Origin of the sequence: Xanthomonas sp. WHRI 7065 (assembly GCF_040203115.2) — a bacterium.
GTDB lineage: Bacteria > Pseudomonadota > Gammaproteobacteria > Xanthomonadales > Xanthomonadaceae > Xanthomonas > Xanthomonas arboricola.
On sequence record NZ_CP168194.1, the window covers coordinates 856,967 to 972,309 of the forward strand.

Genomic DNA, 115,343 nt, shown 5'->3' on the forward strand with positions numbered 1-115,343 from the left:
CAGCGGGAGGGCGTTGCCGACGCCCTCCCGCCGCTTTCCTTGCTGCATCGTGCAGGCAGCACCGTGTCGTTTCTAGCATCGTGCCTGGCAATCGTGGTCGTAGGAGCGCACCCGGGCGCGACGTGGCGTTACCGGGAATGCTCCATCGCGCCCTGGTGCGCTCCTACGGCGTGCCGCAGTCTGATCGCGGCTGTCGCGGGCAGGCTGGTATCGTTGCCGCTGCCTTTCATGCCTTCCGGAGTCGACGATGAAGTATCTGCTGAGCGCGGCCTTGTGCGTCGCTGCAGTGAGTGGCTGTACCGACCGCGAGGCGCAGCGTCAGGCGCAGGCAAGCGCGCAGGCGCAAGCCAAGCAACAGCAGGCCGACGCACTCGCCAAGCAATACGACGAGGCGGTGACGGCCGGTAACTGGGACATGGCGCGTGCGCATGGCGCCGCACTGCTGGAAGGCTACGCCGGCACTGCGGCAGCCACACGCATCGAACCCGGCTATGCCGACATCAAGGCCAAGGGCGACCAGGCGCGCGAACTGCGCCGCATGCAGGCGTTGTGGCAGTACTCGCAGGTGCCGGCCAAGGGCGGCACGCAGCGCTCGGCGATGATCGATGCCAAGAGCCGCGTGGATGTCGACGGCAGCGGCCCCAAGCCGGTGAGCCTGGTGTTCCGCGATCACCCGCAGTGGAAGCGTCACAGCTATCTCGTGCTCAAGGCCGGCGACTTCAATTGCTATGGCGGCTGCAAGGTGCAGGTCTCGGCCGATGGTGGCGCAGCACGCCCGATGGCCGCGCACCGCCCCGACACCGATGAAGCGATCGCGATGTTCATCGACGACGACAAGGCGCTGTGGAAGCTGGTGCGCAATGCCAAGCGCATCAGCATCGCGTTCCCGGTGAAAGCCGGCGGCACGCGCACGGCAGAGTTCGAAGTGGGTGGCCTGGACACCACCCAGATGCCGGGCTGGAAGTAGGCGCACCGCCCTTGCACGGCACCAGCTGCGCAGTCGGCGTACGGCATCGGCATGAGGTGCCGGTCCATTCGGGTAAGTGCGCGATGTGCGTTCCCTGACGGCTTGCGGTGTTGCCACCATCTCTGGAGTCTCCTCACGTATGGACGCCATGGCCATCACACAGATCTCGCCCGCGTTGTCCGGTTACCGCCATTGGGTGTTCGACATGGACGGCACGCTGACCGAAGCGGTGCACGATTTCGCGTTGATCCGACGCGCGTTGGAGATCCCGCCCGAGGCGGACATCCTGCACCACCTGGCATCACTGCCGGCCGAGCAGGCCGCAGCCAAACACGCCTGGTTGCTTGAGCACGAGCGTGAACTCGCACAGGCCGCGCAGCCCGCACCCGGTGCAGTGGCGCTGGTGCGTGCGTTGCAGACAGCCGGATGCCGGCTCGGCATGCTCACCCGCAATGCGCGCGCATTAGCGCAGGTGACATTGCAGGCGATCGGCCTGCACGATGCATTCGCCTGGGACGACATCGTCGGCCGCGATGAGGCCGCCCCCAAACCCGCACCCGATGGCCTGCAGTATTTTGCGCAACGCTGGGCGGTGGAGGGCACAGCACTGGTCATGGTCGGCGATCACCACAACGACCTGGCCTGCGGCCGTGCAGTCGGTGCCTGCACCGTGCTGGTCAACACACCCGGCGATCCATGGCCCGGCCTTGCCGACTGGCGATTGCAGGATTGCACGCAGTTGCTGGCGCAGTGGAACCGCTAGCGTGAGCTTTGGCGAGTAGGCCAGGCGCGCGAAGCATGGAGTGCGATGCGTGGCTGGCCGCGTGTTGTTGGATGACGATGACGATCAGGACACCGTCATCGCATTGGAAGTGACATGCGCTCGAAGGGGCGTGGACGCTGCTGAATCTTGCAACGCGTCATCAGCAAGCCGGACAGCACACGGCTGTCTGCGCCGTACCCTCATCCGCCCTTCGGGCACCTTCTGCCGATGGGAGAAGGGAAACGCGGCAGCACCCCGTTCGACGACGTAGCTGGCCTTCGGTGAGGTGTTGCCTTGCGCAAGCCACAGCAAGCTATGTCGCTTCAAGCGTGCAAGGTGCGCAGCACTGACCGACAGGCAGTCCCACCCCCGCTGCACCATCCATGTCACAGCACGCCCGGCGCAAACTGTGCCAGAACCGTGACAGTGCGCCTTGCGCAAGCGACTGCCATCACATCAAACCCTGCTGCTCCAACATGGTGCGTCGCACCAGTGCGCTGGCATGGCGTTTGCTCTTTCCCTCTCGACGTTTCCGACGTCCGCGGTGCAACTGGCGGGTGCAACGCCTGCGCTGCGGGATGTTTCAACCGACTGGTTGTTCAATCGAGAGGGGTAGACGCATATGCACCAATCTTCCTGTCGCAGCCTGCGCAGCAGTGTGCTGCTCATGCTTGCGCTGAGCGCCGCGTTGGCCGGCTGCAAGAAAGACGCCGCCACGGAAACGACGACAACGCCCGCACCGGCCGCCAAACCCGCCGCGCCGGCGGCCGCCGCCGTGGTCGATACCGACAGCGAGTTCACTACCAATGCCAGCAACCCGGATAACTGGGGCGGCATCGGGCGCGACTTCGCGCTCACCCGGCACAGCCCGCTGGCCGAGATCAATCGCGACAACGTCAAGAACCTGAAGATGTCGTGGGAAATGAAGACCGATGCCACGCGCGGCCACGAGGGCCAGCCGCTGGTGATCGGCAGCGTCATGTACATGGTCAGCGCGTATCCGAACAACGTATTCGCCATCGACCTGGCAGCGCAGGAGGACGGCGGCAAGGTGTTGTGGAAGTACACCCCGCAGCAGGACGAACGCTCGGTGGCGGTGGCGTGCTGCGATACGGTCAACCGCGGCGCCTCCTATGCCGATGGCAAGCTGGTGTTCGGCAGCCTGAGCGGCGATGTGATCGCACTCGATGCCAAGACCGGCAAGGAAGTGTGGAAGCAGAAACTCGCACACCCGGACAAGGGCGAAACCATCACCATGGCGCCGATCATCGCCGACGGCAAAGTGGTGGCCGGCATCAGCGGCAATGAGTTCGGCGTGCTTGGGCGTGTCGCTGCCTACAACCTGGCCGATGGCAAGCAGGCGTGGTCGTGCGATGCGGCCGGTACCGACAAATCGATCTGCCTGGGTGCGGATTTCAACAAGGCCAATCCGCAGCATGGCCAGCTCGGCGATCTTGGCGTCAAGACCTTTCCCAATGACGAATGGAAGCGTGGCGGTGGTGCGGCCTGGGGCTGGTATAGCTACGACCCGAAGTTGAAGCTTCTGTATTACGGCACCGGCAATCCCGGCCTGTGGAGCCCGTCGTATCGCTGCGGCAAGACCTCGCAGGAGGAATGCAACAACGGCGAGCATGACAACAAGTGGTCGATGACCCTGTTCGCGCGCAAGATCGATACCGGCGAAGCGGTGTGGGGCTACCAGAAGACGCCGTTCGACCAGTGGGACTACGACGGCATCAACGAGCCGATCCTGGTGGACCTGACCATCGACGGCAAACAGGTGCCATCGGTGGTGCAGTTCGACCGCAACGGCTTTGCCTACGTGCTCGATCGCCGCGATGGCACCTTGCTGCGTGCACACAAGTTCGTGCCGGCCAACTGGGCCGAACGCATCGACATGAAGACCGGTCGCCCGGTCAAGGTGGCCGCGCATTCGCCGCTGGAGCGGGGCAAGAAGGTGCAGGCCTTCCCCTCGGCGATGGGCGGCAAGGATCAGCAGCCGTGCTCGGTGGATCCGGCCAATGCGGCAGTGTTCTTCTGCGGCACCAACAACTGGCATATGGAGCTGGAACCGCAGGAACGCGGCAACACCATGATGGGCCTGCCCTACGTGTTCGCCAACGTGATGATGAAGCCCAACGAGCCGGGTGCACTGGGCATCGTCAAGGCCTTCGACGTGGTGGAAGGCAAGTCCAAGTGGGAGATCAAGGAGAAGTTCCCGGTGTGGAGCGGCACCCTGGTCACCGACGGCGGGCTGGTGTTCTACGGCACGCTGGATGGCTGGTTCCGTGCGGTGGACAAGGACACCGGCAAGAAGCTGTGGGAGATGAAACTGCCCTCCGGCATCATCGGCAACCCGATCGCCTACAAGGCCAATGGGCACCAGTACGTGGCGGTGTTCTCCGGCATCGGTGGCTGGATCGGTTTGCCGGTGGCCGCAGGTCTGGATCCGTCCGATCCGTATGGCGCGCTGGGCGCAGCCGGTCTGGCATTTGGTGCCGGCTTCGACAAGATCCCGCTCGGCGGCATGGTGCATACCTTCCGGATCGATGGCGCCGGCAAGACCGTGACCGCCAGCGCCACCGCCACGGCGGCTGCAGGCGGCGGCACCGCCAACACCGCAGCGAAGACCGCACGATGAGTTCCACGCAAGGCGTTGGACGCGCGCACCGGCAGTTCGCTGCCGGTGCACGTGGCATGCACCGGCAGCTGTGTCGGTTGCTGGTGCTTTGCAGCCTCGGACTCGTCGCCGCAGGCTGCACCCGCGAGCCGTCCTCACCGACGGCTCGCGCTTCTGCTTCCGCTGCGGCGCCCGCCACGGCGGCCTCCATTGCGGCACCGGCCACGGCCAGTGCTCCACCGCCAACGCCCGATCCGCGTGTGCTGCGGGTCTGCGCCGACCCAGGCAACATGCCGCTGTCCAACAAGGCTGGCGAGGGCTTCCAGAACAAGATTGCGCAGGTCGTGGCCGAGGCCATGGGCCGGCGCCTGGAATACGAGTGGCGCACCTATTACCAACGCGGGCTGGCACGCAGCACGATCACTGCCGGCCGCTGCGATGTGTTGATGGACCTCAACAGCGATTTCGAGCAGGGCCTGACCACGCGCCCGCTGTATCGCTCGGCCTATGTGCTGGTGACGCGCAAGGGCCTGGATCTGGTGCCGACATCGCTGGACGATCCGGCGCTGAAAAAACTGCGGCTGGGCGTGTTCCAGAGCTCGCCCGCACGTCAGGCGTTATACGAGCACGGCATCAGCGGCCAGGTGCAATACCTGTTCTACGACTCGGCCACCGCGCCGGAAGAACATCCCGGCAAGCTGGTCGAGCGTGTCGCCGCCAATGAATTGGATGCGGCCGAATCCTGGGGCCCGGTGGCCGGTTACTACGCGCAACGCAGCGGCCTGGGCATGGTGCCGCTCAATACCATCGACGATGCGGTGCTGGAGTATTCGATGGCGTGGGCGGTGTCGCGCAAGAACGCGGACCTGCGCGATGCCTTGAACACGGCCATGCAACAGAGTTCAGCAAAGATCGCCGAGATCCTGCGCAGCTATCACGTGCCGCTGGTGCGCTGTGGCGACTGCGTGGTGGCCGGCGATCTGGCCGCGCACGGGCCGTATGCGACGCCGACGCCGGTGTCCAAGGCGCCAAGCCCGGCTGCGTCCTCGCAGGAGCTGGCGCAGCTGCAACTGCGCATCGCCGACGGTGCCGACCCGAACCAGGAACTGGCGCATGCGCTGGATGCCGGCGACGCGGTGCGTACGGCATGGCTGTTGCGGCATGGCGCCGATGCCAACCGTCCCAACCTGCTCGGCGAGCCGCCGTTGCATCAGGCCATCCGCAACCAGGAACCGGATCTGGTCGGCCTGTTGCTCGATGCTGGCGCACGCCTGGATGCGCGCGATGGCAGCGGCTGGACCGCCTTGATGAAGGCGGCCTGGGCCAACGATGCCGATAGCGTGGCCAGGTTGCTCGGCAAGCGCGCGCCGGTGGACACCGTTTCCAGCGATGGCTGGAGCGCGCTGGACCTGGCGGTGTCCTACGCCGATGTGGGCGTGGTGCAGGCCTTGCTCAAGGCGGGCGCGAATGTGCGGCGTGCCAATGCCACCGGTTTTACGCCGGTGATGTTTGCGGTGGCGCGCGACGACCCGGCGATGCTCGATGCGGTGCTGGCAGGCGGTGCCGACGTCGGCCACGCCAACCAGGCCGGCGTCACCGCATTGATGCTGGCCGCCGCGGCTGGGCGCGACGCGGTGGCCAAGCGCCTGCTGGCGGCCGGCGCCGACCCTGCCACACGCAATCGCGACGGCAAGACCGCCGCTGCATTAGCGCAGGCGCGCGGCGACAGCGCGCTGGCCACGCTGCTCACCGAGGCCAGGCGCCCCTCCCAGCAATGACTGTGTCACCCGCCGCGCGCACGGGGTGCGCGGTGCTCCCTCCGATCAGAAAGGTTCGTTCATGCGCAAGTCCACCGTGGGTTGTTTCGATCGTTCCATGCGCGCACCGCTGTGCGCGGTGATGCTCAGCGTCGTGCTGGCCGCCTGCGGCAAGGACGCACCGCCGCCCGCGCCCGCGCCTGAGGCGGCCACCGCACCGGCTGCCAGCCCGCCGGCGCCGGCTACCGGCACCGCCGCGCCTGCGCCTGCAGCGGCGAGCGCCGCGGTGCCCAACCCGGCCGCCGGGCCTGCGCCGGATCCGGCCAAGCCGCCTGCAGCGCCGGCCACCGTGGTGCCGATCCCGAAGGGGCCGGAGGTCAAGGTCACGCCCGAGCTGATCGCCGAGGGCAAGAAGATCTATTTCTCTGCCGGCTGCAATGCCTGCCATGGCGGCACCGGTGGCGGCGGCATGTGCCCGCCGTTGACCAACGACATCTGGGTGTATGGCAGCGACGACGACACCTTGCGTACGCTGATCAGCGAGGGCACTGCCGCGATGATCACCCACGGCAAGACGCGGGTCGGGCATGAAAAGGTGGTCGGGCAGATGCCGCCGTTCGCGCCGGTGCTCAAGCCGGGCGACACCGAAAAACTGCTCGCCTTCATCCATTCGATCAACAAGACCGCGGGCAAGGCGCAATGAGGCCAGCGCCAACCGGTTGGCAGTGCATCCTTGCAGCAACTGCGCTGGTCGCGCTGCTGGCCTTGGCCGGTTGCCGGCGCGATGCCGAGCCGCCGGCGTCCAGCGCGGCGCCGGCGACAGCGACGCCTGCAACGCCCGCCGCAGCACCGGTACCCGCAACGCCGCCGGTATTTGCCTATGTGCCCAACCAGCGCAGCGGCACGGTGTCGGTGATCGATACGCACACCGACACGGTGGTGCGTACGCTCAGTGCGCAGGGGCAACTGGGCAAGCGCCTGCAGCAGGTATTGCCGGGCCCGCAGGGGCATCTGTACCTGATCGATGCCGAGCATCACCGCCTGATCGAACTCGACACCGACAAGGACACGGTGCTGCGCAGCGTGGCGATCGGCGAGAACGCCGAGGGCATTGCGCTGTCGCCGGACGGCAAGCAGTTTGCGGTGTGCGTGGAAGGCCAGAACCAGGTGATGTTGATCGATGCGGCGCAGTTCAGCGTGCAACAGGTGATCGCCACGCGCGGGCAGGCGCCCGAACACTGCGCCTACACGCCGGATGGGCAGTGGTTGCTCACCAGCAACGAGGGCTCCAACGACATGGATATGATCGAGCTGGCCACCGGTCGCTCGCGCGGCGTGGTCGCCACCAGCGGCCATCCGCGCGGCATGGCGTTCGCGCCCGACGGGCACAGCGTCTACATCGCGCAGGAAACCGCCAACGTGGTCGACGTGATCGACCTGCAGACGCGCCAACGCCGCGCCAGCCTGCCGGCCGGCGTGCGCACGGCAGGCGTGGCGTTGTCGGCCGACGGCACGCGGCTGTATGCGTCCAACGGTGGTGCCGGCACGCTCAGCGTGATCGACACCAACACTGCGCGCAGTCTCGCCGAGATTGCGGTGGGGCTGCGGCCGTGGAATCCGGCACTGACCCCGGCCGGCGACAAGCTGTATGTCGCCAACGGGCGCTCGAACACGGTCAGCGTGATCGACACCGTCGCGTTGCGCGAGATCAAACAGATCCCCGTCGGCGAACTGCCGTGGGGCGTGGTCATCGCGCGCTGAGCGGCGGGCATGCCGCAGCGCGCCAGGGAGGCCGGATGAAGACACGCGCTGCGGTGGCATGGGGTCCGCACCAGCCGCTGACCATCGAAGAGGTGGACCTGCAGCCGCCGCGGCCCGGCGAGGTGCTGGTGCGCCTGGTCGCCACCGGGATCTGCCATGGCGATGCGCATGCATTGGCGCACGGGCAAGCAAGCAGCTTCCCGGTGATCCTGGGGCAGGAAGGGGCCGGCATCGTCGAGGCGGTCGGTATCGGCGTCACCAGCGTGCAGCCCGGCGATCACGTCATCCCGCTGTACATGCCCGAATGCGGCGTGTGCAAGTTCTGCCGCTCCGGCCGCACCAACCTGTGCCAGGCGATTCGCAGCAGCCAGGAGCGCGGGCTGATGCCCGATGGCAGCAGCCGGTTCTCGTTGCACGGCCAGCCGATCCTGCACCACATGGGCACCAGCACGTTCTCCGAATACACCGTGGTGCCGGAAATCGCGGTCGCGCGGATCCAGCCGGAGGCAGCGCTGGATCAGGTCTGCCTGCTCGGCTGCACGGTCACCACCGGCGTCGGTGCGGTGCTCAACAGCACGCATGTGCGGCCCGGCGACTGCGTGGCGGTGTTCGGCCTGGGCGGCATCGGCTTGTCGGTGGTACAGGGCGCGGTGCTGGCGCAGGCCGGGCGCATCATCGCGGTGGATATCGACCCGGCCAAGTTCGCGCTGGCGCGCGCGTTGGGCGCCACCGACTGCCTGGATCCGCGCGACTACGGCGCACCAATCCAGCAGGTGATCGTGGACCTCACCGATGGCGGCGCCGACCACAGCTTCGAATGCGTGGGCGATGTCGGCGCGATGCGCGCGGCGCTGGAGTGCTGCCACAAGGGCTGGGGCGAAAGCGTCATCCTCGGCGTGGCCGACGACGCGCAGGAAATCAGCACGCGCCCGTTTCAACTGGTGACCGGGCGGGTGTGGCGCGGCAGCGCCTTCGGCGGAGTGAAAGGGCGCAGCGAATTGCCCGGCTATGTCGCGCGCTATCTGCACGGCGACATCCGGCTGGCGCCGTTGATCACCCGCACGCTGGCGCTGGATGACATCAATCAGGCGCTGGCGGACTTGCGTGCGGCGCGCGGCATCAAATCGATCGTGCTCTATTGAGGGAGACGCAGATGGCAGCAGGCACACGCAGCACAGCGACGTTGCACCATCACGCACTGGCAGGCGCCTGCGCCAGCGCCTTGCTCGCAAGCAGCGCGCTGGCAGTGGCGGCCGAGGCGCCGCAGGTGACCTGGCTGGACCGCATCGAGGTCACCGCCACGCCGATTCCCGGCACCACCATCGATGCGGCGCAACTGCCGTACATGGTGCAATCGGCCACCAACAGCGAGCTGTCGCGCGCGCGCAGCAACAACCTCGGCGATCTGCTGCAGCGGCGCTTCGTCGGCGTGGATGGCAACGATGTGCAGGGCAGCGCGTTCCAGAACGATCTTACCTTCCACGGGTTTCGTGCCTCCGCCTTGCCCGGCGCCTCGCAAGGCGTGTCGGTGTATCTGGATGGCGTGCGTTTCAACGAACCGTTCGCCGACATCGTCAGCTGGGACATGCTGCCCGAGTCGGCAATCAACGCGGTGACCCTGATGCCCGGTTCCAATCCCTTGTTCGGGCCGAACACGCTCGGCGGCGCGGTGGTGCTATCCACTGCGTCGGGCCTCACCTCGCCGGGGTTGCAGGGCGAGCTGAGCGTCGGCAGCGGTGCGCGCAAGCGACTGGATGCCAGTTACGGTCTCGCCAGTCAGGACGGCTGGCATGGCTTTGTCGCGGTCACCGGTTTCGACGAGAACGGCTGGCGCGATGCCTCCGAGGGCCGCCTGGGCACCGTGTTCGGCAAGGTCGGCAAGCAGGGCGAGCAGACCGACTGGAGCCTGTCGGTGCTGCATGGGCGCAGCCGCCTGATCGGCAATGGCCTGCTGCCGGGTACGCGCTACACCGACGATGGCCCCGAACCCGGCCTGTATCGCGCCGACCGCCGCGCGGTGTACACCTCGCCCGATCTCACCCGCAATCGCAATACGCTGTTCACCGCGCAACTGGACCATCGTTTCACTGCGGACACCGCATTGCATGCACTGGCCTACGCGCGCGTGGGCCGCCGCGACACCGTCAATGGCGATATCGGCGAGGACTACGAAGAATTTGTCGAAGAATGCGCCTCCGGCTACGCCGCCGACGGCAGCGCGCTGGATGCCGATTGCGATGTCGCGCGCGCCGATGCCGATGCATTGCCCACCGGCGCGCTCAACACCACCCAGATGCGCCAGGAGGCGCAAGGCCTGGCAGTCAACCTGAGCAGTCAGTGGGGTGCGCATGCGCTCAGCACCGGCGTCACCTTTGATCGTGGTCACGTGCGCTATCAGCAATTCGCCCGCGACGGCTGGGTGCAACCGGACCGCTCGGTCGCTACCGATCCGGATGCCGAGCGCGCGTTCTTTTCCGGCGTGCGCGGCAGCACCAAGACGCTGGGCGTGTTCGTCGCCGACACCTGGGCGCTGGACGCTGCCACCCATCTCAGTGCCGCAGTGCGCTGGAATCATGTGGTGGTGGACAACATCCTCTCCACTGCCGAGGACGGCGACCGCCCACGCGAGCGCTTCGTCTATGCCAAGGCCAATCCATCGTTAGGGTTGACCCATCGGCTCGATTCGGGGCTGACGTTGTACGGCTCGGTGGCGCAAAACAGCCGCGCACCGACCGCGATCGAACTGGGTTGCGCCGATCCCACCCAGCCATGCCGCTTGCCGACCGGCCTGCAGGCCGACCCGCGCCTGGAGCAGATCGTCTCGCGCACGTACGAGCTCGGCGCGCGCTGGGCACCGTCGGCCAACAGCAACGCCAGCCTGTCGGTTTACCGCGCCGACAATCGCGACGACATCCTGTTCCTGCGCGCACCGGACACCCAGCTGGGTTACTTCGACAACGTCGGCCGCACCCGCTACCAGGGCGCGGATCTGGCGCTGCGCCTGCGCAGCGGCGACTGGCAATGGTCGGCCGGCTACAGCTTTCTGGATGCGACCTATCGCAGCGATGGCGAACTGCTGTCCGGCGAGCGCGTGATCGCCTTGCGGCCAGGCCTGAGCATCGCCGCATTGCCGCGCCACAACCTCAAGCTCGGCGTGGAATGGCAGCACGATGCGCTGACCCTGGGCGCTGGGGTGCGTGCGGTGTCCGGGCGCGTGGCCAGCGGCAACGAGGATGGCCAGGTCGACAATGCCGACGACGGCGAGCCCGCACCCGAGCGCATCGACATCGGCACCGCCGGCTACGCGCTGGTGGATCTGCAGGCGCGTTGGCAACTGGGCGCGCGGCTGTCGCTGTTCGCCCGCATCGACAACGTCTTCAACCGCCGCTACGCGACCTACGCGGCCGTGGCCGAAGACGTGTTCCCCGATGGCGAACTCGCGCGCCCACAGGATGCGCCGGTGGAAACCGGCCCGGCAAGGTTTCTCGCGCCGGGCGTGCCGCGGCAGTATCTGATCGGCATACGCTGGGCGTTATGAGGCTGGGGATTCGGGATTGGAGATTAGGGATTCGCAAGGCGCAAGGTGCAATCGCCAGTCGCCCGCAGCGTTATCTGGATGGTGCCGAGCTGCGCTGGTGGAGGGCGCGGTGCCCTCACCGCTCGCGGGACACGCCGTAAACCCGTCCCTGGGGGCTCGGTGGCGGCATCCATGCCGCCACACGGTCCCGCAATCGGTGAGGCCACCGCACCAGAGAGTTGGCTGGTGACGTCATTGAAGAACGAAGACACTGCAGCAGACAGTTGATGGTTACTCGGAAGCTTAGATCAAGAGCCGAGTCGGTCGAGCGCGCGGCGCCCTCACCGCTCGCGGGACACGCCGTAAACCCGTCCCTGGGGGCTCGGTGGCGGCACCCATGCCGCTACACGGTCCCGCAAGCGGTGAGGACACCGCACCAGACAGTTGATTGGTTGCCTTGTTTAAAACCATGCACACCGACCATCTCGACTGGCCCTTGCCCGCCCACCGTCGCGGGACCTTACGCGGCATGGATGCCGCGTAAGAGCCTACAAGGACGTACTTGCGGCGTGTCCTGCGATGGTGGGCGGGCAAGGGCCCTGCAACCAAGCTCCAGATCATCCGCTCCACAATCGCGGCATCCACAAGTGGTGCATGCCGCACCAAACAACAGCAGCACCCACCTGATGGTCAAGAAGTGCTCTTGATAAATCGCTCCAAATACCAGCGCCAAGAACCAGTATGGGCTCTAACGAATCCCCAATTCCGAATCCCGAATCCCTGCCCCTCAATTCCCCAATTCCGAATCCCAAATCCCCGCCCCTCAATCACCCGGTATCCAGGCCATGCTTGCGCAGCTTGCGATACAGCGTATTGCGACTGATGCCCAGGGCATCGGCGGTGCGGCTGACATTCCAGCGGTGGCGTTCGAGTTGTTGCTGCAGCACCAGGCGTTCGGCCTGGTCGAGTGCGACGCGGCCGGGCATGTCGTCGGCGGCCACCGCGCGGCCATCGACCAGGCACGGTGCGCTGCCGGCATCGACGATTTCCTGCGGCAGGTTGGGTAGGCGGATCACCCCGTCGCTGCACAATACCGCCGCCGTGCGCAGCACATTACGCAACTGGCGCAGGTTGCCCGGCCATGCGTAGCTCAGCAGTTTGTGCATCGCTTCTTCGCTGATGCGCACGCTGTGCTCGCTGTTTTCCTCGCGCAGCAGCGTGCGGATCAACTCGGCCTTGTCGCTGCGCTCGCGCAGCGGTGGCAGGTGCAGCACCACGCCATTGAGCCGGTAATACAAATCCTCACGAAACTCGCCGGCCGCCACCCGCTGCGCCAGATCTCGATGGCTGGCGCTGATCACGTGCAGCTCCAGCGGTACCGCACGTTCGCTGCCCAGCGGGGTGACGCATTGTTCTTCCAGCACGCGTAGCAGGCGGCTCTGCAAGGGCAGCGGCATGTCGCCGATTTCATCCAGAAACAGGGTGCCGCCGCTGGCCTGCAGCAATTTGCCATGGCGGCCTTCGCGCGCGGCATCGGTGAACGCACCGCGCGCATATCCGAACAATTCGCTCTCGATCAATGCCTCGGGAATCGCCGCGCAGTTGATCGCCACGAACGCGCCGCCGGCCCACGGCGAACCGCGGTGCACTGCCTTGGCAAATTCCTCCTTGCCGGTACCGGTGTCGCCGCGCAGCAGAATCGACACGCGATGCGCAGCCAGCTTCAACGCATTGGCCAGGTTGTGGCGCATGCGCGAATCCGAGCCGACATGCTCACCGGGTTGCAGCTCGGTATCCGGTGCCAGCTGCGCCGGCCCGCCCACCGCCGGCAGCGCAGTGCGCGCGCGCGGCGGGCGCACCAGTGCGTAGAACCGCCGCCCGTGGCAGGCGCAGCGGATCGACCACAAGGTGCCGGCATCGCTGCCGGCGCGATGCTCGAGGGTGTCGAAATCCAGCTGCATCACCTGCGCGATGTTGCGGCCCACCAACTGGCTGCGATCGATCTTGCCCAGTTGTTCCAGCACCGCCTCGTTGACTGCCAGCACGCGGCCATCGGTATCGATCGCGATCAGTGCCTCGTGCAGCAGGCCGGCGAACTCTGGCCGGCTATGGAAGCGCAGGATGAAGGCATGGCCGAACTGGTTGAGGAAATGCGAGCGCGAGATCTGCGCCGCCGACATGCTCACCAGGGCCACGGTGTGGCGCTGGATCTGCTTGCCGTCCTGGGCATTGGGAGTGGACGCATCCAGCACCGCCAGCAGACCGCCATGCGGGTCCAGGATCGGCGCGCCGCTGCACGACAGCGGCAGATGGCGGGTCAGGTAATGTTCGCCGCGGTGCACGCTGACTGCGGTGCGCTCGGCCGCGCAGGTGCCCAGGCCGTTGGTGCCCTGGTGACACTCGGCCCAGCTGGCGCCGCAGAACAGACCGGCCTGGCGGAATTCACGCAGCAGGGTGGGGTCGTGCACGCTGTGCAGCACGGTCGCCTCGGCGTCGGCAAAGATCACGGCGTAGCCGCTGCCGGCGATCTGCTCGTAGAGGTTTTCCATCTCCACCTTGGCAATGCGCAGCACATCGCCCAGACGTTGCTGGCGCTCGCGCACGTGCAGCGCATCGTGCACCAGCGGTTCGGGGGCTGCCTCGGGCAACAACGCGTAATCGTCCAGGCAGCGTCGCCACGAGCGCGACAGTGGTGCGGCAAGCGGCGCAATGTCGCGCAACCGGCGGATCTGCCGGAGCGCATCCGGTTCGATCTCCGGCAGGGCGATGGACGTGGCGGCGACAACGCTTGGCTCGGACATGGGCCAGCGTTCCTCAGTGGGCGCGAAACGTCAGTAGAGGCACAGATCGGGCTGATGCTCAAACTGCATTGCAGCAATTGCGGTGCCGACGCGCCCCTCTCCTGCGGGAGAGGGGTTGGGGTGAGGGGACGGTGCGAAGCGTTGTGCTGTTCACATGCACGTGGCTTCGCCCGTTCCCTCATCCGCCCCTGCGGGGCACCTTCTCCCGAGGGGGGAAGGGCACAGCGCTGATCGGCGGCGGTGCGCGTTAGAGCGCGTAGCCGAACTGCTGCTTGAACTGGTCGTTGAACTCGGCAAAGTCGAACCGCTGGTTCTGCGTGCCGGGGTGCTCCACCTTCAGCGCGCCCATCAGGTTGCCCATCCGCCCGATCGTCAGCCAGTCGTAGCCGCCCTGGATGCCGTAGATCAGGCCGGCGCGGAAGGCGTCGCCGCAGCCGGTCGGGTCGACCACGCGGCGCTCGTGTGCCGGCGGGATGTCGTAGGTCTTTTCCGGCGTATGCACCAGCGCGCCCTTTGGGCCCTGCGTGGTGATGTAGGCCTGCACGCGCGAGACGATGTCCTTCTCGTCCCAGCCGGTGCGTTCCTGCAGCAGGTTGGATTCGTAGTCGTTGACCACCACGTACTGGGCCTGCTCGATGAACTGGCGCAGTTCCGGGCCGTTGAACAAGGGCATCGCCTGGCCGGGATCGAAGATGAAGGGAATGCCGGCGGCAGCGAACTCTTCCGCATTCTGGATCATGCCCTCGCGCCCGTCCGGGCCGACCAGGCCCAGGGTCACGCCCGGCACATCCTTCACGTGGTTTTCGTAGCTGCGCATCATCGCGCCCGGATGGAAGGCGGTGATCTGGTTGTTGTCGTGGTCGGTGGTGATGAAGGCCTGCGGGGTGAACAGGTCGTCGATGATCTTCACCCGCGACAGGTCGATCCCCAGCGTTTCGAAATGTTCGCGATAGGGGCCGAAGTCCTGGCCCACGGTGCCCATCGGGATCGGCGCGCCGCCGAGCAGATGCAGGTTGTAGGCGATATTGCCGGCGCAACCGCCGAACTCGCGGCGCATGCGCGGGACCAGGAACGACACATTCAGGATGTGCACCTTGTCCGGCAGGATGTGGTTCTTGAACTGGTCCGGAAACACCATGATGGTGTCGTAGGCGAGGGAACCACAGATCAGTGCGGACATCGAGTCAGGCCTTTGCGTTGGGAAATACCCGCCAGTTGCCGGGCATGGCAGCGGGACGGCGCGCGCGCCGCGGCGCAAAGGGTAACGGCTGCGACCGATCAGGGCCACAACCGCATGCCATGCCCGGCGTGACCGGCACATGAAAACGACGCCGCAACGGCCGATTTTTCCTTGCCCGCACCGGGGGGGATTGCTAGGCTAGTGGACTTCGTTTTCTGCCCAAAATTTCGCCAGTCTGGCGGCGGGCACGCGACTTACCCAGGAACAACTCCCTCGATGTTCAAGAAACTCCGCGGCATGTTCTCCAACGACCTGTCCATCGACCTGGGCACGGCCAATACGCTGATCTACGTACGCGGGCAGGGCATCGTACTGAACGAACCTTCGGTGGTGGCGGTGCGTCAGGACCGCGCAATCGGCGGCACGCGCTCGGTGGCCGCCGTCGGCGCCGAGGCCAAGCAGATGCTCGGCCGCACCCCGGGCCACATCACCACGATCCGCCCGATGAAGGACGGCGTCATCGCCGACTTCACCTACACCGAGGCAATGCTGAAGCACTTCATCAAGAAGGTGCACAAGTCGCGCTTCCTGCGCCCGAGCCCGCGCGTGCTGGTGTGCGTGCCGGCCGGTTCCACCCAGGTCGAGCGCCGCGCCATCAAGGAATCGGCGGAAGAAGCCGGTGCGCGCGATGTGTATCTGATCGAGGAACCCATGGCCGCCGCGATCGGTGCCGGCATGCCGGTGACCGAGGCGCGCGGTTCGATGGTCATCGACATCGGCGGCGGCACCACCGAAGTGGCGGTCATCTCGCTCAACGGCATCGTCTACTCGCAGTCGGTGCGCGTGGGCGGCGACCGTTTCGACGAGTCGATCACCAACTACGTGCGCCGCAACCACGGCATGCTGATCGGCGAAGCCACCGCCGAGCGCATCAAGCTGCAGATCGGCTGCGCCTACCCGCAGGACGAGGTGCAGGAGATGGAAATCTCCGGCCGTAATCTTGCCGAAGGCGTGCCAAAGATGATCAAGATCAACTCCAACGAAGTGCTCGAGGCATTGCACGAGCCGCTGTCGGGCATCATCTCGGCGGTCAAGCTGGCGCTGGAACAGACCCCGCCGGAACTGTGTGCCGACGTGGCCGAGCGCGGCATCGTGCTCACCGGCGGCGGCGCACTGCTGCGCGACCTGGACCGCCTGATCTCCGAAGAAACCGGCCTGCACGTACAGGTCGCCGACGACCCGCTCACCTGCGTGGCCCGCGGCGGCGGTCGTGCGCTGGAGCTGGTGGACATGCACGGCAACGAGTTCTTCGCGCCGGAGTGAAGCGTTCGGGATTGGGGAGTCGGCATTCGGGATTCGCAAAAGCGGTTCCTGCCTACGGCCCGGTAGGACTGCTCCGCAGTTCCGCGAGTTTACGTTTTAGCCGCATCCGTATCGGGGGTAGCCAACCGCTCCCCGAATCCCCAATTCCGAATCCCCAATCCCGGCCCTGACAGTGCCCTCCTACGCCGGTCCTCCCGTCGCCTCCCGTCCGGGCGAAGTCACCTCCACGCTGCGGCTGCTGGTCTATCTGGTGCTGGCGATCGTTCTGATCGCGCTCGATAGCCGGGGGGGCTGGCTGAGCCAGGTGCGTCTGCAGGCCAACCTGCTGATCCAGCCGATCTGGGCGGTGGCCGGGTTGCCGGGGCGGATCGGCTCGCAGGTACGCGACAACGCCGCCACCCATGCGCAACTGGTGGAAGAAACCCGCACCCTGCGCAATCAGCTGCTGGTGGCCAACGCGCGCCTGACCCGGCTGCAGACCGCTGCGCTGGACAATGCGCAGCTGCGCGAGCTGCTCAACGTCGCCGAGCGCCGTGGGCTGGACGTGCAGCTGGCGCCGATCCTGGATATCGACCTGGACCCGACCCGGCAGCGCCTGCTGCTGGACGCCGGCAGCCGCGATGGCGTGCTGCTGGGCCAGGCGGTGATCGATGCCGGCGGGCTGATGGGCCAGGTGATCGAAGTGACCCCGCTGCATTCGACCGTGCTGCTGCTGACCGACCCCGACCACGCGGTGCCGGTCAGCGTGGCGCGCAACGGCGTGCGCCTGATCGTCTACGGCCGCGGCGACCGGCTGGAACTGCGCGACATCCCGCTCAGCGCCGGCGTGCAGGTGGGCGACGAAATCGTCACCTCCGGCCTCGGTGGCCGCTTCCCGGCCGGTTTCCCGGTCGGCAAGGTCTCCGAACTGCACCCGGACGACACCCATGCCTTCCTGGTCGGCGAACTGACCCCGGCCGCCAAGCTCGATCGCGGCCGCGATGTGCTGCTGCTGCGTGCTGGCAAGCCGCTGCGGGTGGTGCCTGGGGCCGGGATTGGGGATTCGGGAGTTGGGATTGGTAACGGCAACAGCAACGGCGTCGCGGCGGCGGCCGGCGCGCCGGTGACTGCGACACCGCGCACGCCTGCGGGCGGTGTTTCCAGCGCAGCGACTGATACCGCGCGCCCGACGGCCGCCGCGGCATCGGGCACCGGTACCTCGGCGCCTGCACGGTCCGCAGCGACACCTGCCGCGCCCGGCGCGCTGCCGTCCAGTGCGCCAGCGTCCGGCCGCCCGGCCAGCACGCCCGCCCGCCGTCCCGCATCGACCGCATCCAACGGCCCGAATCCCGATTCCGGTTCGTCCCCACCACAGGGCGCTGCTTCCAGCCAATCCCCAATCCCTACTCCCCAATCCCGTCCGGCTCCGCAGGAGACGGACCAATGACCCGCATGCGCAACACCTGGATCCTGCCGGCGAGCATCGTCATCGCGTTGGTGCTGGGCCTGCTGCCGCTGCCGGTGGTGGTGCAGCCGCTGCGTCCGTACTGGCTGGCGCTGGTGCTGGCGTACTGGGTGATCGAGGAGCCGGACCGGGTCGGGCTGGGCATCGCCTTCGTGGCCGGCGTGCTGGCAGACCTGCTGTATGGCGGGCTACTCGGCGAGCAGGCGCTGCGGCTGGTGATCATGACCTTCATCCTGCAGCGCTTCCGCGCGCGGATGCGCTTCTTCCCGGTCTCGCAGCAGGCGCTGGCGATCGGCGGGCTGCTGCTCAACGACCGCATCGTCTCCTCGGCCGTGCATCTGGCGGTGGGCGAGCCGACCCTGCCGTGGAGCTACTGGTGGGCGCCGCTGCTGGGCATGGCGCTGTGGCCGCCGCTGTTCGTGTTGCTGGATGCGGTGCGGCTGGGCAAGCGGAGCAAGAAGTAAGCCATGCACGGGCGTCGTCACCCGAAGAACCCGCATGCGGAGGCCGAGCAGTTCCGCCGGCGTGCGGTGCTGGGCTTTGTGATGGTGGTGATCTGCCTGGTCGGGCTGGGCGGCTGGTATTTCAAGCTGCAGGTGCTCGACCACGAGGTCTATGCCACGCGCTCGGAAGCCAACCGCATCAAGCCCAAGCCGGTGGTGCCCGGGCGCGGCATGATCTACGACCGCACCGGCCGGCTGCTGGCCGAGAACGTGCCGGCCTTCCGCCTGGACGTGACCCCGGACAAGGTCGCCGACATGGACGCCATGCTGGCCGCGCTGGGCAAGGTGATTCCGATCGCGCCGGAGGATCTGGAGCGCTTCAATCGCGAGCGGCGCGCGCGCCGCAGCTTCCTGCCGGTGACGCTCAAGCTGCGCATGAGCGATGAGGAAATGGCGCGCTTTGCGGTGGAGCGCTGGCGCTTCCCCGGGGTGGAGCTGGAGCCCTACCTGACCCGGCGCTATCCGTACGGGCCGCTGTTCGCGCACATCATCGGCTACGTCGGCCGCATCGACGAGAAGGACCTGGCGGTGCTGGGCGAGGGCAATGCCGCGCTCACCCACATGGGCAAGTCCGGGCTGGAGCGCTATTACGAGCAGGACCTGCGCGGCCAGGTCGGTTACGAGCAGGTCGAAACCAACGTGCAGGGGCGGGCGATCCGCACCGTCGGCCGGGTCGCGCCGCAGTCGGGCGCGGACCTGCGCCTGTCGGTGGATGCCGACCTGCAGCGCGCGATGGTGGCCGCGTTCGGCGAGCACGAGGGCGCGGCGATCGCGATGGACCCGCGCACCGGCGAGATCCTGGGCATGGTCAGCCTGCCCAGCTACGACCCCAACCTGTTCGTCAACGGCATCTCGCATACCGATTTCAAGATGCTCAACGACAACCCGTCGCGACCGCAGTTCAACCGGCTGGTGCTGGGCGGCGTGGCGCCGGGCTCCACGCTGAAGCCGCTGATCGCGCTGGCCGGCCTGGACAGCGGCCTGCGCCGGCCGGAAGACCGGGTGCTGTCCACCGGCATGTTCTACCTGCCCGGGGTCAGCCGCGGCTGGGGCGACTCGCACCGCGGCGGCCATGGCTGGACCGATCTGCGCAAGTCCATCGCCCAGTCGGTCAATACCTATTACTACCGGCTGGCGGTGGACATGGGCATCGAGCGCTTCGACCACTACCTGGGCGAGTACGGCTTCGGCCAGCCGACCGGGGTGGACCTGCTCGGCGAGATCGGCGGCATCCTGCCGTCGCCGGCCTACAAGTACAAAACCCGCAAGGAGCGCTGGTATCCCGGCGACACCGTCAACATCGCCATCGGCCAGGGCGACTGGAAGGTGACCCCGCTGCAACTGGTGCGTGGCGTCTCGGCGATCGCCAGTGGGCTGCTGCTGCGCCCGCACCTTGTGCTGGAGCAGCGCACCGGCTTCGATCACCCCTGGCAGCCGATGATCCAGCCGCCGGGCAAGCCGATCAGCCCGAGCGCGGCGCACCTGCAGGTGGTGCGCGAGGGCATGATGGACACCATGCGCCCCGGCGGCACCGGCTATGCGATCACGCCGGGCGCGCCGTATCAGATGGCCGGCAAGACCGGCACCGCGCAGGTGGTCAGCCGCAAGGGCGTGGCCGCGGTGGACCCGCGCAGCCTGCCGCTGCACCTGCGCCACCGTGGCCTGTTCGTCGGCTTCGCGCCGGCCGACAACCCGGTCATCGCAGTGGCGGTGGCGGTGGAGGGCGGTGGTTTCGGTACCAGCTCGGCAGCGCCGATCGCACGCAAGATCTTCGACGCCTGGCTGCTCGGCAAGCTGCCCGCCGGCCTGGAGCCGCTGGACAGCGAGCTCGGCATGACCGCGGTGGGCGTCAACCAGTTCGAAGCCGGCGCCACCGATGCGCGCCAGGCCGGCGATGCGGCCGCGGCCACGCTGGAGGAGCTGCCGGTGGTGATCGGCCAGACCGCGGTGGCGTTGGACCCCAACACGCCGGCGCAGCCGGTGGTGCCGGATGTGCCTGACGCGGTCCAGGAGACCGACCATTGAGTGACATCCTGCGCTGGCTGGTGGACATGGTTGCGCGCTTCACGCGCAGCCTGGACTGGGTGCTGTGCCTGGCGCTGGGTGCGCTGATGGTGATCGGCCTGTCGGTGCTCAAGAGCGCGGGCGGCGCCGCCAACGGCGATCACCTGGTGATGGCGCAAGCCGTGCGCTTCGTCATCGGCCTGGCCGCGATGTGGGGCATTTCGCGCATGTCGGTGCTGCGCCTGCGCGCCTGGACGCCGTGGGTATACGGCTTGTCGATGCTGCCGTTGCTGGCGGTGTTCGCACTGGGCACCGGCAAATACGGCCGCCAGTGGCTGGACCTGAAACTGTTCTACCTGCAGCCGGCCGAACTGCTCAAGATCAGCCTGCCGATGATGGCGGCTTGGTATCTGCACCGCATGCCGTTGCCGCCGCGCATTTCCACCGTGCTGGTGACCGGCGTGATCATCGGCGTGCCGACCGCCCTGATCATGCTGCAGCCGGACTTCGGCACCGGCGTACTGATCGCCGCCAGTGGCGTGTTCGTGCTGCTGCTGGCCGGCCTGCCGTGGTGGTGGGTGGCGGTGGGCGTGGGCGGCGTCTCGGCGGCCGCGCCGGTGGCCTGGTTCTGGCTGCTGCGGCCGTACCAGAAGGACCGCATCATGATGTTCCTCAACCCGGAAAACGATGCGCTGGGCGCCGGCTGGAACATCATCCAGTCCAAGATCGCGATTGGCTCGGGCGGTTTCGACGGCAAGGGCTGGGGGCTGGGCTCGCAGTCGCATCTGAACTTCATTCCCGAACAGACCACCGACTTTGCATTCTCGGTGCTCAGCGAGGAGTTCGGCTGGATCGGCGTGGCGACCGTGCTCAGCCTGTACCTGATCGTGATCGCGCGCTGCCTGTGGATCGCCTCGCAGGCGCGCGACACCTATTCGCGCCTGGTCGCCGGTGCCACCGGCCTGGCCTTCTTCGTCTACGTGCTGGTCAACGGCGGCATGATTTCCGGCCTGCTGCCGGTGGTGGGCGTGCCGATGCCGCTGATGAGTTACGGCGGTACCTCGGCGGTATCGCTACTGGCCGGGCTGGGCCTGGTGATGGCGGTCAAGGCGCACCGCCCGGTGCACGGCTACTGAGCCGGCACGTTCTGCAGCCGACGCTGACAGGCACTCACCCATGTCGAAAGAGCCAATCACACCTGGCCAGGCGCAGCACGCCGCTGGCGACAGGCCCATGACACGCAGCTGACGCTGCGCAGGGCGCGCGCGGTTCTGCGCGCTGCGTTGCAATGACGACATTCCGGCGCGGTGCCGCTTCGCGCATGCGGCATCGGGTTCGCTCGCCTTCTGTGAATGGGCGCGTCGCTCCGTAGAGTCCGATGCGCCGCCGTCCTGCGCCATTCCTCTTCCAGGTGACCTCTTCCATGAAATTGCTAACCGCCGCGATCGGCGGTGTCTGTCTTACGTTCGCCGCACACGCCGGCGCCATCAACCTTGCCACCGGCGATACGCGCGCGGTCTCCGAGCCGGCGATTCCCGCCACCTGCCAGCCGGTGAGCGCGAGCCACACGCCAAGCGGGCGGCTGTTCGACGCCGCGCTGGAAAGCGCGCCGCCCGACACCAAAGCCATCCAGGCCGCGCTGACTGCCTGCACCGGCAAGAACGGCAGCGTGCTGCTCAAGGCGGGTACCGGCAACGCGTTTCTCAGCGGCCCGCTGACCATTCCCACCGGCGTCACCCTGGTCGTCGATCAGGGCGTGACCCTGTACGGCTCGCGCAATCCGGCCGACTACGGCAGCGGTTGCGGTGTCGCAGGCGCCAAGAGCGGCGGCTGCCTGCCGCTGATCAGCGTCAAGGGCACCAGGTCGGGCGTGATGGGCGTACGCACCGGCGGGCGTCAGGGCACGATCGACGGGCGCGGCGACCTGCCCATGCTCGGCAAGAGCACCACCTGGTGGGAGTTCGGCGAAAACGCCAAGGCTGCCGGCCAGGTGCAGAACAGCCCGGACCTGGTCAAGGTGCAGAACTCCAACACGTTCACCCTCTACAACATCAATCTGATCAATGCGGCGTACTTCCATTTCTTCGCGCATATCGTCGATGGCCTGACCATCTGGGGCGTGCGGGTGAAGTCGCCGGCGACCAGCCCCAACACCGACGGCCTGGACCTGGACAGCGTGGTCAACGCCAGCCTGGTCGACAACGATGTAATGGGCGGCGACGACTGCGTGGCGATCAAGACCATTGCGTCCAAGTCCGGCAACATCAGCGTGCGCGACAACCGCTGCTACGGCACCCACGGCATCTCGATCGGCAGCGAGGTGATGTCCGGGGTCAACAACGTGCTGGTCGACAACAACGCCATCACCGCCACCGACGATGTCGGCAATCGCAGTACCGACAATACCGGCTTGCGCATCAAGACCAGCCTTGCCAAGGGCGGCCCGGTCAGCCTGGTCACCTATCGCAATACCTGCCTGTACGGGGTGACCAGCCCGCTGGTGATCAACCCGTTCTATTCGGTGGGCGGTAGCGGCACCAAGCCCAGCTTCGTCGGGATCGTCGTCAACGGCCTGCGCACCACCGGCGATGTCGGCCTCAAGGGCAAGGGCTGGATCCTGAAAGGCTTCGATGCGCAGACGCCGCTGGACCTGACGCTGGCCAATGTGGCCACCGGCAATACCGCGGTCTCCGCCAGCGATGCGCAGATCGGGCTGAGCAACAGCGCGCTCACCCCGACCGGCAGCAACGTCATCACGTCCAGCGTGCAACTCAGTGGCAGCGTACCCACCTGCTCGACTGCGCCACGCTTCCCGGCCCTGTAATCGACCAGGCGCGGCCACCGGCCGCGCCTGATGGCCGGAGTGACATCAAAGGAAGCAAAACCTGCCACTCATGCGGTCAGATGAAGAAGCCAGAAGCAGGCCCACGGCATGCCGCAAAAACGCAACGCCTCGCCACGGTCCACCAGACAACCCCGGTCGGCACGCGAGCACCCCGCACCCCGCACCCCACAACTCCCGAATCCCGAATCCCGAATCCCCATTCCCCATTCCCCATTCCCCATTCCCCATTCCCCATTCCCCATTCCCCATTCCCCATTCCCCATTCCCGCGGCACCCAAACCCATCCCCAATCCCCCTCCCAAATTCCCTGCCGCCCAAAGCGGCAAACTAAAGCTCTTTCCTTTCATGGTCTTATTGCCAGAAGTTCATCTGTTCTCTGTTACCCTCGGCCGATGATTCGACGCACTCTGACCTGCCTGCTCACCCTCGGCCTTGTCGCCTGCGCGACTCAGCCCAGCCCTCCGACCCCGCCGCCGGCCGCCAGCGCGCCCCCGGCCAAGCCGCCGAGCGCCCCGGTCGCGCCCGTCAGTGCCGCCGCCGAAGCGCCCGCGCTGCCGCCGGTGGACCTGACCCCGGTGCCGTTCGAGATCGCCCGCGCCAACTTCGTGCGCGACACCGCCGCCAAGTACGGCATCGACGCCGCACAGATCGAAGCAGTGCTGGCGCAGGCGCAATTCAAGGACGCCATCGTCACCGCGATGTCGCGCCCGGCCGAGCGGGTCAAACCGTGGAACGAATACCGCCCGATGTTCATCACCCAGGCGCGGATCGATGGCGGCCGCAAGTTCCTGGCCGAGCATCGTGCCGAGCTGATCAAGGTCGAAGCGGCCACCGGCGTGCCGGCGCAGGTGATCGTGGCCATCATCGGAGTGGAGACCAGTTACGGCAGCAATGCCGGCAAGTACCGCGTGCTGGACGCGCTGTACACGCTGGCGTTCCGCTACCCGCGCAGCGGCGACCCGGCCAAGCTCGAACGCGAAGTGCGTCGCGAGCTGTTCTTCCGCGATGAACTCGGCCAGCTGTTCGCGCTCGGCAAGGAAGAGCAGCTCGATGTCACCACGCTGATCGGCAGCTATGCCGGCGCGATGGGCATGGGCCAGTTCATGCCGTCCAGCTACCGCCAGTTCGCCGTCGACGGCGACGCCGACGGCAAGCGCAACCTGTTCACCGACCACAACGACGTGTTCGCCTCGGTCGCCAACTACTTCGTCAAGAAGGGCGGTTGGGTGCGCGGTGGCCAGGTCGCGGTGCCGGCCACGCTGGCCGCCGGCCACGAGGAATTCAATCCCACCGACTGGTCGCCGGTGTACACGCTGGCCGACCTCTCTGCGCGCGGCTATCACCCGAATGCCCCGGTGGTGGCCGGCAGCACCGCCACCCCGATCACCCTGGACGATGCCAACGGCAAGCAGTACTGGCTGGGCTTCCAGAATTTCTACGCGATCACCCGTTACAACATTTCCAAGATGTACGCGATGGCCGTGTTCCAGCTGTCCGAGGCCATCGCCGGCAAGGAGTTACCCCCGGCATGAACAGCACGACAGGTCCCAAGTGGCTGATCCCGATGGCGCTGATGCTCGGCCTGGCGGCCTGTAGCAGTGCACCGAAGAAAAGCGCCGGCACCGGCGGCAGCGGCGCGATCAAGGGCGTCAAGGTCGACGGCAAGGGGCCGGCGTATGTGGCCACCGGTTGCCCCTCGACCTCGCCCTACGCACCCGCCAAGGAAGACCCGTCCACGCGCGGCGACTACACCGCCGGCGGCCTGTACAAGCCCGGCGTCAAGGACACCACGCCGGACCACGTGCCCAATGTGGCCTGCATCCCCGAACCGCTGGTCACCAACGAGCCGCGCTCGGCGGTGGGCAACCGCTCGCCGTATGAGGTGCTGGGCAAACGCTACGTGGTGATGGACAACCCCGGCGACTATGTCGAACGCGGAACCGCCTCGTATTACGGCAGCAAATTCCACGGCCGGCTGACCTCCAACAAGGAGGTCTACGACATGTACGCCTTCACCGCCGCCCACAAGACCTTGCCGTTGCCCAGCTTCGCCCTGGTGACCAACACCGACACCGGCGACTCGGTGGTGGTGCGCGTCAACGACCGCGGCCCGTTCCACGATGGCCGCGTGATCGATCTGAGCTACGCCGCTGCGGTCAAGCTGGGGATCACCGGCAAGGGCACTGGCAACGTCGAGGTACGCGGCCTGACCGAAGCCGACAACGGCAATCTGCTGGCCAAGCGCCGCAGCGGCAGCGCGCCGGTCCGCACCGCGGTGGCCGCCGCACAGCCGGCTACCAGCGCCAGCCAGATCGATGGGTTGGTACAGCGCCTGCCCACCCGCACCGTGCCGGCCGCCGCCCCGCGCGCAGTGGCTTCCAGTGCCGCCGCTCCGGTGGTCGCCGTGGCGGCAGGCAGTGCAGGGGCTGCTGCGGTTCCCGCGGGCGAGCGTTGGCGCTACCGCGTGGCCGATTCGCGCCAGCCCGGCAACGCCGACAACTTCGATGCCTGGATGAAGTCGCAGGGCGTGCGCGTGGCCACCGGCAAGCCGGCTGCCGCCGCGCCTCGGCCTGCCTCGGCTGTCGCGGTGGCGGTCGCGCCAGCCGCCCCGGTCGCGGTGGCGGCGATCAAGCCCGCCGACAGCGCGCCGGCACGTCCGCTCAGGAGCGAACCGGTACCGGTCAAGGCGCCGAGCGTGGCCGAGGCGGCACTGGGCGACATCCTGTTGCAGGTGGCCAGTTTCGCCAGCCGCGAAAACGCCAACCGCGCGCTGTCGCAGCTTGCCTCGGCCGGGATTGCCGGTGCCAGCGTCAGTGACATCGTCAGCGGCGGTCGCACCTTGTGGCGGCTGCGCGTCAACGCGCGCGATCACGCCAATGCCTCGGAAATCGCGCAGCGCATCGCTGGCCTGGGCTTCGGGCGCCCGCAGATCGTCGCCAACTAGCCACGATCGATCCGGCAGCCTGGGCGTCGGCAGGTAGCCCGGCGCCCGCTATCGACAGGTAGCGTTGGGCAGCCGCGATCACGACGCGCCCCATGCAGCTTGCTCGATCGCCCAGTGCGTCAGCCAGGTTCGGCGCGTCGTCTGCCGCCATCGCTGAACTGCGCAGGCGCGCGCAGCATCGCGCGCGTCGCCCTGATCGCCGTGGCGCCTTACAATTTCGCATTACCCAGCCTTCGGGCCCGTCAGGAGTCGTTCTTCAATGAAATTCCGCTTCGCCGCCGCTGCGGTGGCCACGTTCGCCTTTGGCCTGGTCTGCGCGCAGACCCCTGCGCCGCAGCCGACGCCTGCCGTTGCCGCTGCGCCGGCCGCCGTCCCGGTTCCGCCCGCACCCGCGCCGGCGGTGTCCAAGTCCTGGATCCTGATGGATTACGCCACCGGGCAGGTGCTGGCCGGTGAAAACATCCACCAGCAGCTGGCGCCGGCCAGCATCACCAAGGTGATGACGTCCTACGTGGTCGCTGCCGAAATCAAGAATGGCAAGGTCAAGCGCGACGACCAGGTCATGATGAGCGAGCGCGCCTGGCGCGAGGGCGGTGCCGGCACCGACGGCAGCTACAGCGGCTTCCCGGTCAACCAGACCGCGCGTCTGGAAGACATGGAAAAGGGCATGGCGATCCAGTCCGGCAACGATGCCGCGATCGCACTGGCCGAGCATGTGGCCGGCAGCGAAGAAGCCTTCGCCTCGCTGATGAACAGCTACGCCGCCAAGATCGGCATGAAGGACTCCTACTTCGTCAACGCGCACGGCCTCAGCGCCGAAGGTCACCATTCCACCGCCTACGACCTGGCGATGCTGGGCCGCGCGATGGTGCGCGATTACCCGGAGACCTATGCCTACAACAAGATCAAGGAATTCCAGGTCGGCAGCATCAAGCAGAACAACCGCAACCTGCTGTTGTGGCGCGACCCGGCGGTGGACGGCATCAAGACCGGCCACACCTCCGAGGCCGGCTACTGCCTGCTGAGCTCGGCCAAGCGCGGCGACCAGCGCCTGGTGGCGGTGGTGATGGGCGATTCGTCCGAGCGCCAGCGCGCCGACGACAGCCTGGCCCTGCTTAACTGGGGCTTCCGCTTCTTCGAAACCCACAGCCTGTATGCGCCCGGCAAGGTCGTGACCAAGCAGAAGGTCTGGAAGGGCCAGCAGGACGAAGTGCAGCTCGGCGTGGCCCAGCCACTGCTGGTCAGCCTGCAGCGCGGCCGCTACAACGACCTCAAGCCCAGCATGGAGGTGGCCAAGAACCTGCAGGCCCCGATCAAGCAGGGCCAGCAGATCGGCACCGTCAAGGTCAGCCTGGACGGCAAGATCATCGCCCAGGCCCCGCTGGTCGCCATCAACGCAGTCGACGAGGGCGGCTTCTTCAAACGCCTCTGGGATGCGTTCTGGATGTGGTGGGAATCAGAGTGATCCAAAGAAAAAGCCGGCGAAAGCCGGCTTTTTCTTTGCGGTGATTGGGAATTGGAGATTCGGGATTGGCAAAGGCGAGAGCAGCAGCGAAGCACCAGCAGCCCCGCTGTTGCGAATCCCCAATCCCGACTCCCCAATCCCAGCCCTCAAAGCATCCGACTGATCGTGAAACTGCCATACACCGGCGTTTCGCGCTGGGTGTCGAATTCGCGGGTGCGGTGGTAGCGGGCGATGGCGAACTTCCAGCGGCCGTACATCACCGCCAGGCCGTAGCCGACATCGCCCACGAACGGGCGCTTGTCCACGCTGTGGCTGTTGCGGAAGGTGTTGCCGTCCAGGGTGATGTCGCGCAGCACCCAGCGCGCATCGGTTGTTAGGAACAGATGGCCCGACCAGCCGCTGGCGCGTCCGAGCCGGCTGGGGGCGGTGTTCTCGCCGGCCGGGCGGGTCGGGGTGCTGCCGAAGTCGTCCGGCAGCTTCCAGCCGAAGCGCACCTCGCCACCGGCATTCAGATGCGTGGCCATGTTGCCGACCGCGCCGCCCCAATGCGAGATGAAATCCCAGCCGAAGCCGTCCGCATTGACTGCCGCATCGCCCGGCCAGCGGCGCATGCGCTCGTGCACCAGGTTGATCAGCGGCTCGTTATGCAGCTGGTTGTCCCAGCCCTGGAATTTTTCGTCGCCCAGCACATCGTGGATCGCATCCTGCGCTTCCTGAGCAAATGCCCACGGGCCGACCACGCCGACCTGCAGCTGGGTGGTGCGCAGATGCGCATCGTTGCGCGCGTTGTAGCCGAAGCTCGCCAGCAGGATGCCCGCATACGGGCGATCGTCCGGGATCACATCGCGGCGGGTGGGATCGGTGGGAGTGAAAATCGCCTGGCCGATCGAGAACACCATGTTCTGCTGGTCGAACTCGCCCGGATGCAGGCGCTCCAGGTAGCCGTTGACCCAGCGCGCGGTGCGCGGCAGGCAGGGGTCGTCGGTGTAGTCGACCAGGTTGGGCGACACCAGCGTCAGCACCGCGCCGTTGGAATAGCCCTGGTCCTGATCCTCCCCGCCGAACAGGTCGTTGTCGACCCGGAAGTTCACCGCCGGCGGCGTCCGGCTCATTCTGCTGGAGTCGCACTGGTCGGCAGCCAGGGCCGGCAGCGACAGCCCGGAAAGAGAGAGCAGCAGGGCAGCGGACAACGCGCGCGGTCGAAGCATGGAGGGCCTGGAAAGGTAGGAAAGGACGATGTTCAGCAAAGGTGCCTGCGGCCGCTGCTGCGCCGCGTGAACGTGCGCAGGAGCAGAAGGCATTTTCTGCCGGCGCCCCGCCGTGTAGAACCATCACCGGCACGTAGCTGTGTTTGGTCCGGGACTGTAATGACAGATTCTTGCTGAAAGTTGGGGGCCGCCCGCCCGGCTCCCCGGCCGTGACGCGTCCATCCGTTCGACCGGTGCGGGCTTGGGTTTGTCCGCCATCGTCCCGATAATGGGCGGATGGAAATCAGCACCGACAACCCCGATCACGGCTTCCAGTTTCCCGGTACCTTCGAGCTCAGCGCCATGGGCGCGGCCGAGCGCGGGCTGGAAAGCGAACTTCCGCGCCTGCTCGCCGCCACCGGTGTGGAGCTGCTGGAGGAAAGCATCAGCTGGAAGCATTCGTCCAGCGGCAAATATGTCTCGGTCAAGATCGGCTTCCGCGCCGAGAGCCGCGAGCAGTTCGACGCTGCGCACCAGGCGCTGCGCGATCACCCGGAAGTGAAGTGGACGCTGTAGCGGTCCAGGCAGTGGAAAGCCCCGTTCCCGTGCTGCCGGCGCAGTTGCGCGACCTCGGTCGACAGGAGTACGCCCCGGTGTGGCGTGCGATGCAGCGTTTCACCGATGCGCGTGATGAGGCCACCGCAGACGAAGTGTGGGTGGTCGAGCATGCGCCGGTGTTTACGCTGGGCCAGGCCGGCAAGCCCGAGCATGTGCTGGCGCCGGGCGAGATTCCGGTGCTGCAGGTCGATCGCGGCGGCCAGGTGACCTATCACGGCCCCGGCCAGCTGGTGGTCTATCCGCTGCTGGACCTGCGCCGGCTCAAGATCGGCGTGCGCGATTACGTGTGCAGGATCGAGCAGGCACTGATCGACACGCTGGACGAGTGGAATATCGTCGCCGAGCGCCGCGAGGGCGCGCCGGGCGTGTACGTGGGCGGGGCCAAGATCGCCGCGCTCGGGATCCGGGTGCGGCGCGGCTGCACCTTCCACGGCCTGTCGTTCAATGTGGCGATGGACCTGGAGCCGTTCCACCGCATCAACCCCTGTGGCTACCAGGGCCTGCAGGTGACCTCGGTGCTAGACTTGGGCGGCCCCTCCGGGATGGACGCCGTCAAGGCGGTGCTGCTCGATCAGCTGGCGCGCCAGTTCGGTCTCGTCTTGCAGCCTGTCTCCGCGTTGCCCGACCTTTCGCTTCCGGCCTGAGCGCCCGTTATTGCCATGACCCAGCCTATCGCCCGTTCCATCCCCTTGCAGGTCGTCTCCGGCGACACCGCCGCACCTGCGCCGCTGCAGACCGGCGTCAAGCAGATCGGTGGCGACAAGATCAACCGCTCGCCGGTGCAGTTCGTCGATGCGCCGGTGCTGCGCAAGCCGTCGTGGATCCGGGTGCGGATTCCGTCCGGCAATGCAGTGCAGAACCTCAAGGCCAAGCTGCGCGAAAACCGCCTGGTCACGGTCTGCGAGGAAGCCAGCTGCCCGAACATCCACGAGTGCTTCAGCCACGGCACCGCGACCTTCATGATCCTGGGCGAGGTGTGCACGCGGCGCTGCTCGTTCTGCGATGTGGCGCACGGCCGGCCCAAGCCGCCGGATGCAAACGAGCCGGCCAGCCTGGCCACCACCGTGGCCGACATGGGCCTGAAGTATGTGGTGGTGACAAGCGTGGATCGCGATGACCTGCGCGACGGCGGTGCCCAGCATTTCGTCGACTGCATTTCGGCCATCCGGGTCAGCTCACCCAAGACCCGTATCGAGATCCTGACCCCGGATTTCCGCGGCAAGGGCCGCATGGACCGCGCACTGGAGATCCTGGCGCTCAGCCCGCCGGACGTGTTCAACCACAACATCGAAACCGTGCCGGACCTGTACCCGAACGTGCGTCCGGGTGCCGACTACCAGTGGTCGCTGACCCTGCTGCAGCGTTTCAAGGCGCAGCATCCGTCCATCGCCACCAAGTCCGGCATCATGCTCGGCCTGGGCGAGACGATGGAGCAGGTGCAGGCCACCTTGCGCGACCTGCGCGCGCACGATGTGGACATGATCACCATCGGCCAGTACCTGCAACCGACGCCGCATCACCATCCGGTGATGCGCTACTGGACGCCGGAGGAATACAAGGCACTGGAGGACTACGGCAATGCGCTGGGCTTCAGCCACGTCGCTTCCGGGCCGATGGTGCGCTCCTCGTATCACGCCGATCGTCAGGCCGCCGGCGCGGGCGTCGCTGCTTAAGCCAGTCGATAAACGCCTGCGCCCATGCTCAGGCGGGCGCGGCCGCCGGTGCTGGCGTCATCTGATGCCGCAGCCGGCCACATGCCGAGTGCGTGTCGTCGCGAACTGCCCGCGACCGCCCTCGAGTAACTCCGATGATTTCGAGCTAGAACGACCCACACGACCCCGCACACCGCGGGGTCGTGTCGTCTCCGGCCGCTGCTCCTGGCTGGCAGGGTACGGCCGCGTTCACAATCCGCTACAGGCCCGGCGCTAGGCTGATTCAGCCAGTGGATGACAACGCCAGCAACTTTCGGCACTGTCATGCTGTCTGATCCGTTCACCGCCTTTCTTTCGTCGGCCCTGTGCCGAGAGCCATTCGATGACCTACAACGTTTCTACGTCCATGAAGGCCGGCCTGCTGGCGCTGGTGTTGACTACTCCGATGGCCTTGCTCGCACGCGCCGACACGGCGTTGCCGGCCGCAGCCACGCCCGACCAGGCCACCGCGACCAAGCTGGTCTACGGTCTGCTCTCCGACAGCCGCTATGCCTACCGTCCGCGCACGCTGGACGAGGCGATGTCCAAGGACGTCTTCAAGCGCTATCTGGAAACCCTGGACGGCAGCAAACAGTTCTTTACCCAGGCCGACATCGATAGCTTTGCGCCGTTGCAGACGGGCGTTGGCGATGCGCTGCGTGGCGGCAATCTGGAGCCGGCGTTCCAGGTGTTTTCGGTCTACAAGAAGCGCGTCGATCAGCGCGTCAAGTACGCGCGCGACCTGCTCAAGCAGGACTTCGATTTTTCCGGCACCGACAAGTTCGAGTACGACCGCAAGGACGTGCCGTGGGCGGCAGACGACAAGCAGCTGGACGTGCTGTGGCGGCAGTCGGTGATGAACGATTGGCTGCGCCTGAAGCTGGCCGGCAAGAAGCCTGACGACATTCGCAAGACGCTGGATAAGCGTTATGTCTCGCTGGCCGATTCGGTCAAGCAGTTGAAGGGCGAGGACGTGTTCCAGTTCTTCGTCAACGCCTACACCAATGCGGTCGATCCGCACACCGATTACTTCACCCCTCGCACCGCAGAAACCTTCAATCAGCAGATGTCGTTGTCGCTGGAAGGCATCGGTGCGCAGCTGCAGAAGCAGGACGACATGGTGGTGATCCGCGAGGTCATCCCCGGCGGTCCGGCGGCAGTGGATGGCACGCTCAAGCCGGGCGATCGTATCGTCGGCGTGGGCCAGGCCAAGAACGGCGCGATCGAGGATGTGATCGGCTGGCGCATCGACGATGTGGTCGCCAAGATCCGCGGCAGCAAGGACACCCAGGTGCGCCTGGAATACATCCCGGCCGAATCGGGCATCGACGGCAAGCACCGCACCGTGACGCTGACCCGGCAGAAGGTGCGCTTGGCCGAGCAGGCCGCCAAGGGCGAGACCATCACCCTGCCGGCCAAGGGCAGCGAGCCGGAGCGCCGCATCGGCATCATCAAGCTGCCGGGCTTCTATCAGGATTTCGAAGGCCGTCGTCGTAACGCGACCGACTATGCCTCGGCAACGCGTGACGTCGCCAAGCTGCTGGCCGGCTTCAAGACCGACAAGGTTGACGGCGTGGTGCTGGACCTGCGCAACAACGGCGGCGGTTCGCTGGACGAGGCGATCGAGCTCACCGGCCTGTTTATCGAGCAGGGCCCGGTGGTGCAGGTGCGCGAATCCGGCGGCCGGGTCACCGTCAATGGCGACAGCAATCCCAAGGTGGCCTGGGATGGTCCGCTGGGCGTGCTGATCAACCGCGGCTCGGCATCCGCCTCGGAGATCTTTGCCGGTGCCATCCAGGATTACGGTCGCGGTCTGGTGATCGGTGAAACCAGCTTCGGCAAGGGCACTGTGCAGAACATCGTCGACCTGGACCGCTGGCCGGCGGCAGAAGGGCAGCGCTACGGGCAGGTCAAGCTGACGATCGCGCAGTTCTTCCGCGTCAGCGGCTCCAGCACCCAGCACAAGGGCGTGGTGCCGGACATCGCATTCCCGGCCAGCGTGGATGCCACCGAGTTCGGTGAGAGCACCTACGACAACGCGCTGCCGTGGACGCGCATTGCCGCCGCACCGCACACCCAGTACGGCAACTTCGCGCCGCTGCTGCCCAAATTGCAGGGCCTGCATACCGCACGCATTGCCACCGACAAGGAATTCCAGTGGTGGGAAGAGGACGTGAAGCAGTTCCGCGATGAGAAGGCCAAGAAGTACATCTCGTTGAACGAAGCCGAGCGCGTTGCCGAGCGTCAGAAGCAGGATCAGCAGCGCAAGGATCGCCAGCAGGTGCGCAAGCAGCTGGGCCTGCCGCTGGACCCGCTTGCCGAAGACAGCGACGACGGCCTGACCGGCAACGAGCGCGATATCGTCAAGGACACCGCGCGCGAGAAGGCCGCAGAAAAGCGCCCGGATCCATTGCTGCACGAATCGGCCGCCATCCTCGCCGATGCGCTGGGCCTGCTGTCGCAGGATCAGCCGCTGTCGGCGCAGGTGCTGCCGCAGTCGACCGCGCCGGGGCGTTGGGCCGACTGATCGTTTGCCGAACAGCTGACGACAAGATCAGCTTGCAATACGAAAACGCCACCGCATCGCGGTGGCGTTTTTATTGGCCGACCCTTTCATGTCCGGCACGACGTCGCGCGCGGGTTTGACTGACGATCGATTGCCAGCTGCCGTGCCTGTGAGCCGTGCGACGCTCCATTGCGCCTGACGCGGCTTACGCCAAGGCCTGCCAGACACCTTGCAGGCCGAGCACCAGCAAGGTGGTGAAAAAGAAGCGCCGAAACGTCTCGGCAGAAATGCGGTTGCGCACCCAGGCACCCAGCCACATGCCGACGGCGGTGGGTAGCAGTGCCCACAACGACGGAGCGATCGCCGCGCGGGGTAGCGCGCCATGCCAGGCCAGGGCACTGGCCAGCGCCAGCGTCGCCACGCCGAAACACCAGCCCAGGGAGCGGATCAACAGCTCGCGCGGGAGTTGCAGGGCGGTGAGGTAGGGCAGTGATGGCAGCACGAACACGCCGGTGGCGCCACTCAGCAGACCGGTGGCCAGCCCGGCCAGTGGTCCTGCCCACGGTTCGTGGCGCGCCTGCATCGTCCAGTGCCGACGGGCCAGCCCAAGCAAGGCGTACAGCGCCAGCAACGCGCCCAACCCGGCGCGGACCAGGCTGGGGTCGGCGCCTGTCAGCACCCCTGCACTCAGCCAGGTGCCCAGCGTCACGGCGGCCAGCAATGGCCACAGACGTCGCAACAGGGTCGCGGTGTCCGGTCCCCAGGCTTGATGCAGATTCGTCACAAGCGAAGGCAGAGCCAGTAAGGTCGCTGCCTCGGCAGGCGTCAGCCACAGACCCAGCAGCCCCATCGCAACGGTCGGCAAGCCCATCCCGGCCACGCCCTTGACCCAGCCAGCCAGTAAAAAGACGCCTGCGATCAGATGCCAGTGGGTGTGCAATGTCTCCATGCAGCCCAGGATCCGGGCTTGTTCCGCGGCAGACAATGCGTGATTGTTTGATGCAGGCTTCGGCAGCGCCGAAGGCTAAGGCGGGATGCCGCGCGTGCAGAGGCCCCTGGCTTGGCTGGCCTGTCCTGTCGGCGGCGAGCGCATGTCGATGACATGCACGTGCTTGTGGAGCGCTCATGCATCTGGAATTTGTCGATTTGCGGTTGTTCATCGCAGTGGTCGAGACCGGCAGCATTACTGCCGGTGCACAACGCGCGGCGTTGTCGCTGGCCGCTGCCAGTGCGCGGATTCGTGCGCTGGAGCTGCAGGTGGGCGCCGTACTGCTGGAACGCGGGCGCCGCGGCGTCAGCCTGACTCCGGCCGGTGGCGTGTTGCTCCGGCACGCACGGCAATTGCAGCGGCAGGCAGAGGCGCTGCAGCTGGAGCTGGGCGGCTATGGTGGCGGTGGCCAGGTGACGTTGCGGCTGGCAGCCAATACCGCGGCGCTGTCGGCATGGCTGCCCGAACGGTTGGCGGATTTTCTCATCGGACATCCGCAGCTGGATCTGGCGTTGACCGAGCAGGGCAGCGACGAAGCTGCCGATGCGGTGCGCGAGGAACGCGCCGACATCGCCGTGGTCGCAGGTCATGCCGATCTCAGTGGGCTGCAGGTGCTGCCGTTCCGCGAGGATCGGCTGGTGCTGGTGATGGCTGCGGCGCATCCACTGGCCGGCGCCGCGACGCTGCAATTGAGCGAGCTCGCGGGAATGGACACGCTGGGGCTGGCCGGCGACAGCGCCTTGCAACGGCATCTGCGCGTGCACATGAACCGCGCCGGCGTGCAGGTGCGCACGCGTGCAAAGGTACAAGGCATCGACGTGTTGTGCCGCATGCTTGCGCAAGGCATGGGCGTGGCGATTCTCCCGCACGCCGCAGTGCAACGCTCATGCGTGCGCGATCAGCTGGCCACGGTGCCCCTGGATGCAGCCTGGGCACCGCGGCAACTTTCGATCGTGATGCGTTGCGAGCCTGCGCCATCGACCATGCTGCAAGCGCTGGTGGATTGGCTGCAACGCGACTGAGCTGCTTAGCGTCAGAGCGGCCGGCACCGTGACAGCGTCACGTCGCCGGCGCGCTCAACGCGGCCAGGCGAATTCGGCCAGCACCGGATAGTGGTCAGACGGCACTACACCGCCGGGACGCTGATCCAGCGTGGAAAAGCGTGTCGGTGTCAGGCCGCGGAACAGGATCCAGTCGATGCGACGGGTCGGCTGCGTGGTGAAGTCCTGGAAGGTTTTTTCCGGGCCTTGCGGTTCGGGGGCACGGGCGCGTGCATCGCCAAGCGAGGCGGTGAGGACGCGGTAGGTGCCCTGGTCAGGATCGCTGTTGAAGTCGCCGGTCAGCACCACCGGAATGTCGGCCGGCAGCGTCGCGATGCGCGACAGGATCAGGCGCGCGCTGTGCTCGCGGGCGGCCTCGTCCTGGTCGCGGTGGGCGAAGTGCGTGTTGAGCAGATAAAAGCGGCGCTTGTCGCTGCGGCGCTCGAACAGGGCCCAGGTCACCATGCGCGGCAGGTCGGTGTTCCAACTGCTGCTGCCGGGAACCTGTGGCGTTTCCGACAGCCAGAAATCGCCCGATTCCACCACCGACACCGCGCGGCTGTCGTAGAACACGCCCATGTGTTCGTCGCTGTCGTCGCCGCGGCGGCCCTTGCCGAACCAGCGGTAATCAGGCAACTGCGCAGCCAGATACTGCGCCTGCTCCTGCACCAATTCTTGCGTGCCAAAGACGTCCGGGTGCGCTTGTTCGATCAAGGCCACCATCGCCGTGCGGCGCACGCTCCAGCGCTTGTCGCCATCGGTATCCACCGGCACGCGCACATTGAACGACATCACCCGCAAGGGTGCGGGCGCAGGTTCAGCCAACGCAGGCAAGGCGATGCACAGCAGCGCGAGTGCCGCAAACAGGGAACGTGAGATGGCGCGAACGGACAGGCGTGACATGCAGGCGAATTCCTCAAGGACCAATCGGCGAGTCTAATCGGCATGCATGACCGAAATGTCATCGACATACCGCGCCTGCTTGACGTCGTCGCACATCGGCGTAGCATTTGCACCAAGCCATCGGATAGACCGCTGGCTGCCTACTTAACCGTGAGGGATTCTCATGGCACCGCAGTACGACTATCTCGTGTTTATCGGGCGTTTCGAGCCCTTTCATAACGGCCACGCCGCCGTCGCCCGCTACGCGCTGGGCAAGGCGAACAAGCTCATCGTGTTGATCGGCTCCGCCGAAACGCCCCGCACCATTCGTAATCCGTGGACCGTTGCCGAACGCGCGGTGATGATCGAGTCCGCGTTGCCGGGCGAGAGCCAGCGGCTGATGCTGCGCCCGTTGCGCGACCATCTGTACAACGAAAGCCTGTGGATTGCCGAGGTGCAGCGCCAGGTCGCCGAGGCCGTGCAGGCCGATGGCGGCACGCTCGATGCACGCATCGGCCTGATCGGCATGGACAAGGACGCCAGCAGCTATTACCTGCGCGAGTTCCCGCAGTGGCAGCTGGAAGATGTACAACATACCGCCACGTTGTCGGCCACCGAGTTGCGCCGCTATCTGTTCGAGGCCGGCGAGATCGGCTTCCACGGTGGATTGCTGATGCTGCGCGGCAATGTGCCGGCGCCGGTGTACGACATGCTGGAAGCGTTCCGGCGCAACTCGCCGAGCTACGCGCAGCTGGTGGCCGAATATCGTTTCATCGAGCAATATCGCGCCGCCTGGAAGGATGCGCCGTATCCGCCGACCTTCGTCACCACCGATGCGGTGGTGGTGCACTCAGGCCACGTGCTGCTGGTGCGTCGTCGCGCCGAGCCGGGCAAGGGCTTGTGGGCATTGCCGGGCGGTTTCGTCGGCCAGGACGAAGGTCTGCTGGACGGCTGCCTGCGCGAACTGCGCGAGGAAACACGGCTGAAAGTGCCGGTGCCGGTGCTCAAGGGCTCATTGCGTGGACGCCAGGTGTTCGACCACCCCGAGCGCAGCCTGCGCGGGCGCACCATCACCCATGCATTCCATTTCGAATTTCCGGCCGGTGAGTTGCCCGCGGTGCGCGGTGGCGACGATGCCGACAAGGCGCGCTGGATCCCGCTTGCCGAAGTCATGGCGATGGGCCCGCGCCTGTACGAAGATCATCTGCATATCCTCGAATTCTTCCTGGGTCGCGGCTGAGGCCGGCAAGGATTGCGTGCCGTCATCCACCCAAGGCGTCCGCGCGCAATCCAGGATCGGCTTGAACCGTAGCCTTCCGCCGGCGGACAGACCGCTGGTTCATTCGACGCGAAGGAGCTTCCGTCATGCATTACCTCGATAACCTGCTGCTCAACACCGACAGCTACAAGGCCAGCCATTGGCTGCAGTATCCACCCGGCACTGATGCGGCGTTTTTCTATGTCGAATCGCGTGGTGGCGTCTACGACCAGACCGTGTTCTTCGGCCTGCAGTCGATCCTGAAAGAGGCCATCAACCGGCCGGTGACGCACGCCGACATCGACGATGCGAAGGCCTTGCTGGCCGCGCATGGCGAGCCGTTCAATGAGGCCGGCTGGCGCGACATTGTCGATCGCTTCGGCGGGCAACTGCCGATCCGCATCCGTGCCGTGCCCGAAGGCACGGTCGTGCCCACGCACAATGTGTTGATGACGATCGAATCCACCGATCCCAAGGCGTTCTGGGTGCCGTCGTACCTGGAAACGCTGCTGTTGCGCGTGTGGTACCCGGTGACGGTGGCAACGGTGAGCTGGCAGGTGAAGCAGGTGGTACGCGATTACCTGCAGCGCACCAGCGACGATCCGGAAGGGCAGTTGCCGTTCAAGCTGCATGACTTCGGCGCGCGTGGGGTGTCCAGCCTTGGCTCGGCCGCGCTGGGCGGTGCCGCGCATCTGGTGAACTTCCTCGGCACCGATACCTTGTCGGCGTTGCTGCTGGCGCGTGCGCATTACCACACGCCGGTAGCCGGATATTCGATTCCCGCTGCCGAGCACAGCACCATCACCAGCTGGGGCCGCGAGCGCGAGGCCGATGCGTACCGCAACATGCTGGCGCAGTTCGCGCGCCCCGGTTCGCTGGTGGCGGTGGTATCGGACAGCTACGACATCTACCGCGCGATCCGCGAGCATTGGGGCACCACACTGCGCGAGGAGGTGATCGCCTCCGGTGCGACGGTGGTGATCCGTCCGGATTCGGGCGACCCGGTGGATGTGGTCGAGCAATGCCTGCTGCTGCTGGACGAGGCATTCGGCCATCAGCGCAACGGCAAGGGCTACAAGGTGCTCAACCATGTGCGGGTGATCCAGGGCGATGGCATCAATCCGCAGTCGCTGCGCGCGATTCTCGAACGCATCACCGCTGCCGGCTATGCCGCCGACAACGTCGCCTTCGGCATGGGCGGTGCGCTGTTGCAGAAGGTGGACCGCGACACCCAGAAGTTCGCGTTGAAGTGCTCGGCCGTGCGCGTGGACGGGCAATGGATCGATGTCTACAAGGATCCGATCACCGACAAGGGCAAGCAGAGCAAGCGCGGTCGGCTGACCTTGCTGCGCGACCGTGCCGATGGCAGCTATCGCAGTGCGTTGCTGGATGAAGTCGACGCGCATGCCGACAGCGAAGATGCGCTGGTGACGGTGTGGGAGAACGGCGTCATGCAGCAGGAGTGGACCCTGGAGCAGGTGCGCGCACGTGCCGACGCCGCGCGCCGCTGACGTTCGCCGCGTGGCTAGCCGCATGCACGCCTCCCTCGACGAAGACTCGTTGCTGTCTGCATCGCCGCTGTTGGCCGGGTTGCGCGCCGCCGCGCCCAGCCTGCGGCGGCGCGTGCCGCAGCAGGACGAGAGCAGCCGATGGCATGCATTGCGCATCGGCGAGCGCGCGTATCGGGCAGCGTTGCCGATCACCTTGACCCCGTATGCCTCGGTACGGCCATGTTCGGCGCGCTGCGGCTTCTGTTCGGAAAACCTGCGTCAACACCGTGGTGGCCCGGCGGCAGCGATGTTGCGGCCAGGGCCGGACTACTTTGCGCAATTGCGCGCTGCGTTGCAGCTGCTGCACGGGGTGCCGTTGTCGTATTCCTTGTCCGGCCTGGAGATGACCGACGATCCGGACTGGTTGCAGACCTTGCTGCAGACCCTGGCGACAACGCCCGACGGCCCGTGCGTGGAGCAGCGCGTGCTGTACAGCAATGGCGCCGGCCTGGCGCGCGCGCAGGGGGCGCAGTTGCTCGATGCCCTGGTCGACTTCGGCCTGTCGTGGATCGAGCTGTCGCGTCACCACCCGCTGCAGGCCGGCAACGACGCGATCATGCGCTTTCGACCCGACGAGCCCATTGCCGATGCGGCCATTTTCGCGCGGACGGCGCAACGCATCGCAGCGCGCCTGCCGGTGCGGCTGGTCTGCATCGTGCAGCGGGGCGGCGTGGACTGTGCCGATGGCGTGGCGCAGTACATCGCGTGGGCGCGTCGCTGTGGGGCCACGCAGGTGATCTTTCGCGAGTTGTCGCGTCTGGACGATGCGTACCGCAGCAATGGCACCTGGCGCTATATCGCGCAGCATCGCATCGGCATGGAAAGCCTGTTGGCGGACTGCATGCAGCAGCCATGGTGGTCACGTTGGCAAGCCGACGGCATGACCGAGGGTTATTACTTCTGGAATCTGCGCATGCGCAGCGAAGACGGCCTGGAAGTGGTGTTCGAAAGCGCCGACTACGCGGCCATGCACGCACGCCACGCCACCGGCGACCTCTACAAGCTGGTGTTCTTCGCCAATGGCCGCCTGTGTGCGGGCTGGGACCCGGATGCCGATGTGCTGTGGGAGCCGGCCGATGGATGAACTCGATCAGCGCAGCTGGTGGACGCCGGCGCCGGATGAGCCGTCCTGGGCATTGCCCGAAGATCTGCGCGCAGCCGACCCGCTTGGCGGGCGCGACTGCGGCTGGGTGAATCAAATGCGCCCGTTCGTGCGGCACTTCAGCGTGCCGGGTGCACAGGTGTTCGACCCGTTCTGTGGATTCGGCAGCACGCTGCTGGCGGCGACGCTGGAAGGGCGTGGCGCGCATGGCATGGAGATCGATGCCGCACGTGCGCGCCTGGCACGCACGCGCCTGCAGCGGCACGGCGTGCAGGCGCCGGTCGTGGTCGGCACGCTGGTCGACACCGCGCCCGCTGCGGCGGTCGATCTGTGCCTGACCAACGTGCCGTATTTCGGTTGCCACTGGCGCGGTGCGGCATTGCCGGGGCAGTTGTATGCCAGTGCCGATTACGCAGGCTATCTGTCCGGGATGCGGGCGGTATTGCATGCCTTGCGCAAGCGGATGCGAGTGGATGGCTTCGGTGTGGCGATGGCGGAAAACGTCGTCGTCGGCGGGCGGGTGATTCCACAGGCGTGGGATCTGGGGCGGATCCTTGCCAGCCTGTTCACCCTGCGCCAGGAGCGGGTGCTGTGCTACCGGCGGCCGGGCGCAGCGCTGGCGCCTGCAGGCACGCACAGCAATCGCAGCCACGAGTACGCGCTGATCTTCCAGCACTGCCGTGCGCAGTTGGACCTGCAGCAGGCAGCGCTGCTGCTGCAGGCGCTACGCGCAGACGGCCTGCCGGTGCAGGTGCACGGCAGCTACGCGCGCTGGCTGCAGGCACCCGAGTCGGTGCCGGAGGGGCCGGCGGATCTGGACCTGATCCTGCAGTCCGAGCAGCCGCTCTGGGACCGCCTCACCGCCTGGCTGCAGGCGCAGGGATTCGCCTTGAGCCTGTGGGGCGAGCCATGCCGGGCGCCGGTCGCGCTGGCGGCAGTGCGTGCACACCACTATCTGCGCGCCGAGCGCATCGGCGCAGACGGCAGCCGCCTGCAGCTGGACCTGCAGCTGCCAGCGGATGAACCGCCGTTGCCCTGATCGGCCCCGCGACGCCGCGCGCACACCGGTTGCCGCTATGCTCTGTGCCGGTTTTGGATGCCGGAATGTCTCCATGTCTTGTTCTTCCCTGATTGCGCGCGGTGCCCTGCTTGGCGCGCTGGCAACCCTGGCTGGCTGCGGCGGCAGCAAGGGCGACACCATGCTGATGCGCGAGTCGTTCAATTCCGACGACACCTACTCGCGCAGTGTCGCGTCCACCTCGCCGCAGGCCTGCGAAGCCGCGCGCCGGGTGTTGTTGAGCCAGGGCTATGCGGTGACGCGTGCCGATGCCGCTGCGGTGGAAGGCAGCAAGAACTTCCAGCTCAAGGAAGCCGACCAGAGCGAACAACTCAATCTGCGCATTTCCTGCGCCACGCAGGACGGCGGCAAGGCGCAGGTGTTCGTCAGCGCATTGCAGGACCGTTACGCGCTGAAGAAGAGTTCGACCTCGGCCAGCGTCGGTGTCGGTGTGCTTGGTTCGTTGTCGTTGCCGGTCGGCAGCAGCGGCGATTCGCTGGTGCGCGTGTCCAGCACCACAGTGCAGGACGCGGCCTTCTACAAACGCTTCTTCGACCGTCTGAATTCGTACCTGCCCAAGGTCACCGAAGCGGTGCCTGCGGCTGCAACTGCTGCTCCGCCACCGCCGCCTCCGGCGCACGCGATGTCACAAGCGCCGGCTCCGGTGCCTGCGGCCGCTCAGGCCAGCGAGGCGGCCACTGCTCCCGCCGCGCCAGCAACAGCTGCGCCGCAACCTGTCGCAACACCTGTCGAACAGCCGCCAGTGGCGCCGTTGCCGGTAGAGGCGCAGGACCCGCCGCCGACACCAGCCAAGGTGCCGCAGACCGAGCCAGCAACCCAGCCGTGACGGAGCGATTCAGGCTCTGCTCCAAAGCCTGAATAGCCGGTTGTACGCTTCACGTTGCGTTCTCGACCAAGTGGCGAAAGTGGAACCATGACTCGCCAAGGGGCGAGATGGAGACAGACGATGAAGATGCGCAATTCCCTTGTGGGTATGTCCCTGATCGCGTTGATGGCGACGAGCACCCTGGCGCAGGCGCAAACGCGTTCGCACCAGCAGCGCTATACCGAAGCAGATGAAGGCCGCAAGTTCGGCGATGGCACGCGCGTGCGCTGCCGCAATGTCGAAGTGCAGAAGAACTCGACCGATCCCAATCGCATCGGCGGTACGGTTGCCGGCGCGGCCATCGGTGGCCTGCTCGGTAACCAGGTCGGCGGCGGCAATGGCAAGAAGCTGGCAACCGTGGCCGGTGCAGTTGCCGGCGGTGCAGCGGGCCGCACCATCCAGGGCAACCGGCAGCAAGCCAACGGTAACCGTCAGGTCGAGCGCGTCTGCGAACGCCGCTGAGCCTGATGCAGTGAATCCTGCGAGCCCCGGTCCTGCCGGGGCTTTCTACATCTGAGGATGCAGCACCTTGCTGCCGATCTACATCACCTTGTACCGATGAGTGCGTTCCAGAAGCCCCGCCTGCGGCTGTGGACGGGATTGAGGCAGCGTGCGTCTGCATCCGCATCTGCGCGGCCCGAATCGCGCTCCCGCGTTGCCGTGCGTCTATGCGCGGCCGCGTTGCTCGGTGTGCAGCTGTTGCAGGCCGCCGCAGCCACGCCGAGTGAGACGGCGCGCGAGGCGTCTGTGGACTGCGTCGATGCCTTGCTGCGGCGACTGGGCTGGGATATTCGCAGCGCTGCGGTGAGTGCCCCGGTGATCCAGCGCGGCGAGCCGTGTACGCGCGGTTCGCTTGCGCAGGCGCGTGCGGCCGGCGATCTGCAGCTGACGCTGCCGGCCAGCTGGAACGCGCAGCAACGCGGCGCCGCGCTCAAGGCCTTGCTGGACGACAGCGCCACCCAATGCGCGTACGCGTTCGAACTCGGTGCGGCGACGCGGCGTGCCACCACGCAGCTACAGGACAACCCGGGCTACCGGTTTTCGGCACTGCAGCTGGGCTGGATCGGGTTCGGCTGGCGTGGCGCGGCCTCGCAAGGCTGGAGCGGCTTTCGCAGTTTCGGGCGTGGCTATCAACCGCGCGGCAGCAATGCACAGGCGCTGGATGCGTTCTATCGCGGCCAGGTGCGTTCCGAATGCGGGGTGGGGCGGCAGGTGGCACAGCTGGCCACCCAGCGCGAGTTGTATGGCGATGCCGGATTCGATCAGGTATTCACCTCGGGCGAGTTGTCGATCGGAACGTTTCTGACCCTGCACGACACCGACAGCATCCTGCTGGGCGCGCATGCCGGCGAGTTCTTCGCCGACGGCAAGGCGGCCAGGACCGCGCAGCTGGGGCGGCAGGCATTTGTCGGCGCGCCGGGGTTTATCGCGCATGTGTTCGACAAGTCGTTTCTGGACGACATCCACAACCAGGCCGAAAACTTCGTGGTGGTGGACGTCAGCGATGCGGCGGCGCGGGCGCTGGCGCAGCACGGCGGCTTTGCGCACTACGATGCGCTCAACCGGCAGATCTGGGAGCTGGCCAGGGAACTGCGCGGGCCGGGCAAACGTCGCTTCGAGCGGCTGCTGTACGAGCGCGATGCAGCGCTGCGCGCCACGCTCGATCCGCAGCAGCAGGCACGCCTGCAAGCGCTGCAAGGCCTGTTGGATGACCCGTTCTACCAGGGCTTTCTGGTTTACGTGCATCCCAAGGGCATCAAGCCGATCGGGTACCACGTGGCGCGCCTGCTCGATCGCAATCCGCGCACGCCGTACGCCATCGACCTGACCCTGCACAATCTGCGCAGCACCTTGTACTGGCGTTGGATCGACTGGCAGCTGCAACAGTGCGGCGCCGGCACCGCGGCGGAACAATCCATTGAGAATTCCGCCACGCCAGCGTACGCCGGGCGTGGCACCCTGCACTGATCAGATCATGAGGAGCGATTATGGAACTGGGTATGGTGGGTTTGGGCCGCATGGGCGCCAACATGGCCGAGCGCCTGGTGCACGGCGGACACCGCGTGCATGGCTACGATCCGGGCGAAGGCGCGCGTAGCAGTGCACAGGCCAAGGGCATTGTCACTGCCGATGCGCTGGCCGCACTGGTGTCCGCGCTGCCGAGCCCGCGCGTGGTGTGGTTGATGGTGCCGGCGGGCAAGATCGTCGACGACACCCTGGCGCAGCTGCTGCCGCTGTTGCAGGCCGGCGACATCGTCATCGACGGCGGCAATTCGTATTACAAGGATTCGCAACGCCGCGCCGCGCTGCTGCATGCCAGTGGGATCGCCTTTGTCGATTGCGGCACCAGCGGCGGCGTCTGGGGACTGCAGGAAGGCTACAGCCTGATGGTCGGCGGCGACGAAGCGGCGGTGACCACGCTGCATCCGGTACTGGCCACGCTGGCGCCGGCAGCGGACAAGGGCTGGGGCCGCGTCGGCCCGAGCGGCGCCGGCCACTTCACCAAGATGGTCCACAACGGCATCGAGTACGGAATGATGCAGGCTTATGCCGAGGGCTTCGCGCTGATGCAGCACAAGACCGACTTTGCGCTGGATCTGCACCAGGTCGCCGAGATCTGGCGCGATGGCAGCGTGGTGCGTTCGTGGCTGCTGGACCTCACCGCCGATGCGCTGGCGCACAATCCGACCATGGCTGGTATCGCTCCATTCGTGGCCGATTCGGGCGAAGGGCGCTGGACGGTGGCAGAGGCGATCGACCTGGAAGTGTCGGCGCCGATTATCACCTTGTCACTGATGGAGCGGCTGCGCTCGCGCGACAAGGATTCGTTCACCGACAAGCTGCTGGCTGCAATGCGCAACCAGTTCGGTGGTCATGCGGTCAAGACCACCACGGAAGCTGCGCCGACGATCGGCAGCAAGGACGTCTGAGCGATCTCCGACGCCTGCGCGCCTGCATGGCGGGCGCGCAGGGCAGTCTGTTCCATTGCGTCTATGTCGGGCGACTGCCGGCGTGCGCGCTGACTGAGTGCAGTGCGCATTGACGCGGTGCCCGCACGTGGCAGCGCAGGACGCGAGCGCGCCATGCCGATGCCCAATATCGGCTGGGCGCCTGCACCGGCGCCCTGCCGTGCATCAATCGCGCGAAGCCGCGCTTGCGCCTTCCAACCATTGCACCTGGCCCGAGGCGGCGCTGCGTTGCGCCAGCTCCAGCAGCTCCATCACCTGCACCGCGTCGGCACCGCTGACCGGTGCCGGGCCGGCCCCTGCCAGGGCATCGCGAAATGCGGCGTAGCACTGGCGGTAGTCGCCCGGCGCGGTATCGGGTTGGTGGGTGTGCACGCGGCCTTCGTCGTCCACGCGGGTCAGCGTGCCCGGAAGCGGGTCCACGCCCCAACCGGCGGTACCGGGGCGGCGTCCGGCGCGTAGCTGGTCTTCCTGGGTATCCAGCCCGTGCTTGAGGTAACTGCCACGGGTGCCATGCACGGCAAAGCGCAGGCCGCTGTCGGCCACCAGCGAGCCGGCATGCAGGATCACGCGCAGCCGCGGGTAACGCAGGGTGACGTGGAAATAGTCATCGCTGCGCGCCTGGCTGCGCTGGCGCTGCAGGTCCGCGCCGATCGCCTGCGGCGTGCCGAACAACTGCAGCGCCTGATCGAGCAGATGTGGCCCCAGGTCGTACCAGAGACCGGCGCCGGGGATGTCGCTTTCGCGCCAGCGGTCGCGCACCTGCGGCCGGAAGCGGTCGAAATGCGAATGGAATTCCACCACCTCGCCCAACTGGCCTTCGTCGATCAGCCGGCGCACGGTGAGAAAGTCCGCATCCCAGCGCCGGTTCTGGAACACGCTGACGATGCGCCCGGCCGCAGCGGCAGCAGCCACCACTTCGCGCGCCTGCGCGGCGTCCAGTGCAAAAGGTTTGTCCACCAGCACATGCTTGCCGGCGGCCAGGGCCTGCAACGCGTACGGTGCGTGGGTCTGGTTGGGGGTGGCCAGCACCACCGCATCCAGTGCCGGATCGGCCAGTGCCGTTTCCAGATCGGCCAGCACGGCGACATCGGGAAAGTCGGCCTGTACCTGCTGCGGCTTTGAGGACACCACGCTGTGCAGGGCCAGGCCCGGGGTGCCCGCGATCAGCGGGGCATGGAAGGTGCGGCCGACATAGCCATAGCCGACGACGGCCAGATTGAACGGTTTAGGCATTGAAAACGGTTCATCGCAACGACGGAGGAGGCCTGCATGGTATTGCACCCACCCGTGTGCGCCGGGTTCACAACCCCTGCATCCGGCAGTCACGTGTGCACGACGAGCGCCACTGCAGACTGCCGCCACATTCACAGGAGGGTACATCCGATGAAGAACATCACACATGCACGCAAGTTGCTGGCCCTGTCGCTGTCGCTCGGTCTGACGTTGGGTGCCTCGCAGGCATTCGCTGCGCCGCAGGAGCACGCTGCGCACAAGGATCACGCTGCCGACAACATCAACGAATCCAAGAAGCCGGTGACCGACACCTGGATCACCACCAAGGTGAAGGCCGATCTGCTGGCGACCGACAATGTGTCGGGCACCGACGTCAAGGTCGAGACCAAGAACGGCATCGTCACCCTGACCGGCACGGTTGCTACCAAGGCCGAGCACGACAAGGCCGTGGCAGTTGCCAAGGGCATCGAAGGCGTCAAGAGCGTCAAGTCCACCGGCCTGAAGGTCGTTGCTGCAAAGATGTAATTGCAGCGGTAGCGAATGCCGGGGCAGCCGAGGCGAGGCGGCTGAACCGAGCACAAGGCGCACTCCATGGAGTGCGCCTTTTTTGTTGCCGGTGCGCGGCCTCAGGCAAGCCGACAGGCGGTGAAGCGCTCGCACCATTTTCACGTTTACTGCACTTATGATATGCCCATTCAGCTATGTCGCCGTGGGAGTGATCAGGCTGAATCGTTAATCTCATCCTGGGCCTGATCGGAGACAATGCCGACTTGCCTTCGGGGCCCTGGCAGCGAGCGGATACCGACCTAGCAATGCAGACAACGGTCCAAGAAGACAGATGGGATCGCTGGCGCCTGCCGTTACTGGCAGTTGCCGTGTTCCTGATTGTGGTGGTGCCGTCGTTGCTGCTGCAGCAGATGGCGCACAACGCCAACCAGGCCGCGGTGTGGGTATCGCATAGCCAGGAAGTGCAGGAGACCGCCCAGCGCCTGGAAGCGGCGATGCGCGACACCGAATCGGCAGCCTTGATGCGCTCGCACGGCGTGCAGCGCCCGGCCCTGCTGGAGCGCATGCGGCGCGGCCGGCGCGAGTCGCTGGCCGCGGTGCAGCGGCTGATCGTGCTGACCAAGGACAACCCCGCACAGCAGGTGCGGATGGGGCGCATCCAGAGCACCATCGAACGGCGCCTGTTGCTGGCCGAGCGGATTGCGGTGACCACCGCGCCGGAGCAGATCCGTCTGCTGATCAACGACATGACCCTGAACAACCCGATCCGCGTGCTGATCGACGAGTTGCAGGACGCCGAGGGCAAGCTGCTGGAGTTGCGCAGTGCGCGCGCCGACACCGAACGCACGCATTACGCGGTGTTGAGCTGGGGCACGCTGGTGGTGCAGTTGCTGCTGCTGGGCACGGTGACCTGGTTGCTGCAGCGGCAGATCCGTCGCCGCCTGGCGGCCGAACAGGAATACCTGCGCGCCAACGGCCGCGCGTCGTCGGTGCTGCAGACCGTGCGCGAGCCGATCGTGCTGCTGGATTCCGGCCAGCGCATCCTGCTGCACAACCCGGCGTTTGCCGAGTTGTACGGGCTGGACGAGCGCGGCAACGAATCGATGCCGCTGGAGGACGTGGGCGATGGCGTCTGGCGCGATGCGCAGATCCATCAGCGGCTGGCCGACGTGTTGCTGCGCGGCCGCGAGTTGTGGGACTACGAACACGAGCAGCGCGCCGCCGATGGCGTGCTGCGCACCATGTTGATCAACGCGCGGCGCATGCCGCTGCCGGATACCAGCGACGAAGACGTGGTGCTGATGACGGTCAGCGACATCAGCCTGCAGAAGGCCTCGCAGCTGCGCATCCAGGAGCTCAACCGGCAGATGGAAGGCAAGGTGGAGCAGGTGTCGGAGGTCAATCGTGAACTGGAAGCCTTCAGTTATTCGGTCTCGCACGACCTGCGCGCGCCGCTGCGCCATGTGGCCGGATTCTCCGACAAGTTGGCGCGCCACCTGGGCGATGCGGCGGACGAAAAATCGCGTCACTACATGGAAGTGATCAGCAGCTCGGCGCGGCGCATGGCGTCGCTGATCGACGATCTGCTGGTGTACTCGCGCCTGGGCCGCAGCGCGCTGCGGTTGCAGGCGGTGGACATGCAGTCGCTGGTGTCGGAAACCCGCGCGATCCTGGATTCCAACGTGCAGAGCGAGAACACCGGCCACCGTGTGGACTGGCATATCGCGCCGTTGCCGGTGCTGGTGGCCGACGAGAACATGATGCGCCAGCTGTGGATGAACCTGCTCGGCAATGCGGTGAAATACAGCACCAAGCGCGAGGTGGCCAGGATCGAGGTCACCTATACGCCGATGGCCGACGGCGGCCACCAGTTCAGCGTGCGCGACAACGGCGCCGGCTTCGACATGGAATACAGCGCCAAGTTGTTCGGCGTGTTCCAGCGCCTGCACAAGGCCAGCGAATATCCCGGGACCGGTATCGGCCTGGCCAGCGTGCGGCGCGTGCTGACGCGCCACGGCGGCCGGGTCTGGGCCGAAGGCGCGGTCGACGAAGGCGCCACGTTCTATTTTGTGCTTCCACCTGCGCTTGAAGCGCCCAACCAAGAGTTCAATGTATGACCGCCATCCGTACCATTCTTCTGGCAGAAGACAGCCCGGCCGATGCGGAAATGGCCGTCGACGCCCTGCGCGAAGCCCGCCTGGCCAATCCCATCGTGCACGTCGAGGACGGCGTGGAGACCATGGACTATCTGTTGCGTCGGGGCATCTTCGCCGATCGCGAGGAAGGCCTGCCGGCGGTGTTGCTGCTGGACATCAAGATGCCGCGCCTGGACGGGCTGGAAGTGCTCAAGCAGATCCGCAGCGAGGAGTCGCTCAAGCGCCTGCCGGTGGTGATCCTGTCGTCCTCGCGCGAAGAGAGCGACCTGGCCCGCAGCTGGGACCTGGGCGTGAATGCCTATGTGGTCAAGCCGGTGGACGTGGATCAGTTCTTCAACGCAGTCAAGACGCTCGGCACCTTCTGGGCGGTCATCAATCAGGCACCGGAGCTGGACTGACCCATGCTGCAAGAGGGGGGCAAACTGGAGCAGCTGAAGATCCTTCTGGTGGAAGATTCACCGGAAGACGCCGAGCTGCTGTCCGATCAACTGCTCGATGCCGGGCTGGATGCGGCGTTCGAGCGGGTGGACAGCGAGCCGTCGCTGCGTGCCGCACTGGATGAATTCCAGCCGGACATCGTGCTGTCGGATCTGAGCATGCCCGGTTTTTCCGGCCATCAGGCGCTGCGCCTGGTGCGCCAGAACGGCGCCACGCCCTTCATTTTTGTCTCCGGCACCATGGGTGAGGAGACCGCGGTCAAGGCGCTGCAGGACGGCGCCAACGACTACATCATCAAGCACAACCCGACCCGCCTGCCGAGCGCGGTGATCCGCGCGATCCGCGAGGCGCGCGCCGACCTGGAACGCCAGCGCGTGGAGAGCGAGCTGATGCGCGCGCAGCGGCTGGAAAGCCTGGCGATGCTGGCGGCCGGGTTGAGCCACGACCTGCGCAACATCCTGCAGCCGTTGCTGATCGTGCCCGACCTGCTGGCCGGACGCACCGATGATCCGCAGCTGCGCCAGCTGGCCAACGTGGTGGCCGAGTGCGGCCGGCGCGGGCATGAGATGGCCGAGTCGATGCTTTCGTTCGTGCGTGGCTCCAACAAGCCGCGCGAGCAGGTGTCGATCGCCAGCCTGTTCCAGGCCGTGCAGATGTTGCTCAAGAGCAGCCTGCCCGACGGCGTGCGCCTGCAGATGGACACGATCCCGCTGGATCTGACCATCGAGGCCAACTACACCGAGTTGCAGCAGTGCCTGCTCAACCTGGGCTTGAACGCGATCCAGGCGATGCCGGGCGGCGGGATGCTGACCCTGTCGGCCGATCGCCACGACGGCACGCGTGTGCGCATGAGCGTGGCCGACACCGGCGTGGGCATGAGCGAGGACACCCGCGCACGCCTGTTCAGTCCGTTCTTCACCACCAAGGCCGATGGCACCGGCCTGGGGCTGATTTCCTGCAAGCGCATCGTCGAAAGCTACGGCGGCAGCATCGTGGTCGACAGCCGCCTGGGCGAGGGCACGCGGTTCGACATGATCGTGCCGATGCGTGCGGCCGCGGTGACGATTGCCGACACCGAGCCGCCGCTGGCCTTGGGGCATGGGCAGCGCATCCTGCTGGTGGATGGCGAGGCCACGCGTCTGTCGCTGCTGGGCAATGCCTTGTCCAGCCAGGGCTATCAACCGCAGTTGGCCACCGACGGCGCAGCGGCACTGCAACTGGTGCAGCAGCACGCGATGCCGGACCTGGTGATCATCGACAGCGACATCATCCAGCTCTCGGCGGTGAGCGTGTTGTTGAGCATGCAGGAGCTGGGCTATCACGGCCCGGCGATCGTGCTCGAAGATGTCGGCGCGCCGCTGCAACGTTCGCACTTCCCGCCGGATATCCCGGTGCATGTGCTGCGCAAACCGCTGGAAATGCGCCGGGTGTTCCGCGCGGTGGCGCATGCGCTGGAAGTGGCCTGAGGCCAGTATCTGGCGCGCTGCGGGCGGGCAGGCTCAGATGCGGCACGATTGCAACAGTTGACGCCCACGCTGGCCGCATGCGCGAATAACGCATGACCACCGTGCTTCTCAGCCTCGGCAGCAACGTCCAGCCGACCCACTACCTGCGCCTGGCCGTCGACGCCTTGCGCGCACGCTTCGGCCAGCTTGCCGTCTCGCCGGCGTATCGCACGCCGGCGGTGGGCTTCGACGGGCCGGACTTCGTCAACAACGCCGTGGCGCTGGACACGGACATGGACCTGGCTGCGCTGGACCACTGGCTGCATGCGCTGGAAGATGCGCACGGCCGCGATCGCAGCGGCCCGCGTTTCAGCGACCGCACCCTGGATGTGGATGTGGTGTTCTTCGGCGATTGCATCATCGAAGGCCCCGGGCATCTGCGCATCCCGCGGCCTGAGCTCAAGCATGCCTTCGTGTTGAAGCCGCTGGCCGATATCGCTCCCGACTTTGTCGATCCGCTGAGTGGGCAGACCCTGGCCGCGCTGTGGCAGGCGCATCCGCAGCACGGCATCGCGTTCACGACGGTGGCGCTGGACGCGGCCCCGGCGCTGGATGTGGCGCGCTAGCGCCGTTGCAGCTCAACTGAGCTGGCGGCCGCCGTCCACATGCAGGGTGTGGCCGGTGACGAAGCCGGCGTCGTCCAGCAGCCAGCGCACTGCCTCGGCGATTTCCTCGGGCGTGCCGATGCGTTCCAATGGCGTGCGTGCGAGCAGCGCCTGCCTGGCCGCTGCGGATTTGCCTTCCTCCGGCCACAGGATCGCGCCGGGCGCGACCGCGTTGACGCGCACCTCCGGTGCCAGTTCCAGGGCGAGCGAGCGGGTCAGCATTTCCAGCGCACTCTTGGACGCGCCGTACAGCGGGTGATTGCGCATCGGCTGCTGCGCGTGCAGGTCGGTGATGTTGACGATGGCACCGCGATGATGGCGCAGCTGCGCGGCGGCAGCCTGGGCGATGAAGAACGGCGCGCGTGCATTGACTGCGAACAACTCGTCCCATTGCGCGGCTGTCGCTGCGCCGAGCGCGGTGGGGTAGAACGCGGAGGCATTGTTGACCACGCCATCCAGGCGGCCGAACGCGGCGATGCAGTCGGCGACCAGCTGTGCCGGCGCCTCCGGCAAGCGCAGATCGGCGTGCAAGGCCTGCGCGCTGCCGGCGCGCAGGGCGCACAGCTCCGCTACGCGCGCGCCGAGCGCCTCGCCGGAGCGGTGCGCATGCAGGGCAACGCGGTAGCCGGCCGCATGCAGCGTGGTGGCGATCTGCGCGCCAATCCGGCGACCTGCACCGGTGATCAACACCACCTTGGAACTGTCTGTCATGGCGTACTCGCTCGGCGTTGCAAAGGGCTCGGCTATCCTGTGCATTGTCCCCGCAACCGGTGCCCGCATGCACGCCGACCTTCCTACTCCCGATCCGGACGCCCTGGCGCATAGCGACCGGCTGGCCGCGCATCTGCGCGCCGAGATCGCCGCCGCCGGTGGTGCGATTCCGTTCTCGCGTTTCATGGAGCTGGCGTTGTACGCGCCGGGTCTGGGCTATTACAGCGCCGGCTCCAGCAAGTTCGGCGAGGCTGGCGATTTCGTCACCGCACCGGAGCTGGGGCCGTTGTTCGCGGCCACCGTGTCCGGTGCGCTGGCACCGGTGCTGCAGCAGCTCGGGCCGCAGGCGCGCGTGCTGGAAGTGGGCGGCGGCAGCGGTGCCTTTGCCGAAGTCACGCTCAAGCGCCTGCTCGAGCTGGATGCGCTGCCGGAGCGTTACGCGATCCTGGAGCCCAGCGCCGACCTGCGCGAGCGTCAGCGCGAGCGGCTGGGACGCAGCCTGATCCCGCCGGTCTTCGATCTGGTCGAGTGGCTGGACGGGCCGTTCCCGGACGATTGGGACGGGGTGCTGTTCGCCAACGAAGTGATCGACGCATTGCCCACGCCGCGCTTCACGCTGCGCGATGGCGAGGTGTATGAGGAAACCGTGGTGCTGGATGCGCAGCAGCAATTCGCGCGCGGCGAGCAGCCGGCCGATGCCTTGCTGGGCGCGGCGGTGCGGCATCTGGAGCGTTATCTGGAGCAGCCCTTCGCCGATGGTTATCGCTCCGAGTTACTGCCGCAGTTGCCTTACTGGATCCAGGCGGTGGCCGGCGGTCTGAAGCGCGGCGCGATGTTGTTCGTCGATTACGGTTACCCGCGTGGCGAGTTCTATCGTGCGCAGCGCGAAGACGGCACCCTGCGCGCGTTCTATCGCCATCGCATGCATGAGGATTTGTATCGCTGGCCGGGCCTGCAGGATCTGACTGCGTCGGTGGACTTCACTGCGTTGGCCGAAGCCGGCACCGGAGCCGGTTTCGAACTGGCCGGCTACTGCACGCAAGCGAGCTTTCTGCTCGGCAACGGCCTGGATGCGTTGCTGGCGCAGGCCGACACGCGCACCGACGAGGTAGGGCGCATGCGGCTGCGTGAGCAGATCAAGCGGCTGACCTTGCCCAGCGAAATGGGCGAGCGCTTCCAGGTGATGGGTTTTGCGCGCGACGTCGATTTTGCGCCGGCATTTCTGGCGGGCGATCTCACATGGCGGTTGTGAGCCCGGCGCTGCGTCCATTCCAGCGGCCGCGGTTGTGGGTCGGCCTGTGGATCACCGCAATCCTGGTGGTGATTGCGGTATGCATGGGGCCACCGCCAGAGTTTCCGGAACTGCCGTCCAACAGCGACAAGGCCGAGCATTTTTTGACGTTCGCGCTGTTGTGCTGGGGGGCGGTGCAGCTGTTCGCCACACGCCGCGCGCTGTTGTCTGCGGCGTTCGGATTGGTGCTGCTGGGGATCGGCATCGAGATCGCGCAAGGCGCACTGACCACCAACCGCAGCGCGGATCCGTACGATGCGCTGGCCGACACGTTGGGCATCCTCGCCGGCCTGTGCCTGGCGTGGACGCCACTGCGGTTGGTGATGTTGGGGATGGACAGGCGCATATTTGGGGCGCGCGGGTAGATTTGTTGTAGAGCTATTGATCTGCGGTTTGGTTGCAGGGCCCTTGCCCGCCCACCATCGCAGGACACGCCGCAAGTACGTCCTTGTAGGCTCTTACGCGGCATCCATGCCGCGTAAGGTCCCGCGACGGTGGGCGGGCAAGGACCCGTCGAGATGGTCGGTGCGCGTGGCTCTCAATAAAAACAGCCAACAAAATCTCTGGTGCGGTGTTCCTGACGCTGTGAGTTTGCTGCAGGGTCCTTGCCCGCCCACCATCGCGGGACACGCCGCAAGTACGTCCTTGTAGGCTCTTACGCGGCATCCTTGCCGCGTAAGGTCCCGCGACGGTGAGCGGGCAAGGACCAGTCGAGATGGTCGGTGCGCATAGCTCTCAGTAAAGCAGTGAGCAAACTCTCTGGTGCGGTGTTCTCGACGCTGTGAGTTTGCTGCAGGGCCCTTGCCAGCCCACCATCGCAGGACACGCCGCAAGTACGTCCATGTAGGCTCTTACGCGGCATCCATGCCGCGTAAGGTCCCGCGACGGTGAGTGGGCAAGGACCAGTCGAGGTGGTCGGTGTGCATAGCTCTCAGTAAGCAGTGAGCAAACTCTCTGGTGCGCTGTCCTTGACGCTGTGAGTTGCTGCAAGGACCGGTGGCGATGGTCGGTGTGCAACGTTGAGAGCCGTGCGCGATGGTCGTCCACCTGCGACTGCTTAGCTTTCAATCTTCGCTCTCAGCCGGGCGTGCGTACCGCGCGTTCGCGTAGCCATTTGGTCGCCACCCACTTTTCGCCGGCCAGGACCGGTGCGCCGGCATGCAGGCTGCGTGTCATTGGATGCGGGCGGTCGTAGCTGAAGAACACCGCATTGCCCTTCACCGCAGCGACGTCCAGGTGCGCATCGGGAAAGCGCGTGGCGCCGCCGCGCTCGGGCGTGTTGAGATACATCACCAGCGATGCGACGCGTTGGCCGCCCGCCTGCAGCAACACCGGCGTGCCGGCGGCCGCGGGGTCGAAGTAATCGTAGTGCGGCTGATACTCGGCGCCGGTGGCATAGCGCAACACCTGCAGTCCCTCGCCGTGGTCCACGGGCCAGTCGAGCAGGCGGGCGATGCGTGCTTCGATGCGTTGGCACAGCGCATCCTGCCCCAGCTGCAGGCACATGCTGTGGCTGGTGCGTGCGGCATGCACGATCTGCGCGCCGTTGTCGTTGTCCACCGTGCGCGAACGCGCCAGGCGTGGCTGCGCCAGTGCGATCAATGCCTCGCATTCGGCATCGGACAGAAAATCGCCCAGCACCACCACGCGCGGCAGCAACAGGCTGACCAGCACGCGTACCTGGCGATCGCCCAGGTCCAGCAACGAGGCATCGTTGTGCTGCAGCACTGCCGGCACGCGCACCGGCACCGGCAGGCCGTGTGTCTGCGCGTGTTGCTGGATGTGGTCGCGTAGCAGGGCCTCGACTGCGTCGATGGCGTCCTGCTCGTTCCAGCCCTGATCCAGGAGCGGCTGTAGCGCTTGTTCGGGCGGCTGGCCGGCCATTGCCTGCGCAATGATCCAGTCGCCCAGGGCTGCGGGGATGGGGGTCGACGTCATCCCCCTACAGTGCATGTCAATGTGTGGCAGACATGTGTCAATTGTGTCGTCGTAAGACAAATGACACAGACAGCCCCTATAAAAGTGACGGGGATCTTGAACGTGCTCGCCACTGCAGTGAGCGGAACGCAACCAATTCTTGACGACTCCTCTTCATACCGGACCTTTTTTGACCTGGAGATCAGCCGCATGTCCGTTCGCAATAGCAGCAAGACACTTCTCATGACCTTTGGTACCGCACTGGCCTTGTCGGCCTGCGGTGGTGGTGCCGATCGTGTCGCCTCGCCCGGCGAGGGCGCATTTCCGCCGGCACCGACGCCGGCTCCCGCACCGACCCCGGCGCCCACGCCTGCACCGACGCCCGCTCCGGCACCAACCGGCCCGGCCGCCGATTGCCCGACCGGTTTCTCCAACGTCGGCACCATCGCCAACAACACGCTGCGCGCCTGCCAGCTGCCGGACACCATCAACGGCAACCTGGTGGTGCCGGCACGTGCGGGCACGGCGTATTCGATCAGCGGACGCGTCAACGTGGGCACCGACCGCGGCGGCAACGCGATCGCACCGGCCGCCGGCAGCACGCAGGGCATCCTGACCATCGAGCCGGGCGTGACCCTGTTCGGTTCGGCGGGTAGCGACTACATCGTGGTCAACCGCGGTTCGCAGATCTTTGCCGAAGGCAGCGCCACCGCCCCGATCGTGTTCACCGCGCGCCAGGCGCTGGAGGGCCAGGTCAGCGCCAACACCATCGGCTTGTGGGGCGGCATCGTGGTGCTGGGCCGTGCGGCCATCAACAACTGCCCGGGCACCACGGTCTCCGGTACGCCGGAATGCCAGGCGCAGGTGGAAGGTACCAACGCGTTCTACGGCGGCAACAGCGCCACCGACAACAGCGGCTCCATGCGCTACCTGCGGGTGATGTATTCGGGCTTCGAAATTTCGCCCAACAACGAGTTGCAGGGCATCACCCTGGCCGGCGTGGGCAGCGGCACGCGCCTGGATCATGTGCAGATCCACAATAGCTCCGACGACGGCATCGAATGGTTCGGTGGCACCGTCAACGGCAGCCATATCGTGATCACCGGCGCCGACGACGATTCGCTGGATACCGATGCCGGCTGGAACGGCGCCCTGCAGTTCGGCATCGTGGTGCAGCGCGCCGGTGGCGGCGACCGCATGAACGAGTGGAGCAGCCTGCGCCGTCAGCCGTATTCGCGCCCGAAGGTGGCCAACTTCACCTACGTGGGCAATGCGCGCGCCGGTGCGGCCATCATGCTCAACCAGGGCACCCAGGCCGCGTTCTACAACTCGGTCGTCACGCGTCCGGCCGGTGGCAGCGGTGATGGCCTGGTGTGCTTCAACCTGGCCGATGCCGACACGCTCGGGACCTTCAACTCGGTGTTCTTCGCCTGCCCGACGGCTTTCGGCAGCGACGCGCGTGCGGCCACCCAGTTCGCGGCCGGCACCAACAACGTCGCCAACGGCGTGTCCACGTTGCAGAACACCTTCGTCAATGGCGCCAACGAAAGCGCCGTGCCGGCCTTCCAGGGCTTGAACGGGGTGAGCAGCTTCTTCCAGCAGGTGAACTACATCGGTGGCGTGCGCGATGCCAACGACACCTGGTGGCAGGGCTGGACCTGCGGCCTGACCGCCGATCGTCCCTGCTGAGGCACAGCATCACCAGGCGGCCATCAGGTCGCCTGGTGATGCGTCCAGCTTCATCTTTCAGTTGCCAGGGCTCCCACGATGCGAACCTCCGCTGTCGCCCGTCTCTCGCGGACGGGCCTGTCTCTTTCCATTTCCACCTTGCTGTTTTCCGGCGCTGCGCTGGCGCAGTCGACCACCACCGATGCCGGCGCCAGCAGCGGCAGTAGCAGCACCGCCACCAGTGCGCCCAAGCAACTCGACCAGGTCGTGGTGCGCGGCGAGTACATTCCCGAACCGATGCTGCAGACCTCGGAGGTGGCATCGTTCGTCACCCGTGAGGACATGGAGCGCACCGGCGACAGCAGCGCGGCGGTGGCGCTGACGCGTGTCACCGGGCTGAGCCTGTCGCGCGGCAAGTATGTATATGTGCGCGGCCTGGGCGAGCGTTATTCGTCGGCCTTGTTCAACGGCTCGCCGTTGCCCAGCCCCGAGCCGATGCAGCGCGTGGTGCCGCTGGATCTGTTCCCCAGCGACGTGCTGGCCAGCGTGACCGTGCAGAAAACCTATTCGGCCGATTATCCGGGCGAATTCGGCGGTGGCGTGATCGATCTGCAGTCGATGGCGGTGCCGGACAAACCGTTCCTGTCGCTGACCGTGGGTGGCGGCGTCAACAGCGTCAGCACCGGTGAAAAAGGCCTGACCTATTACGGCTCCGGCGATGACGAATGGGGCTACGATGACGGCACCCGCAAGCAGCCTGCCGCGTTGCGCGATGCGATCCAGAGCGGCCGGCGCGTGGATCTGGGCAGTTTCTCGCGCGAGGACATCCGCCGTATCGGCCGCAGCTTGAACGACGCCAACCTGTATGTGCTGCAGGAAAAGGACAGCATCGCCCCGGACGTCAATGTCGGCGGCAGTGCCGGTTACAGCATGGACGTGGGCGAGGCCAAGCTGGGCATCATCGCGGTGGCCAGTTACGACAACGAGTGGCGCACGCGCACCGGCAAGCAGCAGGACGGCATCTTTGTGGGCGATACGGTCGAGTTCAATTCCAACTACGACTTCGCCACCACCCGCAACAACGTGCGCACCAATGGCATGCTGGGCCTGGGCTGGGAATACGGCCGCCACACCATCGGCTGGACCACCCTGTACGTGCACGATGCTTTGAAGGTGGCACGCAGCCGCGCCGGCCGCGATGAGCTGGCCGGTTTCGATGTGCGCGACGACAATACCGAGTGGTACGAGCGCCAGCTGATCAACAACCAGCTGCGCGGCACGCACGCGTTCGGCGAGTACGACGATCTCAAGATCGAATGGCGCGCAGCGGTGGCCAATGCCAGCCGCGATGTGCCGTACGAAACCGGCATTCGCTACGAGTTGCTGGATGGCTACTGGGCGCACGATGCCTCGCGCGTGCAGAACTACACCCGCTTCAGCAAGGTCGACGACAAGGTGGCCAGCGGCGGGGTGGATGTGACCTGGCGTCTGCCGATCGAGCACGACTTCACCGTCAAGGGCGGTCTGGCCTATCTGGACAACGACCGCAGCGCGTGGAGCCGCGAGTTTCGCTTCCTGGCGCTGGACGGCCCGCTGCCGTTCTACAACCAGTTCCAGCGTGTGGATTACCTGATCTCCGATTACAACCTCAGCAACGATCTGCTGCGCCTGCGCGAGACCACCGGCAGCTTCGGTGCGGCCGCGTACGATGCGACCCTGAAGGTCAAGGCGGCCTATCTGCAGGCCGAGGGCGAGATCGTGCCGACTCTGCGCGCCACCGTCGGTGTGCGTTACGAAGACGCCACGCAGGCGGTGCATCCGTACGACATCTTCACTGGCATGCGCCAGGACAGCGTGGCGCCGCTGGAGAACAGCTACGCGCTGCCATCGGCCACGGTGACCTGGAATTTTGCCGAGAACCAGCAGCTGCGCTTTGGTGCGTCCAAGACCATCGCGCGCCCGCAGTTCCGCGAGATGGCGCCGCAGCAGTATCTGGACCCGGACATCGACCGCCAGTTCTTCGGTAACCCGTTCCTGGTCGATAGCGAGCTGGTCAACCTGGATGCGCGGTACGAGTGGTTTTTCGAGCCGGGCGAGTATTTCACCGTCGGCGCGTTCTACAAGAGCATCGACAAGCCGATCGAAGCCATCGTCAACGATGCGCCCGGCGGCGGCATCGTGCAGAGCTTCATCAATGCACCCGAGGCCACCTTGTACGGCATCGAGCTGGAAGCCAAGAAGTATCTGGACCTGCCGATCGCGGCCGACTGGTGGGGCGACAAGCGGGTGTTCGTGTCCGGCAACTACACGCGCACCAAGTCGGAGGTGAGTGCCAGCGATGGCGACACCGTGCAGCCGTTCGGCTTCACCGCACCGGTGCAGGCGACCTTGTTCATCCGCGATGGCTCGGCCTTGCAGGGGCAGTCCGATGACATCGCCAACCTGCAGATCGGTGTGGAAAGCGAGAGCACCCACAGCCAGGCCACCTTGATTGCCAACTATGTCGGCGAGCGGGTGTCCGCGCGTGGTCGGCCGGGGCAACCGGATTACATCGACAAGCCCGGCACCTCGCTGGATCTGGTGATCAAGAAGGGCCTGGTGTGGTCGGGCAATACGCTGTCGTTGAACTTTGCCGCACGCAACTTGCTCAAGACCAAGTACCAGGAATATCAGAGCCTGGGCAGCAATCGGGTCGACCTGTACGAGTACCAGCCCGGCGTGACGTATGACCTGAGTGTGACAGCGCGCTTCTGATCCGACGCCCGCTGCCGATATCGCAAACGCCCGCCCTGCCTCGCATGGCGGGCGTTTGCATCTGGGTCCGTGTCGCCGTGTGTCGGCCTGTGTCATCACTTTCTTCGAACTGACACATTGCTGCCGCATTCTGTCATCCGACCGCAATCCTGAGACGGATGTCCGCTTTGCAGCGCGCTTTGCCCTCCTTGAAACCCCTGATGTCGGCGCGTGGCCGCAGCGCATTGGCCTGCGTGCTGCTGGCCTTGCTCGCGCTGCAGTGCGCGCGCGTGGTGTGGGTGGTGATCACCCCGATCGGGCCGTTGGGCACCGCCGAGGCAGCGACGGCAGCTGGTGCGGATGTGCCCGCATTGCGCCGCGATGTGTTCTATCGCAGCGTGCCCGAGAGCAGCAGCGACGGCGTCGTATTGCATGGCGTACGTGCAGGTGGCACGCAGGCAGCCGCGTTCTTGAGCAGTGGCGATGGCAAGCAAGGTGCGTATCGCATCGGCGATATCGTTGTGCCTGGCGTGACGGTGCAGGCGATCGCGAGCGATCACGTGCTGCTGCGTACCGGTAGCGGCGTGCGACGTCTGGCCTTGGTGGAATCCACCGCGTCTGCGGCGGCCACATCGCCGGCAACGGCCGCGCCCGCAGCAGCGGGCGGCGCACCTGCGGTGACGTCGAATGTCGGCATTGCGGCTGGCACGGCCACGGCGGCGGCCGTCGACCCGCAACAACTGCTCACCACCGCCGGCCTGCGTGCAAGCGAAGACGGCAGTGGCTTCACCGTGATGCCGCGCGGCGATGGTGCACTGCTGCGCCAGGCCGGCCTGGCGCCGGGCGATGTGCTCACCCAACTCAATGGCCGCACGCTCGATGCCGAACACCTGCGCGAGCTGCAGGACGAACTGCGCGATGGCCAGGCGGCCACGCTGACCTACCGCCGTGACGGCCAGACCCACACCATGACCTTGAAGCGCCCGCAATGAATGCTGCCCGCCCCAGATGGCTGCTTTCGGCCACGTTGTTGCTCGCCCTGCCGGCGGTGCCGATGCTGTCGCTGCATGCCGCCGACGCGCCGGCCGTGCGCCTGCAGGATGTGGACCTGCGCGCCTTCATCCAGGATGTGTCGCGTGCCACCGGCATCACCTTCATCGTGGACACGCGCGTGCAGGGCACAGTCAATGTGGCGCGTGCGCAGGCGATGTCGGAACAGGATCTGCTCGGCATGCTGCTGGCGGTCTTGCGTGCCAATGGCTTGATCGCGGTGTCCAGCGGGCCGTCGACCTACCGCATCATTCCCGACGATACCGCTGCACAGCAGCCGGCCAGCGCCGCCAACGGCAACCTCGGATTCGCCACGCAGGTGTTCACCCTGCAACGCGTGGATGCGCGCAGCGCCGCGGAGATCCTCAAGCCCTTGATCGGGCGCGGCGGCGTGATCATGGCGATGCCGCAGGGCAACAGCCTGTTGATTGCCGACTATGCCGACAACCTGCGCCGGGTGCGCGGCCTGGTCGCGCAGATCGACACCGATCGCGCGGCAATCGACACGGTGAGCTTGCGCAATAGCTCTGCGCAGGAACTGGCGCGCACGCTGACCTCGCTGTTCGGGCAGGCGGGCGAGCGCAGCAACGTGCTGTCGGTGCTGCCGGTGGAAAGCAGCAATTCGCTGATCGTGCGCGGCGACCCGGCGCTGGTGCAGCGGGTGGTGCGCACCGCGGTGGATCTGGACGGGCGCGCCGAACGTCGCGGCGATGTCAGCGTGGTGCGGCTGCAGCATGCCAGCGCCGAGCAGTTGTTGCCGGTATTGCAGCAGCTGGTCGGGCAGACCCCGGGCAACGAGGCACAGCCCGGGCAGGACACGCGCTCCAACGCGGTGGATGTGGCCGCCGCCGCTGCAGGCGCTGCGCAGACGCAGGTGATCACACCGGCCGCCGGCAAGCGCCCGGTGATCGTGCGCTACCCCGGCTCCAACGCCTTGATCATCAATGCCGACCCGGAAACCCAGCGTGCCTTGATGGATGTGATCCGTCAGCTGGACGTGCATCGCGAGCAGGTACTGGTCGAAGCGATCGTGGTGGAGATCTCCGACACCGCCGCCAAGCGTCTGGGTGTGCAGCTGCTGTTGGCAGGGCGCAATGGCACGGTGCCGTTGATCGCCACGCAGTACAGCGGCGCCTCGCCGGGCATCGTGCCATTGGCCGCAGCGGCGGCCGGCACGCGCAGCAACAACGGCGACGACGATTCGGTGCTGGAACAGGCGCGCAATGTGGCCGCGCAATCGCTGCTGGGCCTGAGCGGCGGCCTGATCGGGCTGGCCGGGCAAAGCAACGATGCGGTGTTCGGCATGATCATCGATGCGGTCAAGAGCGACACCGGCTCCAACCTGTTGTCGACCCCGTCGATCATGACCCTGGACAACGAGCAGGCGCGCATCCTGGTCGGGCAGGAAGTGCCGATCACCACCGGCGAAGTGCTGGGCGCGGCCAACGACAACCCGTTCCGCACCATCCAGCGCCAGGACGTGGGCGTGGAGCTGGAAGTGCGCCCGCAGATCAATACCGCCGGCGGCATCACCCTGGCGATCAAGCAGGAAGTCTCGGCGATTGCCGGGCCGGTCAGCGCGCAGTCGTCGGAGCTGGTGTTCAACAAGCGCCAGATCGAAACCCGCGTGGTGGTGGAAAACGGCGCCATCGTCGCGCTTGGCGGCCTGCTCGACCAGAACGACCGGCAGACCGTGGAGAAGGTGCCGCTGCTGGGCGATGTGCCCGGGCTGGGCGCGCTGTTCCGGCACAAGTCGCGCAATCGCGACAAGACCAATCTGATGGTGTTCATCCGCCCGACCATCATCCGCGACGCGGCCGATGCGCAGCGCATGACCGCGCCGCGCTACACCTATCTGCGCGATCGCCAGTTGGCCGATGGCGACCCGGAAGCCGCGCTCGATGCGTTGGTGCGCGACTACCTGCGCGCGCAGCCGCCGCAGCTGCCGGCCGCGCCGTCGTCGGCCGTGCCTGCGCCGGCAACAACGCCTGCGTCCGGCGCGCGTCCCGCGCAGCGCTGATGCGATGAATACCGCGCGCGCCAGCATTTCCTACGCGTTCGCCAAGCGCCATGGTGTGGTGCTGCTCGGCAGCGACAGCGCCGCGCAGATCGGCCTGCGCGAAGGTGGCGATGTGCAGGCGCTGATCGAGCTGCGGCGTGCGCTGGGCATGCCGTTGCAGGTGCGCACGCTGGCGCCGTCGGTGTTCGACCGGCATGTGTCGGAGATCTACGCCGATGCCGGCATGGAGCAGGGCGTGCAGGTGGAGGCGCTGGACCTGCACGGCAGCCTGGATTCGTTGATCGACGATATTCCCACTGCCGATCTGCTCGACAGCCAGGACGATGCACCGATCATCCGCCTGATCAACGGCATCATCGCCGAGGCCGCCCGCCTGGGCGCCTCGGACGTACATCTGGAATCCTACGAATTGCGACTGCGCGTGCGCCTGCGCGTGGATGGGGTGATGCGCGAGGCGGCCACCTTGCCCGGACGCATCGCGCCGTTGCTGGTGTCGCGGGTCAAGGTGATGGCGCGGCTGGATATCGCCGAAAAACGCATCCCGCAGGATGGCCGCGTGTCGCTGGTGATGGGCGCCAAGGCGCTGGACGTGCGCGTGTCCACGCTGCCGACGCGCAGCAGCGAGCGGGTGGTGCTGCGCATCCTGGACAAGGAGCAGGGCACCTTGTCGCTGGCCCAGCTCGGCATGCCGCCGGCGGTGATGCACACCGTGCAGCGCGCCCTGCAGGTGCCCAACGGCATCGTGCTGGTGACCGGGCCGACCGGCTCGGGCAAGACCACCACGCTGTATGCGGCGCTGAGCCTGCTCAACGATGGCTCGCGCAACATCCTCACGGTGGAGGACCCGGTGGAATACGCCATCGACGGCGTCGGCCAGACCCAGGTCAACGCACGTGTCGGCATGACCTTCGCGGCCGGCTTGCGCGCCATCCTGCGCCAGGATCCGGACGTGGTGATGATCGGCGAGATCCGCGACGCCGAGACCGCGCAGATCGCCGTGCAGGCCAGCCTCACCGGCCACCTGGTGCTGTCCACCGTGCACACCAACGATGCGGTGGGCGCAGTCACGCGGCTGCGCGACATGGGCATCGAACCGTTCCTGCTCGCGTCGAGCCTGCGGCTGATTCTGGCGCAGCGCCTGGTCCGTCGCCTGTGCACGCAGTGTCGCGCACCGCGCCCGCTGGATGCCAGCACGCGGCAGATGTTGCAGGCGCCCGACGATGCAACCATCTACGCCGCCGTGGGCTGCGCGGCCTGCCACCACAGCGGTTATGCCGGGCGCGTGGGCATCTACGAAGCCATCGCGGTGGACGATGCGATGCGCCGCCTGATCGGCGACAACGCCGACGAGGATGCCCTGGCTGCAGCGGCCTTCGCACGCGCAGCGCGCCTGGGCGATGCCGCGCGCGCCGCTGTGCTGCAAGGCCTCACCACGCTGGAAGAAGCGCTGCGGGTGACCCGCCAGCAGGACGAGGCACATGCCACGGTTTGACTACACCGTGCTCGATCTGCACGGACACAGCCGCCAGGGCGTGATCAGCGCGGACACGGTACAGGCTGCGCGTGCGCAACTGGAGCAGCGGCAGTGGGTGCCGGTACGCGTGGAGGCGGCGGTGGCGGCCAGCAGCGTGCGTCCGGCGCGTTTCAGTGGCAAGGATCTGGTGCTGTTCACCCGTCAACTCGCCACGCTGGTGGAAACCGCGCCGCTGGAAGAAGCGCTGCGCACCATCGGCACGCAATCCGAGCGGCGCGGCGTGCGCCGGGTCACCGGCCAGACGCACGGGCTGGTGGTCGAGGGCTTCCGCCTGTCCGATGCGATGGCGCGCCAGGGCACTGCGTTTCCGCCGCTGTACCGCGCGATGGTGGCCGCGGGCGAGAGTGCCGGGGCGCTGCCGCAGGTGCTGGAGCGCCTGGCCGACCTGCTGGAGCGGCAGGCGCAGGTGCGCAGCAAGCTGCAGTCTGCGTTGGTGTATCCGGCGGCGTTGGCCCTGACTGCCGGTGCGGTGGTCATCGTGCTGATGACCTTCGTGGTGCCCAAGGTGGTGGACCAGTTCGATTCGATGGGCCGCGCATTGCCATGGCTGACGCGCGCGGTGATCGGCGTGTCGAACTTCCTGCTGCATGCAGGCATTCCGTTGCTGGTGGCACTGGTCATTGCGGTGATCGCAGCGCTGCGCCTGCTCAAGCGCCCGGAGTTACGCCTGGCGGCCGACCGTGCGGTGCTGCGCGCGCCCTTGCTCGGCCGGTTGATTCGCGACCTGCACGCCGCACGCATGGCGCGCACGCTGGCGATCATGGTCAACAGCGGGCTGCCGTTGATGGAAGGCCTGATGATCGCCGCGCGCACTGTCGACAACCGCGCCTTGCGCCTGGCCACCGACAACATGGTCACGGCAATCCGCGAGGGCGGCAGCCTGGCCGCGGCGATGAAGCGCGCCGGCGTGTTTCCACCGACGCTGCTGTACATGGCCTCCAGCGGCGAAAACAGCGGGCGCCTGGCGCCGATGCTGGAGCGCGCCGCCGATTATCTGGAGCGCGAGTTCGAGTCGTTCACCACCGCGGCGATGAGCCTGCTGGAGCCGGCCATCATCGTGCTGCTCGGCGGCGTGGTGGCGGTGATCGTGCTGTCGATCCTGCTGCCCATCCTGCAATTCAACACCCTCGCGCTTGGTTGAGCGCGGCCGCCTATCCCTGGAGATCCTCATGCAGTCCATCCATTCTCGCGCACGTCCTGGCTCGCTCACTGCGCGCGCGCGCCTGCGCGGCTTCACCCTGGTCGAGTTGATGGTGGTCATCGTCATCATCGGCCTGCTGGCCACGGTGGTGATGATCAACGTGATGCCCAGCCAGGACCGCGCCATGGTCGAGAAGGCGCGTGCCGACGTGGCGGTGCTGGAGCAGGCGCTGGAGACCTATCGCCTGGACAACCTCAGCTACCCGAGCACCGAACAGGGCCTGCAGGCCTTGCTCAATGCGCCGAGCGGATTGACCCGGCCCGAGCGCTATCGCCAGGGCGGCTATATCCGCCGCCTGCCGGAAGATCCATGGGGCCATGCGTATCAATACCGCCGCCCGGGCCGCAGTGGTGGCTTCGACGTCTACTCGTTCGGTGCCGATGGTGCCGAAGGCGGCGACGCCGACAATGCCGATGTCGGCAACTGGCGCTGAGTCGCAGCGGTGCTCGCGCAACCGGCCATGGCAAGGCAAACACGGGCATGTGCGTCGCGGGCGCAGGCGCGCGGCTTCACCCTGCTCGAACTGCTCGCCGTCCTGGTGATCACCGCACTGGCCAGCACGCTGGTGGTGCTGACCTTGCCCGATGCGCGGCGCGACCTGCACGACCAGGCCGATGCATTGGCTAGTGCCTTGCTGCACGCACGCGACGAAGCCATCCTGAGCCTGCGCATGGTCGAGGTGACCGTGGATGCAGGTGGCTACAGGTTCCGCCGCCAGGCGCAGCAACGCTGGGTGCCGCTGGATGAAAAACCGTTCGCCGCGATGCGCTGGCCTGCCGGCGTGCAGACGCAGTTGCCGGTGGGCGGGACGCAGTTGAGCGTGCGCTTCGATCCCACCGGTGCGGCCACGCCGCAACGCATCGCGCTGGGCGACGGCCAGCAGCAGCTGCAGGTGGTGGTGGACGCCGCCGGCGTGGTGCGGGTCGATGCGCCCCTGCGGTAAGCCCGATGCCTGCGCCGGATTTTCGCTGCTCGAACTGATGGTCGCGCTGGCGATCTTCGGCATGGCCGTGGTTGGCCTGCTGAACCTGTCCGGCGAAAGCACGCGCACCGCGGTGGTGCTGGAAGAGCGCGCACTGGCTGCGGTGGTTGCGGAGAATCAGGCGATAGACGCGATGCTGGCGCCCACCGCCGCAGCATTGGCGCCGGCGAACGGGCAGGAAATGCTGGGCGGACGCAGCTGGGACTGGCGGCGTACGTCGATGCCGGCCGGCAGTACCGGCATCGTGCGCATCCAGGTGCAGGTGCGCGCTGCAGCGCAGGCGCAGGAAATCGCCAGCCTCAGCGTCTTGCGGAGCGCCGAATGATGCGTGCACCTCGCAGCGCAGCGGGCAGTCGTGGCAGCGCGGGCTTTACCTTGATCGAACTGCTGGTCGCCCTGGCGGTGTTCGCGCTGGTGGCGGTCGCGGCGGTGGTGGTGATGCGCCAGAGCATCGACCAGCGCGATGCGGTGCGTGCACGTTTGCAGCAGGTTCGCGAGTTCCAGCTTGCACATGGCCTGCTGCGCAGCGACCTGCAGCAGGCCGCAGTGCGGCGCACGCGCAACAGCGAGGGCGGCGCTGCACGCACCGCGTTCGTCGCAAGCCCGCCCGGTGTGCCGGGGCCACTGTTCGGTTTTGTACGACACGGCTGGAGCAATCCGGATCACGCGCCGCGCGCGTCGCTGCAATACGTGGAATACCGCGTGATCGATGGACGCCTGGAGCGCAGTGCACGCCCCGCACTCGACGGTGCAGTCGCCGGTCCGCCGCAGGTGGTGTTGCGTGGCGTGCGCTCGGCGGTGGTCGGGTTCCATTATCGCGCCCAGTGGAGCGATGGTTGGAGCGGCGGGCTCGACGCGTTGCCGGATGCGATCTCGCTGGAGCTGGACCTGGAGCAATGGGGCCGCGTGCGCCAGTTGTTCCTGCTGCCGGAGGGGCGCGGATGAAGGCCTTGAACGCACAGGCCGGGCAACGCGGCGTCGCACTGCTGACGGTGCTGCTGCTGGTGGCGGTGATGACATTGCTGATGGTCGCAGTGCTGGACGATCTGCGCTTTGGCCTGCGCCGCAGCGGCAACGGCGAAGCGATGACGCAGGCGCAGTGGTATGCGCTGGGCACCGAAACCATCGCCCGGCAACGCCTGCAGGCACTGGCCAGGCGCGACCCGATGCGTACCACGCTGGAGGGTGGCTGGAACGATCAACCGGTGACCTTCCCGCTGGACGACGGCGCAGTGAGCGTGCGGCTGCGCGACCGCGGCGGCTGCTTCAATCTAAACAGCGTGGTCGCCGGTGCGCCCGAGCAATGGCAGCGCAGCGACGACGGCGCAGCGCAGTACCGCGCCTTGCTGGAGGTGCTGGGCATCGCACCGCAACAGGCGCAGGCGCTGACCGATGCGCTGGTGGACTGGATCGACAGCGACAGCCAGCCCGGTGCGCAGGGCGCCGAAGACGATCGCTACCTGCAATCGGCAGTGCCGTTGCGCAGCGGGGCGACCCTGCTGGCGGGCGTCAGCGAGCTGCGCGCCATCGCCGGCTACACGCCGCAGGTGATCGCGCAGTTGCGGCCGCATGTGTGCGCACTGCCGGAGGCGCGGCTGTCGCCGGTCAACATCAATACGTTGCGTCTGCAGGATGCGCCGATGCTGGTGGCGCTGACCGAAGGCGCCCTGGAATTGCCGGCCGCGCGCCGCGTCATCGCCGCGCGGCCGGCCGGAGGATGGCGCGACGCCAAGACCTTCCTGAGCCAGCCTGCGCTGATCCAGGCCGAGCTTTCCAATGCAGCGCTGGAACAGATCGAATTACGCACCCGTTATTTTTCCCTCTACAGCCAGGTCGACCATGCCGGCGCGCAGGTCGTGCTGGACGCCTTGCTGCAGCAGGATCCTGCCGGGCGCGTGCGGCTGGTGGCGCGCCAATGGAGTTCTGACGAATGAGTACCACCTTGCTGTTGCTGCCCGCCGATGCCACCGCGCACGCGATCGCCGTGCGTGTGGACGCGCATGGCCAGGTGCTGTCGCAGCGTGTGGCCAGCGCGCCGTACGAACCGTCCGCGCGCAGCGTGCTGGTGGTGCCGGGCGTGGATGTGCATCTGCGCTGGCTGAGCCTACCCGGCCGCAGCATCGCGCAGTCGGTCGCGGCTGCGCGCCTGCAACTGGCCGAACATCTGGCTGTGGAGACGCCGGCGCTGCATGTGGTGATCGCCGATCGCAACGAGGCCGATGGCACGCGCCTGGTCGCTGCGATGGATGGCGCAACGATGCAGCAGTGGTTGGCGCGCGCAGCGCAGCTGGGCGTCGTCCCCGATGCGGTGGTGCCCGATTGCCTGTTGCTGGAGCCTGGCGCGGATGCTGCGGCGGCAGTGGTGGACTGGGACGGTCGCTGGCTGATCCGTGGCGCAGGTCTGGCCTGCAGCCTGGAGCCGGAGGCTGCGCGCATGCTGCTGGGCGAGCGCGCGCCAGCACAGCCGCCAGCGCAGGACACCGCGCACGCCATTGCCTGCCTTGCGCAAGGCGCCGCGCGCGCGCCGATCAACCTGCTGCAGCACGCATTCGCTGCGCGGCCTGCCGCTGCGCGCACGGTCACTACGCGCCGTCTTGGGGCGCTGGCCGCGTTGGTACTGCTGTCGCCGCTGGTGCTGCTGCTGGCGCAGACACTGCGCTACGAAATCGGCGCGCGCCTGCTGCAATCGCGCGCCGCCGCGCAGTTGGGCGTGCGCGATGCAGCGGCGGTGCCGGCCGCCGATCGCCTGGCCATGCAGCTCGGCGACTTGTTCGCAGCGGTCGATGCCATGCCGGCGGCGGAACTGGATCAGATCGACTATCACACCACACAGCCGCTGCGCGGCACCCTGCTGCACGCCGATGGCGCCAGCCTGCAACAGTTGTCCACGCGGCTGGCCGGGGAGGGGTGGCAACTGCAGCCCGGCAGCAGCCAGGGCGAGGACGATCGCCTGCGAACGCCGTTCGTGCTGGGGCCATTGCGATGACTGCACCTGTGCAACGCGGCATGCAGTGGTGGCAGGCACGTGCGCCGCGCGAGCGGCTGATGCTGGGCGTGATGTGCGCTGCCGTGGCCGCGTTCGTCGCCTGGTACGCGCTCTACACCCCGTTGCGGCACTGGCGTGCCCAGGCGCAGGCGCGCTATGCCGCTGCGGCCCAGCTGATGCTCGATGCATCTGCGCAGGCATCGGCGAGCAGGCGTACGGCTGCACCTGGTACGGCGGCACTGGCCGAGCTCATCGCAAGCAGCGCACGCGATGCCGGTATCGGCATCACCGCCCAGCAGCGCAACGCAGCGGGCGGGGTGGACGTGCAGATCGATGCGGTCAGCGCCGTCAGCTTGTTCGGTTGGCTAGAGCGGCTGCGCCAGGCGCATGGCCTGGCGCCGACGCAGCTGAGCATCGTGCGCGACCAGGGCCAACTGCGGGTACGCTGCGGGTTTGCGGAGCCTGCACCGTGACGCGCCTGCGTTGGATCCTGGTCTTCCTGTTGATGGTGGGCGTTGCGCTGCTGGCATGGCTGCCTCTGCGCCTGGTGTTGCCACGCGAGGGGCTGCCGTTCTCGGCGCTGGATGTGGAGGGGCCGGTATGGGCCGGCACCTTGCGGCAGGTGCAATGGCAAGGCATCGCCTTCGGCGATGTCATGGTGCGGCCGCGCATCTGGCCGCTGTTGCGTGGACAGCGGCAGGTGCACCTGCAGGCCCCGCAGCTGCAACTGCTGCTGGTGGATGGCGCGCAACACGGTATCGGTGATGCGCAGGGCCAGCTGCTGTTGCGCCAGCCGGCGGGCATGGCCTTGATCGATCTGGCGGTGGAGCTGCAGCAGGTGGATCTGCTGTTCGATGCCACCGGCTGCGTGCACGCAGGTGGGCGGGTCGGCCTGCAACTGCTGGCGAGCGGGGCGGGCGAGCTGCCCGGTCTGCCGCCGTTGCGTTTGTCCGGGCAGCCGCGGTGCGTGGATGACAGCGCCGTGCTGAGTCTGCTACCCGATGCACCGTTGCCTGCCGGCGTGCAGGCCGATGCACAGCTGCAAGTGTGGCGCGATGGGCGTTGGCAATTGCAGTCGCGCATCGACCCGGGGCAGGACGCAGTGTTGGGCGTGGGCCTGCAATTGCTGGGCTTTGCCGCCACCCCGGAGCGCAGCTTGTTGCGCATCGATCAGGGGCAATTGCGCTAGGACTGCTGTTACGCGCGGCGCGGCAAGAACTCTGTCGTCTGCACCATTAGCGTGCATGCCTGGTGGCTGGCGTCTTCATCGCGGCCGCTGCGGTGGCACACTTCATTGATCTGTTGACAACGTTGTCGGCGTTGCGCCGCTAGCAGTCATTGCAGCAGTCGACGGGCCGCGTTGATAGGGCAGAGATGCTGCCCCGAGCACGCGGGAGCGTGCGGTGATCGACTGTGATGCAGCCCGCAATGCGTGCGCTGCGGTATGCACATTCCGGATCCGCCGGAATTGGTCTGGTTGCAAGGGATTGGTCAGTGACTGGTCCTGTGACAACGATGCCCGCTACGCACCCGAATGATCCTTTGTGCACCGTCGAAGGTCTTTAAAAGCAGGGCTCAGACGCGTTCGCAGTCGCCAGTCAAACACTTTCGACAGTGACTGTTGACAGGATCTTTTAAAGACCATAAGAATCAAATCCACTGAATTGGTATTTGCCAGTCAGGGCCGTTGATCAGCAATGGCATGCGATGTCCGTCCTGGGAGGGAGGCGGCATCGGCACCCACGGGGGGCCGTACGGGGTGCTCGCAGACAACAGATCGCAGGCGGTTCCGCACGTCCGGAACTGGTGGCCTGTGCGCGTGTGGGTGGGTTGCCCAGCGTCGTGATCTGTCTTTGCTGATCGATCGGAATGCCAGCCGCGTCGTCGTCCAGCCATTCCACCTCAGGATCTCCCATGTCACCTGTCCCGCGTGCCTCGTTGCGTTGTTGTTCGCCCTCCTCGCTGTCCGTCGCCATCGCGCTGTCGCTGCTTGCCTGCGGTGCCAATGCGCAGGCGCAGCAATCGCCGCCGCCGGCATCGGCGCAGATCTCCCAGCTCGACACCGTCAAGGTCACCAGCTCGTACCAGAAGAGCCTGATCACCGCGATGGACAACAAGCGCGACGATGTGCGCATGACCGATGGCATCTCTGCACAGGACATCGGCAAGTTTCCTGCCGAGAACATCGCCGAGGCGATCCAGCGCATCCCCGGCGTGCAGATCTCCACCATCAACGGGCGCGGCTCCACCATCAGCGTGCGTGGTCTGGGCCCGCAGTATTCGGCCACCACCATCAACGGCCAGGTGATCAAGAGCGCCGACTTCACCGACGGGTTTCGCTACGACATCATCCAGCCGGAAGTGGCTGCCGGGATCGAGGTGATCAAGTCGCCGTCGGCGGACATGGATGCCGGTGGCCTGTCCGGCACGGTCAACATCAACACCACCAAACCGCTGGACTACCAGCAGACCAAGCTGCTGTTCTCGGCCAAGACCCAATATGCGGAATTTGCCGGTGGCTCGCCCACGCCCAAAGGCGTGCTGACTTATATCGACCAGTTCAAGTTCGGCGGCGGCGATCTGGGCGTATTCCTCAGTGCCGGCTACCAGAAGCTCAAGGACCGCGCCGATTATCTGTGGATCGACCGCTGGTACACGCAGGACACCGACGCCGGCACCTTGTACATCCCGCGTCGTCCGCGCTATCGCTCGATCGAGCGCGAGACCACGCGCAAGATGTTCAATGGCGGCCTGCAGTGGAAGCCCAACGACCAGCTGGAGATGAACCTCACTGCGCTGTATTCGCAGGACAAGACCGCCAACGACATGAACCAGTTGGTGTACTCGTTCGAGCGCACTCCGCTGACGGTGCTGCAGACCAACCGGTTGACCGCCACGCAGGTGTCGGCATCGGACTACTGGCTGGAAAACAATCGCCAGATCGAACAACACGATCTGTCCACGCAGTTGCTCACCTACGACTTCAAATGGAAGGGCGATGCCTGGACGCTCAGCGGCGCGGCCAATTACACCCAGGGCAAGACCGACGAGAACGAACGTGCCGCGATCCTGGGCCGGATCCCCTCGGCGACGCTGCTGGATACCTCCAATCCCGACGCGATCTCGCTGACCACCGATGCCGACGCCAACGATACTAGCGCCTGGGACAAGCGCAATCTGGTACGTAGCGAATATCCCAACGGTTCCATCCAGTCGCTCAGCAACAAGGAATGGTCGCTGCAGCTGGATGCCGAACGGTATCTGGAGCTGGGTGTGTTGAATGCGGTGCGCTTTGGTGCCAAGTACCGCCGCGAAACCTTCGAGCGCGACGTGCGCCGGCGTGACTTTCTGTACCTGCTCAGGACCGGTGCGGTGTCGGGCTTCGACATGTTCCCGGAGCTGTCGGCCGCCAACAGCACGGTCAGCAACTTCCTCGACGGGCAGCTGGCCTCGCAGGACAGCTGGGTCACCCCGGACATCGCCGCCTACGCACGCTCGCTGGCGGCGGCCGGCATCAGCGTGCCGGTGCTGTTCGCACCGCAGAGCAGCTACAGCATCGAGAACGACATTTCCTCGGCCTATGCGATGGCGCGCATCGACACCGACATCGGCAGCATGCGTCTGCGCGGCAACCTCGGCCTGCGCTACGAAAACACCAAGCGCACCACCGACACCTACCTGACCCAGGCGCAGGCCGCCAGCGACGATGCCAATGTGGTGATCGGCACCGCGCGCGCGCCGTACGAGTATTCCAACTGGTTGCCCAGCCTGAATCTGGTGCTGGACATGCGCGACGACCTGCTGCTGCGCTTTGCCGCCGCCAAGGTGCTGGTGCGGCCGATCCTGGACAGCAACACCGCCATCGCCTCGACCATTTCCACCGGCACCAATACCGGCGGCACCACCACCTATGTCGTCACCCAGGGCCAGACCGATCTGAAGGCACTGACCGCCGACCAGGCCGACCTGAGCCTGGAGTGGTACTACGGCAACGGCGGCGCGCTGACCGTGGCCGGCTTCTGGAAAAACATCAAGAACGGCACCTTCAACAGCATCGTCTGCCCGGCCGCCTTCAACGGCACCGCGCTGTCCAGCAACGCGGCCGGCGACTGCGTGGACAGCGGCGGCGATATCTACGAGATCACCGCCACCACCAACGACCCGAGCAAGGTCAAGATCCGCGGTTACGAACTGGGCTGGACGCAATCGCTGGATGCCTGGCTGCCGATCGACGGCTTCGGGGTGACCACCAACTTCACTCGGGTGATTCCGCAGCGCGATACCGATTTCCAGATCCGCAACCTGTCCGAGCAGACCTGGAACGCCACCGCGTACTGGGAGAGCGCGCATTATTCGGCGCGCGTTTCGCTCAACCATCGCAGCGAGTACGAACAGGACAGCAGCGACAGCTTCTTCGCGCGCGAAGGCCACACCATGAAGGCGCGCACCCAGCTGGATGCGGTGCTCGGCTACCAGGTCAACGACAGGCTGAGCTTCCAGCTCGGTGGCCTGAATCTCACCAACCGCACCGAGGAGGCCTACAAGGACATCGCCAGCCGCTGGCAGATGACCGGCGTCACCGGCCGCAGCTACTACCTGTCGATGCAGTGGGACATGCTGTGATGCCGGGCCAGCGAGCACTGCGCCGGCATGCACCGCTGCGGGTGGCAGCCAGCAGCGCCGGCAATGCCGCAGGTGTGATGGACGCGCGCCATGCAGTGGCCGCGCGCGTGGCTGCGCCGCGTGCATCACGGAGCACGTCTGCGGTGCAGGCTGGCGGGCGCCGTCATGCGCAGGCGTGAGTTCCTTGCCGGCAGCGTCTGCGCCTCATCGCTGCTTGGCGTGCCGGCGCTGCTGCCGGGCGCGGCGGGCGCTTTAGCACCGCGCGTGGACCATGGCGGCAAGCCGCGTCCCGCGCCACCTCCAGCGGGCACCGATGACGCCGGCCAGTGGCTGGACCTGGACGAGGGCTGGCGCTTCCATGCCGGCGATCTGCCGCCGCCGCGCCTGCTGGCGCAGGACGAGACCTACGACAACGCCAAGGCCGGCCGCGCCTGGGGTGCGGCGGCACCGGACTTCGACGACACCGGCTGGCGACAGCTGCAACTGCCGCACGATTTTGTGGTGGAGCAGGCGGTGCGCGCCGACGCCAACATCGCGCAGGGCTATCGCCCGCGCGGGATTGCCTGGTACCGGCGCACGCTGCGGCTGGACGAATCCTTGCGCGGCCAGGCGGTAGAGTTGCGTCTGGACGGCATCGCCAGCCATGCCACCGTGTGGGTCAACGGCATGCTGATGGCGCGCAGCTGGAGCGGCTACAACGGGCTGGTCATCGATCTCACGCCGGTCGCGCGCTACGGCAATGCCGCGAACAGCATCGCCATCCGCGTCGATGCCGAGGCGATGGACGGCTGGTGGTACGAAGGCGGCGGCATCTACCGGCACACCTGGCTGGTGCTGCGTGCGCCCTTGCATATTGCCGGCGATGGCCTGGCGGCGGTGCCGCGCGAAGGCCCGGGCGATCTCTGGCAGCTGCCGGTGCAACTGGACCTGGTCAACAGCGGCGAACAGCCTGCCGAGGCGTGGGTGGATGTGGCGCTGCGCGACCCAAACGGTGCTGTCGTGGCGAGTGGCGAGACGCAACTGCGCGTGGCTGCATTCGGTACCGCGCAGGCGGCCATCAGCATGTCGGTGCAGCAGCCGCAGCGCTGGAGCGTGGACACGCCGGTGCTGTATCGCGTGCAGGCCAGCGTGCGTGGCGCAGACGGCCGCAGCGACCGTGTCGAGTGCGAGATCGGCTTTCGCAGCCTGCGCTTCGATGCCGACCACGGCTTCTTCCTCAATGGCCGCCCGCTCAAGATCAAGGGCGTATGCCTGCATCAGGACCATGCCGGCGTCGGTGTGGCGCTGCCCGATGCCTTGCACGCGTTTCGCCTGCAGCGCCTGAAATCGATGGGCTGCAATGCCATCCGCCTGCATCACGCGGTGGCGCCGGAACTGCTGCAGGCCTGCGACCGGCTCGGCATGCTGGTGATGGCCGAGAACAGGCTGTTCAATCCCGCACCCGAGTATGTGGCGCTGCTGCAGAACATGGTGCGGCGCCAGCGCAACCATCCCAGCGTGTTCCTGTGGTCGCTGCTCAACGAGGAGCCGCTGCAGGGCACCGCCACCGGTTACGCGATCATGGCGCGCGCCGCCAGCGCCGTGCGCGCGCTCGACGACAGCCGCCCGATCACCGCCGGCATGAACGACGGCATGTTCGCCACCCGTGGCGCGGCCGATGTGGTGGACGTGCTTGGCTTCAACTACCGCCAGTTCAACTACGACCGCGTGCATGCGGCGCGGCCGCGCACGCCGATGCTGTCCAGCGAGGACACCAGCGCGTTCCAGACCCGCGGCGCGTGGTTCACCGACCTGGACGCGCACGTGGTAGCCGAAGACGACAGCCTGGCCGCGGACTGGGGCAATACCCACCGCCGTGCCTGGCAGCTGATTGCCGAACGCCCGTTCGTCGCCGGCAGTTTCGTGTGGACCGGCTTCGATTATCGCGGTGAACCCACGCCGTTCGAATGGCCGTCAGTGGGCGCGTTCTTCGGCATCATGGATCAATGCGGATTTGCCAAGGGGGCGTACTGGTTGCGCCGTGCATTGTGGATCGACGACGCGCCGGTGCTGCACCTGTTGCCGCACTGGAACTGGCCGGGTCGCGAAGGCCGGCCGATCAAGGTGATGGCGTTCTGCAATGCCGCGCAGGTAGAGCTGTGGCTCAATGGCCGCTCGCTGGGCAAACAGGGGGTGGATCGCGCGCAGATGAATCAGTGGCAGGTGGGCTATGCGCCGGGCGTGCTCGAAGCGGTGGCCTGGCGCGACGGCCGCGAGGTGGCGCGTACGCGGGTGGAAACCACCGGCGCGCCTGTCGCGCTGCGGCTTACACCCGACCGCCCCCAGCTACGCGGCGATGGCCGCGATGCGCAGCCGGTGACATTGGAAGCGGTGGATGCGCAAGGTCGCCACGTGCCCGATTGCAATGCAATGCTGACGCTGCAGATCAGCGGCGGCCGCCTGCTGGGGGTCGGCAATGGCGACCCGAATGCGCACGCCGCCGATCAGGGCATGCAAGTGGCCCTGTTCAACGGGCTGGCGCAGGCGATCGTGCAGGCCGGGCGTGGCGCAGGCGTGTTGCGGCTGCAGGCGCGCAGCGCAGGCGTGCGCGATGCGGTGATCGAGATTGCGTGCGTGGCGGTGCCGCTGCCAGCCACGGTGCCGATCGTGGCGCCGGTGATGGTGGTCGAGAGCTGGCGCCACACCGCCGCCTTCGCGCAGCCGCCGGTACCGGATCTCTCGCGCCGCCCCAACGACAACAACAGCTGGAGCAACACGTTGCCCGGCACCCTGGAAACCGCGCCCGAACGCGCCGGCTACGTGTTGTACCGCACCCGGTTCACGCCGTGGCAAGGCGTGCAGGCCCACGGCGGCATGCTCGACCTGGGCCGCCTCAGCGGGCCGGCGCAGGTGTTTCTGGATGGCCGTGCAGTGACGCAGGCGGCGGCCGGTACGCCGATCAAGTTGGCGCTTGCACCCGCAGCCGGCGCGCGCACGCTGGCGGTGATCCTGCAGGTCGCTGCGGATCAACCGTTTGGATTCCACGACGTCGTCACCGTGCAGTATCGGAACTCGCCATGATTACCTCATCGTTTCTCCCGTCCGCGCCCGCGCGACTGTTCGCCGGCGCAGTGCTAGGCGCCTTGCTCGCCATTCCCCTCACCGTGCTGGCCGCACCGCCCGCACAGGCGGTGCTGCAACGCCTGATCGGCGCACGCGCCGCCCAGTTCGAGATGCGCGTGGCACCGCGCGGCGACGGCGCGGACTGGTATCGCATCGATGCTGGCGGCGACACGGTGCGCATTGCCGGCTCCTCGCAGGTGGCCTTGGCGCGTGGCGCCTACGCCTATCTGGGCCAGGCCGGTGCGGCCTCGATGAGCTGGGAAGGCGACCGCGTGGCGCTACCGGCGCAATGGCCGGCCTACAGCAGCGGCCAGGTGCGCACGCCGTTTGCCCATCGCGCCTATCTCAACACCTGCACCTACGGCTACACCACGCCGTTCTGGGACTGGCCGCGCTGGCAGCGCGAGATCGACTGGATGGCGCTGCACGGCATCGACATGCCGCTGGCGATGGAAGGGCAGGAGGCGATCTGGCAGGCGCTGTGGCGTGAGTTCGGCGTGGGCGATGACGCGCTGGCAGAGTATTTCTCCGGCCCCGCCTTCACCCCGTGGCAGCGCATGGGCAATATCGAAGGTTATCGTGCACCGTTGCCGCAGCAATGGATCGACAGCAAGCGCGTGCTGCAGACGCAGATCCTCACCCGCATGCGCGAGCTGGGCATGCAACCGGTGCTGCCGGCGTTTGCCGGCTACGTGCCCAAGGCATTCGCGCAGGCGCATCCCAACGCGCGCATCTACCGCATGCGCGCCTGGGAAGGCTTCCACGAAACCTACTGGCTGGATCCACGCGATCCGTTGTTCGCCCAGGTCGCGCGCCGGTTTCTGGAGCTGTACACGCAGGCCTACGGTGCAGGCGAGTTCTATCTGGCCGACGCCTTCAACGAGATGCTGCCGCCGGTGGCCGACGACGGCAGCGACGTGGCCGCCGCCAAGTACGGCGACAGCATCGCCAACTCCGATGCCGCACGTGCCAAGGCCGTACCGGCGGCGCAACGCGATGCACGCCTGGCCGAGTACGGGCAGGCCTTGTATCGCTCCATCGCGCAGGTCAATCCGCAGGCCACCTGGGTGATGCAGGGCTGGCTGTTCGGTGCCGACCGCGAGTTCTGGCAACCGCAGGCGATCGCTGCGTTTCTCGGTAAGGTGCCCGACGCGCGCTTGATGGTGCTGGACATCGGCAACGACCGCTATCCCGGCACCTGGAAGTCCTCGCAGGCCTTCGACAACAAGCAGTGGATCTATGGCTACGTGCACAACTACGGCGCCAGCAACCCGTTGTACGGCGACTTCGCGTTTTATCGACACGATCTGCAGGCCTTGCTGGCCGATCCGGACAAACGCAATCTGCGCGGCTTTGGCGTGTTTCCGGAAGGGCTGCACAGCAACTCGGTGGTTTACGACTATCTCTACGCGCTGGCCTGGGAGGGCCCGCAACAATCCTGGTCGCAATGGCTCAGCCAATACACCCGCGCGCGCTACGGCCGCAGCGATGCGGCATTGCTGCAGGCCTGGTCGGATCTGGAAGCGGGTATCTACCAGACCCGCTACTGGTCGCCGCGCTGGTGGAACAAGCGCGCCGGCGCGTATCTGCTGTTCAAGCGGCCGACCGCCGACATCATTGGCTTCGATGACCGCCCCGGCGACCCGCAACGCCTGCGCCGCGCCATCGACGCGTTGCTGCAGCAGGCCGACCGCTATGCCGACGCACCGCTGTACCGCTACGACCTGATCGAAGACGCGCGGCACTACCTGAGCCTGCATGCCGACCGTCAATTGCAGGCGGTGGTGCAGGCCTACGACGCCGGCGACCTCGCGCGCGGCGATGCGTTGCTGGCACGCACCACGCAACTGGTGCAGGGGCTGGATGCGTTGGTCGGCGGCCAGCACGAAACCCTGGCCGACTGGACCGGCCAGGCCGCCGCGGCCGCCGGCAACGATGCCGCACTGCGGCGTGCCTATGTCGGCAATGCGCGTGCGCAGGTCAGCATCTGGGGCGGCGACGGCAATCTGGCCGATTACGCGTCCAAGGCATGGCAGGGCATGTACGCGGATTTCTATCTGCAGCGCTGGACGCGCTTTCTCGGCGCATACCGCGCCGCACGCAAGGCGGGCACACCGTTCGACGCAGCGGCAGTCAACACGCAGCTTGCCGCGTGGGAGCGCCAATGGGCCGCGCAGGACGTGCCGCCGAAGCGACAGCCACCCCGCGACCTACTGACACTGCTACGCAGCTTGCTGGCGCAGGTGGACGCGCAAGAGGGCTTGCAACGCGCCATGCAACGCAATGCGCAAGGCAGCACGCGCGATGCGATGCAAGGCATTGCCCAAGGCGACGTGCACGGGATGGCGCACGGTGCCATTCGCAGCACCAGGCAAGGCACTGCCCAATGAGCAGATCCATATTCCACATCGCGGCCCTACATGAGCGCTTCCGTACCGAAGCAGCGACATTCGCCACGGGCAGCAGGTCTGCGCGCCGCCTCCACCTGCAGTCGCTGGGCAAGGAACTGCAATGAGCGCACAAACACTCCCTGCTGCGGCTGGCACTGCAACCGCAGCACCCAGGCGCGAACGCTTCCTGTCGCTGGACGTGTTCCGCGGCCTGACCATCTTCCTGATGATCCTGGTCAACACCGCCGGGCCCGGCGCGCAGCCATATGCGCAGCTGACCCACGCGGCCTGGTTCGGCTTCACGCTTGCCGATCTGGTGTTTCCCTCGTTCCTGTTCGCTGTCGGCAGCGCGATGAGTTTTGCGCTGGCCAGCGGCACGCCGCACCGGCAGTTCCTCGCCCGCGTGGGCAAGCGCGCCGCGCTGATCGTGATGTGCGGCGTGCTGATGTACTGGTTTCCGTTCTTCCACCCGCAGCCCGATGGTGGATGGGCGTTCACTGCAGTCGATCAACTCCGCCTGACCGGCGTGCTGCAGCGGATCGGCCTGTGCTATCTGCTCGCAGCGTTGCTGGTGCGCTATCTGCCGCCACGCGCTATCGCGCCGGTTTGCGTCGCGCTGCTGCTGGGCTACTGGGCATTGCTGTACGTCTTTGGCCAGCCCGGTGCGGAGCTGAGCAAGACCGGCAACGCCGGCACCCGGCTGGACCTGTGGCTGTACGGGCGCGCGCACCTGTATCGCAAGGATGGCGGCTTCGACCCCGAGGGCCTGCTTGGCACGCTGTCGGCCACGGTCAACGTGCTGGCCGGCTATCTGAGCGGGCGCTTCCTGCAGCGGCACGGCAAGACCGGTGCCGCCACGCGCAGCCTGTTGCTGGCGGGCGCGGGGCTGGTGCTGCTGGCACTGCTCTGGCACCCGGCCTGGCCGCTGTCGAAGAAGCTCTGGAGCGGGTCGTTCGTCGCCTGCACGGTAGGCCTGGATCTGCTGGCGCTGGGCGCACTGGTCTACCTGCTGGAGTTGCGCGGCTGGAGCAGCGGCAGCGGCTTCTTTACCGTGCTGGGGCGCAACCCGCTGGCGATCTACCTGTTCTCCGAATTGTTCGTGGTGGTGCTGCGGTTGCTCCCGGCCGGCAGCTCCGGGCTGGACCTGTACGCCTGGGCCGGCATCCGCGTGTTCCAGACCATTGCGCCGGGCCCGCTCGGCTCGCTGCTGTGCGCGCTGAGCTACACGCTGCTGTGTTGGTGCGTGGGCTGGTGGATGGATCGGCGGCGTTGGTATCTGCGGCTGTGATTGCCCGACCCGGCAACGGGTGACGCAGCCCGGCACCGGCCTGCTGATCGGCATGCATCCCGCCCACGACTGACGCGGCGAAAGCCTGCGTCAGCCAGGGCCTATCACCGCTCCCAATAATCCACAGCCGCTAATGCGCGCTGAGCAAATTGGTACTATATTGGACCTAACGAATCCAAGTCGGTCCGGAGGACAGGCAATGGCCAAACCGAAAACCGAAGCCAGAACGGACACCGACCCCCGGATGGACGCGCTGACGCTGGACGCCTCCGCGCCGACGCCGCTGTATCTGCAACTGGCGAGCAAGCTGGACGAGCAGATCCGCGGCGCGCAGTGGAAGGCTGGCGAGGCGCTGCCGGCCGAGCGCCAGCTGTGCGAGCGGCTACAGATCTCGCGGGTGACCCTGCGCCAGGCCGTGGACGTGCTGGTCGAACAGGGTCTGGTCTCGCGCCGGCAGGGCGCCGGCACCTTTGTCACCACGCAGATCCAGCACCAGCTCAGCGGCCTGACCAGTTTCAGCGAGACGCTGCGCATCAAGGGCTACGAGCCCGGCACGCGCTGGCTGGAGCGGCGGCTGCGTCCGGCGCATGGCGAAGAGATCCTGCGGCTGGGCCTGTCGCCGGATGCGGCGGTGGCCTCGCTGACCCGCCTGCGCAGCGCCGACGACCGGGTCATGGCCTACGAGCATGCGGTGTTGCCGCAGCGCATCGTCGCCGACCCGCAGCAGATCGGCGATTCGCTCTACAGCTACCTGGACGCGCAGGGCACCCCGGTGGTGCGCGCGCTGCAGTACTTCCGCGCGATCAATCTGCCCGCGCGGCTGGCCGAACACCTGCGCATGAAGACCGGCGAGGCGATCCTGCATGTGGTGCGCGTGGGCTATGCGCGCGACGGCAGCGCGATCGAATTGACCGACACCTATTGCCACAACGATTTCTACGATTTCGTCGCCGAACTGCGTCGCTGATCCAGCGCGGCGCCCCCCAACCGACAACTCAAGAGCCAGCCGATCCATGACTACCGCCAGGCCCGCAAATCCCGTTGTCTCGATCGCCATCGTCGGCGTGCTGTTCTTCATCATCGGCTTCTTCACCTGGATCAACGGGCCGCTGATCACCTTCGTGCGGCTGGCGTTCGACCTCAACGAGGTCAATGCCTTCCTGGTGCTGATGGTGTTCTACCTGTCGTACTTCTTCCTGGCGCTGCCGGCGTCGTGGATCCTCAAGCGCACCGGCATGAAGAAGGGGCTGGCGCTGAGCCTGGTGGTGATGGCGGTGGGCGCGGCCGGCTTCGGTCAGTTCGCCACCCAGCGCTGGTATCCGGGTGCCTTGGGCGGCCTGTTCGTGATCGGCAGCGGCCTGGCGCTGCTGCAGACCGCAATCAACCCGTACATCAGCATCCTCGGGCCGATCGAGAGCGCGGCGCGGCGGATCGCGCTGATGGGCATCTGCAACAAGATCGCCGGCATCCTGGCGCCGATCCTGATCGGCTCGCTGGTGTTGCACGGCATCGGCGATCTGTCCGCGCAGGTGGCCAGCGCCGATGCGGCGACCAAGCAGCAGTTGCTCACGGCCTTCGCCGCCAAGATCCACGCACCATATCTGGTGATGTCCGGCGTGCTGCTGTTGCTGGCGATCGGTGTGCTGTTCTCGCCGCTGCCGGAGCTGCGGGCCTCCGAGGCCAATGCCACGCCCGGCAGCGCGGTTGGCGTGCAGAAGTCCAGCATCTTCCAGTTCCCGCACCTGTGGCTGGGCGTGTTGTGCCTGTTCGTCTACGTGGGCGTGGAAGTGATGGCCGGCGATGCGATCGGCACCTACGGCCACGGCTTCAATCTGCCGCTGGACAGCACCAAGATCTTCACCTCCTACACGCTGGGCGCGATGCTGGTTGGCTACATCGTCGGCCTGGCGTTGATTCCAGGTGTGATCTCGCAGGCGCGCTACCTGAGCGTGTCGGCGCTGCTGGGCGTGCTGTTCTCGCTGGGCGCGCTGCTGACCCACGGCTATGTGTCGGTGGGCTTCGTGGCCGCGCTCGGTTTTGCCAACGCGATGATGTGGCCGGCGATCTTTCCGCTGGCCATTCGCGGGCTCGGCCGCTTCACCGAAATCGGGTCGGCCTTGCTGGTCATGGGCATTGCCGGCGGCGCGATCATTCCGCAGCTGTTCGCCATTCTCAAACAGCACTACGACTTCCAGGTCGTGTTCGCTGCGCTGATGGTGCCGTGCTATCTCTACATCCTGTTCTATTCGCTGCGCGGTTACCGTGTGGGCCTGCCGGCCCAGGCCAAGTGAACCAGGCAGCATGATGCGTTCCGACGAACAAGGCACACCCATGCGCAGGCCCACCATCAAAGATGTCGCCGAGCGCGCCAAGGTCTCGTTGAAGACCGTGTCGCGCGTGATCAACAACGAACCGTCGGTGATGCAGGCCACGCGCGCGCGCGTGCTGCGCGCCATCGCCGATCTCGACTACGAACCGGATCCGTCCGCGCGCAACCTGCGCAGCGGCACGCCGTTCGTGATCGGCCTGGTCTACGACAATCCCAACCCGTATCACATCATCGGCATCCAGAACGGCGTGCTGGCCGCCTGCCGCGAAACCGGCTTCGGCCTGCAGATCCATCCCTGCGATTCCACCTCGCCATTGCTGGCCGAAGAACTGGCCGAATGGGTGCAGCGCTCACGGCTGGCCGGCGTGGTGCTGACCGCACCGATGTCCGAGCGCCCCGAGCTGATGGCCGGCCTGGCTGCGCGCGGCATCAAGAGCGTGCGCATCATCGCCGCCACCGACGATCCGGGCGACGGCCCCTGCGTCTATATCGACGACCGCGCTGCCGCCTACGAGATCACCGAGCATCTGGTCCAGCTGGGCCATCAGCGCATCGGGTTCCTGTGGGGTGGCCCGCAGCACCGCTCCAGCGGCGAGCGTTACGCCGGTTACGAGGCGGCGTTGAAGGACTACGGCATCACCCTGGACAAGCACCTGGTGATTCCCGGCGATTACACCTTCGACGACGGCTTCCGTGGCGCGCGCCGGCTGCTGTCGTTGCGCGAGCCGCCCACCGCCATCTTCGGCAGCAACGATGAAATCGCCGCGGGCGTGCTGGCCGCAGCCAAGTCCACCGGCATGAACGTGCCGTATCAATTGTCGATCGCCGGCTTCGAGGACAGCCCGTTCTCGCGTCAGTCCTGGCCGGCGCTGACCACCGCCAAGCAGGCCACCGACGACATCGCGCGGCATGCCGCACGCCTGTTGATCAGCCAGCTGCGCAGCGATGCCTACGACGACCAGCCCGCGCAATTGCAGAACCGCGGCTTCGTGCCGCAGCTGGTGGTGCGCGGTTCCACTGCACCGGCGCAGACGCCGTCCGCCAAATCCCTTCCTCCCGAATCCGCCTGAGCACGATGAGCCTTCCCACCGAAACTGAGACCTTGATGTTCCGCGAGGCGGCGCAGACCGCCGATGTGGTCGCCGCACAGTTCGCCCGTAATGCCGACACCATCGCCGCCCTCGCGCAGTCGCTGCGCGACACGCCGCCGCCGTTCGTGGTGACCTGCGCACGCGGCAGTTCCGATCACGCTGCGACCTACGCCAAGTATCTGTTCGAAACACAACTGGGCATCGTGACCGCCTCTGCATCGCCGTCGGTGGGCTCGGTCTACGCATCGCCGCTGCAGTTGCGCGGCGCGCTGTACATCGTGATTTCGCAATCGGGCAAGAGCCCGGACCTGCTGCGCAATGCCGAGGCCGCCAAGGCGGCCGGCGCGCGCGTGGTCGCGCTGGTCAACGTCGAGGATTCGCCGCTGGCGCAGCTGGCCGAGGTGGTGATCCCGCTGGGCGCAGGCCCGGAAAAAAGCGTTGCCGCTACCAAGAGTTATCTCGCCTCGCTGGCTGCGCTGCTGCACCTGGGCGCAGTGTGGAAGAACGACCCGGCCCTGCTCGCGGCGGTGGAAGCACTGCCGCAGCAGTTGCGCGCCGCTTGGCAGGCCGACTGGTCCGCGCTCACTGCCGGCCTGGTGCCGGCACACAACCTGTTCGTGCTCGGTCGCGGCCTGGGCCTGGGCGCGGCGCAGGAAGCGGCGCTGAAGTTCAAGGAAACCTGCGGCCTGCATGCCGAGGCGTACAGCTCGGCCGAGGTCAAACACGGCCCGATGGCGCTGGTGGGGCCGGGCTTCCCGGTGCTGGTGTTCGCCCAGCCCGACGAAACCGGCGCCGGCACGCGTGCGCTCGCCGCCGAATTCCGCGCGCGTGGCGCGCAGGTGTGGCTGGCCGCCCCCGACGGCGACCTGCCGCTCGTGGATGCGGCGCACCCGGCCAGCGCGCCGCTGCTGACCGTGCAGAGCTTCTACCGCGCGATCAACGCGCTGGCCCTGCAACGTGGCAACAATCCCGATCTGCCGCCGCACTTGAACAAGGTCACGGAAACCGTTTGAACATGGATGCTTCCCCGATTCAAGCGTTGTGCAATGCACGCGTGCTCACCGACGATGGCTTGCAGGATGGGCTGGTGGTGCTGCTGGCCGGCACGCAGATCCAGGCGGTGGTGGCGGCTGACGATACGCGCGTTGCGCAGGCGCATACGCGCGTGGATCTGGGTGGCGCCACCTTGCTGCCCGGCTTCATCGACATCCAGGTCAACGGCGGCGGTGGCGTGTTGTTCAACAATGCGCGCGATCCGCAGGCGCTGGCCACGATCGCGGCGGCGCATCGCCGCTACGGCACCACCGGCATGCTGCCGACGCTGATCAGCGACACCGCCGAGGTGATGGCCGAGGCGATCGACGCTACGCGCCAGGCCATCGCGCAAGGCGTGCCCGGCGTGCTCGGTATCCATCTGGAAGGCCCGTACCTGAGCCCGGCCCGCAAGGGCACGCACGACGCGCACAAGTTCCGCCTGCCCGACGCGCACGAGATTGCCGTCGATACCTCGTTGGACAACGGCGTCACCCTGATCACGCTCGCACCCGAGCGCGTGCCGCTGGACGACATCCGCGCCTTCGTCGCCGGCGGCGCGATCGTGTTTGCCGGCCACACCGCAGCCAGCTACGAGCAGGCGCGCGACGGCATTGCCGCCGGCGTCAGCGGTTTCACCCATCTGTACAACGCGATGTCGCAACTGGCCGGGCGCGAGCCCAGCGCGGTCGGCGCCGCATTGGAAGACCCTGATGTGTGGTGCGGCATCATCGTCGATGGCGTTCACGTGCACCCGGCCAGCCTGCGCGTGGCGCTGGCCGCCAAACCGCGCGGCAAGCTGTTGCTGGTCACCGACGCCATGCCGATGGTCGGTGCCGACAGCCCCAGTTTCGACCTGTACGGCGAAACCATCACCGCGGTGGACGGCGTGGTACGCAATGCCGACGGCGCACTGGCCGGCTCGGCGCTGGACATGGCCACGGCCGTGCGCAACAGCGTGCAGTGGCTGGGCGTGGATCTGGCCGAAGCCGCGCGCATGGCGTCCACTTATCCGGCGCAATGCATCGGCCTGGGCCAGCGCCTGGGCCGCATTGCACCCGGCTACCAGGCCGATCTGGTGCTGGTGGATGCCGATGTACAGGTACTTGCCACCTGGGTGGCCGGGCAGCGCGAGTAAGGCCGCGCGCCGCCGCACGAACCCGTTCGTGCGGCGCGATGCGCTTGAAGCCTTGTTTGCGGTCGTGTCTGCGGTGAACCGCCATCGTCGGTACGCTGCAGCATGATCGTGCGTGCGTGCGTGCGTGCGTGCGCGAGTGCAGGGCGTGCTTTCGCCAAGCTCCGGAAAGGCATCAGTGTCGAACGCTGGAGCAGCCAAGCAGAACCCGGGCGCTTCCGACGTCACGCAACACGTAGTGCAACCGACGCGCTTTCCGTTGCAGTAGACGCTCGACGATGACTGCAGCCGCATGCGCTTGCCGCACGTCAGCACTGCAATCGCAGTGGTTCGGCAAGGCGCCGCATACACCATCCACCACAACGAAGCCTGCAACACACTCTGCATCGCAACATCCGGCTGCGCAGCCTTGTGGCATCAGGTCGCTACGCGCAGTGGTCTGCATCGTCGATGCACATGAGTGCGAACGCGATCACGCTGTCATTCCAATATCTGCGTCGTCGGTGCGGTTTCAGGCATGAAACTGGGCTTTTGTGGCAGCGAGTTGACAGCCCCGGCCGCGAAAGGCACCTTCGCTGATAACGTTGTCAGCGAGCAGGAGCCACTTCTGAAATCTTGAAAGCGTTGTCGTCCGGCCGCTGGTCGGACCGGCGCTGACCCGCATGCCGCTACGGCGATGCGGGACGCTGCTCGCATCCGGCACAGGGGACGGAGTGCGGGCATGTCACGCGCATCGCGCGTTGTCGTGCAACCACATGGTTGCCACCTGACATCCGTCAAGAGGTCTACGCAATGCCGTCTTCCCGTGTGTTCGAGTTGTCCCGTCACCTGTTCTGTCATGCGCATCCGCTGCGTCGCACCCCATTGAGTACTGCAGTCCGCGGCCTGTTGATCGGTGGCGCTGCCCTGGCAGGTCTTGCCGCGTTGCCTGCAGGTGCGCAGGAGCAGGCTGCAGCCCCGCAGGAACAGGCGCCCGCGCAAACCAATCCCTCGGTGTCCACGCTGGACGAGGTCAAGGTCGTCGGCTATCAGGCCAGCCTCGGCAAGGCACTCAACGTCAAGCGCAATGCCGATGCGATCGTCGATGCGATCAGCGCCGAAGACATCGGCAAATTCCCCGACACCAACGTCGCCGAGTCGCTGTCGCGCCTGTCCGGCATCACCGTGGATCGCCAGTTCGGCGAAGGCGAGAAGGTCAGCATCCTCGGCACCGATCCGGCACTCAATCGCGTGCTGCTCAACGGCCAGACCATCGCCTCCACCAGTTGGGGCGGCGATCCCAACGACCCGGATAGCCGCTCGTTCAACTACAGCACGCTGGCGCCGGAAGTGGTCGGCCTGATGGAGGTCTACAAGACACCGGAGGCACGCATCGACGAGGGCTCGATCGGCGGCACCGTGATCGTGCACACGCGCAAGCCGTTGGATCTTGAGCGCAACACGCTGACCGGCACGGTGAGCTACGGCTATAACGATCGTTCCGAGGAGGGCAAGCCGAATGCCTCGGCGCTGTACAGCTGGAAGAACCAGGATGAAACGCTCGGTGTGCTTACCTCGGTGATGCATTCGCAGCGCGTGTTGCGCCGCGATGGCGTGGAGATCTTCGGCTACGACAATGTGCAAGGCGCAGGGTTCCCGGCGTCTGTGGTCGGCAACAACACCGGCGTGTTTCCGACCTCGATCAACACCGCGTTGTTCCAGCAGACGCGCAAGCGCGATGGCGTCAGCGCGGCGCTGCAGTGGAAGCCGGATGCCGATTTCGAGCTCAACCTGACCGGTTTGTACGTCAAGGAGAGTTTCGACAACTACAACCAGAGCCGCTATGGCTACTGGGGTTCCACCCCCGGCGATGCGCAGGCGCTGGGCTTCGAGAATGGCGTGGCGACCTCGGGTACGTTCGGCGACCAGTCCAACACCTACCTGGACGGCTACCTGCGCAACAGCGAGGTCAGCACCGGCAGCATCCATCTACGCGCCGACTGGCATGGCGATGGCTGGAATGCGTCCAGCCAGGTGGGCTACACCAGTTCGCAGGGCGGCGCCGAGCGCATCTACGGCATCCAGTTCCGCAACCTCGCCGGTTACAGCTACAACATCGACGGGCGCCGCACCGCGATGGACTACAGCACCGACCCCACCAACGCGGCGGCGATGCAGCTCAACAATGCCTCGGCCAGCCACAGCCCGCAATACGACAAGGAACGCTACCTGCAGCTGGACTTCGACCATGCGGTGGAGTGGGGGCCGTTCACCCAGATCCTGACCGGCATCAAGCTCACCAATCACGCCACCGGGCAGTCCTCCTACAGCCGCACCTGGACCCCGAACGACGGCAGCACGCTGGCCGCGTTCTCGCCGGGCACCACGCCATCGGGCTATCTGGACGGCTTGTCGACCAGCGCCGACATGCAGCGCTGGTCGACCATCAACAGCGGCTCCATCAGCCAGTACATCGGTGGCCTGGAAGGCGATGACGGCTTGCCGATCAGCTACGCCGGCAACTACAGCATCGAAGAACAGAACCGCGCCTGGTTCCTGCAGGGCAATTTTTCCGGCGAGCGCTATCGCGGCAACGTTGGCGTGCGTTACGTGCACACCCGCGATTCCACCGATGGTTTCAGCTATGCGCCCGGTGGCGGCTATACGCCGGTCAACTTCCTCAACAGCTACGGCAAGTGGTTGCCGTCCTTCAACATCGCCTACGACCTGCGCGACGATCTGATGCTGCGCTTTGCTGCCTCCAAGGTGATCGCACGGCCGCGCTACACCAACATGACCCCGTACGTGGCCACCGACGACACCACGCTCACTGCGTCCACGGGCAATCCTGGATTGAGTCCGTACGAGTCCACCAACCTGGGCGCATCGCTGGAGTGGTACTTCTCCGACAGCAGCCTGCTCAGCGGCGAGTTCTTCTCGCGCGATATCTCCAACTACATCCTGACCACCGTGGAAGACCGGGTGTTCTTCAACAACGCCACCGGCGGCTCGAGCACCTATCAGACCTCCGTGCCGACCAACGCTGGCGATGCCAAGGTGCGCGGCGTTGCGCTCAACCTGCAGCACAACTTCGGCAACGGGTTCGGCGTGGTGGCCAACTACACCTATTCCGATTCCAAGACCGACGGCGATTACAGCCTGCCGTACAACTCGCGCAACGCCTACAACATCAGCCCGTACTACGAGCAGGGCAAATGGAGCGCGCGGGTGAATCTGGGCTGGCGCTCGGAATACTTCACCCAGATCGGCCGCCTCAACGGCCAGCAGATGACCGATGCATTCACCCAGGTCGATGCCTCGTTCGGCTACCAGGCCACCGAGCGCCTGCGCGTGGCGCTGGAAGCCACCAATCTGCTGGATGAAACCTACTTCAGCTATATCGGCAACAAGAACCAGCCGTACTACATCTACAAGAACGGCCGCTCCTTCATGCTGAGCCTGAATTTCAAGCTGTGACGTCGGCCGGGCGGCTGCTCTCGGGCAGCCGCCTTATTGCAATGACGGCGACTCGCGGTTGCAATTTCGACCCGGGGATCTTTCGCTAGTCCGGATCTGAGCGGCAACGCTTTGCTTGGCGCGATTACATCCCCGTTGCGTTTAGACAACGGTATGCGCGATGCATCGGCTATGTGCCGGGCTTTCTTGCGGCCGCAATCGCCGCAATCCGCGCCTTCGCCAATGCCTCGCCGATCTGCGGGCCTTGCAGGCCTTCTGCAGCCAGGTCGCGCGCATTGATGGCCAGCGCAGCGGCATGCAGGCGTTTGAGTTGTTCGCCCTGTGGGTACGCGGCGTCTTCGCTGCCCAGCCGGCCACGCTTGTCGGCTTCGCAGACCAGCGCGAGTTGCGCGATGCGCTCGGGGCGGCGGAACGCGTCGCAGCGCACCAGCAGCTCGTGCACGGTGCGGTCGCGCAGTTCGGCCAGGCGATGCACGTTCAAGTGTTCGCGGCAGGCGGTGATGGCGAGCTGGCGATAATCCTGTGGCACCTTGAGTCGCTCGCACAATGTCTGCAGTGGGGCGACGCCGCGCTGTTCGTGCATGATGTGGCGCGGCCATTCTTCCGCTGGTGTGAGTGCCTTGCCCAGGTCGTGGGTCAATGCGGCAAAGCCCACCAGCGCGTCGCCGGGCGCCAGTCGCGCGGCCATGTCGCTGACCATTTCCTGGTGAATGCCGGTATCCACCTCGGGATGAAACTCGGCACGTTGCGGCACGCCATACAGTGCATCGATCTCGGGCAGGATGACGCGCAGCGCATCGGTATCGTGCAGCGTGCGCAGGAATGCCGACGGCTGCGCACTCTCCAGCACGCGGCGCAATTCCTGCCACACACGTTCGGGCACCAGGCTGTCCAGCTCGCCGCTGGCGGCCATCTCGCGCATCAGTGCTGCGGTCTCGGGCGCGACAGTGAAACCAAGCGGTGCCAGGCGTGCCATGAAGCGGGCAGCGCGCAATACGCGCACGGGATCTTCGACAAAGGCCGGCCCCACGTGCCGCAGCACGCGCGCCTGCAGATCGCGCGCGCCGCCATACGGATCGAACAACTCGCCAGTGTCCTCATCGCGTGCGATTGCGTTGATGGTGAAGTCGCGGCGCAGCAGATCCTCTTCCAGCGTCACCGAAGGATCGGCATCCACCACGAAGCCGCGATAGCCGCGCCCGGACTTGCGCTCGGTACGCGCCAACGCATATTCCTCACTGCTGCGCGGATGCAGGAACACCGGGAAATCCTTCCCCACCGGTTTGAAGCCCAGGCGTTCCATCTGCGCCTGATCGGCACCGACCACCACCCAGTCGCGGTCGCCAGCGGGCTGGCCAAGCAGGGCATCGCGGACTGCGCCGCCAACAAGATAGATCTTCATCGCGACATGATGCCCGATGCGGTGCGTGCGTCGTAGAGCGACTGATCCACGGCTTGGCTGCAGGGCCTTTGCCGCCCACCATCGCGGACATGTCGCAAGGCAGTACGGCTTTGCGGATAGATCAGCTGTAGAGCGGGGTGATGTGTGGTTTTGCTGCAGGGCCCTTGCCCGCCCACCCTCGCAGGACACGCCGCAAGTACGTCCATGTAGGCTCTTACGCGGCATCCATGCCGCGTAAGGTCCCGCGACGGTGGGCGGGCAAGGACCAGTCGAGATGGTCGGTGTGCACAGCTAAGCGCAATGCTTGATGCGCGTTGTTTGATGCCGATGCGCCGGTTCAATGCGCGATGCACGTCGAGCGGCAACCAGTCGGGATGTCTGGTACGTATGGGCAAGAGCAGTGCGTGATATGCATTTTGGATAGTGATGTACTTGCCCGGCCCAACGGCCAACGTCCAATGCACGTCGTGCAACAAGCTGCTTTCACGTGACTACCGACCAACTTTCTGGTGCGGTGCCCTTGCCGGTTGCGGGACCGTGTGGCGGCATGGATGCCGCCACCGAGCCTCCACGGACGGATTCACGGCGTGTCTCGCAAGCGGTGAGGGCACCGCGCCCTCGACGACCCGAGCCTTCGATGCACCGAAACAGCGCAACGTCGAGAAAGCCTGGTTAGCCCCAGAGCCTCAGAGCCTCTGAGCCTCGGAGCCTCGGAGCCCTCGGAGCCCTCGGAGCTTCAGAGCTTCAGAGCTTCAGAGCTTCAGAGCTTCAGAGCTTCAGAGCTTGAGAGTCTGAAGCCTCAAAGCCCGAAGCTTAGGAGCGTACCGAAAGGCGAGTACCAGAGCGGCATCGCCTAGCTTGCGCCCCAGGCCAAGACAAACCCTGCAACCGCGCAAGCACGATCACCTCATCCAGCCGCCATGCTCGGCAGCTAACTTGGAGCTCAGTCCTGCGCCGCGTTATTGGTCGCCTGGCCTGGCGTGCACACCGGTTTCAGGCGCTTGTCCACCAGCTTGCCCATCAGGCGATCGCTCAGCGGCAGCATGTCGCCGTTGAGCCGCCAGTCGTAGATCACGCTGAAAGCCAGCACGCGCGCGACGTACTCACGGGTTTCCTTGTAGCTGATGGTCTCGATCCAGAAATCCGGCTCGAAGTTGGGCCGTTGCGATTGCCAGCGCCCGGTCGGCCCCGGGCCGGCGTTGTAGGCGGCGATGGTGAGGTAGGGCAGGCCGTAGGTATTGAGCAACTGGCGCAGGTAGGCGGTGCCGATGGCGATGTTGGTGTCCGGCTCGTACAGGCTGGTGGCGCCCGCATAACCGGGCAGGGCGATGCCCTTGGCCACGGCCGCGCCCGTGCCCGGCAATACCTGCATCAGGCCCATCGCGTTCGCAGGCGAGCGGGCGCGCGGATTGAAGATGCTTTCGGCACGGATCTCCGCTGCCACCCAGGCCGGGTCGATCGCGTTCTTGGCCGCTTCGCGGCGAATGCTGTCGTCGTGATGCAGCGGAAAGCGCAATGCATACAGGCGCTGTTCGTCCGGCTGCTTGCCGAGCGCGAACACTGCGCGATCGAACCAGCCATTCTCGCTGGCCACCTGCACCGCCAGCCGGCGCTGGGTGTCGTCGAAGCGGCTCGCCGCATCGTTCCACTCGGCCACGGCCCAACCGGGGCGGTCGATCTGGAACAAGGCAATGGCGCGGAGCAACGCCGGATCGCGCGCGACGGCGGCCTTGGCCTGCGGGGTGTCCTTGGGCTCCCACGGGCACAGCCGGTATGGCTGCTGCAGACGATCGGCGGCCAGGAAGCCGTGGAAGGTCGGCGATTGCGCGGCTGCGCGATACAGCGGCTGCGCGGCCGCGGCCGCGCCGGTCTTCTCGGCCAGGCGCGCCTCGAAATATTGCCAGCGCGAATCGCTGCGTTGGGTGGCGGGCATCTTGCGGATCGCCGCCAATGCCGCTGGCCAGTCGCCACGCGACATCGCCTCGCGCGCGCGCCATTCGTGCAGGCGCTCGTCGTACGAGGCATCGGGCACTGCATTGAGGCGACGCGCCGAATCCGGCAGGTACGACGCCACCGTCCACAGCGCGATCTGGTACAGCACCTGGCCGCGCTGCGCCTCGCTGAAGCCGAGCGCGCTGGCCAGCTGCGGCAGCTGCTGCTCGGCCGCATCCGGGTCGCTCTTGGCCAGCTTGGCCAGGCCATCGACCGCGATGCGTCGGCTGCGCTCGGTCCTGGGCCAGCTCGATGCACGCGGATGCACCTTGTCCAGAAACGCGGCGTAGTCGTTGGCCAGGGCCAGATCGGCTGCCGGCAGACCGCGTGCGGCCGTGCGCATTACCGCAGGCAGTTGTGCATCGGCGGCCGCCTCCACGCGCTCCCAGCGCAGCGCCGGAGTGAGCTCGCCGCGCGACTCCAGCCCGGCGACCACCGGATCGCAGGCATCGGGCAGGCCCTTGCCGGTGCGCCATAACGTCAACGCATCGCGGCTCCACTGCGCATCCAGCTTGCCGGTTGCCTGTCGCGCGGTCAGCTGCGCACAGCGCAGGCCGACGTTGTCGGTGGGTTTCCAGTTGGTCAGCAACGTGGTCCAGTCCTGACGACGCGCCACTGCCGGCAACCAGGTGCTGCGGAAGCTGTCGGCCACCGGCTGGCCTGCATAACGCTGCAAAAAGCCCTGCGCCTGCGTGTTGGAGACGTTGTCGATGTTGCGTTTGAGCGTGGCAAATTCCAGCCAGCCATAGAGCGGGTGACGGCTCAGGGCACCGAGCTGACCGGCATCGGACTGGCCGCGCTCTGCGGCGGCGATGGCATCGCGCATGGCGGTCAGTTGCGGGTCGAGGCTTTGGGCATGCAGCGTGGTGCTGCCAAGGCACAGCAGGCCGACGAAAACAGTGGCAAGATGGGGGGCATAAGTCATTGCGCGATGATACCGAAGCGCGCCTGCGCGCCTGAGTGAATACGCACAAGATCGATGCCCGCCAGCGCTGTCGGCAGCGACATGCGCCGCTAGGCGCAGATGCGTCCCGTTGGCGCGCGGTCTTGGTCTGCGGCCCGGCGCGCAATGCAAAGCGTCTCTCACTGCCTGCATGGTTGGCTTGCGGGGCGTTAAGGTTTCGTTTAAAAGTTGGGACGGACCGCAGGGCACGGGGGCGTGCGGACACTTAGCAAGTCCTTCCGGAGAGAGAAAGGATGAAGCGTCTGATTGGCTCCCCGCGGTCATGCCTGGCCGTGCAGTTGTCGTTGTGTCTGGTTCCCACACTCGCCTGGGCGCAACAGCCCGAGGCCACCCCGAGTACGCGCACGCTCGACAGCGTGCAGGTCACCGGCACCCGCATCAAGACCGCAGAATTGCAGGGCCAGGTGCCGATCCAGACGCTCAACCGCGCCGACATCGAACGCACCGGCCTGACCTCGATCGGCGAGGTGCTGCAGGAACTCACCGCATCGGGTTCGGCGCTCAACGCCAAGTTCAACTCGTCGGGCAACTTCGGCTTCCCGCCCGATGGCGGCGGCGTGGGCGCCGGCTCGGCGCAGGTGGATCTGCGCCATCTCGGCTCCAAGCGCGTGCTGGTGCTTGTCGATGGCATCCGCTGGGTCAACGAGTCCTCGGCCTCCGGCGTGGGCTCGTCGACCGATCTGAACACCATTCCGTTGGCGATCGTGGAGCGCATCGAGGTGCTCGAAGACGGCGCCTCGTCGCTGTACGGCTCGGATGCGATCGCCGGCGTGGTCAACATCATCACCCGGCGCAGCTTCGACGGTGCGCAGGTCACGCTCAACTACGGGCAGTACGGCAAGGGCGACGGCGCCAACCAGGGCATGGACCTGGCCTGGGGCACCAGCGGCGAGGATTTCAGCCTGTTTCTGGGCGCCAGCTACGTCAAGCAGGATCCGATCTACGCACGTGACCGCGCGCAGGCCCGCTTCCCGATCCCGGGCACCGGGTTGACCTTCGCCAGCTCGGCAACGCCCGATGGTCGCTTCCAGTTCGTCGACCCCAACACCGGCGTGCGCCAGAACCTCACGCCCAATGCCGGTGTCGGCACGCCACAATACGACGGCAGTGCGGGGTGTACACGCAGCGACGACTACCACTGCTTTGGTACTGCAGACCGCTACAACTTTGCAGAACAGAACCTGTTGCTGACACCGTCCGAGCGCAAGGGCGTGTTCGCGCAATTCCGCTATTACTTCAACGACGACGTGCAGTGGTACGTCAAGGCGCTGGGCAACCGGCGCGAGTCGACCAACCAGGCCGCGCCCGAGCCGATCTTTCTCGGCCCCGATGCCGGCACCGGCAATCCGCTGGCCGACAACATCGTGATTTCGGCGCTCAATCCGTTCAATCCCTTCGGCTTCGAGCTGAACTCGGCTACCAACTTGATCCAGATCGGTCGCCGCCCGGTGGAAGGTGGGGCGCGCCGTTTCGAGCAGCAGGTCGACACGCAATACTTCGGCACCGGTCTGGTGGGCACCTTCGAAGGTGCGGCGCGCACCTGGTTCTGGGACATCAACGGCATGTACAGCGAGAACAAGTCCGAACAGACCAACTACGGCAGCTACAACCTCTACAACATCAACCTTGGCCTGGGCGATCCGGCCGCGTGCGCGGCGGTGGCCGGCTGCGTGCCACTGGATATCTTCAGCGGCGCCGGCAGCATCACGCCGGAGATGTTGCGCTGGATCCAGCCGGTGGTGCGCGACCGCAGCCAGAACGAGTTGAGCCTGTTCACCGCCAATCTGAGCAGCGAGCTGTTCCAGCTGCCCGGTGGTGCAGTGTCGTTCGCCACCGGCTACGAATACCGCAAATACGAAGGGTCCTACCAACCCGATCCGCTCACCGTGGCGGGGCGCTACAACGGTGTGCCGTCGTTGCCGACGTCAGGCAGCTACGACGTCAACGAGGCCTATCTCGAACTCAATATCCCGATCTTCGCCAATTCGTCGTTGGGCGACAAACTCGACTTGAATATCGCCGGCCGTTATTCGGATTACTCCACTTTCGGTGGCGAGTTCACGCCAAAATACGGCTTGCGTTGGCAGGTCACCGATGAGCTGGTGCTGCGCACCAGTTATGCAGAGGGCTTCCGTGCGCCGACCATCGGCGAGCTGTTCGGTTCGGCCGCGCGCGCCGATTTGCAGTTGTCCGATCCATGCTCGATCGGGTTGGGCGGCACCGCGCCGCGCGGCAGCGCCGCGAACTGCGCATCGCTCGGCGTACCGGCTGGCTATCAACAGGCCAACCAGCAGATCTCGGTCACCACCGGCGGCAACGAGCAACTGGATCCGGAACGTTCGCGCAGCTTCAGTGCCGGCTTCGTGTTCAGTCCTGGCTTTGCCAGCAATGCCAGCTGGTCCGATCGCCTCGACCTGGAGATGACGTTCTATCGCCATCATGTCGATGGCGCGATTCAGGCGATCAATGCGCAAACCCAGCTGGATCTGTGCGTGGATACCCTGGACGCGCTGTATTGCAATGGCATCGGGCGCGCCTCGACCGGCGGCATCAATGCATTCAACAATCGGTTGACCAATCTGGGTTCGATCAAGACCGACGGTTGGGATGTGGACCTGTTCTGGACCTTGCCGGAGACGGCGCTTGGCCGTTTCAAATTGTCTTGGCAGAACACCTTCGTGGGCCGCTACGAGGCACTCGGTGCGGCAGGGCAGCGCCAGCCGCAGGGGCCGGGCATCGAAGTGGTGGACAGCGCGATCCCCGAATGGACCAGCAACGCGGTATTGGACTGGTCGCTGGGCAACTGGACCGCATCGTGGACGGCGCGCCACATCTCCAAACTCACCGAACAATGCGGCGATGCGGTGGAATTTGCGGTGTGTTCCGATCCGGCCACAGGTACCAATCGCCTGGATGCGATCACCTACCACGATGCACAGCTGGGTTATCGCGTCGATTGGCTCAAGGGGCTGCAGCTCACGGCTGGCTTGAACAACGTCTTCGACAAGGACCCGCCGCTCTGCCTGTCGTGCTCACTCAATGGCTACGACGCCTCCACCTACGACATCCCCGGTGGACGCTTCTGGTATGCGCGGGTCGACTTGAAGTTTTAGTCCATCAGGTCGGGTCGGTCGTAAAGCGGAGAGCGGCTGATCTGCGGCTTGGCTGCAAGGCCCTTGCCCGCCCACCCTCGCGGGACACGCCGCAAGTACGTCCCTGTAGGCTCTTACGCGGCATCCATGCCGCGTAAGGTCCCGCGACGGTGAGCGGGCAAGGACCATCGAAGATGGTTGGTGTGCATGGCTGCAAGCAATGCATGACGTGCGTTGTTCGGTAATGGCGCATCCGATCAGCTTCGCAACGCAACGAGGTCAGAACACGGTCTTCTAGCAAGCAACATGCAAATTTTCTGGTGCGGTGTCCTCGCCGATTGCGGGACCGTGTGGCGGCATGGATGCCGCCACCGAGCCTACAAGGACGTACTTGCGGCGTGTCCCGCGAGCGGTGAGGGCGCCGCGCACTCCACTAACCACGCTTTTGATCGCGTCTAAACGGCGCTACGACTCTAAATCTCGGTTGTCTTGAAGTGCTTGGAGAGTGCGGATAGATCAATTGCAGAGCGGTTGATCTGTGACTTCGCTGCAGGGCCCTTGCCCGCCCACCATCGCGGGACACGCCGCAAGTACGTCCGTGTAGGCTCTTACGCGGCATCCATGCCGCGTAAGGTCCCGCGACGGTGAGCAGGCAAGGGCCAGTTGAGTTGGTCGGTGTGCATGGCTGCGAGCAATGCATGGCGTGCGTTGTTCGGTAATGGCGCATCCGATCAGCTTCGTAACGCAACCAGATCAGAAGACGGGATTTCAGCAAATACGCTGCAAATTTTCTGGTGCGGTGTGCTCACCGATTGCGGGACCGTGTGGCGGCATGGATGCCGCCGCCGAGCCTACAAGGACGTACTTACGGCGTGTCCTGCGAGCGCTGAGGGAACCGCGCACTCGACTCACGGTGGCGCACCGCGTTTTCTAGCATCACCCGCGCACAGGCGCATCGCCGGCCACGTAGTAGTCGGCGGTGCTGCGCGGCAGTGGCGTGCGGCCACGCATGCGGTCGGCGATCTTCTCGGCGATCATGATGGTGGTGGCGTTGAGGTTGCCGGTGATGATGCGCGGCATGATTGAGGCATCGATCACCCGCAGGCCTTCCATGCCGTGTACGCGGCCCTGTCCGTCAACCACCGCCATGTCATCGGTGCCCATCGCGCAGGAGCAGGACGGGTGATACGCCGTCTCTGCGCGTGCGCGCACGAAGGCATCCAGCTCGGCATCGGTCTTGCAGTCCGCGCTGGGGCTGATTTCGCGGCCACGATAGGCGTCCAGCGCGGGCTGGGCGATGATCTCGCGGGTGATGCGGATCGCATCGCGAAATTCCTGCCAGTCCTGATCGGTGGACTGGTAGTTGAACAGGATCGATGGATGCTGGCGCGGGTCGCGCGACTTGGCATGTACGCGCCCGCGGCTGGGGGTGCGCATCGAGCCCACATGCGCCTGGAAGCCATGTTCCTTCACCGCATTGCTGCCGTTGTAATTGATCGCCACCGGCAGGAAGTGATACTGGATATTGGGCCAGTCGAATTCTTCGCGCGTGCGGATGAAGCCGCCGGCCTCGAACTGGTTGCTGGCCCCGGTGCCGGTGCCGGCGAACAACCACTGCGCACCGATGGCTGGTTGATTCCACCATTGCAATGCCGGATACAACGATACCGGCTTGGTGCAGGCGTACTGGATGTAGACCTCCAGGTGGTCCTGCAGGTTCTGGCCGACGCCGGGCAGGTCGTGCACCAGCTGCACGTCGAGTGCGCGCAATAGATCGGGCGCGCCGACACCGGAGCGTTGCAGCAGCTGCGGCGAGGCAATCGCGCCAGCACACACCAGCACTTCGCGGCGTGCATGCGCGTCGATGCCCTCGCTGCTGTTGCCGACCAGGTAATGCACGCCGATCGCGCGCTTGCCGGCAAACAGGATGCGGTCGGTGGTGGCATGGGTGACGATGTGCAGGCCATCGCGTGGACGTGCCATGTCCAAATAGCCGCGCGCGGTGCTTGCGCGGCGCCCCTGCGGCGTCACCGTGCGGTCCATCGGCCCAAAGCCTTCCTGCTGATAGCCGTTGAGATCGTCGGTGCGCGGGTACCCGGCCTGCACGCCGGCGTCGACCATGGCATGGAACAGCACGTTGTTGTCGTTCTTCGGCGTGGCCACGCTGACCGGGCCTTCGCCGCCGTGATAATCGTTGGCGCCGATGTCGCGTGTCTCGGCCTTGCGGAAGTACGGCAACACGTCGCGGTAGCTCCAGTCTTCCAGGCCCGGCCGCTTGGCCCAATGGTCGAAATCCAGGGCATTGCCGCGGATGTAGCACATGCCGTTGATCAACGACGAGCCGCCCAATCCCTTGCCGCGCCCGCATTCCATGCGCCGGTTGTCCATATGCGGTTCCGGCTCGGTCTCGTAGGCCCAGTTGTAGCGACGGCCCTGTAACGGGAACGCCAGCGCCGCCGGCATCTGGGTGCGGAAGTCCAGCCGATAATCCGGCCCGCCGGCCTCCAGCAGCAACACGCTGACGCCCGGATCTTCGGTCAGGCGCGCGGCCAGCACGTTACCTGCCGAGCCGGCGCCGATGATGATGTAGTCGTATTCGCGTTGCATGGGGTTCTCCTTGTTGCGGTGCCGGTGTGAAGCGGCTTTCAAGACGATTGCGCAGGGGGCGGCTGTTCTTGTTCGAAATGGCGGCGCGGTCTACAGGCTGCAGCTCGCGCAGCTCGCCGGTATCGCCGGCGACGGCCTGCCAGGTGGCGTCGGTCGGTCAAAACACCGACGCGTAGCGTTCCAGTTCGACCTGGATGGATTTGGTGCGGGTATAGGCCTGCAGCGTGGCTAGGCCGTTTTCGCGACCCACGCCGGATTGCTTGTAGCCGCCCACCGGCATCGCTGCCGGCGACTCGCCCCAGGTGTTGATCCAGCAGATGCCCGCCTGCAGGCGATGGATCAGGCGATGCGCGCGCGCCAGATCCGGCGTCACCACACCTGCGGCCAGGCCGTAGGTGGTGGCATTGGCGCGCGCGATCGCTTCGTCTTCGTCGTCGTAGGTGAGCAGGCTCAGCACCGGGCCGAAGATCTCTTCGCGCACGATGGTCATCACGTCGGTGCAGTCGCTGAAGATGGTCGGTGCGACATAGCAACCTTGTGCCAGCGCGCCATCGCGCAGACGTTCGCCCCCGCACAGCAGGCGCGCCCCCTCGGCCTTGCCCTGTTCGATGTAGTCCAGCACGCGCTGCATGTGCGCGGCGCTGACCAGCGGGCCGAAGGTGGTGCGCGCGTCCAGCGGGTCGCCGATGTGGATGCGTTGCACGCGTGCCAGCAGCCGCGCCTCGAAGGCGTTGCGCAGCGCGCGCGGCACGAACACGCGCGTGCCGTTGGTGCAGACCTGCCCGGAGCTGTAGAAGTTGGCCATCATCGCGATGTCGGCGGCCAGATCCAGGTCGGCGTCGGCGCAGACGATCAGGGGCGACTTGCCGCCCAGTTCCATGGTCACGTCTTTCAGCGACGAACTCGAGGCACTGGCCATCACCTTGCGCCCGGTTGCGGTGCCGCCGGTGAAGCTGATCTTTTCAATCTGCGGGTGTTCGGTGAGCGCGGTGCCCACGCTGGCGCCGTCGCCGGGCAGCACGTTGAACACGCCATCGGGCAGACCGGCCTCGGTGAAGAGTTCGGCCAGCTTGAGTGCGGTCAGCGGTGTCACTTCGCTGGGCTTGAAGATCATTGCGTTGCCGGCTGCCAACGCGGGCGCGGCCTTCCACAGCGCGATCTGGATCGGGTAATTCCATGCGCCGATCGCGCCGACCACGCCGAGCGGCTCGTGCCGTGTGTAGAAGAAGCTGCCTTCGCGCAGCGGCACCTGTGCGCCCTGCAGCGCCTGCGCCACGCCAGCGTAGTACTCCAGCACGTCCGCGCCGGTGACGATGTCCACGCTGCGGGTTTCGCTCAGCGGCTTGCCGGTGTTGAGCGTTTCCAGCTCGGCCAGCGCGTCGTTGCGCTCGCGCAGCAGCGCCACCGCACGCAGCAGGATGCGCGAGCGTTCCACCGCGGTCAGTGCCGCCCATTGCTGCTGGCCGGCCGTGGCGCTGTCGACCGCGGCATCCAGGTCGTCGGCACCGGCGTTGTGCACATTGGCCAGCACCTCGCCGGTGGCGGGGTTGACCACCTCGAAGGTGTGGCCGCCGCGGGCGGGAACATAACGGCCGCCGATATACAGCAACTGGTCGGGAAAACGTGGCATGACAAACCTCCTGTGGGGCGCACGCGGCAGCGGCGGCACCTCAGCGAGTGAGATGCAGGAACTGCAGGTGACGCTCGTATTGATCGATGATGTCGTTGATGATCTGCTCGCGGCTGTAACCGACCAGGTCGTAATCCTGGCTGCCTTCGTACAGATACACTTCGGCGCGGTAATAGCGTTGGTTGCGCAGGCGTTGCGCGGCGAAAGAAGGCGTCAGGTAGCCGCGCATCACCACCTGGTAGCGGAAGCCCTGCTGCTCGCCGTGGTCGACGCTGATTTCCATGTCGTCGTCGTCCAGCCGGCTGCTGACCTGCCAGCCTTCTTCCTGCAGCTGCGCGGTGACCGCTTCAATCGCCGGGCGCACCTGGTCGTGCATGAAGCGATAGACCTCATCGCGCGCCGGGAAATGCATCGCCTGGCCCAGGCGCTGACGCCAGCCGCGGTGATGCCGCGATTGCCCGATCAGCGGGCTGGGGCTGTAGAGCTGCGCACGCTTGCGTTGCGATTCTTCGCTGAGCGCGCGCGACAAGCCCCAGGCCATCAGCAGCAACACCGCAGAGAACGGCAGCGAGGCCAGCACCACGGCCGATTTCAATGCGTCCATGCTGCCGGCCAGCAACAGGCCGCCGGTCACCACCGCGGTGAGCACGCCCCAGAACACGCGCAACCAGCGCGGGCCATCGTCGTGCGGCTCGCCGCCGTGCGAGGACAGCGTGGACAGCACCACCGTGCCGGAATCGGCAGAGGTCACGAAGAACACGAAGCTGATCGCCACCGTCACCGTGATCACCGTGCGGCTCCATGGATAACTCTGCAACAGCGAATACAGCACCGTCTGCGGCGCATCGATGGCCTGTTGCGCCAGCGCGCCCTGGCCGTGATGCAGCAACTGGTCCAGCGCGCTGTTGCCGAAGATCGACAGCCAGGCCAGGGTGAAACCGAGCGGTATCAGCAACACGCCGAGCACGAACTCGCGAATGGTGCGGCCGCGCGAAATACGCGCGATGAACAGGCCCACGAATGGCGCCCAGCCGATCCACCACGCCCAGTAGAACACCGTCCAGTTGCCGAGCCAGTCGCTGCGGCCGCCGTAGGCGTACACATCGAAACTCTTGTTGACCACACTGCCCAGGTAGTCGCCCAGGTTCTGGATCAGCGCGTTGAGCAGATACTGCGTGGGGCCGGCGAACAGCATGAACAGCAGCAGCGCGATCGCCAGCAGCATGTTGATGTCCGACATCCAGCGCACGCCTTTCTCGACGCCGGACACCGCCACCACGATTGCCGCGCCCATCATCGCCACGATCAGCGCGACCTGCACCCAATGGGTGTGCGGCACATCCATCAAGGTACTCAGGCCGGCGTTGAGATGCAGCACGCCAAAGCCCATGTCCGCGCCCAGGCCGAACACGGTGGCCACGATGCCCAGCGCATCCACGGTATAGCCGATCGGCCCGTTGATGCGCTTGCCGATCAGCGGATACAGCGCCGAGCGCAGGGCCAGCGGCAGGTTGTGGCGAAATGCGAAATACGCCAGCGCCATCGCTGCCAGCGCGAACACGCCCCAGCCATGCAGTCCCCAATGCAGGAACAGCAACTGCATCGCCTGACGTGCAGAGGCTTCACCGCTGCCGGTGCCGCCTTGCGGCGGTTGCAGGTAATGGGTGAGCGGTTCGGAGACGCAGAAGAAGAACAGCGTGATGCTGATGCCTGCGGCGAACAACATGCCGGCCCAGGACAGATAGCTGAATTCCGGCTCGTCGTGATCGGCACCGAGCTTGATGTTGCCGTAGCTGGACAAGGCCACGCCAAGCACGAACACCAGATACACCGTCATCGCCAGCAGGTAGTACCAGCCGACATTGCGCGAGGCCCAGGTCTGTGCGTCCAGCAGCACGCGGCCCGCTTCAAGCGGAAACAACGACACCAACAACGCAAACGTACACACCACCGTGGCCGCCAGCACGAACACCGGGCGCAGGGTGCGCACCGGCAACAGCTGCGGCTCAACCGCACTCATGCCGACACACTCATATGACGCGTATCACGTGCTGTGCTCCCAACGAAAAACCGCCTGCGTTATCGCACAGACGGTGTCGAGGGGGTGTCATCGGTCGAGTCCGCCAGTGCGAACCCGTAGTCACTTTGCGGGGTGGCTAGCGCAGCAGCTGCAGCGGCACGCGGATATCCATGCCCACCGCAAGATGGTCGGAGAACGCTGCGGGAATCGCTTCAATATGCTCGATGGTCAGGCTGTCGCTGACCAGGATATGGTCGATCGCCCGGTCCGGACGCCAGCTCGGAAACGTATGCACTTCGCAGCTCGGCGGCTGCAACCGCGTGTGCCGGTACAGCGCCTGCATTTCCGGCCGGTCGGCCATGCAGTTGAAATCGCCCATCAACATCGCGTTGGGATGCTCGGACAACAATTCGGCGATGAAGGCCAGCTGCGCCATGCGCGAATTGGCGCCCAGTGACAGATGCGCCACCGCCACCGCCAGGCCTTCGCGACCCTGCCCGAACTTGGCCAGCAGGATGCCGCGCCCGCCTATCCGGCCGGGCAGGGCGTGATCCTGCACTTCCAGCGGTTCCAGCTTGCTGAGCAAACCATTCGCGCTGGAGGCGACACCGCCCATGCGGCGGTTGGGCTGGTGGCTCCAGTAATGGAAGCCGGCGCGCTCGGCCAGATAGTGGGTCTGGTTGGTGAAGCCCGAGCGCAGGCTGCCCGGGTCGGCCTCTTGCAGGCCGACGATGTCGCGCTCGCCGGCCAGCTTGGCAATGCTGTCCAGGCTGGTGCGCTTGCTGCCCAGCGGCAACGCATGCGACCAGCTGCGCGTGACGTAATCGCTGTAACGGCGGGTGCTGGAGCCAGCCTGGATATTGGCCGTCAGCACCCGCAGGGTGCGCGAATCCGAAGCGTTCACAGGGCGGCGATCGACAGGATCACTTGGCCAGCGTGGCGCGTTCGCGCGCAATCAGGTGATCGGCGATACGCAGCATGTCCGGGAAGCTCTGGCCCTTGACCAGGTACTTGCCGTTGACGATCAGCGACGGGGTGCCGGTGAGCTTGCTGCGGGTGGCGAACTGCTTGGCGCGGTTGGTCTTGGCCGACACGCCGAAGCTGCTCATGGTGTCGATGAAGGTCTTCTGGTCCACGCCGTACTTGGCGTAGAACGCGGCGATGTCCTGCACCGAATCCTTGCCGCGCTCGCCCTTGAGGGTCTGTTCGGTGTGGATGGCCTTGTACAGCGCTTCGTGGGTCTTTTCCTGCACGCCCAGGGTTTCGGCGGCGTAGAACGCACGGCCGTAGTCGTCCCACGGGCCGCCGAACATCGCCGGCACGTAGACGAAGTGCACGTCCGACGGCAGGCCGGCCTTCCACGGCCCGATCAGCGGCTGGAACGCGTTGCAGGCGGGGCAGACATAGCCGAAGACCTCGGCCACTTCGATCTTGCCGGCGGCCTGCTGGTACGGCTGGCCGCCTTCGATATCCAGATAGTCGGTGCCGGCGACCGGCTCGGGGCCGTTCGGCGCGCGCGGTGCGGCGCTGGGGGCGGCGGCCGGCGGGGTGCTGGCGCTCTCGCCAACTGCAGGCGGTGCGGCGGGATCGGCGGCCGGCGTGGCAGCGGCCGGAGCAGGCGCCGTTTCGGCAGCCGGCGTGGTGGCGGCAGGTGCGGTGTCGGACGAGCCGTCCTGGGCCTTGCAGGCGACCAGGATCGGCAGCAGCGCCATCAGCGTCAGGGCGAAGCGGGTCTTCATCGGATTGGATCTCCAGCGTGGGGCGAGGAAAGGGCCGGACGGCCGCGGGGCGCATGATGCCACGGGCGGCCGTCGGTGGCGGTTACGCGGTTCAGCGCTTGGCAGGCGCAGCGTGTTCGCGGGCGATCAGATCAGGTAGTCGGCCACGCGCAGCATGTCCGGGTAGTTGCGCGCGCCGATCAGATAGCGCCCGTTGACGATGATCGCCGGGGTGCCGGGCAGCTTGCTGCGCTTGGCGAACTCGCGCGCGGCATCGAGCCTGGCGTCGACCGCCTGGCTCTTGTAGGTCTCGATGAAGCGCTGCTGCGGCACGCCGTAGCCAGCGTAGAAGGCGGCCAGTTCCTCCGGGGCGACGTTCTGGGTCGGCACGGTCTGCTTTTCGTGGATCGCCTCGAACATGGCGCGATGGCTGCGCTTGGCCACGCCCAGGATGTCGGCGGCGAAGTAGGCACGCGCGAAGGCATCCCAGAACCCGCCGAAGGCCGCCGGCACCGGGGTGAAGCGCACATACGACGGCTGCTTGGCCACCCAGGCCTCCAGGGTTGGCTCGAAGTGCGCGCAGTGCGGGCAGGTGTAGCCGAACACCTCGACCACTTCCACCTTGCCGGCCAGCGGCGCGTACGGCTGGCCGCCGTCGATGACGATGTAGTCGTCGCCTTCGACCGGCGGGGCGTTCTTGTCGGCGGCACAGGCCGCCAGCGGCATCAACAGCAACAACAGCAGGGACAGGCGGGAAAACAGATTCATGCAGGCTCCGTGGGGGTGGAAAGGGGGAGGGCGGGAAACGACGACGCCGGTCGCGGGACCGGCGTCGTGACACGGTGTGGCGGTTGCGGCGGTCAGCTCATGAGCGGGCGGGCGTTGCTGCGGGCAGTTGCGCGGCGGCGGCATCGTCGGCGCGATCGTGCAGACCCTGCAGATAGCTGGCCAGCGCCTGGATCTCCTGCTCGGTCAGCGGATGCGCCACCTGCGCCATGATATTGAACAGCGCCGGGTTGCGCTCCTGGGTGGTGCCGGCCTGGTATTCCTTCAGGCGCCGCGCCACGTACTCGGCATGCTGGCCGCCCAGGCGCGGATACGCCGGGCCCGGATTGCCGCTGCCGGACGGGCCATGGCAGGCCATGCAGGCCGGCACGCCGCGCGCGACATCGCCACTGCGGTAGAGCTTCTCGCCGACTTGGTAGAACTTCAGGCCCTGGTACGGCCCCTCGTTGACCACCGCATCGTCGGCCACCCCGGCAGCGGCTTTTTGCGTGGCGAAGTAGGCGCCCAGGTCGCGCATGTCCTGCGCGGTGAGGTCCTTGACGAACGGCACCATTACCGCCGACATGCCGGTATTGCGCTCGCCGCTGGCGATCAAGGCGACCTGGTGCGCCACGTAGCGCTCGGTCTGGCCGGCGATGCGCGGGTACATGGCCACCGCCGGATTGCCGTCCGGGCCATGGCAGGCCGCGCAGGCCGCGGCCTTAGTCTGGCCGGCCTTGGCATCGCCCCAGGTGGTCTTGGACAGGTCCACCTCCAGCGGGGCGATGCGCACCGGCGGCGGATCGGGGATCGGCGTGACCGCCGACTGCGCAAACGCCACGGCGGCGATGACCGGCACGGCGAGGGCGGCGAGGACTAGCACACGAGCATGGCGCATCAGCTAAAGCTCCGTATGGACCCGGCCCGCGCGCGTTGGGTGCTGGCTGTGGCAGGCGTGCTTCGATTATCGACACGCCTTTGCGCCAGGGTCAACGAACAGTGCAGCAAAACCGTCAGGCCCCGAACGTGCGATCCTAGGGAGATGTCGCTCCTTATCGAACAAGCCCGCTACCACCTGTCCGCCCATAACGCCCGGCAATTGCCCGACGATGGCGGCTACGAGGTCGCCTTCGCCGGCCGCTCCAACGCCGGAAAATCCAGCGCGCTCAATGCGCTGACCCGCCAGAACGCACTGGCGCGCGTGTCCAAGACCCCCGGCCGCACCCAGCAGCTGGTGTTCTTCCAGATCCAGCCCGAGCGCTATCTGGTGGATCTGCCCGGTTACGGCTACGCCAAGGTGCCGCAGGACCTGCAGGCGCACTGGCAGGCCTTCATCGACCGCTATTTCCGCACCCGCGAAGCCTTGCGCGGGCTGGTGGTGGTGATGGACATCCGCCATCCGCTCAAGGATTACGACCTGCAGATGCTCGGTTATGCGGCCGAGCGCGGCCTGCCCGCGCACGGTTTGCTGACCAAGGCCGACAAGCTCGGCCGTGGCCAGCAGATGCAGACGCTGCAGAAGGTCAAGAAGGAAGTGACCTCGCGCTTCGGCGACAGCGTGACCGTGCAGACCTACTCCGGCGAGTCGCGCCAGGGCGTGGACGAGTTGCGCGGCATCGTCGGCGGCTGGCTGGGCCTGGACGTCGCGGCGCCTGCCGCGGAGTGAGCCGGGGCGGGCCTGGCGGATGACGCCTGGCCTTTCAGACCATCAGGACGGCGAGCCAGGGCTCGCCGTTTTTTTCATTGCGGCACGGCGCCGAATTCGGTCGGCACCCAGGCGAACGCCTGGCCCTCGCGGCGCACATGACCCAGGCCTGGGAACGGCAGATGCGCGCCGGCCACCCACCAGCGGCCGTCGGCGGCCTGCGCCAGCAGACGACGCCGTGACGCGATTGCCTTGCTGCGGTCGCTGTCGGCCTCGAACGAGGCGTCCGGCTGGGCAAACTGCACGGCGTGGTAGTGCAGCACATCGCCCCATACCAGCACGGTGTTGCCGGTGCCGCCATCGAAGCGATAGGAGACGTGGCCGGGCGTGTGGCCCTGGCTGTCCAGCGCGGTGATGCCGGCCGGCAATGCGCTGATGCCGGGCTGGAAGCGGCGCAGCCGATCCTGGGCCTGATATGGCGCCACCGCTGCGCGTGCCAGCGGGAAGGCGAACTGCAGCATCGGCGCGGCACCGGCCTCCGAGGCCGGGTCCAGCCAGTACGCGGCATCGGCCTCGGACAGCCACACCGTGGCGTTGGGAAAGGCCGGCGTGCCCTGCGCATCGAGCAGGCCGCACAGGTGGTCCGGATGCGCGTGGGTGAGCAGCACATCGTCGACCTGGGCGGGGTCGTAACCGGCGGCGCGCAGGTTGCTCAGCACCTGACCCAGGCCGGGCCCCAGGCACTGCGCGGTGCCGGTATCGACCAGGCTGAGGTGGCTGCCGTCCTGGATCAGATAGGCGTTGACTGCCGTCTGCAGCCCCTTGCCGTCTTCGGGCACGTAGCCCTGCGCGAGCAGGCGGTCGCGCTCTGCCGGGGCCACATTGGACAGCTGTTGCCGCGTCAACGCCACGCTGCCGTCGAACAAGGCGGTGACGCGCAGCGTGCCGATGTGCTGCAGATAGAAGCCGGGGACCTGTGCGTGGGTGGATGCGGGCGCAGCGGCGTGCGCCAGCGTGGCGCTTGCGGCGAGCAACAGCGGCGCCAGCGGACGCAGCGCGGAAAAAACAGACATGAGCAACTCCAGGACAGGCGGCAACCGCCGCGGTGTCGCCATGCTGGCCGCGGCGACCTGCGCGATTCGCTCATTGCGCTGCGCGAAGCGCTCGCGTCGGCGATCTAGCGGCTATTGCCGATGCTGGCCGGATCCAGCCCGTAGCGCTGCTGGAAGCGCTGACTGAAGCTGCGGGTAGAGCGATAGCCGGCCCGCGCGGCCACGGTCTTGAGCGGCCAGCGCGTGCTGTAGAGCAAGGCCATGGCGTGCGCCAGCCGCGCGTCGGTGATCAGTTCGCGCAGCGAGCGGTGTTCGGCAGCCAGATGCCGGCGCAAGGTGGCGCCGCTGATGCCCAGACTGTCTTCGATATCGCGCGAGCGCCACGCCCGCTGCGGTTGCGCGGTGATCAGCGTACGCACCTGCTCGGCAACGCTTGGCGCCGGCGGCAGCAACAGCCCGCCGTGGCCGCGGCGGCAGAGGGTGACGACCAGTGCGGCCAGCGCCAGGCGTGCTTCGGTATATAGGCCGTGCTGCAGCGCATCGCGCCATTGCCGCAGCGTCAGCGCGAAATCGATCGCCGGCAGTTGTGCGATGTCGGCGCCGGCCTCGGGCAGCGGCTCGTTCCACAATGCGCGTGCAGCGGCCAGCGCCTCTTCGCAGAGGGGGACCACCACGCTCAGGTAGAGCCCGGTCTGCGGGTCGGGCGTGTTGATCACATCGATGCGGCAACGGCGCGTCACCAGGAACAGGTCGCCCGGCACGAACTGCAGCGATTGGGTCGCGCTGCGCACCTGCTTGCGGCCCTGCAGCACAATCGCGAACTGCGCCTGGGTCAGATCCACCGAGCGCGCCCCGTGTTCGCGCCGCGCACTCACGCAGGCAAACCCCTCGGCGCGCTCGCAGTGCAGCAGGCTGGCCATCTGCGCGAGCAGGGCGTCGGTGGGTGTGGGCGCAACGGTCATGGCCGGGCGATGCTACAGGATCGCAGCTGCGCGGCTGAGGACGATCAAACGCCGTGCATCCGCGCGTGCGGGAATTAGCAGGGGTCCAGTTTCAGCCTGGACGGTTGCGGCCTGCGGCGCCCTCCGTCATGCCCGGCCTTGGCTGCCGCGGCCACGCCGTGCGCATGGATGGAAATCTCAGACCCGGCCGATGGCAGCAATTCTTTCCATGCCCTGCGGTTATAGTGCGGGCCTTGCGGTGGCAGGGGAGGATCCCCACATCGTTCCCCTAAATTTTCCTGCGAGCCTGCCCTTGTCGAGTCCCAGCCACGTTGCCGAAACGCCGATCACCGAACGCGCGGAGCTGGTCCAGGTGCTGGCCTCCGGCGAGAAGCCCAGCGCTGACTGGCGGATCGGCACCGAGCACGAAAAGTTCGGCTTCCAGCTCGACGACCTGCGCGCGCCCACGTTCGAAGGCGAGCGCGGCATCCAGGCGCTGCTGACCGGGTTGACCCGCTTCGGCTGGGAGCCGGTGCAGGAAAACGGCCACACCATCGCGCTGCTGCGCGACGGCGCCTCGGTGACGCTGGAGCCGGCCGGCCAGCTGGAACTGTCGGGTGCGGCAGTGGAAACCCTGCATCACACCTGCGTGGAAACCGGCACCCATCTGGACGAAGTGGCGCAGGTGGCCGGCGAGTTGCAGCTGGGGTTCCTGGGCATGGGCTTCCAGCCGAAGTGGCGCCGCGATGAAATGCCGTGGATGCCCAAGGGCCGCTACCAGATCATGAAGAACTACATGCCCAAGGTCGGCTCGCTCGGCCTGGACATGATGACCCGCACCTGCACGGTGCAGGTCAACCTGGATTACGCCACCGAAGCGGACATGGTGAAGAAGTTCCGCGTGTCGCTGGCGTTGCAGCCAATCGCCACCGCATTGTTCGCCGATTCGCCGTTCACCGAAGGCAAGCCGAACGGCTACCTGAGCTACCGCTCGCACATCTGGACCGATACCGACGCCGACCGCACCGGCATGCTGGACTTCGTGTTCGAGGACGGCTTCGGCTACGAGCGCTATGTCGATTACCTGCTCGATGTGCCGATGTATTTTTCCTACCGCGACGGCGTCTATGTCGATGCCAGCGGGCAGAGCTTCCGCGACTTCATGCAAGGCAGGTTGCCGGCACTGCCGGGCGCGCTGCCGACGCTGCGCGACTGGTCGGACCACATGACCACCGCATTCCCGGAAGTGCGCCTCAAGAAGTACCTGGAAATGCGCGGCGCCGACGCCGGCCCGTGGGACCGCCTGTGTGCGTTGTCGGCGTTCTGGGTGGGGTTGCTATACGACGACACCGCGCTGGATGCGGCCTGGGATCTGGTCAAGGATTTCAGCACCACCGAGCGCCACGCGCTGCGCGACGGCGTGCCCAAGCATGCGCTCGGCCTGCCGTTCCGCAATGGCACGGTGCGCGATTTGGCGGTGGAAGCGGTCAAGATCGCCCGCGAGGGCCTGCGTCGGCGTGCGCGCCTGAATGCCGATGGTCAGGACGAAACCGGCTTTGTGGATGTGATCGCCGAGATCGCCGAGAGCGGTGTCACCGCCGCCGAGCGCAAGCTGGCGCTGTATCACGGTGCATGGAATGGCGACATCGATCGCGTGTTCCGCGAGTTTGCGTACTGAGCGCTTGCTGATCGCAGCAGTGGTCGCGCGCGGCTGATCGATCGCGCGGATCGTTGTGTGCAGGCGTGATTCTCGGATGTGCGCCGGCCGGCATCGCCGAGCCTGCGGGCGGGATAACGTGCTCCAACCCGGCCTTAGCGCCGCTCCGGCATGCACGGCAGGCGCACCGTCACCCGCAGGCCGCCACCTGCTGCACGGTTGTCCAGGCGCAGGTCGCCGCCATGCGCCAGCACGATGCTGTGCGCCACCGACAAGCCCAGCCCGATGCCGCCGGTGTCGCGATTGCGCGAGGACTCGCCACGCACGAACGGCAGCAGCAACTGTTCGCGCTGGGTCGGGTCGATGCCGGGGCCGTCGTCGTCGATCCACAGCACACCGTCTTCGCCGTCGCGCTGCAGCTGCAGGCGCGCGCGCTTGCCGTATTTCAGCGCGTTCTCCAGCAGGTTCATCACTGCGCGCCGCAAGGCCAGCGGATCGCCATCCAGGGTGATCGCCGGGCCGGGCAGCAGCTCGGCATCGGCGCCGATGTCGGTGGCGTTGTCGACCACGCTTTCCACCAGCAGGCGCAGATCCAGCGGCGCGCGTTTGCCGCGGTGGCGATCGTTCTGGATGAAATCCAGCGCGGCGGAAATCATCGCCTTCATCTCGTCGATGTCGGCCAGCGCCTTGTCGCGCAACGGCGGCTGCAGGCCGTCCAGGCGGAACGACAGGCGCGCCAGCGGCGTGCGCAGGTCGTGCGCGATCGCCGCCACCATGTGGGTGCGTTCGTTGATCAGGCGGTTCAGGCGGGCCTGCATCGCATTGAACGAATCGGCCGCGCGCACGATCTCCGGCGGGCCGCTGCGTTGCAGTGCGGCAGCATCCGGGTTGCGGCCCAGCCGGTCGGCGGCTTCGGCAAAGCGCTTGATCGGCGCCGACAACGCACGCGAGAACCACCACGCCAGCGGCACGTTGGCCAGCAGGCCAGCCAGGAACAGCAGCACCACATGGGTCTTGAACTCGGCCGACAGCCGCCGCGGTGGCGATTCGACCGTGCGCCAGCGGCCATCGGGCTGTTGCAGCGCGGCGGTGAAGCCGTCCAGCAAGGGCACGCCCGGGGTCAGGCGCTCGCTTTCCCAGGCGCCGGGGGTATCGTCCGGACGCAGCCCATTGCCGAACGGCGGGGCACCGGGGTGGCGATCGCGCGGCCAGTCGCCTGGCGCCGGCGGCGAACGCTGCAAGGCCTCGTGGCGATTGCCGGTGGGACCGGCGTTGCCATCACCGGCCCCGAATGCCTGCGGTTGGCCGGGCATGCGCGGCGGTGGAGACATGCCGATGCGTGGGCCCTGACGATCGTCGGCGCTGCGGTAGAAGCGCACACGCTGCTCGGGGACATCCAGCCAATGGGCCAGCAGCATTTCGGCAAACCCGTCGCGCACCTGGCCTGCCGGCGGCAGCGGGGCCTGGGCCGATTCGTGCACCGTCAGGGTCTGGGTGCCGGCCGGCATGCGCGTGGACAGCAGTGCCACCACTTCCGGCGGATGCACCGGCGGCTCGTAGACCGGGGTGCGCATCACTAGCAGGGCGATGCCGATGACCTGGGCAGTAAGCAGCGCCACCGCCAGCAGCACGAAGGTACGGGCAAAGATCGACAGCCCGCGACGTGCCGGTTTACTCACAGACGCGAGACGCCCGGCAGCAGCATGTAACCCTCGTTGCGCACGGTGCGGATCAACTCGGTATGCACGCGCTCGTTGATCTTGCGGCGCAGGCGGCTGATCTGGCTGTCGATGGCGCGGTCGTAGACGTCGGTATCGCGGCCACGGGCGTAGTCCAGCAACTGGTCGCGGCTGAGCACTCGCTGCGGATGCTCGACGAAGGTGCGCAGCAGCGCAAACTCGCCGTCGGACAGGTTGATGAAGATGCCGGTGGGGTCACGCAGGTCGCGCCGCACCACGTCCAGCCGCCAGCCGGCGAACTCGTAGACATTGCCACGGTGGTCGGCCTGCTCGCTGCTGGCCTGGCTGCGGCGCAGCAGGGCGCGTACCCGCGCCAGCAGTTCGCGAGGATTGCAGGGTTTTGCCAGGTAATCGTCGGCGCCCACTTCCAGACCGATGATGCGGTCGGTGTCGTTGCCCAGCGCGCTGAGCATGATGACCGCAGGTGAACCGCGCTCGCTGGCCAGCGCCCGCGCCGCGCTCAGGCCGTCTTCTCCGGGCATCATCACGTCGAGTACGATGAGGTCCGGGCGGCGCTGGGCGATGCTCTTGCGCATCTCCGCCACGTTTTCGGCAACGTCCACCTGGTAGCCGTGGGCGCTGAGGAACTCGCCGATCAGCTTGCGCAGGTCCGGGTCGTCGTCGACCACAAGAACGCAGGGTTGTTGCATGTCCATGGAGATCATCGTCGGTGGCGCGGAGCTTGGCCCGCGCAGGGTGGTGGCGACCGGATACATGGTGCTCGCAGTTGCAGGGCTGGAGCACGCATCATAATGATTGAATTTGTCAACCTTTGGCACACGTGTGACGCAACATGACAGAACGGGACATCGCGCAGGAAACCGGGCCATCGACACTGTGCCGCAGCAATGGCGAGTGTACGCATGACAAGGCGTTTCCGATGATGCGGGTGATCAGCCGCGACAACGGCGTGGGCCTTACCCGGGACATGGAGCTGATGGCGCAGACGCTGCGTGCCGGCGGCATACCGGTGCAGGAAGTGGGCTTCACCAGTCAGCGGCTGCACGACACTGCGCGCGAAGCCCGTCTGTGGGCCAGTCGCGCGCTGTTCGGGCGGGTGCCGGTGCAGATCTTTTCCGAGCGCGTGTATGCGCGCTGCCTGCCGCTGGGCCAGACCAACCTGCTGGTGCCCAATCCGGAATGGTTGCTGCCCAAGTGGCTGCCGCGGCTGCCGCAGTTCGACGCGGTGCTGTGCAAGACCCATCACGCGGAGCGGATTTTCCGCAGTCTGGGCTGCACCACGCGGTTCATCGGCTTCACCAGCCCGGATCGCCACGACGCACAAGTTCCGCGTCAGCGTGCGTTCTTCCATCTGGCCGGGCGCAGTACCGCCAAGGGCACCCGCGTGCTGCTGGAGACCTGGCAGCGGCATCCGGAATGGCCGCTGCTGACGGTGGTGCAGAATCCGCGCACGGCCGGCAAGCCGGTGTTGGCGCCGAACATCGACCACCGCGTCCGTTATCTCGACGACGCCGAATTGCGCCGCCTGCAGAACGCGCACCTGTTCC

At 66.6% G+C, this 115,343-nt stretch carries 85 protein-coding genes and 1 pseudogene (1 of these 86 cut by a window edge); 65 read left to right on the forward strand and 21 right to left on the reverse strand.

Annotated elements, in window-relative coordinates:
* The first annotated feature begins 247 nt into the window (after window positions 1-247).
* From ABQY64_RS03665 to ABQY64_RS03700, 8 genes are all read left to right on the forward strand, one after another.
* Complete coding sequence (locus ABQY64_RS03665; RefSeq protein ID WP_054591933.1) at window positions 248-967, forward strand: hypothetical protein; 720 nt, start codon at window positions 248-250, stop codon at window positions 965-967.
* A gap of 139 nt (window positions 968-1,106) precedes the next feature.
* Window positions 1,107-1,730, forward strand: a complete 624-nt coding sequence (locus tag ABQY64_RS03670) for an HAD family hydrolase (RefSeq protein WP_016904587.1) — start codon at window positions 1,107-1,109, stop codon at window positions 1,728-1,730.
* 622 nt (window positions 1,731-2,352) lie between these two features.
* A complete protein-coding gene (locus tag ABQY64_RS03675; RefSeq protein WP_349779679.1) occupies window positions 2,353-4,371 on the forward strand; it encodes a methanol/ethanol family PQQ-dependent dehydrogenase in 2,019 nt (672 codons plus the stop codon).
* Window positions 4,368-6,128, forward strand: coding sequence for a quinoprotein dehydrogenase-associated putative ABC transporter substrate-binding protein (locus ABQY64_RS03680; RefSeq protein ID WP_349779678.1), 1,761 nt, complete (start codon window positions 4,368-4,370; stop codon window positions 6,126-6,128). The genes ABQY64_RS03675 and ABQY64_RS03680 overlap by 4 nt, the downstream gene beginning before the upstream one ends.
* 25 nt (window positions 6,129-6,153) lie before the next feature.
* Window positions 6,154-6,810, forward strand: coding sequence for a c-type cytochrome (locus ABQY64_RS03685; protein ID WP_349779677.1), 657 nt, complete (start codon window positions 6,154-6,156; stop codon window positions 6,808-6,810).
* Entirely contained in the window at window positions 6,807-7,868 is a 1,062-nt protein-coding gene (locus ABQY64_RS03690) for a beta-propeller fold lactonase family protein (protein WP_349779676.1), read from the forward strand. Before ABQY64_RS03685 ends, ABQY64_RS03690 begins: the two co-directional genes overlap by 4 nt.
* 35 nt (window positions 7,869-7,903) lie before the next feature.
* Entirely contained in the window at window positions 7,904-9,010 is a 1,107-nt protein-coding gene (locus ABQY64_RS03695; protein ID WP_102583391.1) for an S-(hydroxymethyl)glutathione dehydrogenase/class III alcohol dehydrogenase, read from the forward strand.
* A gap of 11 nt (window positions 9,011-9,021) precedes the next feature.
* A complete protein-coding gene (locus ABQY64_RS03700) occupies window positions 9,022-11,406 on the forward strand; it encodes a TonB-dependent receptor domain-containing protein (protein WP_349779675.1) in 2,385 nt (794 codons plus the stop codon).
* A gap of 806 nt (window positions 11,407-12,212) precedes the next feature.
* Here the strand turns inward: ABQY64_RS03700 and ABQY64_RS03705 are convergent.
* Together ABQY64_RS03705 and ABQY64_RS03710 are read right to left on the reverse strand one after the other, a co-directional pair.
* Complete coding sequence (locus tag ABQY64_RS03705) at window positions 12,213-14,186, reverse strand: sigma-54-dependent Fis family transcriptional regulator (protein WP_102583393.1); 1,974 nt, start codon at window positions 14,184-14,186, stop codon at window positions 12,213-12,215.
* 247 nt (window positions 14,187-14,433) lie between these two features.
* The gene (locus ABQY64_RS03710) at window positions 14,434-15,366 is read right to left on the reverse strand and encodes a carbohydrate kinase family protein (RefSeq protein WP_003482735.1); all 933 of its coding nucleotides are present in this window, start codon (window positions 15,364-15,366) and stop codon (window positions 14,434-14,436) included.
* A 276-nt stretch (window positions 15,367-15,642) separates the two neighbouring features.
* Between ABQY64_RS03710 and ABQY64_RS03715 the strand changes: the two genes are divergently transcribed.
* From ABQY64_RS03715 to ABQY64_RS03755, 9 genes are all read left to right on the forward strand, one after another.
* Window positions 15,643-16,689: a rod shape-determining protein gene (locus ABQY64_RS03715; RefSeq protein ID WP_006452025.1), complete on the forward strand. Its 1,047-nt coding sequence runs from the start codon at window positions 15,643-15,645 to the stop codon at window positions 16,687-16,689.
* 172 nt (window positions 16,690-16,861) lie between these two features.
* A complete protein-coding gene (mreC, locus tag ABQY64_RS03720; protein WP_104561886.1) occupies window positions 16,862-18,115 on the forward strand; it encodes a rod shape-determining protein MreC in 1,254 nt (417 codons plus the stop codon).
* Window positions 18,112-18,597 (forward strand): rod shape-determining protein MreD, encoded by a 486-nt coding sequence (gene mreD, locus ABQY64_RS03725; RefSeq protein WP_016900812.1) that lies wholly within the window; start codon window positions 18,112-18,114, stop codon window positions 18,595-18,597. The genes mreC and mreD overlap by 4 nt, the downstream gene beginning before the upstream one ends.
* A gap of 3 nt (window positions 18,598-18,600) precedes the next feature.
* Complete coding sequence (gene mrdA, locus ABQY64_RS03730; protein ID WP_102583394.1) at window positions 18,601-20,661, forward strand: penicillin-binding protein 2; 2,061 nt, start codon at window positions 18,601-18,603, stop codon at window positions 20,659-20,661.
* Window positions 20,658-21,776 carry a rod shape-determining protein RodA gene (gene rodA / locus ABQY64_RS03735; RefSeq protein WP_024940727.1) on the forward strand — a complete coding sequence of 373 codons (1,119 nt, stop codon included), beginning with the start codon at window positions 20,658-20,660 and terminating at the stop codon, window positions 21,774-21,776. Before mrdA ends, rodA begins: the two co-directional genes overlap by 4 nt.
* 287 nt (window positions 21,777-22,063) lie before the next feature.
* Window positions 22,064-23,464 carry a glycoside hydrolase family 28 protein gene (locus ABQY64_RS03740; protein ID WP_102583395.1) on the forward strand — a complete coding sequence of 467 codons (1,401 nt, stop codon included), beginning with the start codon at window positions 22,064-22,066 and terminating at the stop codon, window positions 23,462-23,464.
* A 413-nt stretch (window positions 23,465-23,877) separates the two neighbouring features.
* Window positions 23,878-25,017: a lytic murein transglycosylase B gene (mltB, locus tag ABQY64_RS03745; protein WP_104573340.1), complete on the forward strand. Its 1,140-nt coding sequence runs from the start codon at window positions 23,878-23,880 to the stop codon at window positions 25,015-25,017.
* Window positions 25,014-26,429, forward strand: coding sequence for a septal ring lytic transglycosylase RlpA family protein (locus ABQY64_RS03750; protein ID WP_349780763.1), 1,416 nt, complete (start codon window positions 25,014-25,016; stop codon window positions 26,427-26,429). The genes mltB and ABQY64_RS03750 overlap by 4 nt, the downstream gene beginning before the upstream one ends.
* 259 nt (window positions 26,430-26,688) lie before the next feature.
* Window positions 26,689-27,894: a D-alanyl-D-alanine carboxypeptidase family protein gene (locus ABQY64_RS03755; RefSeq protein ID WP_349780762.1), complete on the forward strand. Its 1,206-nt coding sequence runs from the start codon at window positions 26,689-26,691 to the stop codon at window positions 27,892-27,894.
* A gap of 146 nt (window positions 27,895-28,040) precedes the next feature.
* Here the strand turns inward: ABQY64_RS03755 and ABQY64_RS03760 are convergent, their stop codons facing one another.
* Window positions 28,041-29,102, reverse strand: coding sequence for a lipid A deacylase LpxR family protein (locus ABQY64_RS03760; protein ID WP_039531591.1), 1,062 nt, complete (start codon window positions 29,100-29,102; stop codon window positions 28,041-28,043).
* Between the two features lie 276 nt (window positions 29,103-29,378).
* Between ABQY64_RS03760 and ABQY64_RS03765 the strand changes: the two genes are divergently transcribed.
* From ABQY64_RS03765 to ABQY64_RS03780, 4 genes are all read left to right on the forward strand, one after another.
* Window positions 29,379-29,657: a YbeD family protein gene (locus ABQY64_RS03765; protein WP_016900827.1), complete on the forward strand. Its 279-nt coding sequence runs from the start codon at window positions 29,379-29,381 to the stop codon at window positions 29,655-29,657.
* Window positions 29,645-30,343: a lipoyl(octanoyl) transferase LipB gene (lipB, locus tag ABQY64_RS03770; protein WP_104590663.1), complete on the forward strand. Its 699-nt coding sequence runs from the start codon at window positions 29,645-29,647 to the stop codon at window positions 30,341-30,343. Before ABQY64_RS03765 ends, lipB begins: the two co-directional genes overlap by 13 nt.
* Before the next feature lie 15 nt (window positions 30,344-30,358).
* A complete protein-coding gene (gene lipA / locus ABQY64_RS03775; protein ID WP_024939683.1) occupies window positions 30,359-31,372 on the forward strand; it encodes a lipoyl synthase in 1,014 nt (337 codons plus the stop codon).
* Between the two features lie 385 nt (window positions 31,373-31,757).
* Window positions 31,758-33,917 carry a carboxy terminal-processing peptidase gene (locus ABQY64_RS03780; protein WP_180971171.1) on the forward strand — a complete coding sequence of 720 codons (2,160 nt, stop codon included), beginning with the start codon at window positions 31,758-31,760 and terminating at the stop codon, window positions 33,915-33,917.
* A gap of 184 nt (window positions 33,918-34,101) precedes the next feature.
* On the opposite strand, the gene ABQY64_RS03785 is transcribed toward ABQY64_RS03780, so the two are convergent.
* Complete coding sequence (locus ABQY64_RS03785) at window positions 34,102-34,845, reverse strand: sulfite exporter TauE/SafE family protein (RefSeq protein WP_349780761.1); 744 nt, start codon at window positions 34,843-34,845, stop codon at window positions 34,102-34,104.
* Window positions 34,846-35,021: 176 nt separating this feature from the next.
* Between ABQY64_RS03785 and ABQY64_RS03790 the strand changes: the two genes are divergently transcribed.
* Window positions 35,022-35,906: a LysR substrate-binding domain-containing protein gene (locus ABQY64_RS03790; protein WP_349780760.1), complete on the forward strand. Its 885-nt coding sequence runs from the start codon at window positions 35,022-35,024 to the stop codon at window positions 35,904-35,906.
* A gap of 54 nt (window positions 35,907-35,960) precedes the next feature.
* On the opposite strand, the gene ABQY64_RS03795 is transcribed toward ABQY64_RS03790, so the two are convergent.
* Entirely contained in the window at window positions 35,961-36,827 is an 867-nt protein-coding gene (locus ABQY64_RS03795; RefSeq protein WP_349780759.1) for an endonuclease/exonuclease/phosphatase family protein, read from the reverse strand.
* 163 nt (window positions 36,828-36,990) lie between these two features.
* Here ABQY64_RS03795 and ABQY64_RS03800 point away from each other — a divergent pair, with 163 nt between their 5' ends.
* The 8 genes from ABQY64_RS03800 (at window position 36,991) to gnd (ending at window position 45,589) form a co-directional block, all read left to right on the forward strand.
* The gene (locus ABQY64_RS03800; RefSeq protein ID WP_349780758.1) at window positions 36,991-38,046 is read left to right on the forward strand and encodes a bifunctional nicotinamide-nucleotide adenylyltransferase/Nudix hydroxylase; all 1,056 of its coding nucleotides are present in this window, start codon (window positions 36,991-36,993) and stop codon (window positions 38,044-38,046) included.
* A gap of 125 nt (window positions 38,047-38,171) precedes the next feature.
* The gene (locus ABQY64_RS03805) at window positions 38,172-39,575 is read left to right on the forward strand and encodes a nicotinate phosphoribosyltransferase (protein WP_349780757.1); all 1,404 of its coding nucleotides are present in this window, start codon (window positions 38,172-38,174) and stop codon (window positions 39,573-39,575) included.
* A 22-nt stretch (window positions 39,576-39,597) separates the two neighbouring features.
* Window positions 39,598-40,698: a hypothetical protein gene (locus ABQY64_RS03810; RefSeq protein ID WP_349780756.1), complete on the forward strand. Its 1,101-nt coding sequence runs from the start codon at window positions 39,598-39,600 to the stop codon at window positions 40,696-40,698.
* Window positions 40,691-41,755, forward strand: coding sequence for a DNA methyltransferase (locus ABQY64_RS03815; RefSeq protein WP_349780755.1), 1,065 nt, complete (start codon window positions 40,691-40,693; stop codon window positions 41,753-41,755). Before ABQY64_RS03810 ends, ABQY64_RS03815 begins: the two co-directional genes overlap by 8 nt.
* A 73-nt stretch (window positions 41,756-41,828) precedes the next feature.
* On the forward strand, window positions 41,829-42,620 hold the full coding sequence (locus ABQY64_RS03820; RefSeq protein ID WP_349780754.1) for a DUF2242 domain-containing protein: 792 nt from the start codon (window positions 41,829-41,831) through the stop codon (window positions 42,618-42,620).
* 120 nt (window positions 42,621-42,740) lie between these two features.
* Window positions 42,741-43,121: a glycine zipper 2TM domain-containing protein gene (locus tag ABQY64_RS03825; RefSeq protein WP_026063982.1), complete on the forward strand. Its 381-nt coding sequence runs from the start codon at window positions 42,741-42,743 to the stop codon at window positions 43,119-43,121.
* A 96-nt stretch (window positions 43,122-43,217) separates the two neighbouring features.
* Complete coding sequence (locus ABQY64_RS03830) at window positions 43,218-44,627, forward strand: hypothetical protein (protein ID WP_374151340.1); 1,410 nt, start codon at window positions 43,218-43,220, stop codon at window positions 44,625-44,627.
* A gap of 20 nt (window positions 44,628-44,647) precedes the next feature.
* Complete coding sequence (gene gnd / locus ABQY64_RS03835; RefSeq protein ID WP_039514966.1) at window positions 44,648-45,589, forward strand: phosphogluconate dehydrogenase (NAD(+)-dependent, decarboxylating); 942 nt, start codon at window positions 44,648-44,650, stop codon at window positions 45,587-45,589.
* A gap of 204 nt (window positions 45,590-45,793) precedes the next feature.
* Here the strand turns inward: gnd and ABQY64_RS03840 are convergent, their stop codons facing one another.
* Complete coding sequence (locus ABQY64_RS03840; protein WP_104571560.1) at window positions 45,794-46,861, reverse strand: oxidoreductase; 1,068 nt, start codon at window positions 46,859-46,861, stop codon at window positions 45,794-45,796.
* Window positions 46,862-47,011: 150 nt separating this feature from the next.
* On the opposite strand from ABQY64_RS03840, the gene ABQY64_RS03845 reads away from it, so the two are divergent.
* From ABQY64_RS03845 to folK, 5 genes are all read left to right on the forward strand, one after another.
* Window positions 47,012-47,386, forward strand: a complete 375-nt coding sequence (locus ABQY64_RS03845) for a BON domain-containing protein (protein WP_047126056.1) — start codon at window positions 47,012-47,014, stop codon at window positions 47,384-47,386.
* A gap of 287 nt (window positions 47,387-47,673) precedes the next feature.
* A complete protein-coding gene (locus tag ABQY64_RS03850) occupies window positions 47,674-49,485 on the forward strand; it encodes an ATP-binding protein (protein ID WP_104571559.1) in 1,812 nt (603 codons plus the stop codon).
* The gene (locus ABQY64_RS03855; protein WP_016900854.1) at window positions 49,482-49,922 is read left to right on the forward strand and encodes a response regulator; all 441 of its coding nucleotides are present in this window, start codon (window positions 49,482-49,484) and stop codon (window positions 49,920-49,922) included. The genes ABQY64_RS03850 and ABQY64_RS03855 overlap by 4 nt, the downstream gene beginning before the upstream one ends.
* Window positions 49,923-49,925: 3 nt before the next feature.
* Window positions 49,926-51,428, forward strand: a complete 1,503-nt coding sequence (locus ABQY64_RS03860; protein WP_039523449.1) for a hybrid sensor histidine kinase/response regulator — start codon at window positions 49,926-49,928, stop codon at window positions 51,426-51,428.
* A gap of 92 nt (window positions 51,429-51,520) precedes the next feature.
* Window positions 51,521-52,033, forward strand: coding sequence for a 2-amino-4-hydroxy-6-hydroxymethyldihydropteridine diphosphokinase (folK, locus tag ABQY64_RS03865; protein ID WP_016900856.1), 513 nt, complete (start codon window positions 51,521-51,523; stop codon window positions 52,031-52,033).
* A 12-nt stretch (window positions 52,034-52,045) separates the two neighbouring features.
* Here folK and ABQY64_RS03870 read toward each other — a convergent pair whose 3' ends face one another.
* Entirely contained in the window at window positions 52,046-52,783 is a 738-nt protein-coding gene (locus ABQY64_RS03870) for a pteridine reductase (protein ID WP_167704780.1), read from the reverse strand.
* Here ABQY64_RS03870 and ABQY64_RS03875 point away from each other — a divergent pair.
* Complete coding sequence (locus ABQY64_RS03875) at window positions 52,782-54,035, forward strand: class I SAM-dependent methyltransferase (RefSeq protein ID WP_024939666.1); 1,254 nt, start codon at window positions 52,782-52,784, stop codon at window positions 54,033-54,035. The two genes, ABQY64_RS03870 and ABQY64_RS03875, sit on opposite strands and share 2 nt — an antisense overlap.
* A complete protein-coding gene (locus tag ABQY64_RS03880) occupies window positions 54,023-54,439 on the forward strand; it encodes a VanZ family protein (protein WP_039530872.1) in 417 nt (138 codons plus the stop codon). Before ABQY64_RS03875 ends, ABQY64_RS03880 begins: the two co-directional genes overlap by 13 nt.
* Before the next feature lie 712 nt (window positions 54,440-55,151).
* Here the strand turns inward: ABQY64_RS03880 and ABQY64_RS03885 are convergent.
* Window positions 55,152-56,012, reverse strand: a complete 861-nt coding sequence (locus ABQY64_RS03885) for a 2OG-Fe(II) oxygenase (RefSeq protein ID WP_104624456.1) — start codon at window positions 56,010-56,012, stop codon at window positions 55,152-55,154.
* Between the two features lie 189 nt (window positions 56,013-56,201).
* Between ABQY64_RS03885 and ABQY64_RS03890 the strand changes: the two genes are divergently transcribed.
* The 24 genes from ABQY64_RS03890 to ABQY64_RS04005 all read left to right on the forward strand — a co-directional run bounded on the left by ABQY64_RS03890 (window position 56,202) and on the right by ABQY64_RS04005 (window position 90,611).
* The gene (locus ABQY64_RS03890) at window positions 56,202-57,680 is read left to right on the forward strand and encodes a hypothetical protein (RefSeq protein WP_024939662.1); all 1,479 of its coding nucleotides are present in this window, start codon (window positions 56,202-56,204) and stop codon (window positions 57,678-57,680) included.
* Window positions 57,681-57,758: 78 nt separating this feature from the next.
* The gene (locus ABQY64_RS03895) at window positions 57,759-60,413 is read left to right on the forward strand and encodes a TonB-dependent receptor domain-containing protein (RefSeq protein WP_349780737.1); all 2,655 of its coding nucleotides are present in this window, start codon (window positions 57,759-57,761) and stop codon (window positions 60,411-60,413) included.
* A gap of 158 nt (window positions 60,414-60,571) precedes the next feature.
* Window positions 60,572-61,384, forward strand: coding sequence for a type II secretion system protein N (locus tag ABQY64_RS03900; protein WP_047128097.1), 813 nt, complete (start codon window positions 60,572-60,574; stop codon window positions 61,382-61,384).
* On the forward strand, window positions 61,381-63,462 hold the full coding sequence (gene gspD / locus ABQY64_RS03905; protein WP_349780738.1) for a type II secretion system secretin GspD: 2,082 nt from the start codon (window positions 61,381-61,383) through the stop codon (window positions 63,460-63,462). Before ABQY64_RS03900 ends, gspD begins: the two co-directional genes overlap by 4 nt.
* A complete protein-coding gene (gspE, locus tag ABQY64_RS03910) occupies window positions 63,413-64,954 on the forward strand; it encodes a type II secretion system ATPase GspE (RefSeq protein ID WP_349780751.1) in 1,542 nt (513 codons plus the stop codon). The genes gspD and gspE overlap by 50 nt, the downstream gene beginning before the upstream one ends.
* A complete protein-coding gene (gene gspF, locus ABQY64_RS03915) occupies window positions 64,941-66,137 on the forward strand; it encodes a type II secretion system inner membrane protein GspF (RefSeq protein WP_054591982.1) in 1,197 nt (398 codons plus the stop codon). Before gspE ends, gspF begins: the two co-directional genes overlap by 14 nt.
* 28 nt (window positions 66,138-66,165) lie before the next feature.
* On the forward strand, window positions 66,166-66,630 hold the full coding sequence (gene gspG / locus ABQY64_RS03920; protein WP_228328689.1) for a type II secretion system major pseudopilin GspG: 465 nt from the start codon (window positions 66,166-66,168) through the stop codon (window positions 66,628-66,630).
* 27 nt (window positions 66,631-66,657) lie between these two features.
* The gene (locus ABQY64_RS03925) at window positions 66,658-67,140 is read left to right on the forward strand and encodes a GspH/FimT family pseudopilin (protein WP_349780739.1); all 483 of its coding nucleotides are present in this window, start codon (window positions 66,658-66,660) and stop codon (window positions 67,138-67,140) included.
* Window positions 67,124-67,504: a type II secretion system minor pseudopilin GspI gene (gene gspI, locus ABQY64_RS03930; RefSeq protein ID WP_349780740.1), complete on the forward strand. Its 381-nt coding sequence runs from the start codon at window positions 67,124-67,126 to the stop codon at window positions 67,502-67,504. Before ABQY64_RS03925 ends, gspI begins: the two co-directional genes overlap by 17 nt.
* On the forward strand, window positions 67,501-68,124 hold the full coding sequence (gene gspJ / locus ABQY64_RS03935) for a type II secretion system minor pseudopilin GspJ (RefSeq protein ID WP_349780741.1): 624 nt from the start codon (window positions 67,501-67,503) through the stop codon (window positions 68,122-68,124). Before gspI ends, gspJ begins: the two co-directional genes overlap by 4 nt.
* On the forward strand, window positions 68,121-69,113 hold the full coding sequence (gene gspK / locus ABQY64_RS03940) for a type II secretion system minor pseudopilin GspK (protein WP_349780742.1): 993 nt from the start codon (window positions 68,121-68,123) through the stop codon (window positions 69,111-69,113). The genes gspJ and gspK overlap by 4 nt, the downstream gene beginning before the upstream one ends.
* Window positions 69,110-70,165 carry a type II secretion system protein GspL gene (gene gspL / locus ABQY64_RS03945; RefSeq protein ID WP_349780743.1) on the forward strand — a complete coding sequence of 352 codons (1,056 nt, stop codon included), beginning with the start codon at window positions 69,110-69,112 and terminating at the stop codon, window positions 70,163-70,165. The genes gspK and gspL overlap by 4 nt, the downstream gene beginning before the upstream one ends.
* On the forward strand, window positions 70,162-70,638 hold the full coding sequence (gspM, locus tag ABQY64_RS03950; protein WP_349780744.1) for a type II secretion system protein GspM: 477 nt from the start codon (window positions 70,162-70,164) through the stop codon (window positions 70,636-70,638). The genes gspL and gspM overlap by 4 nt, the downstream gene beginning before the upstream one ends.
* Before the next feature lie 32 nt (window positions 70,639-70,670).
* The gene (gspN, locus tag ABQY64_RS03955) at window positions 70,671-71,354 is read left to right on the forward strand and encodes a type II secretion system protein N (RefSeq protein ID WP_374151357.1); all 684 of its coding nucleotides are present in this window, start codon (window positions 70,671-70,673) and stop codon (window positions 71,352-71,354) included.
* 725 nt (window positions 71,355-72,079) lie between these two features.
* Entirely contained in the window at window positions 72,080-74,788 is a 2,709-nt protein-coding gene (locus tag ABQY64_RS03960; RefSeq protein ID WP_349780745.1) for a TonB-dependent receptor, read from the forward strand.
* A 165-nt stretch (window positions 74,789-74,953) separates the two neighbouring features.
* Window positions 74,954-77,848, forward strand: a complete 2,895-nt coding sequence (galA, locus tag ABQY64_RS03965) for a beta-galactosidase GalA (protein ID WP_349780746.1) — start codon at window positions 74,954-74,956, stop codon at window positions 77,846-77,848.
* The gene (locus tag ABQY64_RS03970; RefSeq protein WP_349780747.1) at window positions 77,845-80,280 is read left to right on the forward strand and encodes an alpha-N-acetylglucosaminidase; all 2,436 of its coding nucleotides are present in this window, start codon (window positions 77,845-77,847) and stop codon (window positions 80,278-80,280) included. Before galA ends, ABQY64_RS03970 begins: the two co-directional genes overlap by 4 nt.
* A gap of 121 nt (window positions 80,281-80,401) precedes the next feature.
* The gene (locus ABQY64_RS03975) at window positions 80,402-81,568 is read left to right on the forward strand and encodes an acyltransferase family protein (RefSeq protein ID WP_115510439.1); all 1,167 of its coding nucleotides are present in this window, start codon (window positions 80,402-80,404) and stop codon (window positions 81,566-81,568) included.
* Between the two features lie 244 nt (window positions 81,569-81,812).
* Window positions 81,813-82,535, forward strand: coding sequence for a GntR family transcriptional regulator (locus tag ABQY64_RS03980; protein WP_016900882.1), 723 nt, complete (start codon window positions 81,813-81,815; stop codon window positions 82,533-82,535).
* A 46-nt stretch (window positions 82,536-82,581) separates the two neighbouring features.
* Window positions 82,582-83,859 carry a sugar MFS transporter gene (locus ABQY64_RS03985; RefSeq protein WP_039523493.1) on the forward strand — a complete coding sequence of 426 codons (1,278 nt, stop codon included), beginning with the start codon at window positions 82,582-82,584 and terminating at the stop codon, window positions 83,857-83,859.
* A 40-nt stretch (window positions 83,860-83,899) separates the two neighbouring features.
* Window positions 83,900-84,967 (forward strand): LacI family DNA-binding transcriptional regulator, encoded by a 1,068-nt coding sequence (locus ABQY64_RS03990; RefSeq protein WP_024940298.1) that lies wholly within the window; start codon window positions 83,900-83,902, stop codon window positions 84,965-84,967.
* Between the two features lie 5 nt (window positions 84,968-84,972).
* Window positions 84,973-86,001, forward strand: a complete 1,029-nt coding sequence (locus ABQY64_RS03995) for an SIS domain-containing protein (protein ID WP_228608594.1) — start codon at window positions 84,973-84,975, stop codon at window positions 85,999-86,001.
* 2 nt (window positions 86,002-86,003) lie between these two features.
* A complete protein-coding gene (nagA, locus tag ABQY64_RS04000) occupies window positions 86,004-87,158 on the forward strand; it encodes an N-acetylglucosamine-6-phosphate deacetylase (RefSeq protein WP_065049580.1) in 1,155 nt (384 codons plus the stop codon).
* Window positions 87,159-87,947: 789 nt separating this feature from the next.
* Window positions 87,948-90,611 carry a TonB-dependent receptor gene (locus tag ABQY64_RS04005; protein WP_349780748.1) on the forward strand — a complete coding sequence of 888 codons (2,664 nt, stop codon included), beginning with the start codon at window positions 87,948-87,950 and terminating at the stop codon, window positions 90,609-90,611.
* Between the two features lie 169 nt (window positions 90,612-90,780).
* Here the strand turns inward: ABQY64_RS04005 and ABQY64_RS04010 are convergent, their stop codons facing one another.
* Window positions 90,781-92,013 carry a multifunctional CCA addition/repair protein gene (locus ABQY64_RS04010; RefSeq protein WP_349780749.1) on the reverse strand — a complete coding sequence of 411 codons (1,233 nt, stop codon included), beginning with the start codon at window positions 92,011-92,013 and terminating at the stop codon, window positions 90,781-90,783.
* A 943-nt stretch (window positions 92,014-92,956) separates the two neighbouring features.
* Entirely contained in the window at window positions 92,957-94,930 is a 1,974-nt protein-coding gene (locus tag ABQY64_RS04015) for a transglycosylase SLT domain-containing protein (protein WP_349780750.1), read from the reverse strand.
* A gap of 272 nt (window positions 94,931-95,202) precedes the next feature.
* Here ABQY64_RS04015 and ABQY64_RS04020 point away from each other — a divergent pair, with 272 nt between their 5' ends.
* Window positions 95,203-98,082 (forward strand): TonB-dependent receptor, encoded by a 2,880-nt coding sequence (locus ABQY64_RS04020; protein ID WP_104624447.1) that lies wholly within the window; start codon window positions 95,203-95,205, stop codon window positions 98,080-98,082.
* Between the two features lie 915 nt (window positions 98,083-98,997).
* On the opposite strand, the gene betA is transcribed toward ABQY64_RS04020, so the two are convergent.
* The 7 genes and pseudogenes from betA to ABQY64_RS04055 all read right to left on the reverse strand — a co-directional run bounded on the left by betA (window position 98,998) and on the right by ABQY64_RS04055 (window position 107,699).
* Entirely contained in the window at window positions 98,998-100,668 is a 1,671-nt protein-coding gene (gene betA / locus ABQY64_RS04025) for a choline dehydrogenase (RefSeq protein ID WP_039512248.1), read from the reverse strand.
* Window positions 100,669-100,825: 157 nt separating this feature from the next.
* Window positions 100,826-102,298 carry a betaine-aldehyde dehydrogenase gene (gene betB / locus ABQY64_RS04030; RefSeq protein ID WP_024940791.1) on the reverse strand — a complete coding sequence of 491 codons (1,473 nt, stop codon included), beginning with the start codon at window positions 102,296-102,298 and terminating at the stop codon, window positions 100,826-100,828.
* 40 nt (window positions 102,299-102,338) lie between these two features.
* On the reverse strand, window positions 102,339-104,318 hold the full coding sequence (gene betT / locus ABQY64_RS04035) for a choline BCCT transporter BetT (protein WP_016902610.1): 1,980 nt from the start codon (window positions 104,316-104,318) through the stop codon (window positions 102,339-102,341).
* A 136-nt stretch (window positions 104,319-104,454) separates the two neighbouring features.
* Window positions 104,455-105,192 carry an endonuclease/exonuclease/phosphatase family protein gene (locus tag ABQY64_RS04040; protein WP_024940789.1) on the reverse strand — a complete coding sequence of 246 codons (738 nt, stop codon included), beginning with the start codon at window positions 105,190-105,192 and terminating at the stop codon, window positions 104,455-104,457.
* 49 nt (window positions 105,193-105,241) lie between these two features.
* The gene (locus ABQY64_RS04045) at window positions 105,242-106,057 is read right to left on the reverse strand and encodes a thiol:disulfide interchange protein DsbA/DsbL (protein WP_016902612.1); all 816 of its coding nucleotides are present in this window, start codon (window positions 106,055-106,057) and stop codon (window positions 105,242-105,244) included.
* 91 nt (window positions 106,058-106,148) lie between these two features.
* A pseudogene (locus tag ABQY64_RS04050) lies at window positions 106,149-106,804 on the reverse strand (thiol:disulfide interchange protein DsbA/DsbL).
* Window positions 106,805-106,901: 97 nt separating this feature from the next.
* Window positions 106,902-107,699, reverse strand: coding sequence for a c-type cytochrome (locus tag ABQY64_RS04055; RefSeq protein WP_024939455.1), 798 nt, complete (start codon window positions 107,697-107,699; stop codon window positions 106,902-106,904).
* A 144-nt stretch (window positions 107,700-107,843) separates the two neighbouring features.
* Between ABQY64_RS04055 and yihA the strand changes: the two genes are divergently transcribed.
* Window positions 107,844-108,467, forward strand: a complete 624-nt coding sequence (gene yihA, locus ABQY64_RS04060; protein WP_024939454.1) for a ribosome biogenesis GTP-binding protein YihA/YsxC — start codon at window positions 107,844-107,846, stop codon at window positions 108,465-108,467.
* Window positions 108,468-108,541: 74 nt separating this feature from the next.
* Here the strand turns inward: yihA and ABQY64_RS04065 are convergent, their stop codons facing one another.
* The gene (locus ABQY64_RS04065) at window positions 108,542-109,519 is read right to left on the reverse strand and encodes an MBL fold metallo-hydrolase (protein ID WP_349780320.1); all 978 of its coding nucleotides are present in this window, start codon (window positions 109,517-109,519) and stop codon (window positions 108,542-108,544) included.
* 104 nt (window positions 109,520-109,623) lie between these two features.
* Complete coding sequence (locus tag ABQY64_RS04070; protein WP_102254812.1) at window positions 109,624-110,460, reverse strand: helix-turn-helix transcriptional regulator; 837 nt, start codon at window positions 110,458-110,460, stop codon at window positions 109,624-109,626.
* 292 nt (window positions 110,461-110,752) lie between these two features.
* On the opposite strand from ABQY64_RS04070, the gene ABQY64_RS04075 reads away from it, so the two are divergent.
* Window positions 110,753-112,117 (forward strand): glutamate--cysteine ligase, encoded by a 1,365-nt coding sequence (locus ABQY64_RS04075; RefSeq protein WP_047128118.1) that lies wholly within the window; start codon window positions 110,753-110,755, stop codon window positions 112,115-112,117.
* 134 nt (window positions 112,118-112,251) lie between these two features.
* Here the strand turns inward: ABQY64_RS04075 and ABQY64_RS04080 are convergent, their stop codons facing one another.
* Together ABQY64_RS04080 and ABQY64_RS04085 are read right to left on the reverse strand one after the other, a co-directional pair.
* Window positions 112,252-113,775 carry an ATP-binding protein gene (locus tag ABQY64_RS04080; protein ID WP_349780321.1) on the reverse strand — a complete coding sequence of 508 codons (1,524 nt, stop codon included), beginning with the start codon at window positions 113,773-113,775 and terminating at the stop codon, window positions 112,252-112,254.
* Window positions 113,772-114,491 carry a response regulator gene (locus tag ABQY64_RS04085; protein WP_087962308.1) on the reverse strand — a complete coding sequence of 240 codons (720 nt, stop codon included), beginning with the start codon at window positions 114,489-114,491 and terminating at the stop codon, window positions 113,772-113,774. Before ABQY64_RS04085 ends, ABQY64_RS04080 begins: the two co-directional genes overlap by 4 nt.
* 137 nt (window positions 114,492-114,628) lie before the next feature.
* Here ABQY64_RS04085 and ABQY64_RS04090 point away from each other — a divergent pair, with 137 nt between their 5' ends.
* Window positions 114,629-115,343: the 5' portion of a glycosyltransferase gene (locus ABQY64_RS04090; protein ID WP_349780322.1), read on the forward strand. The gene runs 386 nt beyond the window's last position; the window shows 715 of its 1,101 coding nt (coding positions 1-715); its start codon is at window positions 114,629-114,631; the stop codon falls past the right edge of the window.

Bases quoted from the DNA above. Each gene is read 5' to 3' on its own strand.
- ABQY64_RS03665 (WP_054591933.1), top strand. From the start codon at position 248: ATGAAGTATCTGCTGAGCGCGGCCTTGTGCGTCGCTGCAGTGAGTGGC.
- ABQY64_RS03670 (WP_016904587.1), top strand. From the start codon at position 1,107: ATGGACGCCATGGCCATCACACAGATCTCGCCCGCGTTGTCCGGTTAC.
- ABQY64_RS03675 (WP_349779679.1), top strand. From the start codon at position 2,353: ATGCACCAATCTTCCTGTCGCAGCCTGCGCAGCAGTGTGCTGCTCATG.
- ABQY64_RS03680 (WP_349779678.1), top strand. From the start codon at position 4,368: ATGAGTTCCACGCAAGGCGTTGGACGCGCGCACCGGCAGTTCGCTGCC.
- ABQY64_RS03690 (WP_349779676.1), top strand. From the start codon at position 6,807: ATGAGGCCAGCGCCAACCGGTTGGCAGTGCATCCTTGCAGCAACTGCG.
- ABQY64_RS03695 (WP_102583391.1), top strand. From the start codon at position 7,904: ATGAAGACACGCGCTGCGGTGGCATGGGGTCCGCACCAGCCGCTGACC.
- ABQY64_RS03700 (WP_349779675.1), top strand. From the start codon at position 9,022: ATGGCAGCAGGCACACGCAGCACAGCGACGTTGCACCATCACGCACTG.
- ABQY64_RS03705 (WP_102583393.1), bottom strand. From the start codon at position 14,186: ATGTCCGAGCCAAGCGTTGTCGCCGCCACGTCCATCGCCCTGCCGGAG.
- ABQY64_RS03710 (WP_003482735.1), bottom strand. From the start codon at position 15,366: ATGTCCGCACTGATCTGTGGTTCCCTCGCCTACGACACCATCATGGTG.
- ABQY64_RS03715 (WP_006452025.1), top strand. From the start codon at position 15,643: ATGTTCAAGAAACTCCGCGGCATGTTCTCCAACGACCTGTCCATCGAC.
- mreD (WP_016900812.1), top strand. From the start codon at position 18,112: ATGACCCGCATGCGCAACACCTGGATCCTGCCGGCGAGCATCGTCATC.
- mrdA (WP_102583394.1), top strand. From the start codon at position 18,601: ATGCACGGGCGTCGTCACCCGAAGAACCCGCATGCGGAGGCCGAGCAG.
- ABQY64_RS03740 (WP_102583395.1), top strand. From the start codon at position 22,064: ATGAAATTGCTAACCGCCGCGATCGGCGGTGTCTGTCTTACGTTCGCC.
- mltB (WP_104573340.1), top strand. From the start codon at position 23,878: ATGATTCGACGCACTCTGACCTGCCTGCTCACCCTCGGCCTTGTCGCC.
- ABQY64_RS03750 (WP_349780763.1), top strand. From the start codon at position 25,014: ATGAACAGCACGACAGGTCCCAAGTGGCTGATCCCGATGGCGCTGATG.
- ABQY64_RS03755 (WP_349780762.1), top strand. From the start codon at position 26,689: ATGAAATTCCGCTTCGCCGCCGCTGCGGTGGCCACGTTCGCCTTTGGC.
- ABQY64_RS03760 (WP_039531591.1), bottom strand. From the start codon at position 29,102: ATGCTTCGACCGCGCGCGTTGTCCGCTGCCCTGCTGCTCTCTCTTTCC.
- ABQY64_RS03765 (WP_016900827.1), top strand. From the start codon at position 29,379: ATGGAAATCAGCACCGACAACCCCGATCACGGCTTCCAGTTTCCCGGT.
- lipA (WP_024939683.1), top strand. From the start codon at position 30,359: ATGACCCAGCCTATCGCCCGTTCCATCCCCTTGCAGGTCGTCTCCGGC.
- ABQY64_RS03780 (WP_180971171.1), top strand. From the start codon at position 31,758: ATGAAGGCCGGCCTGCTGGCGCTGGTGTTGACTACTCCGATGGCCTTG.
- ABQY64_RS03785 (WP_349780761.1), bottom strand. From the start codon at position 34,845: ATGGAGACATTGCACACCCACTGGCATCTGATCGCAGGCGTCTTTTTA.
- ABQY64_RS03790 (WP_349780760.1), top strand. From the start codon at position 35,022: ATGCATCTGGAATTTGTCGATTTGCGGTTGTTCATCGCAGTGGTCGAG.
- ABQY64_RS03795 (WP_349780759.1), bottom strand. From the start codon at position 36,827: ATGTCACGCCTGTCCGTTCGCGCCATCTCACGTTCCCTGTTTGCGGCA.
- ABQY64_RS03800 (WP_349780758.1), top strand. From the start codon at position 36,991: ATGGCACCGCAGTACGACTATCTCGTGTTTATCGGGCGTTTCGAGCCC.
- ABQY64_RS03805 (WP_349780757.1), top strand. From the start codon at position 38,172: ATGCATTACCTCGATAACCTGCTGCTCAACACCGACAGCTACAAGGCC.
- ABQY64_RS03810 (WP_349780756.1), top strand. From the start codon at position 39,598: ATGCACGCCTCCCTCGACGAAGACTCGTTGCTGTCTGCATCGCCGCTG.
- ABQY64_RS03815 (WP_349780755.1), top strand. From the start codon at position 40,691: ATGGATGAACTCGATCAGCGCAGCTGGTGGACGCCGGCGCCGGATGAG.
- ABQY64_RS03820 (WP_349780754.1), top strand. From the start codon at position 41,829: ATGTCTTGTTCTTCCCTGATTGCGCGCGGTGCCCTGCTTGGCGCGCTG.
- ABQY64_RS03825 (WP_026063982.1), top strand. From the start codon at position 42,741: ATGAAGATGCGCAATTCCCTTGTGGGTATGTCCCTGATCGCGTTGATG.
- ABQY64_RS03830 (WP_374151340.1), top strand. From the start codon at position 43,218: ATGAGTGCGTTCCAGAAGCCCCGCCTGCGGCTGTGGACGGGATTGAGG.
- gnd (WP_039514966.1), top strand. From the start codon at position 44,648: ATGGAACTGGGTATGGTGGGTTTGGGCCGCATGGGCGCCAACATGGCC.
- ABQY64_RS03840 (WP_104571560.1), bottom strand. From the start codon at position 46,861: ATGCCTAAACCGTTCAATCTGGCCGTCGTCGGCTATGGCTATGTCGGC.
- ABQY64_RS03845 (WP_047126056.1), top strand. From the start codon at position 47,012: ATGAAGAACATCACACATGCACGCAAGTTGCTGGCCCTGTCGCTGTCG.
- ABQY64_RS03850 (WP_104571559.1), top strand. From the start codon at position 47,674: ATGCAGACAACGGTCCAAGAAGACAGATGGGATCGCTGGCGCCTGCCG.
- ABQY64_RS03855 (WP_016900854.1), top strand. From the start codon at position 49,482: ATGACCGCCATCCGTACCATTCTTCTGGCAGAAGACAGCCCGGCCGAT.
- ABQY64_RS03860 (WP_039523449.1), top strand. From the start codon at position 49,926: ATGCTGCAAGAGGGGGGCAAACTGGAGCAGCTGAAGATCCTTCTGGTG.
- folK (WP_016900856.1), top strand. From the start codon at position 51,521: ATGACCACCGTGCTTCTCAGCCTCGGCAGCAACGTCCAGCCGACCCAC.
- ABQY64_RS03875 (WP_024939666.1), top strand. From the start codon at position 52,782: ATGGCGTACTCGCTCGGCGTTGCAAAGGGCTCGGCTATCCTGTGCATT.
- ABQY64_RS03870 (WP_167704780.1), bottom strand. From the start codon at position 52,783: ATGACAGACAGTTCCAAGGTGGTGTTGATCACCGGTGCAGGTCGCCGG.
- ABQY64_RS03880 (WP_039530872.1), top strand. From the start codon at position 54,023: ATGGCGGTTGTGAGCCCGGCGCTGCGTCCATTCCAGCGGCCGCGGTTG.
- ABQY64_RS03885 (WP_104624456.1), bottom strand. From the start codon at position 56,012: ATGACGTCGACCCCCATCCCCGCAGCCCTGGGCGACTGGATCATTGCG.
- ABQY64_RS03890 (WP_024939662.1), top strand. From the start codon at position 56,202: ATGTCCGTTCGCAATAGCAGCAAGACACTTCTCATGACCTTTGGTACC.
- ABQY64_RS03895 (WP_349780737.1), top strand. From the start codon at position 57,759: ATGCGAACCTCCGCTGTCGCCCGTCTCTCGCGGACGGGCCTGTCTCTT.
- ABQY64_RS03900 (WP_047128097.1), top strand. From the start codon at position 60,572: ATGTCCGCTTTGCAGCGCGCTTTGCCCTCCTTGAAACCCCTGATGTCG.
- gspD (WP_349780738.1), top strand. From the start codon at position 61,381: ATGAATGCTGCCCGCCCCAGATGGCTGCTTTCGGCCACGTTGTTGCTC.
- gspF (WP_054591982.1), top strand. From the start codon at position 64,941: ATGCCACGGTTTGACTACACCGTGCTCGATCTGCACGGACACAGCCGC.
- gspG (WP_228328689.1), top strand. From the start codon at position 66,166: ATGCAGTCCATCCATTCTCGCGCACGTCCTGGCTCGCTCACTGCGCGC.
- ABQY64_RS03925 (WP_349780739.1), top strand. From the start codon at position 66,658: ATGGCAAGGCAAACACGGGCATGTGCGTCGCGGGCGCAGGCGCGCGGC.
- gspI (WP_349780740.1), top strand. From the start codon at position 67,124: ATGCGCCCCTGCGGTAAGCCCGATGCCTGCGCCGGATTTTCGCTGCTC.
- gspJ (WP_349780741.1), top strand. From the start codon at position 67,501: ATGATGCGTGCACCTCGCAGCGCAGCGGGCAGTCGTGGCAGCGCGGGC.
- gspK (WP_349780742.1), top strand. From the start codon at position 68,121: ATGAAGGCCTTGAACGCACAGGCCGGGCAACGCGGCGTCGCACTGCTG.
- gspL (WP_349780743.1), top strand. From the start codon at position 69,110: ATGAGTACCACCTTGCTGTTGCTGCCCGCCGATGCCACCGCGCACGCG.
- gspM (WP_349780744.1), top strand. From the start codon at position 70,162: ATGACTGCACCTGTGCAACGCGGCATGCAGTGGTGGCAGGCACGTGCG.
- gspN (WP_374151357.1), top strand. From the start codon at position 70,671: ATGGTGGGCGTTGCGCTGCTGGCATGGCTGCCTCTGCGCCTGGTGTTG.
- ABQY64_RS03960 (WP_349780745.1), top strand. From the start codon at position 72,080: ATGTCACCTGTCCCGCGTGCCTCGTTGCGTTGTTGTTCGCCCTCCTCG.
- galA (WP_349780746.1), top strand. From the start codon at position 74,954: ATGCGCAGGCGTGAGTTCCTTGCCGGCAGCGTCTGCGCCTCATCGCTG.
- ABQY64_RS03970 (WP_349780747.1), top strand. From the start codon at position 77,845: ATGATTACCTCATCGTTTCTCCCGTCCGCGCCCGCGCGACTGTTCGCC.
- ABQY64_RS03975 (WP_115510439.1), top strand. From the start codon at position 80,402: ATGAGCGCACAAACACTCCCTGCTGCGGCTGGCACTGCAACCGCAGCA.
- ABQY64_RS03980 (WP_016900882.1), top strand. From the start codon at position 81,813: ATGGACGCGCTGACGCTGGACGCCTCCGCGCCGACGCCGCTGTATCTG.
- ABQY64_RS03985 (WP_039523493.1), top strand. From the start codon at position 82,582: ATGACTACCGCCAGGCCCGCAAATCCCGTTGTCTCGATCGCCATCGTC.
- ABQY64_RS03990 (WP_024940298.1), top strand. From the start codon at position 83,900: ATGCGCAGGCCCACCATCAAAGATGTCGCCGAGCGCGCCAAGGTCTCG.
- ABQY64_RS03995 (WP_228608594.1), top strand. From the start codon at position 84,973: ATGAGCCTTCCCACCGAAACTGAGACCTTGATGTTCCGCGAGGCGGCG.
- nagA (WP_065049580.1), top strand. From the start codon at position 86,004: ATGGATGCTTCCCCGATTCAAGCGTTGTGCAATGCACGCGTGCTCACC.
- ABQY64_RS04005 (WP_349780748.1), top strand. From the start codon at position 87,948: ATGCCGTCTTCCCGTGTGTTCGAGTTGTCCCGTCACCTGTTCTGTCAT.
- ABQY64_RS04010 (WP_349780749.1), bottom strand. From the start codon at position 92,013: ATGAAGATCTATCTTGTTGGCGGCGCAGTCCGCGATGCCCTGCTTGGC.
- ABQY64_RS04015 (WP_349780750.1), bottom strand. From the start codon at position 94,930: ATGACTTATGCCCCCCATCTTGCCACTGTTTTCGTCGGCCTGCTGTGC.
- ABQY64_RS04020 (WP_104624447.1), top strand. From the start codon at position 95,203: ATGAAGCGTCTGATTGGCTCCCCGCGGTCATGCCTGGCCGTGCAGTTG.
- betA (WP_039512248.1), bottom strand. From the start codon at position 100,668: ATGCAACGCGAATACGACTACATCATCATCGGCGCCGGCTCGGCAGGT.
- betB (WP_024940791.1), bottom strand. From the start codon at position 102,298: ATGCCACGTTTTCCCGACCAGTTGCTGTATATCGGCGGCCGTTATGTT.
- betT (WP_016902610.1), bottom strand. From the start codon at position 104,318: ATGAGTGCGGTTGAGCCGCAGCTGTTGCCGGTGCGCACCCTGCGCCCG.
- ABQY64_RS04045 (WP_016902612.1), bottom strand. From the start codon at position 106,057: ATGAAGACCCGCTTCGCCCTGACGCTGATGGCGCTGCTGCCGATCCTG.
- ABQY64_RS04055 (WP_024939455.1), bottom strand. From the start codon at position 107,699: ATGCGCCATGCTCGTGTGCTAGTCCTCGCCGCCCTCGCCGTGCCGGTC.
- yihA (WP_024939454.1), top strand. From the start codon at position 107,844: ATGTCGCTCCTTATCGAACAAGCCCGCTACCACCTGTCCGCCCATAAC.
- ABQY64_RS04065 (WP_349780320.1), bottom strand. From the start codon at position 109,519: ATGTCTGTTTTTTCCGCGCTGCGTCCGCTGGCGCCGCTGTTGCTCGCC.
- ABQY64_RS04070 (WP_102254812.1), bottom strand. From the start codon at position 110,460: ATGACCGTTGCGCCCACACCCACCGACGCCCTGCTCGCGCAGATGGCC.
- ABQY64_RS04085 (WP_087962308.1), bottom strand. From the start codon at position 114,491: ATGGACATGCAACAACCCTGCGTTCTTGTGGTCGACGACGACCCGGAC.